The 103,995-nt window shown below is 64.1% G+C and carries 90 protein-coding genes, 1 tRNA gene, 3 other RNA genes, 5 pseudogenes and 1 riboswitch; of the genes and pseudogenes, 45 read left to right on the forward strand and 54 right to left on the reverse strand.

Features of this window, described 5'->3' with window-relative positions; translation table 11 throughout:
* Positions 1 to 225 precede the first annotated feature (225 nt).
* The 7 genes from rplS to ffh all read right to left on the reverse strand — a co-directional run bounded on the left by rplS (position 226) and on the right by ffh (position 6,068).
* The gene (gene rplS / locus XBLMG947_RS13465) at positions 226 to 633 is read right to left on the reverse strand and encodes a 50S ribosomal protein L19 (protein ID WP_065469189.1); all 408 of its coding nucleotides are present in this window, start codon (positions 631 to 633) and stop codon (positions 226 to 228) included.
* Positions 634 to 778: 145 nt separating this feature from the next.
* Positions 779 to 1,552 (reverse strand): tRNA (guanosine(37)-N1)-methyltransferase TrmD, encoded by a 774-nt coding sequence (trmD, locus tag XBLMG947_RS13470; RefSeq protein ID WP_065469190.1) that lies wholly within the window; start codon positions 1,550 to 1,552, stop codon positions 779 to 781.
* 65 nt (positions 1,553 to 1,617) lie between these two features.
* A complete protein-coding gene (gene rimM / locus XBLMG947_RS13475; RefSeq protein WP_065469191.1) occupies positions 1,618 to 2,130 on the reverse strand; it encodes a ribosome maturation factor RimM in 513 nt (170 codons plus the stop codon).
* Between the two features lie 43 nt (positions 2,131 to 2,173).
* On the reverse strand, positions 2,174 to 2,431 hold the full coding sequence (gene rpsP, locus XBLMG947_RS13480; protein WP_065469192.1) for a 30S ribosomal protein S16: 258 nt from the start codon (positions 2,429 to 2,431) through the stop codon (positions 2,174 to 2,176).
* A gap of 109 nt (positions 2,432 to 2,540) precedes the next feature.
* The gene (locus tag XBLMG947_RS13485; protein WP_065469193.1) at positions 2,541 to 3,338 is read right to left on the reverse strand and encodes an aminotransferase class IV family protein; all 798 of its coding nucleotides are present in this window, start codon (positions 3,336 to 3,338) and stop codon (positions 2,541 to 2,543) included.
* Entirely contained in the window at positions 3,329 to 4,399 is a 1,071-nt protein-coding gene (locus XBLMG947_RS13490; RefSeq protein ID WP_065469259.1) for an NAD(P)H-dependent flavin oxidoreductase, read from the reverse strand. The genes XBLMG947_RS13485 and XBLMG947_RS13490 overlap by 10 nt, the downstream gene beginning before the upstream one ends.
* A 292-nt stretch (positions 4,400 to 4,691) precedes the next feature.
* The gene (gene ffh, locus XBLMG947_RS13495; protein ID WP_065469194.1) at positions 4,692 to 6,068 is read right to left on the reverse strand and encodes a signal recognition particle protein; all 1,377 of its coding nucleotides are present in this window, start codon (positions 6,066 to 6,068) and stop codon (positions 4,692 to 4,694) included.
* A gap of 213 nt (positions 6,069 to 6,281) precedes the next feature.
* On the opposite strand from ffh, the gene XBLMG947_RS13500 reads away from it, so the two are divergent.
* Both XBLMG947_RS13500 and XBLMG947_RS13505 read left to right on the forward strand, forming a co-directional pair.
* Positions 6,282 to 6,357: non-coding RNA, sX9 sRNA (locus XBLMG947_RS13500), on the forward strand.
* A gap of 138 nt (positions 6,358 to 6,495) precedes the next feature.
* Positions 6,496 to 7,287: a cytochrome C assembly family protein gene (locus XBLMG947_RS13505; protein WP_065469195.1), complete on the forward strand. Its 792-nt coding sequence runs from the start codon at positions 6,496 to 6,498 to the stop codon at positions 7,285 to 7,287.
* Between the two features lie 349 nt (positions 7,288 to 7,636).
* Here the strand turns inward: XBLMG947_RS13505 and XBLMG947_RS13510 are convergent, their stop codons facing one another.
* Entirely contained in the window at positions 7,637 to 8,686 is a 1,050-nt protein-coding gene (locus tag XBLMG947_RS13510) for an aldose epimerase family protein (protein WP_065469196.1), read from the reverse strand.
* Positions 8,687 to 8,730: 44 nt separating this feature from the next.
* Here XBLMG947_RS13510 and XBLMG947_RS23950 point away from each other — a divergent pair, with 44 nt between their 5' ends.
* The 3 genes from XBLMG947_RS23950 (at position 8,731) to XBLMG947_RS21645 (ending at position 11,159) form a co-directional block, all read left to right on the forward strand.
* Positions 8,731 to 8,862 (forward strand): hypothetical protein, encoded by a 132-nt coding sequence (locus tag XBLMG947_RS23950; RefSeq protein ID WP_280643402.1) that lies wholly within the window; start codon positions 8,731 to 8,733, stop codon positions 8,860 to 8,862.
* A gap of 61 nt (positions 8,863 to 8,923) precedes the next feature.
* Positions 8,924 to 10,507, forward strand: a complete 1,584-nt coding sequence (locus XBLMG947_RS13515; protein WP_065469197.1) for an alpha-N-arabinofuranosidase — start codon at positions 8,924 to 8,926, stop codon at positions 10,505 to 10,507.
* Positions 10,508 to 11,000: 493 nt separating this feature from the next.
* Positions 11,001 to 11,159, forward strand: a complete 159-nt coding sequence (locus XBLMG947_RS21645; protein WP_245228191.1) for a hypothetical protein — start codon at positions 11,001 to 11,003, stop codon at positions 11,157 to 11,159.
* A gap of 22 nt (positions 11,160 to 11,181) precedes the next feature.
* Here XBLMG947_RS21645 and XBLMG947_RS13520 read toward each other — a convergent pair whose 3' ends face one another.
* Together XBLMG947_RS13520 and XBLMG947_RS13525 are read right to left on the reverse strand one after the other, a co-directional pair.
* Positions 11,182 to 11,550, reverse strand: a complete 369-nt coding sequence (locus XBLMG947_RS13520) for a response regulator (protein ID WP_065469198.1) — start codon at positions 11,548 to 11,550, stop codon at positions 11,182 to 11,184.
* Positions 11,543 to 12,706: a two-component system sensor histidine kinase NtrB gene (locus tag XBLMG947_RS13525; RefSeq protein WP_065469199.1), complete on the reverse strand. Its 1,164-nt coding sequence runs from the start codon at positions 12,704 to 12,706 to the stop codon at positions 11,543 to 11,545. Before XBLMG947_RS13525 ends, XBLMG947_RS13520 begins: the two co-directional genes overlap by 8 nt.
* 157 nt (positions 12,707 to 12,863) lie before the next feature.
* On the opposite strand from XBLMG947_RS13525, the gene XBLMG947_RS13530 reads away from it, so the two are divergent.
* From XBLMG947_RS13530 to trxC, 6 genes are all read left to right on the forward strand, one after another.
* Positions 12,864 to 16,040, forward strand: a complete 3,177-nt coding sequence (locus tag XBLMG947_RS13530; protein WP_065469200.1) for a response regulator — start codon at positions 12,864 to 12,866, stop codon at positions 16,038 to 16,040.
* Complete coding sequence (locus tag XBLMG947_RS13535) at positions 16,013 to 16,861, forward strand: CheR family methyltransferase (protein ID WP_181093244.1); 849 nt, start codon at positions 16,013 to 16,015, stop codon at positions 16,859 to 16,861. The genes XBLMG947_RS13530 and XBLMG947_RS13535 overlap by 28 nt, the downstream gene beginning before the upstream one ends.
* Positions 16,858 to 17,442 (forward strand): chemotaxis protein CheB, encoded by a 585-nt coding sequence (locus XBLMG947_RS13540; protein WP_065469202.1) that lies wholly within the window; start codon positions 16,858 to 16,860, stop codon positions 17,440 to 17,442. The genes XBLMG947_RS13535 and XBLMG947_RS13540 overlap by 4 nt, the downstream gene beginning before the upstream one ends.
* A complete protein-coding gene (locus XBLMG947_RS13545) occupies positions 17,439 to 18,569 on the forward strand; it encodes a hybrid sensor histidine kinase/response regulator (protein ID WP_065469203.1) in 1,131 nt (376 codons plus the stop codon). The genes XBLMG947_RS13540 and XBLMG947_RS13545 overlap by 4 nt, the downstream gene beginning before the upstream one ends.
* Positions 18,570 to 18,905: 336 nt before the next feature.
* Positions 18,906 to 19,271 (forward strand): DUF1428 domain-containing protein, encoded by a 366-nt coding sequence (locus XBLMG947_RS13550; protein WP_065469204.1) that lies wholly within the window; start codon positions 18,906 to 18,908, stop codon positions 19,269 to 19,271.
* Between the two features lie 184 nt (positions 19,272 to 19,455).
* Positions 19,456 to 19,902, forward strand: a complete 447-nt coding sequence (trxC, locus tag XBLMG947_RS13555) for a thioredoxin TrxC (protein WP_065469260.1) — start codon at positions 19,456 to 19,458, stop codon at positions 19,900 to 19,902.
* 106 nt (positions 19,903 to 20,008) lie between these two features.
* Here the strand turns inward: trxC and XBLMG947_RS13560 are convergent, their stop codons facing one another.
* The 10 genes from XBLMG947_RS13560 to XBLMG947_RS13605 form a co-directional block, all read right to left on the reverse strand.
* Complete coding sequence (locus tag XBLMG947_RS13560; RefSeq protein WP_065469205.1) at positions 20,009 to 22,378, reverse strand: TonB-dependent receptor; 2,370 nt, start codon at positions 22,376 to 22,378, stop codon at positions 20,009 to 20,011.
* Positions 22,379 to 22,868: 490 nt separating this feature from the next.
* Positions 22,869 to 24,824 carry a response regulator gene (locus XBLMG947_RS13565; RefSeq protein WP_181093246.1) on the reverse strand — a complete coding sequence of 652 codons (1,956 nt, stop codon included), beginning with the start codon at positions 24,822 to 24,824 and terminating at the stop codon, positions 22,869 to 22,871.
* Positions 24,814 to 25,689 carry a sensor histidine kinase gene (locus XBLMG947_RS13570; RefSeq protein WP_065469207.1) on the reverse strand — a complete coding sequence of 292 codons (876 nt, stop codon included), beginning with the start codon at positions 25,687 to 25,689 and terminating at the stop codon, positions 24,814 to 24,816. The genes XBLMG947_RS13565 and XBLMG947_RS13570 overlap by 11 nt, the downstream gene beginning before the upstream one ends.
* Complete coding sequence (locus tag XBLMG947_RS13575) at positions 25,686 to 26,699, reverse strand: ATP-binding protein (RefSeq protein WP_065469208.1); 1,014 nt, start codon at positions 26,697 to 26,699, stop codon at positions 25,686 to 25,688. Before XBLMG947_RS13575 ends, XBLMG947_RS13570 begins: the two co-directional genes overlap by 4 nt.
* Complete coding sequence (locus tag XBLMG947_RS13580; protein WP_065469209.1) at positions 26,690 to 27,085, reverse strand: anti-sigma regulatory factor; 396 nt, start codon at positions 27,083 to 27,085, stop codon at positions 26,690 to 26,692. The genes XBLMG947_RS13575 and XBLMG947_RS13580 overlap by 10 nt, the downstream gene beginning before the upstream one ends.
* The gene (locus XBLMG947_RS13585) at positions 27,082 to 27,444 is read right to left on the reverse strand and encodes an STAS domain-containing protein (protein WP_065469210.1); all 363 of its coding nucleotides are present in this window, start codon (positions 27,442 to 27,444) and stop codon (positions 27,082 to 27,084) included. Before XBLMG947_RS13585 ends, XBLMG947_RS13580 begins: the two co-directional genes overlap by 4 nt.
* 1 nt (position 27,445) lies before the next feature.
* The gene (locus XBLMG947_RS13590; RefSeq protein ID WP_065469211.1) at positions 27,446 to 28,288 is read right to left on the reverse strand and encodes an STAS domain-containing protein; all 843 of its coding nucleotides are present in this window, start codon (positions 28,286 to 28,288) and stop codon (positions 27,446 to 27,448) included.
* A gap of 674 nt (positions 28,289 to 28,962) precedes the next feature.
* Positions 28,963 to 31,287 (reverse strand): hypothetical protein, encoded by a 2,325-nt coding sequence (locus tag XBLMG947_RS13595; RefSeq protein WP_065469212.1) that lies wholly within the window; start codon positions 31,285 to 31,287, stop codon positions 28,963 to 28,965.
* Between the two features lie 22 nt (positions 31,288 to 31,309).
* Positions 31,310 to 33,175 carry an ATP-binding protein gene (locus XBLMG947_RS13600; RefSeq protein ID WP_065469213.1) on the reverse strand — a complete coding sequence of 622 codons (1,866 nt, stop codon included), beginning with the start codon at positions 33,173 to 33,175 and terminating at the stop codon, positions 31,310 to 31,312.
* Between the two features lie 211 nt (positions 33,176 to 33,386).
* A complete protein-coding gene (locus XBLMG947_RS13605; protein WP_181093255.1) occupies positions 33,387 to 34,742 on the reverse strand; it encodes a helix-turn-helix transcriptional regulator in 1,356 nt (451 codons plus the stop codon).
* An 897-nt stretch (positions 34,743 to 35,639) separates the two neighbouring features.
* Between XBLMG947_RS13605 and XBLMG947_RS13610 the strand changes: the two genes are divergently transcribed.
* Positions 35,640 to 36,431 carry a winged helix-turn-helix transcriptional regulator gene (locus XBLMG947_RS13610; protein ID WP_065469215.1) on the forward strand — a complete coding sequence of 264 codons (792 nt, stop codon included), beginning with the start codon at positions 35,640 to 35,642 and terminating at the stop codon, positions 36,429 to 36,431.
* Between the two features lie 638 nt (positions 36,432 to 37,069).
* On the opposite strand, the gene radA is transcribed toward XBLMG947_RS13610, so the two are convergent.
* From radA to murJ, 14 genes and pseudogenes are all read right to left on the reverse strand, one after another.
* The gene (radA, locus tag XBLMG947_RS13615) at positions 37,070 to 38,461 is read right to left on the reverse strand and encodes a DNA repair protein RadA (RefSeq protein WP_065469216.1); all 1,392 of its coding nucleotides are present in this window, start codon (positions 38,459 to 38,461) and stop codon (positions 37,070 to 37,072) included.
* A gap of 244 nt (positions 38,462 to 38,705) precedes the next feature.
* Positions 38,706 to 39,416: pseudogene (locus tag XBLMG947_RS23955) on the reverse strand (aminotransferase class I/II-fold pyridoxal phosphate-dependent enzyme); the annotation flags it as partial.
* Positions 39,340 to 39,915, reverse strand: coding sequence for an aminotransferase class I/II-fold pyridoxal phosphate-dependent enzyme (locus XBLMG947_RS23960; RefSeq protein WP_258077764.1), 576 nt, complete (start codon positions 39,913 to 39,915; stop codon positions 39,340 to 39,342). The pseudogene XBLMG947_RS23955 and the gene XBLMG947_RS23960, both read right to left, overlap by 77 nt.
* A 262-nt stretch (positions 39,916 to 40,177) precedes the next feature.
* Positions 40,178 to 42,058: a M61 family metallopeptidase gene (locus XBLMG947_RS13625; protein WP_167352028.1), complete on the reverse strand. Its 1,881-nt coding sequence runs from the start codon at positions 42,056 to 42,058 to the stop codon at positions 40,178 to 40,180.
* Between the two features lie 167 nt (positions 42,059 to 42,225).
* Positions 42,226 to 42,561: a cytochrome o ubiquinol oxidase subunit IV gene (gene cyoD, locus XBLMG947_RS13630; RefSeq protein WP_065469218.1), complete on the reverse strand. Its 336-nt coding sequence runs from the start codon at positions 42,559 to 42,561 to the stop codon at positions 42,226 to 42,228.
* Positions 42,561 to 43,187, reverse strand: a complete 627-nt coding sequence (gene cyoC, locus XBLMG947_RS13635) for a cytochrome o ubiquinol oxidase subunit III (protein WP_181093249.1) — start codon at positions 43,185 to 43,187, stop codon at positions 42,561 to 42,563. The genes cyoD and cyoC overlap by 1 nt, the downstream gene beginning before the upstream one ends.
* Positions 43,184 to 45,184: a cytochrome o ubiquinol oxidase subunit I gene (gene cyoB, locus XBLMG947_RS13640; protein ID WP_065469219.1), complete on the reverse strand. Its 2,001-nt coding sequence runs from the start codon at positions 45,182 to 45,184 to the stop codon at positions 43,184 to 43,186. Before cyoB ends, cyoC begins: the two co-directional genes overlap by 4 nt.
* Positions 45,184 to 46,119 (reverse strand): ubiquinol oxidase subunit II, encoded by a 936-nt coding sequence (gene cyoA / locus XBLMG947_RS13645; protein ID WP_065469220.1) that lies wholly within the window; start codon positions 46,117 to 46,119, stop codon positions 45,184 to 45,186. Before cyoA ends, cyoB begins: the two co-directional genes overlap by 1 nt.
* A 364-nt stretch (positions 46,120 to 46,483) precedes the next feature.
* Positions 46,484 to 46,559, reverse strand: a tRNA-Thr gene (locus XBLMG947_RS13650).
* 75 nt (positions 46,560 to 46,634) lie between these two features.
* Complete coding sequence (gene ispH, locus XBLMG947_RS13655; RefSeq protein ID WP_065469221.1) at positions 46,635 to 47,585, reverse strand: 4-hydroxy-3-methylbut-2-enyl diphosphate reductase; 951 nt, start codon at positions 47,583 to 47,585, stop codon at positions 46,635 to 46,637.
* Between the two features lie 66 nt (positions 47,586 to 47,651).
* Positions 47,652 to 48,170 (reverse strand): signal peptidase II, encoded by a 519-nt coding sequence (lspA, locus tag XBLMG947_RS13660; protein WP_065469222.1) that lies wholly within the window; start codon positions 48,168 to 48,170, stop codon positions 47,652 to 47,654.
* A gap of 315 nt (positions 48,171 to 48,485) precedes the next feature.
* Entirely contained in the window at positions 48,486 to 51,317 is a 2,832-nt protein-coding gene (gene ileS / locus XBLMG947_RS13665) for an isoleucine--tRNA ligase (protein WP_065469223.1), read from the reverse strand.
* Between the two features lie 6 nt (positions 51,318 to 51,323).
* Complete coding sequence (locus tag XBLMG947_RS13670) at positions 51,324 to 52,364, reverse strand: bifunctional riboflavin kinase/FAD synthetase (RefSeq protein ID WP_065469224.1); 1,041 nt, start codon at positions 52,362 to 52,364, stop codon at positions 51,324 to 51,326.
* A 195-nt stretch (positions 52,365 to 52,559) separates the two neighbouring features.
* Complete coding sequence (gene murJ / locus XBLMG947_RS13675; protein WP_065469263.1) at positions 52,560 to 54,164, reverse strand: murein biosynthesis integral membrane protein MurJ; 1,605 nt, start codon at positions 54,162 to 54,164, stop codon at positions 52,560 to 52,562.
* Positions 54,165 to 54,280: 116 nt separating this feature from the next.
* On the opposite strand from murJ, the gene rpsT reads away from it, so the two are divergent.
* Positions 54,281 to 54,550, forward strand: coding sequence for a 30S ribosomal protein S20 (rpsT, locus tag XBLMG947_RS13680; RefSeq protein ID WP_002807888.1), 270 nt, complete (start codon positions 54,281 to 54,283; stop codon positions 54,548 to 54,550).
* Positions 54,551 to 54,641: 91 nt separating this feature from the next.
* Here rpsT and obgE read toward each other — a convergent pair whose 3' ends face one another.
* The 3 genes from obgE to rplU form a co-directional block, all read right to left on the reverse strand.
* On the reverse strand, positions 54,642 to 55,694 hold the full coding sequence (obgE, locus tag XBLMG947_RS13685; RefSeq protein ID WP_065469225.1) for a GTPase ObgE: 1,053 nt from the start codon (positions 55,692 to 55,694) through the stop codon (positions 54,642 to 54,644).
* 231 nt (positions 55,695 to 55,925) lie between these two features.
* Entirely contained in the window at positions 55,926 to 56,186 is a 261-nt protein-coding gene (rpmA, locus tag XBLMG947_RS13690) for a 50S ribosomal protein L27 (protein WP_010365804.1), read from the reverse strand.
* A 12-nt stretch (positions 56,187 to 56,198) separates the two neighbouring features.
* Entirely contained in the window at positions 56,199 to 56,519 is a 321-nt protein-coding gene (gene rplU, locus XBLMG947_RS13695) for a 50S ribosomal protein L21 (protein WP_005989959.1), read from the reverse strand.
* A gap of 290 nt (positions 56,520 to 56,809) precedes the next feature.
* Here rplU and uvrA point away from each other — a divergent pair, with 290 nt between their 5' ends.
* Positions 56,810 to 59,776 carry an excinuclease ABC subunit UvrA gene (gene uvrA / locus XBLMG947_RS13700; RefSeq protein ID WP_065469226.1) on the forward strand — a complete coding sequence of 989 codons (2,967 nt, stop codon included), beginning with the start codon at positions 56,810 to 56,812 and terminating at the stop codon, positions 59,774 to 59,776.
* Positions 59,776 to 60,180, forward strand: coding sequence for an acyl-CoA thioesterase (locus XBLMG947_RS13705; RefSeq protein WP_065469227.1), 405 nt, complete (start codon positions 59,776 to 59,778; stop codon positions 60,178 to 60,180). Before uvrA ends, XBLMG947_RS13705 begins: the two co-directional genes overlap by 1 nt.
* Before the next feature lie 116 nt (positions 60,181 to 60,296).
* Here XBLMG947_RS13705 and XBLMG947_RS13710 read toward each other — a convergent pair whose 3' ends face one another.
* Complete coding sequence (locus tag XBLMG947_RS13710) at positions 60,297 to 60,725, reverse strand: copper chaperone PCu(A)C (RefSeq protein WP_065469228.1); 429 nt, start codon at positions 60,723 to 60,725, stop codon at positions 60,297 to 60,299.
* A 65-nt stretch (positions 60,726 to 60,790) separates the two neighbouring features.
* Between XBLMG947_RS13710 and XBLMG947_RS13715 the strand changes: the two genes are divergently transcribed.
* From XBLMG947_RS13715 to XBLMG947_RS13735, 5 genes and pseudogenes are all read left to right on the forward strand, one after another.
* On the forward strand, positions 60,791 to 61,561 hold the full coding sequence (locus tag XBLMG947_RS13715) for an enoyl-CoA hydratase/isomerase family protein (RefSeq protein ID WP_065469229.1): 771 nt from the start codon (positions 60,791 to 60,793) through the stop codon (positions 61,559 to 61,561).
* A 72-nt stretch (positions 61,562 to 61,633) separates the two neighbouring features.
* Entirely contained in the window at positions 61,634 to 62,539 is a 906-nt protein-coding gene (tesB, locus tag XBLMG947_RS13720; RefSeq protein WP_065469230.1) for an acyl-CoA thioesterase II, read from the forward strand.
* Between the two features lie 230 nt (positions 62,540 to 62,769).
* Positions 62,770 to 63,282, forward strand: a complete 513-nt coding sequence (locus XBLMG947_RS13725) for a putative signal transducing protein (RefSeq protein WP_065469231.1) — start codon at positions 62,770 to 62,772, stop codon at positions 63,280 to 63,282.
* 113 nt (positions 63,283 to 63,395) lie between these two features.
* Positions 63,396 to 64,582: pseudogene (locus tag XBLMG947_RS13730) on the forward strand (RNA polymerase sigma factor).
* A 298-nt stretch (positions 64,583 to 64,880) separates the two neighbouring features.
* The gene (locus tag XBLMG947_RS13735) at positions 64,881 to 65,366 is read left to right on the forward strand and encodes a hypothetical protein (RefSeq protein ID WP_181093251.1); all 486 of its coding nucleotides are present in this window, start codon (positions 64,881 to 64,883) and stop codon (positions 65,364 to 65,366) included.
* Between the two features lie 165 nt (positions 65,367 to 65,531).
* Here the strand turns inward: XBLMG947_RS13735 and XBLMG947_RS13740 are convergent.
* Positions 65,532 to 66,113: pseudogene (locus XBLMG947_RS13740) on the reverse strand (EF-hand domain-containing protein).
* Between the two features lie 40 nt (positions 66,114 to 66,153).
* On the opposite strand from XBLMG947_RS13740, the gene XBLMG947_RS13745 reads away from it, so the two are divergent.
* Together XBLMG947_RS13745 and XBLMG947_RS13750 are read left to right on the forward strand one after the other, a co-directional pair.
* Positions 66,154 to 67,068, forward strand: coding sequence for an arginyltransferase (locus XBLMG947_RS13745; protein ID WP_065469232.1), 915 nt, complete (start codon positions 66,154 to 66,156; stop codon positions 67,066 to 67,068).
* On the forward strand, positions 67,022 to 68,356 hold the full coding sequence (locus XBLMG947_RS13750) for an endonuclease/exonuclease/phosphatase family protein (protein WP_065469233.1): 1,335 nt from the start codon (positions 67,022 to 67,024) through the stop codon (positions 68,354 to 68,356). Before XBLMG947_RS13745 ends, XBLMG947_RS13750 begins: the two co-directional genes overlap by 47 nt.
* A gap of 229 nt (positions 68,357 to 68,585) precedes the next feature.
* Here XBLMG947_RS13750 and XBLMG947_RS13755 read toward each other — a convergent pair.
* A non-coding RNA gene (locus XBLMG947_RS13755) (sX9 sRNA) lies at positions 68,586 to 68,661 on the reverse strand.
* Between the two features lie 97 nt (positions 68,662 to 68,758).
* Between XBLMG947_RS13755 and XBLMG947_RS21660 the strand changes: the two genes are divergently transcribed.
* From XBLMG947_RS21660 to XBLMG947_RS13760, 3 genes are all read left to right on the forward strand, one after another.
* The gene (locus XBLMG947_RS21660; RefSeq protein ID WP_083993104.1) at positions 68,759 to 69,373 is read left to right on the forward strand and encodes a hypothetical protein; all 615 of its coding nucleotides are present in this window, start codon (positions 68,759 to 68,761) and stop codon (positions 69,371 to 69,373) included.
* Positions 69,374 to 69,458: 85 nt separating this feature from the next.
* Entirely contained in the window at positions 69,459 to 69,659 is a 201-nt protein-coding gene (locus tag XBLMG947_RS22695; protein WP_139074400.1) for a hypothetical protein, read from the forward strand.
* Positions 69,660 to 69,961: 302 nt separating this feature from the next.
* Positions 69,962 to 70,444 carry an XVIPCD domain-containing protein gene (locus XBLMG947_RS13760; protein ID WP_245228193.1) on the forward strand — a complete coding sequence of 161 codons (483 nt, stop codon included), beginning with the start codon at positions 69,962 to 69,964 and terminating at the stop codon, positions 70,442 to 70,444.
* A 135-nt stretch (positions 70,445 to 70,579) separates the two neighbouring features.
* On the opposite strand, the gene purT is transcribed toward XBLMG947_RS13760, so the two are convergent.
* Entirely contained in the window at positions 70,580 to 71,782 is a 1,203-nt protein-coding gene (purT, locus tag XBLMG947_RS13765) for a formate-dependent phosphoribosylglycinamide formyltransferase (RefSeq protein WP_065469235.1), read from the reverse strand.
* A gap of 124 nt (positions 71,783 to 71,906) precedes the next feature.
* On the opposite strand from purT, the gene XBLMG947_RS13770 reads away from it, so the two are divergent.
* From XBLMG947_RS13770 to XBLMG947_RS13790, 7 genes are all read left to right on the forward strand, one after another.
* Positions 71,907 to 72,776, forward strand: coding sequence for an SPFH domain-containing protein (locus XBLMG947_RS13770; protein ID WP_065469236.1), 870 nt, complete (start codon positions 71,907 to 71,909; stop codon positions 72,774 to 72,776).
* A gap of 9 nt (positions 72,777 to 72,785) precedes the next feature.
* Positions 72,786 to 73,070: a hypothetical protein gene (locus XBLMG947_RS13775; protein WP_065469237.1), complete on the forward strand. Its 285-nt coding sequence runs from the start codon at positions 72,786 to 72,788 to the stop codon at positions 73,068 to 73,070.
* Positions 73,067 to 73,246 carry a type II toxin-antitoxin system antitoxin gene (locus XBLMG947_RS13780; RefSeq protein WP_065469238.1) on the forward strand — a complete coding sequence of 60 codons (180 nt, stop codon included), beginning with the start codon at positions 73,067 to 73,069 and terminating at the stop codon, positions 73,244 to 73,246. The genes XBLMG947_RS13775 and XBLMG947_RS13780 overlap by 4 nt, the downstream gene beginning before the upstream one ends.
* Entirely contained in the window at positions 73,243 to 73,419 is a 177-nt protein-coding gene (locus XBLMG947_RS21665) for a DUF4177 domain-containing protein (protein ID WP_083993105.1), read from the forward strand. Before XBLMG947_RS13780 ends, XBLMG947_RS21665 begins: the two co-directional genes overlap by 4 nt.
* An 18-nt stretch (positions 73,420 to 73,437) precedes the next feature.
* Positions 73,438 to 74,145, forward strand: coding sequence for an alpha/beta hydrolase (locus XBLMG947_RS23675; RefSeq protein ID WP_245228194.1), 708 nt, complete (start codon positions 73,438 to 73,440; stop codon positions 74,143 to 74,145).
* A complete protein-coding gene (locus XBLMG947_RS23680) occupies positions 74,145 to 74,696 on the forward strand; it encodes an alpha/beta hydrolase family protein (RefSeq protein ID WP_245228196.1) in 552 nt (183 codons plus the stop codon). Before XBLMG947_RS23675 ends, XBLMG947_RS23680 begins: the two co-directional genes overlap by 1 nt.
* A 208-nt stretch (positions 74,697 to 74,904) precedes the next feature.
* Positions 74,905 to 75,702 (forward strand): M15 family metallopeptidase, encoded by a 798-nt coding sequence (locus XBLMG947_RS13790; protein ID WP_065469239.1) that lies wholly within the window; start codon positions 74,905 to 74,907, stop codon positions 75,700 to 75,702.
* A gap of 35 nt (positions 75,703 to 75,737) precedes the next feature.
* On the opposite strand, the gene XBLMG947_RS13795 is transcribed toward XBLMG947_RS13790, so the two are convergent.
* From XBLMG947_RS13795 to XBLMG947_RS13815, 5 genes are all read right to left on the reverse strand, one after another.
* The gene (locus XBLMG947_RS13795) at positions 75,738 to 76,412 is read right to left on the reverse strand and encodes a DNA-3-methyladenine glycosylase family protein (RefSeq protein WP_065469240.1); all 675 of its coding nucleotides are present in this window, start codon (positions 76,410 to 76,412) and stop codon (positions 75,738 to 75,740) included.
* A 2-nt stretch (positions 76,413 to 76,414) separates the two neighbouring features.
* Positions 76,415 to 76,801, reverse strand: a complete 387-nt coding sequence (locus XBLMG947_RS13800; RefSeq protein WP_065469241.1) for a DUF423 domain-containing protein — start codon at positions 76,799 to 76,801, stop codon at positions 76,415 to 76,417.
* An 81-nt stretch (positions 76,802 to 76,882) separates the two neighbouring features.
* Positions 76,883 to 78,079 carry a polyketide cyclase gene (locus tag XBLMG947_RS13805; protein WP_065469242.1) on the reverse strand — a complete coding sequence of 399 codons (1,197 nt, stop codon included), beginning with the start codon at positions 78,077 to 78,079 and terminating at the stop codon, positions 76,883 to 76,885.
* A gap of 347 nt (positions 78,080 to 78,426) precedes the next feature.
* A complete protein-coding gene (locus XBLMG947_RS13810; RefSeq protein ID WP_010371538.1) occupies positions 78,427 to 79,068 on the reverse strand; it encodes a response regulator in 642 nt (213 codons plus the stop codon).
* A complete protein-coding gene (locus XBLMG947_RS13815) occupies positions 79,068 to 80,264 on the reverse strand; it encodes a sensor histidine kinase (RefSeq protein ID WP_065469243.1) in 1,197 nt (398 codons plus the stop codon). Before XBLMG947_RS13815 ends, XBLMG947_RS13810 begins: the two co-directional genes overlap by 1 nt.
* Positions 80,265 to 80,493: 229 nt before the next feature.
* On the opposite strand from XBLMG947_RS13815, the gene XBLMG947_RS13820 reads away from it, so the two are divergent.
* The 5 genes from XBLMG947_RS13820 to XBLMG947_RS13840 all read left to right on the forward strand — a co-directional run bounded on the left by XBLMG947_RS13820 (position 80,494) and on the right by XBLMG947_RS13840 (position 83,503).
* Complete coding sequence (locus XBLMG947_RS13820) at positions 80,494 to 81,093, forward strand: GNAT family N-acetyltransferase (RefSeq protein WP_065469244.1); 600 nt, start codon at positions 80,494 to 80,496, stop codon at positions 81,091 to 81,093.
* A gap of 3 nt (positions 81,094 to 81,096) precedes the next feature.
* Positions 81,097 to 81,837: a septum site-determining protein MinC gene (gene minC / locus XBLMG947_RS13825; RefSeq protein ID WP_065469245.1), complete on the forward strand. Its 741-nt coding sequence runs from the start codon at positions 81,097 to 81,099 to the stop codon at positions 81,835 to 81,837.
* A 36-nt stretch (positions 81,838 to 81,873) separates the two neighbouring features.
* Complete coding sequence (gene minD / locus XBLMG947_RS13830; protein ID WP_065469246.1) at positions 81,874 to 82,683, forward strand: septum site-determining protein MinD; 810 nt, start codon at positions 81,874 to 81,876, stop codon at positions 82,681 to 82,683.
* 2 nt (positions 82,684 to 82,685) lie between these two features.
* Positions 82,686 to 82,943: a cell division topological specificity factor MinE gene (gene minE / locus XBLMG947_RS13835; RefSeq protein WP_011036323.1), complete on the forward strand. Its 258-nt coding sequence runs from the start codon at positions 82,686 to 82,688 to the stop codon at positions 82,941 to 82,943.
* 68 nt (positions 82,944 to 83,011) lie between these two features.
* Positions 83,012 to 83,503 (forward strand): hypothetical protein, encoded by a 492-nt coding sequence (locus tag XBLMG947_RS13840; protein WP_065469265.1) that lies wholly within the window; start codon positions 83,012 to 83,014, stop codon positions 83,501 to 83,503.
* Positions 83,504 to 83,524: 21 nt separating this feature from the next.
* On the opposite strand, the gene XBLMG947_RS13845 is transcribed toward XBLMG947_RS13840, so the two are convergent.
* The 3 genes from XBLMG947_RS13845 to XBLMG947_RS13855 form a co-directional block, all read right to left on the reverse strand.
* Positions 83,525 to 83,602: non-coding RNA, sX9 sRNA (locus XBLMG947_RS13845), on the reverse strand.
* 61 nt (positions 83,603 to 83,663) lie between these two features.
* On the reverse strand, positions 83,664 to 84,980 hold the full coding sequence (locus XBLMG947_RS13850; protein ID WP_181093253.1) for a sensor histidine kinase: 1,317 nt from the start codon (positions 84,978 to 84,980) through the stop codon (positions 83,664 to 83,666).
* Positions 84,946 to 85,680 carry a response regulator transcription factor gene (locus XBLMG947_RS13855; protein ID WP_065469247.1) on the reverse strand — a complete coding sequence of 245 codons (735 nt, stop codon included), beginning with the start codon at positions 85,678 to 85,680 and terminating at the stop codon, positions 84,946 to 84,948. Before XBLMG947_RS13855 ends, XBLMG947_RS13850 begins: the two co-directional genes overlap by 35 nt.
* A gap of 206 nt (positions 85,681 to 85,886) precedes the next feature.
* Between XBLMG947_RS13855 and XBLMG947_RS13860 the strand changes: the two genes are divergently transcribed.
* The 4 genes from XBLMG947_RS13860 to XBLMG947_RS13875 all read left to right on the forward strand — a co-directional run bounded on the left by XBLMG947_RS13860 (position 85,887) and on the right by XBLMG947_RS13875 (position 92,281).
* Entirely contained in the window at positions 85,887 to 87,620 is a 1,734-nt protein-coding gene (locus XBLMG947_RS13860) for an ArnT family glycosyltransferase (RefSeq protein ID WP_065469248.1), read from the forward strand.
* A 99-nt stretch (positions 87,621 to 87,719) separates the two neighbouring features.
* Positions 87,720 to 88,484, forward strand: a complete 765-nt coding sequence (locus tag XBLMG947_RS13865; RefSeq protein ID WP_065469249.1) for a phosphatase PAP2 family protein — start codon at positions 87,720 to 87,722, stop codon at positions 88,482 to 88,484.
* Complete coding sequence (locus XBLMG947_RS13870) at positions 88,481 to 90,148, forward strand: phosphoethanolamine transferase (RefSeq protein ID WP_065469250.1); 1,668 nt, start codon at positions 88,481 to 88,483, stop codon at positions 90,146 to 90,148. Before XBLMG947_RS13865 ends, XBLMG947_RS13870 begins: the two co-directional genes overlap by 4 nt.
* A gap of 111 nt (positions 90,149 to 90,259) precedes the next feature.
* Positions 90,260 to 92,281 (forward strand): M2 family metallopeptidase, encoded by a 2,022-nt coding sequence (locus tag XBLMG947_RS13875; RefSeq protein WP_065469251.1) that lies wholly within the window; start codon positions 90,260 to 90,262, stop codon positions 92,279 to 92,281.
* 246 nt (positions 92,282 to 92,527) lie between these two features.
* On the opposite strand, the pseudogene XBLMG947_RS13880 reads toward XBLMG947_RS13875, so the two are convergent.
* From XBLMG947_RS13880 to XBLMG947_RS13890, 3 genes and pseudogenes are all read right to left on the reverse strand, one after another.
* A pseudogene (locus XBLMG947_RS13880) lies at positions 92,528 to 92,800 on the reverse strand (beta-barrel domain-containing protein); the annotation flags it as partial.
* A 44-nt stretch (positions 92,801 to 92,844) separates the two neighbouring features.
* Entirely contained in the window at positions 92,845 to 93,249 is a 405-nt protein-coding gene (locus XBLMG947_RS13885; protein ID WP_065469253.1) for a hypothetical protein, read from the reverse strand.
* A 16-nt stretch (positions 93,250 to 93,265) separates the two neighbouring features.
* Positions 93,266 to 94,519, reverse strand: coding sequence for a multidrug effflux MFS transporter (locus XBLMG947_RS13890; protein WP_065469254.1), 1,254 nt, complete (start codon positions 94,517 to 94,519; stop codon positions 93,266 to 93,268).
* Between the two features lie 268 nt (positions 94,520 to 94,787).
* Positions 94,788 to 94,902: riboswitch (glycine riboswitch) on the forward strand.
* Positions 94,903 to 95,001: 99 nt separating this feature from the next.
* Here XBLMG947_RS13890 and gcvP point away from each other — a divergent pair.
* A complete protein-coding gene (gene gcvP / locus XBLMG947_RS13895) occupies positions 95,002 to 97,923 on the forward strand; it encodes an aminomethyl-transferring glycine dehydrogenase (RefSeq protein WP_065469255.1) in 2,922 nt (973 codons plus the stop codon).
* A 121-nt stretch (positions 97,924 to 98,044) separates the two neighbouring features.
* Here the strand turns inward: gcvP and XBLMG947_RS13900 are convergent, their stop codons facing one another.
* Positions 98,045 to 98,263 carry a hypothetical protein gene (locus XBLMG947_RS13900; RefSeq protein WP_139074401.1) on the reverse strand — a complete coding sequence of 73 codons (219 nt, stop codon included), beginning with the start codon at positions 98,261 to 98,263 and terminating at the stop codon, positions 98,045 to 98,047.
* A gap of 258 nt (positions 98,264 to 98,521) precedes the next feature.
* Between XBLMG947_RS13900 and XBLMG947_RS13905 the strand changes: the two genes are divergently transcribed.
* From XBLMG947_RS13905 to XBLMG947_RS13915, 3 genes are all read left to right on the forward strand, one after another.
* Entirely contained in the window at positions 98,522 to 100,138 is a 1,617-nt protein-coding gene (locus tag XBLMG947_RS13905; protein WP_065469267.1) for a carboxylesterase/lipase family protein, read from the forward strand.
* Between the two features lie 59 nt (positions 100,139 to 100,197).
* A complete protein-coding gene (locus XBLMG947_RS13910; protein WP_065469257.1) occupies positions 100,198 to 101,052 on the forward strand; it encodes an aldo/keto reductase in 855 nt (284 codons plus the stop codon).
* Positions 101,053 to 101,256: 204 nt separating this feature from the next.
* The gene (locus XBLMG947_RS13915; protein ID WP_065469258.1) at positions 101,257 to 103,365 is read left to right on the forward strand and encodes a catalase; all 2,109 of its coding nucleotides are present in this window, start codon (positions 101,257 to 101,259) and stop codon (positions 103,363 to 103,365) included.
* Positions 103,366 to 103,685: 320 nt separating this feature from the next.
* On the opposite strand, the pseudogene XBLMG947_RS13920 reads toward XBLMG947_RS13915, so the two are convergent.
* Positions 103,686 to 103,995 (reverse strand): annotated as a pseudogene (locus XBLMG947_RS13920) (type III secretion system effector XopP); the annotation flags it as partial.

A 103,995-nucleotide genomic window follows, 5' to 3' on the forward strand; every position in this document is an offset into this window, starting at 1 on the left:
AGAAACAGTTATCTCGGCGCACGCTCCAGAAACTGTCATGAAACCCGGGCAGCCTAAGCTCCGCCTCTCGACCATTCCCGATCGAGCACACGCGGTCGCTTTAAGGATTCCCTAAAGCGGATTGCATGATCCATGTGCACCGCACCGAACATGCATTCCCACAAACGCAAACAGCCGCCCGAAGGCGGCTGTTTGGCAGTGGCGGAACAAGCCCGCCAGTGTGACTTACTCGGCCTTGGCAGCAGCCTGGCGAGCGGCCTTGGCCTGTGCAGCGGCGGCCAGATCTTCCTTGATGCGGGCAGCCTTGCCTTCCAGGCCACGTAGGTAGTACAGCTTGCCGGCGCGGACCTTACCGCGGCGCTTCACTTCGACCGAGTCGATGACGGCGCTGTGGGTCTGGAACACGCGCTCGACGCCGAAGCCGTGCGAAATCTTGCGCACGGTGAAAGCGGAGTTCAGGCCGGCATTCTTGGTACCGATCACGACGCCCTCATAGGCCTGCACGCGCTCGCGGTTGCCTTCCTTCACCTTGACGTTCACCACAACGGTGTCGCCCTGGTTGAATTCCGGCAGCTTGCGCTGAATCTGGGCGGCTTCGAAGTCAGCCAGGATGGTCTTGTTGAGTTTGCTCATGATGGGCACCGCGTGTCTGGTGATATTGGACCGGCAGTCGCCGCACGGCGATTGCTCGAGATTCGTAAGAGGGCCAGACGCAAGGCTGGCCAGCAAGCCGCATATTGTACCCCAATCAATCTTGCAAGAGCTAGGGGGAAGCCCTCTATTTCTTGTCGCCGGGTTTATCGTCGCCAGGGTCGAGTTCGCGGCGAAACTCGTCCAACAGACGGCGATCGTTCTTGTCCAACCCGGCCTCGTCCAGCAGGTCCGGGCGACGCAGCCAGGTCCGGCCCAGCGACTGCTGCCGGCGCCAGCGCGCGATGGCGGCGTGATTACCCGACCGCAGCACATCCGGCACATCGCCCCAGGCATGGGTCGACGGATGGCTGTAGTGCGGGCAATCCAGCAGGCCCTGCGGCCCTTCGAAACTGTCCTGCGCTGCAGATTCGGCGTCGTTCAACACCCCGTCCTGCAAGCGCGTCACCACATCCACCACCACTGCGGCGCCCAACTCGCCACCGGACAACACGTAGTCGCCGATGGAGATTTCCATATCCACCGCCTGCGCCAGAAACCGCTCGTCCACCCCTTCATAGCGCCCGCACAGCAAGACCATGCGCGGCAACTGCGCCAGCTCGCGTGCGAGCGATTGCGTGAGCGGCAGCCCCTGCGGGCTGAGGTAGATCACCGGTGCCGGCCGCCGATCGGCGGCTTGCACCGCGTCCAGACAGGCCCGCAACGGCTCGATCAACATCACCATGCCGGGCCCGCCACCGAACGGACGATCGTCAACCCGGCGGTAATTGCCCTGCGCATGGTCACGCGCATTCCAGCCCTGCAGCTCCAGCAACCCGCGCTCCTGCGCCCGCCCGACCACGCCGAACGCCGCGCATTGCGCGATGAACTCGGGGAACAGGCTGATGACGTCGATGCGCACGTAAGAATCGGGAATCGGGATTGGGGAATGGGTAGAGCAAGAGCGAAGCCGACGCACCGCTTCGATCAGAAATCCGGATCCCAGTCGACCACGATCAGATTGGCCTCGAAATCCACCGATTTGACGAACTCCGGCAACACGAACGGGATCATCCGTTCGCGATCGCCGCGCACGACGACCACATCGTTGGACCCGGTGGAAAACAGATGCGACACCGTGCCGAGCTTGACGCCCTCGACGGTTTCCACCTGCAGCTCTTCCAGATCCACCCAGTAGTACTCGTCGGGCTTGGGTGGCGGCAACGCGCTGCGCGCGACGTAGATCTCGGTCCCGTGCATCGCCTCGACCGTATCGCGGTCGGTCACGTCCGGGAACACCGCAATCAGGTTCTTGCCCTGGTCGCGCCCACGCACGCCGCTCACGACCGTTTCCTGCCCCGATGGCGCGCGCACGATCCACGGTTGATACCGGAAGATCGCACTACGCGGCTCGGTCCAGGATTCGAGCTTGAGCTCGCCCTTGACACCAAAAGCGCCAACTATCCTGCCTAACAGGATGCGGCGCTCGGTCGGCTTCATCTGTGTCGACTCTGGGCCAGGCGGCGACGCCCGGCCCGCAAGATCAGGCCGCAGCGGCCTGTGACTTGGCTTCGCGGTACAGGTTGCGCACCTTGTCGGTGAGTTGTGCACCGTTGCCGACCCAATGGTCGACACGGGCGGTATCGAGCACGATGCGCGGTTCGGCGCCCTGCGCAACCGGGTTGTAGTAACCCACGCGCTCGATGTTGCGGCCGTCGCGCGCGCTGCGCACGTCGGTCACGATGATGTGGTAGAACGGACGCTTCTTGGCGCCGCCGCGGGTCAGTCGAATCTTGACCATGGTGTGGTTTTCCTGAGTTGCCCAGTCGCCAGAGTGGCGCGGTAAGCCGGCGATTATAGCGGCCCCCGATGCCGAAGCCAAGCCGCCCAGCGCCACGCCGCCAAATCGCTCAGATCGCTTGCCAGGCATGGGTTTGCAGGGCCCGCTCCAGCAGCGGCAGTTGCGCGGCGTGCGGCCCCCAACGTGCCGACCCCAGCGCCACGATGGCCTGCTGCCCGCGCGCATTGCAGGCGAACGCGCCATCGAAACGGTCCAGCTCGCTTAGCTCCACCGGGCGGCTGATCTGGGCGATGCCCAGCGTCTTCAGCCCGGACTGCAACAGCTGCTGCCGGGTCCCCAGCAGCGCCGGACCTTGCGGCCACACCACCCCGCCGCGCTCCCACAATCCCAGATTCCAGAACGCGCCCTCCAGCACCCTCCCCTGCCGATCCTGCAGCACCACATCGTCATGGTCGGCCTGCATGGCCAGCCGGCGCAGGTGCAGCAGCGGAAACGTGCCGACATGCTTGAGTTCCGGCCGCTCGCGTACGTAATCGGTCACCTGCACGCGCAGCCCGGTCTCGGGCATGTCCGCCGGCGGCGAGATGGCAACCAGCACATCCAGCGCGAGCTCGCGCAAGGGGTCGCGCAAATCGTAATCGGGCGCGAACACGGTGACGCGCAGGCTGGCATCGGCCATGGCCGATGCCACCAGCGCAGCGTGCAATTGCAGCCGCAGCTGGTCTGTTTCCAGTTCCTGGCCGAACAGCGCGCGGCTGCCTTCCTGCAGCCGCTGCAGATGCAGGTCCAGCCCCAGCGTGGCACCGCCACGCACCTGCAGCGTGGTGAAATGGCCGTAGTTGATCAGCGCCGCAGCACCCAGCTGTTGCGCGCTCGCCGGTGCGCCGTTGCAGAAGATCATCGACATAACAGTGCGTGCGCCTGCGTCCACCACTGCGTGACCAGTTCGCCGGCCGGCTGCGCGGGCGCCATCCACGCCGATTGGCCGGCCCAGGCCTGCATCGCGTCCAGGCAATTGTCGCGGGCGGCGGCCTGGCGCATCGGCGCAGTCAGCGCGCGCTGCACCGGATACGGTGCCGGCGGCGGGGCATCCGCAGCGTTGGCGGCCTGCACATAAGGCGTTGCCAACGCACGGCCGAGTCGCCCTGAAAATGCGCGGGTGAGCTGGGTCTGTTCCGGTTCGGCCTGGGCCAGAGCGTCGGCCCAGGCACTCGGTAGCGCGGCCTCGGGCGTGCGCAGCAGGCCGGTGCCGATCTGCACCGCGCTTGCGCCCAGCGACATCGCGGCAGCGATGCCGCGCGCATCGGCGATGCCGCCAGCGGCAATGACCGGGATGTCCAGGTGGTCGACCAGGCGCGGCACCAGCGCGAACAAACCGGTCATCTGGCGCTCGGCCTGGCCGGCATCGAACGCGCCGCGATGGCCGCCGGCTTCCGCGCCCTGCGCAACCACCGCATCGGCGCCGGCGTCCTGTGCCGCGCGCGCCTCCTGCAAGGTCGTGGCGCAGGCGAACCAGGCGATGCCAGCGGCCTTCAATCGCGCCACCTGGTCAGGACGAAATACGCCCATGATCGAGGACGCCACCGCCGGGCGCGCAGCGAGCACAGCCTCGACCTGTGCATCGAAGTCGGCCGGCGCCGCGTCGCCTGCCGACTCGGGAACTAGTGGGCCCCATTGCGCGAGAAACGCACGCACACGCGCCTCCGCTTCCGCACTGCGCGCGGGCGCCGGGTCAGGAATCCAGAGATTGATCTGTGCAGGGCCCGCACTCACCTCACGAAAGGCGGCCATCCACGTCACGATGTCCTGCGGCTGCGACAACACCGCGCCCATCGCGCCCATGCCACCGGCATTGGCGACCGCCGCCGACAACGGCACCGGGCAGGCACCGGCCATGGGACTGAGCAGGATCGGCAGGCGCAGCCCGAAGCGCTGCTGGAAGACATCCATGTTCGAAGATCTGCTCATCAACACCATCGGCAGCTATGGGATGGCTCATGGTACCTGCGATGTTCGATGGCGATGCAGGCGCTTGCTACAAGTCTGGTGCTGCCGGGCCCGCCGTGGCGCAGAGGTCAGCGCGTCGAGAGCGGCGGCGATGGCCGCCCTCTACATCTGAACAGGAAGGCCTACATCTCATTCAGCTCTCAAGCGCGACGACCGGCTGTCGGGCGTCGCAATCAAGCGAATAAGCAGACGAGGTGAATGCAGGCCACGCGCGCCTGCAAAATTGCGCACCTGACGCAGTGGCGATGCGATCTCAGCGGAACGGCATGCCGCCGCGGCCGCCCATGGCGCCCATCATGCCCTTCATGTTGCGCATCAGGCCCTTCATGCCGCCGCCGGCCAGCTTGCCCATCATCTTTTCCATCTGCTGGTACTGCTTCATCAGCTTGTTGACGTCGGCCGGCTGCATGCCCGAGCCGCGCGCGATGCGGGCGCGACGCGAGCCGTTGAGCAGGGCCGGGTTGCGGCGCTCCTTCTTGGTCATCGAATTGATGATGGCGATCATGCGCGGCACTTCCTTGCCGGTGACCTGCTGCTTGACGTTGTCCGGGATCTGGCCCATGCCGGGCAGCTTGTCCATCAGCCCATGGATGCCGCCCATGTTCTGCATCTGCTCCAGCTGCTCCTTCATGTCGTTGAGGTCGAACTTCTTGCCCTTGGCGACCTTGGCGGCCAGCTTGGCGGCCTTTTCCTGATCGACGCTGTGCTCGACCTGCTCCACCAGCGACAGCACATCGCCCATGTCCAGGATGCGGCTGGCGACGCGGTCCGGATGGAACACATCCAGCCCATCGGTCTTTTCGCCAGTACCGACGAACTTGATCGGCTTGCCGGTGATGTAGCGCACGCTCAGCGCGGCACCGCCGCGGGCGTCGCCGTCGGTCTTGGTCAGCACCACGCCGGTCAGCGGTAGCGCCTCGCCGAAGGCCTTGGCGGTGTTGGCGGCATCCTGGCCGGTCATCGCATCGACTACGAACAGGGTTTCGGTAGGGTTGACCGCGGCATGCAGCGCCTTGATCTCGTCCATCATCGCCTGATCGATCGCCAGGCGGCCGGCGGTATCGACCAGCAGCACGTCGGCGAAGGACTTGCGCGCATCGCTGATGGCGGCGCGCACGATGTCGACCGGCTTCTGCGACGCATCGGAGGCGAAGAACAACACGCCGACCTGTTCGGCCAGGGTCTTGAGCTGCTCGATCGCGGCCGGGCGGTAGACGTCGGCCGAGACCACCATGACTTTTTTCTTTCGCTTTTCCTTCAGGTGCTTGGCGAGCTTGCCGACCGTGGTGGTCTTGCCCGCACCCTGCAGGCCGGCCATCAGGATGATGGCTGGCGCCGGTACATTGAGGTTGAGGTCGGCCGCGGCGGCGCCCATGACGGCGGTCAGCTCGTCGCGGACGATCTTGATCAGCGCCTGACCCGGCGTCAGCGACTTCAGCACTTCCTGGCCCACGGCGCGCACCTTGATGCGCTCGATCAGCGCCTGCACAACCGGCAATGCGACGTCGGCTTCGAGCAGCGCAATGCGGACCTCACGGGTGGCTTCGCGGATGTTCTCCTCGGTCAGGCGGCCGCGGCCGCGCAGGCGCTCCATGGTGCCGGAAAGACGTTGGGTAAGGGACTCGAACATGCGCAAAGGACCGCGTAAGGGGAAACGGGTGCCGATTATAGCGGCACCGGCTGGCGGCCTGCCCCGGCCTGGCCGGCCCGGGCCACTTCCCTACCCGGCCTGATCGTGCCCGAGCCGGCCAGGCTGCGCAGCCACCAGCACAACACGGTTAAGAGCGTTTAACAAAACACCTGCGCGGCCGCCAGGCAGGCGCGATCGGTGCTCGGAATTGGTGTGTGCCACTTGCACACTCCGGATCCTATGCGCCAACCGCACGAACCTGACGACCGCGCGCGACGTTTTGTTAGCCGCGCTAAAGGTCACACCCAGCCCACGGTCGCTCCGCTGACAGTCGCCACCTCACCTCTGGCGACCCACGGCTTCTGCTTTCCGAATAGCGCTTCCCCAATCCCCAATCCTCGCCCCGCCAATATGCGAAACTTCCACGATGACACTCGTTCTCATTGCGTTCGCCCTGTATCTGTTGGCCACGGCGCTGCTCACCCGGGCAGTGTTGCGCGATGGCAACCAGGCACCTGCGCGCTGGCTGGCGCCTGCGTTGGCCGCAGTGGCGCTGCACACCGGTTACCACGTGCTGGTGGCCGTGCGCACCGCCGGCGGGCCGGACATGCATTTCTTTGCGGCGCTGTCATTGTGCGGGCTTGGCATGGCGGCGCTGACGGCAGTGTTCGGCGGCCGCGGGCGGATGGCGGCGGTGGGCGTGGTGGTGTTTCCGCTCTCGGCGATCCTGCTGGCCAGTTATCACGCCTACGGCCACGAGCCCAGCTCGGATCTGGGCTGGCGGCTCGAATTGCATGCGTGGCTGGCCTTGCTGGCCTATGCCACGCTGGGCATCGCGGCGCTGCTGGCGATCATGCTGTGGCTGCAGGAACGCGCGTTGCGTCGCCGCGATTTCCACACCTGGCTGCGCGCACTGCCACCGTTGACCGAGCTGGAAACGCTGCTGTTCCGCACGATCACGGTGGGCTTCGTATTGCTGAGCCTGACCCTGCTGACCGGCCTGTTGTTCGTGCAGGATTTCCTGGCGCAACGGCTGCTGCAGAAGACCGTGCTCAGCATCCTGTCGTGGATCGTGTTCGGGGCGCTGCTGATTGGCCGCTGGCGCAATGGCTGGCGCGGCAGCAAGGCGGTGCACTGGACGCTGACCGCGATGGCGTTGCTGGTGCTGTCGTTCTTCGGCAGCAAGTTCGTCATCGAACTGGTGCTGGAGACGCGCTGATGACAGTGGGCGTGGAGCGATCCCGCCTGTCATCGCCGTGGGACGGCACGCCGGAGTGTGACGCCCCTGGATCACTGCACGTCGATGTCACTGAAATAAAAAATAGGGCATCCCTGCGACGATGCGGACGATGCGCGTCAGAGCGCATGCCTGGACTCGCGTTGCCATTGCGGCGTCTATCGACAGTCAGGCTGACCTGACGGCTATGTGGATCGGCGTGCGATGCGCGCATGCCGATTTCGCCCCAGCTAACAAGTGCACACCATGCCTACGCGGTTACAGAACGCAGCAATGCCTGTTTCAAGCAGTAGCTGCGTAGCTCAATCGCATTCCATCCTCGACGCCCTACTCAGGTATCCAGCGCGGCACTGACCACGCCCCACGACTGATCCGGGCCGGGGCTGGCGAAGCGATAAACGATACGACGGCGGTAGGTCTCGCCGGGGCGCAGGATGGTGGAGGGGAAGTTGGCGTGATTGGGCGCGTCCGGGTAGCCCTGCGGCTCCAGGCACACGCCGCGCCCGAGTCCGGGGTGATGGGCGTCCAGATGTTGGCCTTCGTACACCTGCACCGCCGGGGCATCGCTGCGGATGCGTAGCGCCACGCCACTGTGCGGCGAATACAACTCTGCAACACAGTCCGCGTCGGCGGACAGCACCAGGCAATGATCGTAGCCCTTGCCGAGGACGATCTGTGGATGCGCCCGGTCGGTGTTGTCGGCGAGCGCAGCAGCCTGGCGGAAATCGAATGGCGTACCGGCCACCGACGCGATCTGGCCAGTGGGAATCGACTCGGCATCCACCGGCAGATAGCGATCGGCCGGCACGCGAAGCACCTGCGCTGCGGCGGGCAGCTGCGGGTCGCCGGACAGGTTGAAATAGGGGTGATGGGTGAGATTCAACGCAGTCGCAGCATCGCACTGCGCTTCGAAGTCCAACTGCAGGCTGAGTCCGTGAAGCTGCAGCCGCGCACGCACGTGTAGATTGCCGGGATAGCCCTCTTCGCCATCGGGCGAGTCGTAGCCCAGCAGCACGTGGTCCGGCGCCTGCTCCAGCACGCTCCACACGCGTCGCCCGAAACCGTGCAGACCACCGTGCAACTGGTTGCGCCCTTCATTAGCTGCCAGCACATGGGTGACGCCATCCAGCGTGTAACGCGCACCAGCGATGCGGTTGCCGAAGCGGCCCACCAGGATATTGAGACTGTCGCCATCGGCAGCGTAGGCGGGTAGATCCGGCAGGTTCAGCACCAACGGCACCACACCCTGGGCGGTGGTCAACCGCAACGTATGCAGAATGCCGCCATAGGTGAGCACTTCCGCTTCGAGATCGGCCTCGCTGCGTAACGTGAGCGCGTGGACCTCGACACCGCCTGGCAACTGCCCGAACACTCGCTGCATGGATCGTCCTGCCGATGAGGGGAGCCTGCGAGCATAGCCGCACGATGCGGCTGCCGACCATGCTGCTGTGCACATCCTTTGCCTGCGAAGCGATGACGGCGGTCGAGCGACTGCCGCGCTCGCCGGCACTGGTCGCGCTGCAGCAATACAAAGTGCCGCCACCCGCACTAGGCTGACGGCGCGCCCCCTCGCAGCAGCACCCGACCGACCACCGACCAGCACAGGAGCACCAACCCGATGCAATGGATTTCCCTCGCGTTGCGGACATCGCGCAGGCAGCTGTTGAACGCCGTTTTCGTCGCCGTGTCGATTGCCAGCATGCCGCCCGCCTTCGCTGCCGACGTCAAGGTAAGCGGCACCTTACGCGTGAACCAACCCGGTGCGCAGGTGTCGCGTCAACTGTTCGGCCAGTTCGCCGAGCATCTGGGTACCGGCATCTATGGCGGCGTATGGGTGGGCGAGGATTCGTCGATTCCCAACACAGGTGGCTACCGCAACGACGTGGTCGCCGCATTGAAAGCCATCGCCGTGCCCAATATTCGCTGGCCCGGCGGCTGCTTCGCCGACGAATACCACTGGCGCGATGGCGTGGGCACGCCGGCCAAGCGCCCGATCAGGGTCAACACGCACTGGGGCGGTGTGGAAGAATCCAATCGTTTTGGCACGCACGAGTTCATGGATTTCACCGAACTGCTCGGGACCCAGGCCTATATCGCCGGCAATGTGGGCGATGCCGCGCCGGACGAGATCGCGCAGTGGGCCGAATACATCACCGCGCCGACACGCTCGAGCCTGGCCAACGAGCGCCGCGCCAATGGCCGCGACGCGCCCTGGCAGGTCCCGTATTTCGGCGTGGGCAACGAGGTGTGGGGCTGCGGCGGCAATATGCGCGTGGAATACGCGGCCGATGTGTTCCGCCGCTACCAGACCTTCGTCAAGTCGCCGGCCAACCAGAAGATCCTCAAGATCGCGCCTGGCCCCAGCGACGACGATTACCACTGGACCGAGGTGATGATGCGCGAGGCCACCAAGTACATGGATGGGCTGAGCCTGCATTACTACACCATCCCGGGTGGATGGCCGCCGCGCGCCTCTTCGACCACGTTCGACGAAGCCGCGTGGATCCAGACGCTGTCGCGCACGCTGCTGATGGACGAGCTGATCACCAAGCACAGCGCGATCATGGACAAATACGACCCGGCCAAGAAAGTGGCCCTGGTCGTCGACGAATGGGGCACCTGGTATGCCCCACTGCCCGGCACCAATCCCGGCTTCCTGCAGCAGCAAAACAGCCTGCGCGACGCGCTGGTGGCCTCTCTTAACCTCGACATCTTCAGCCAGCATGCCGAACGTGTGCGCATGGCCAACATCGCGCAGATGGTCAACGTGCTACAGGCGATGATCCTCACCGATGGCGACAAAATGGTGCTGACGCCGACCTACCACGTGTTTGCGCTCTACAAGCCCTACCAAGACGCCACGCACCTGCCACTGCAATTGCAGACACCGGAATACCGTCATGGCGACACGCATGTGCCGGCGGTGCATGGTTCGGCAGTCAGGGCAAAGGACGGGCATGTGTATGTCGCGCTGACCAACCTGGACGCGATAGCGCCAGCGAGCGTCAGCGTACAGGTGGACGGGCTACCACTGCGTGCGGTGGAGGGACAGATACTGACGGCACCGGCGATCACCACGTACAACACCTATGCGCAGCCGCGTGCCGTAGCGCCGGCTGTCTTCAAGGGCGCTCGCGTGCAAGGCAAGGCATTGCAGGTGGCACTGCCGGCGCATTCGATCGTGATGCTCAAGCTGCAGTGAGCGATCGCCTGCGGTGGCTGCGCACGGCCTGCTCAGGCGCGCGGCGTAGTGGGCACAGCCAGCGGTGTTGTGACCGTGCTGCCTAGTTCAGACGCATGCTCTATCTGGCCGCGATCATGGCGTTACTGATCTGCTTGGTAAGCACGCTGCCATGATGCCGCACTTATCCAAACCGCGCACTTGCTGCGTACCGCATTGCAATGCGGCACGCAGCTTCTGGCAATGACGGCGCGGCCGTTGATGCTCCAGCTATTGGTGCTGACCGCGCTTGGACTGCACTGAGCGCTGTGAGCAAGCAGATACAGGATCATCCTCAGCAGAGCGGCGCTGTAATGCAGCGCGGTCGGCAATGCGCACTGCGCTTAAGCACACCAGCTACGGGCGCAGAGTCCATGTAATCGCGTGTAAGCGAGTTCGGCTAAAACAGATCGGCATCAAAACCAGTTTCGGCAATAGCTGGAGGGATTTTGTCGCTGGCGGCAACCAGTACAGCTTGGTGCGCGATAGCGCCTGGCACAAGGTCAGGATCCCATTCAGTGCGTTCGACGATCTGGATCTGCAGGCAGTCAAACAATCCTTCATGCTGGTGGCCGATCCGCCGGCTGCACCGATGGAGGTCGCCATCGACAAGGTGCGTTACCAGAGCCGCTAAACGCAATACACGCATCCAGCGTTTATACGCTGGATGCGGTGCTCTTGAGCATGTCGATGAGTTGGCGCAGGCGATACGGCTTGGGCAGGAAATCGACCTGAGCCGGCAACGGCGGCAACTGCGCCTTGGCAAGGCCCGAGGCCAGGATGACGCGCGCCTGCGGCAACAGTTGCGCCACCTGCTCGCTCAATTCGATGCCCGACATGCCGTTGGGCATGCGGATATCGCTAAACACCACATCGTACGGGCCGCTGTCGCGCAACATGCGCAATGCGCTGTGGCCATCGTTGGCGGTGTCGACACTGATGCCGACATCGCGCAGCGCTTCGCCGATCAATTCGCGCAGTTCTACTTGGTCTTCCACCATCAGTAGGCGAAGGGATTCAGTCATGCTCGGCCTCCTTGATGGCCGGGAGAAACATAGTGACAGTGGTGCCGCATCCAGGTGCGGTCTCAAGCGCGACGAAGCCGCCGGATTGGGATGCCAAGCCATACACCTGGCTCAGCCCCAGGCCAGAGCCCTTGCCGACATCCTTGGTAGTGAAAAACGGTTCGCTGGCGCGTTGCGCCACGTGCGCGGACATGCCCGGCCCGTCATCGCGCACCGCAATGGCGACGTACTGTCGCTGCACGCCTTGCGGGTCGGACGGCGCGGTTCGCTGAGCGGCAGAAATGATCAACACAATGGCGCCGCCCGCGGGCATCGCGTCGCAACTATTGAAGACCAGATTGAGCAACGCAGCTTCCAGTTGGCCAGGGTCTACACGCACATCCGGCACTACGTCGGCACACTGCACCGACAAGCCCACAGCCGAAGGGCAGGCACGCCGCAACAGTTCCAACGAACGCGTCACGATGTCTTTGACGGCATGGCGCTCAGGGTTCAACCGTTGCCCGCGCGCAAAGGCGAGCAATTGCCGCGTCAACAAGGTGCCGCGGTCCACCGCGGTTTGCGCCGCTTCGATCAGCATGCGGGTGCGTGCATCTTCGCCTGTGCGCAGCGCGATCAGATCCAGGCTGGTCACCATCACCGTAAGCAGGTTGTTGAAATCGTGGGCTATGCCTAGCGTCAGCCGACCCAACGCGTCGACTTTTTGCGACTGCGACAATGCCTGCTGCGCCTGTTGCAGCAAATGCTGCGCTTCATGCCGCTCGGTCAGATCGCGGGTGACCTTGGCAAACCCCAACAGCACGCCGAATTCCAGCACCGGTTCGATCACCACGCTGGCCCAGAACCGGCTGCCATCCTTGCGCAGGCGCCAACCTTCAGCAGCGAAGCGCCCTTCGTGCCTGGCGATCTCAAGATTGCGGCTAGGCTCGTCGCGTTGCGCATCCTCCGGCAGATAAAACCGCGAGAAATGCGTACCGATTACTTCGTTTGCGCTGTAGCCCTTGATCCGCTCGCCACCGGGGTTCCAGCTGCGGATATGGCCACCGATATCGAGCATGTAGATCGCGCAATCGGACACGCTCTGTACCAACAGCTGACACTGCCGGCTTGCGTAAGAGAGCGGCCCTGCACTGTCGACGGCCGTTTCCGCATCCATCGCGCGATGTTTCCCCTTCAAAAGCGCGCGACCTTAGTGATGGGCGCGTGAAGGTTGCGTGCAAGCCAACCCGGCCGCAAAAACGTCAGATTTGCGGCGATTTGTGCGTGAACGTATCGGCTACCATGACCGCCCTCTCCGTTGGTCCGCGCGCCTTATGCACACCATCTCGACCACACGCGATCGCTGGATCTGGGTCATCGCGGGGGCCTTGATGGCTGGCACGCTGGGCATGGAGTTGGTCACCCCGCTCGGGTATGCGGTGTGGCTGACCTACTTCGTGGCGGTAGGCGTCACGGTGTTTCAGAACCGCATGCAGGTGCCGCTCATCGTGGGCGTGTTGTCGTGCGTTTTACTGGCGATCGGCTTTGAGCTGGCACCACCGAGCACCAATTCGAGTTTTTCATCGGTCAACCGCAGCATTGGCGGCGTGTCGTTTCTGGCGATGGCGCTGGTGGTGATGCAGGCGATCCGCGCACGCCGGCAGTCCGAATTCGCGCTGTGGCTGCAGCAGGCAGAAAATACCGTCGAGGCCAGTTTGCGCGGCGACCAGGCGCCGCAGGAATTGGCCGACGCGGCGGTGCGCGCACTGTGCCAGACGCTGGATGCGCAAATCGGCGCGCTGTATCGCATCGAAGGCGAACGCCTGCGACTCACCGGCGGTGCGGCGCTGCCGCCCGATCTACCGCAGACGCTGCCAACCACTGCCGGCCAACTTGGCGAAGTGCTGCACGGTGCCACGGTGCGGCGCATCCGCGGCGTGGAAGCCGGGCATCTGCAGATCGCCTCCGGACTGGGCCAGAGCGGCTGCCAGGAGCTGCTGCTGGCGCCGGTCACCGCCGATGGCTTGGTGATCGGCATCATCGAGCTCGGTCGCGTGACCGACCCACGCACCGCTGACTCGCGCGAGCAGGAACTGTTGGCACGTTGCGGCGAAAATATCGGACTGGCCCTGCGCACCGCATTGCTGCGCACGCAGTTGGTGGCGTTGCTGGAACAAACGCAGCGACAGAGCGAAGAACTGCAAACCCAGCAGGAAGAGCTGCGCGTTGCCAACGAGGAGTTGGAAGAACAGAGCCGCAGCCTGCAGCAATCGCAAAGCGATCTGGAAGTGCAGCAGGCAGAACTGGAACAGACCAACGTGCAGCTGGAAGAGCGCACCCAAGCACTGGAAGCGCAGAAGCAGACGCTGCTGATTGCGCAAGGTCAGCTGGTGCGCAATGGTAACGAGCTGGCCACCGCCTCGCGCTACAAGTCCGAATTCCTGGCCAACATGTCACACGAGCTGCGCACCCCGCTCAACAGCGCGTTGATCCTGGCCAAGCTGCTGGCCGACAACAAGGACGGCACGCTTAGCGCCGATCAGGTGAAGTACGCACAGGCGATCCTGTCGTCCAACAACGACCTGCTAACGCTGATCAACGACATCCTGGACCTATCCAAGATCGAAGCCGGGCACGTGGAACTGGCAGACGACACTGTCGACACCAGTTCGGTGCTGCAACGCCTGCGCGAAACCTTCGAACCGCTGGCGCGGCAGAAGGGCCTGGCACTGGAGATCGCAGCCGATACCGGTGCGCCGGTGCAGCTGGTTGTCGATCACCAGCGCCTGCAACAGATCCTCAAGAATTTGCTGGCCAACGCAATCAAGTTCACCGAACACGGCAAGGTCAGCCTGTCGGTCCAGGCGCATGCGCAGGGCCGGGTGCGCTTTGCAGTGACCGATACCGGCATCGGCATCGCGCGCGAACAGAACGAAGTGATCTTCGAAGCGTTCCGTCAGGCCGATGGCAGCACGCGCCGCCGCTACGGCGGCACCGGGCTGGGTTTGTCGATTTCGCGCGACCTGGCGCAACGCATGGGCGGCAGCATCACGGTGGACAGCGAGACGGGCCGCGGTAGTTGCTTTACGCTGGAATTGCCCACCACGGGCGCACCTGCGGAAGCGATCGGCGCTGCCGCTGCAGCTGCGCACGCCGCCGCATCGGCAGCGCATTCGGCAACAGGCGGCTCCGTGCTGCAGCGCGGCGGCATGTCGACGGCTGCGCACTCCGGCGCGCATTCTCTTGCGGCGGCCCACATCGCCCCGCTGCCGATCGCATCGTCCAACGCGTCACCGATCCAGCGCGCCGACGATGATCGCGACCAACGTCGTCGTCCTGGCCGCCTGATCCTGGCGGTGGAAGACGACACCCGCTTTGCGCAGGCGCTGGTGGACCTGGCCCACGAACTCGATTTCGATTGCGTGGTAGCTCCCAATGCAGAAGAAGCCCTGCGTCTTGCCGCCGAACTACGCCCCAGCGGCATCCTGCTCGACATCGGCCTGCCCGACGCATCCGGTCTGAGCGTGCTCGAACGTCTCAAGCGCGACCCGGCGACGCGCCACATTCCGGTGCACGTGGTGTCCGCGCTGGAACGCAGCCAGATTGCGCTGGAGCTTGGCGCGGTGGGCTATCTGATCAAGCCGGCCACCCGCGAGTTGCTGGCCGATGCGATTCGCCAGCTGGAAGACACCAATGCGCGCGCGGTGCGCCGTCTGTTGATCGTCGAAGACGACAGCGCATTGCGTGCGAATTTGCAATTGCTGCTGGCGCGCGACCAGCTGGACATCGTCGCGGTCGGCAGCATTGCCGAGGCGATGGAGCAGTTGGCAGGCTCCACCTTCGATTGCATGGTCACCGATCTCACCTTGCCCGACGGCAGTGGCTACGACTTGCTCGAACGCATGGCCTGCAACGATGCGGTCGCCTTTCCACCCGTGATCGTCTACACCGGGCGTGCGCTCACCCGCGATGAAGAACAACGCCTGCGTCGGTATTCCAAGAGCATCATCATCAAGGGCGTGCGCTCGCCGGAGCGCCTGCTCGATGAGGTAACGCTGTTCCTGCACAGCGTGGAAGCCTCGTTGCCCAGCGATCAGCAACGCCTGCTGCGCGAAGCGCGCCGCCGCGATGCGGTGCTGGACGGCGCCACCGTGCTGCTGGCCGAAGACGACGTACGTAATATCTTCGCGCTGTCCAGCGTGCTCGAACCGCTGGGCGTCACCTTGCAGATCGCACGCAATGGCCGCGAGGCGCTAGAGCACCTGGCCAAACACGAGGTGGACCTGGTGCTGATGGACATCATGATGCCGGAGATGGATGGCATCACCGCGATGCAGCAGATCCGTGCGAACCGTCAATGGCAGGACCTGCCCATCATCGCGCTGACCGCCAAGGCCATGGCCGACGACCGCGAACGCTGCCTGGAAGCCGGTGCCAACGACTACATCGCCAAGCCCATCGATGTGGACAAGCTGGTGTCGCTGTGCCGTGTGTGGTGTTCGCGGCAATGACTCCGGTGGAGCTGTTCGATCTGGAACTGCGCGTGCTGCTGGAAGCGGTGTACCAGCGCTATCACTACGATTTCCGCGACTATGCGGTGTCATCGTTGCGGCGGCGCATGCGCCACGCCATGGCGCGTTTCGAGTGCGCACGCGTGGCCGATCTGCAACACCGGCTTCTGCACGAGCCGGACACCTTTGCGCAGGCGATGCAGTTCTTCACCGTGCAGGTGTCGGAGATGTTCCGCGACCCGGCATATTTCCGCGTGCTGCGCGAGCATGCGGTGCCGGTGTTGCGGACCTATCCCTCGATCAAACTCTGGGTAGCCGGCTGCAGTACCGGTGAAGAAGTCTGGTCGCTGGCCATCCTGCTGCACGAAGAAGGCCTGCTGGAAAAGTCGGTGATCTATGCCACCGACATCAACCCCGAGGCGCTGAGCCTGGCCGAAGCCGGTGCCTACGGCATCGATCGTATTGCGCAGTTCAGTCGCAATTATCTGGACGCCGGCGGCCGCACATCGCTGTCGGACTACTACACCACCGCGTACAACGGTGCCGTGCTCGACAGGCGCTTGAAGCGCAATATCGTGTTCGCCGATCACAGCCTGGCCACCGACACGGTGTTTTCCGAAGTGCACCTGGTGTCGTGCCGCAACGTGCTGATCTATTTCAACCGCACGTTGCAGGACCGTGCGGTGGGATTGTTCTACGATGCGCTGGTGCATCGCGGTTTTCTCGGACTGGGTAGCAAGGAATCGCTGCAATTCGGCGCGCATGCGCAGGCCTTCGAACCCTGCGCACGCGAGCAACGCCTGTATCGGAAGGCCGCATGAACCGCTTGTCTGCAGCGCAGGATTTCGACGCGATCGTGATCGGTGCATCCGCTGGTGGCGTGATGGCCTTGCAGGCGTTGTTGTCCGGTCTGGCAGCGGGTTTGCCGGTGCCGATGCTGGTCGTGCTGCATCTGCCGCGCGACCGTCCCAGCCATATCGCCGAGCTGCTGGATGCGCGCTGCGCGCTGCCGGTGCGCGAGGCCGAGGACAAACAACCGCTGCTGGCCGGCACCGTCACTGTCGCCCCGCCCGACTACCACTTACTGGTGGAAACCCGCGACAGCCTGGCGTTGTCGATGGATGCGCCCGTGTTGTTTTCTCGCCCGGCGATCGACCCCTTGTTCGAGTCGGCTGCCGACGTGTTCGGCGCGCGCCTGCTGGCGATCCTGCTCACCGGTGCCAGCACCGATGGTAGCGCCGGTGTGGCGGCGGTGCGCGCTGTCGGCGGTACCGCCTGGATCCAGCGCCCCGATGACGCCGTCGCGTCGCTGATGCCCGCCGCCGCCCTCGCCCACGCCGGCGCCGATGCGGTACTCACCTTGCAGGCCATCTGCACCCGACTGGAAGCCTTTCACGCATGAACATCACCGCGACCGGCCTGGCTGCAAGCAGCGACGACACCGAACAGGCCAAGGTCCTGATCGTGGACGATGTGCCGCAGAATCTGGTGGCGATGGAAGCGCTGCTGCAACGCGACGGCATCCGCGTGCTGTCTGCCGCATCCGGTGCGCAAGCACTGGAACTGTTGCTCGAACACGATGTGGCATTGGCGCTGCTGGATGTCCACATGCCGGAAATGGACGGTTTTTCGCTGGCGGAGTTGATGCGTGGGTCGCAGCGCACCCGGCATGTGCCGATCATTTTCTTGACCGCCTCACCGAACGATCCGATGCGTGCCTTCCAGGGCTACGAAACCGGCGCGGTAGATTTTCTGCACAAGCCGATCGAGCCGCACGTGATCCTGAGCAAGGTCAACGTGTTCATCGAGTTGTACCAGCAGCGACGACTGCTCAAGGCACGCAATGCCTCGCTGGAACGCGCGCTGACGCTCAACGAAACGATGATGGCGGTGCTCACCCACGACTTGCGCACGCCGCTGTCGGTGATCCTGCTGTGCGCGGACAAGCTCGGCCTGGACGTCGATGCGGCCAGTTCGGCTGCGCGCACGCTGGAGCATCTGGAACACAGTGCGCACCGCATGTCGCGCATGGTCGGGCAACTGCTGGATTTCTCGCGCCTGCGTACCGATGGCCTGCCGATGCAGTTCGGCCCGTGCAACCTCGGCGAGGTGGTGCACAGTGTCGTGGGCGAAGTGGCGCAGGCCAATCCGCACACCACCATCGACCTACGCACCGAAGGCGACCTGGATGGCGAAGGCGATGGCGACCGGCTGGCGCAGGTCGTGTCCAATCTGGTCGGCAACGCGGTGTTGCACGGCGGCCGCCACCCGGTGCAGGTACACCTGGATGGACGCGAACACGACACGATGCGCCTATCGGTACGCAACGCCGGCAACATTCCCGACAGCCTGATGCCGCGCCTGTTCGAACCGTTCAAGGCCAGCTTCCATGCCAGCCAGGGGCTGGGACTGGGCCTGTTCATCGCCGACCAATTCGTCAAGGCACACGGCGGCACGCTGCAGGCGCGCAACGAGGACGGCGCCGTGGTGTTCGAAGCCAGACTGCGCCGCCACAATCTGGCGGCCTGACCGCCACGCCTCTCCTCGCCGGGCAATGCGAGCGGGCGCGAAGGTGCGTGACCAGCACGCGTTGGTTGTTGCATTGGCGCTTCCTCGAAAACGTTGGCGAGGTGGCGCCACCATCCATCACCTCAGCTGCCGTCGCGCCGGCGAACTCCGCAGCAGCGCGTCTGGCGGCCCACGTGACAGCCGACTCAAGCAGTGCTGTCGCGTTGCAGGCACCGTATGCTCAGGCCGCCAGTGGCTGGATGCACGCTCCTGCCCCACCGCTCTCCAGTTCTTGGTCGCACCAACATCCTTGGTCATCTCAGGTGCACGCCGTGTGCCCTGTCTGCGGAGGTGGTTATGTCGTATGTCGATGGTTTTGTGCTTGCCGTACCGACGGCCAACAAGGGCGCATTTATCGCGCATGCCCGTATGGGCGATGCGGTCATCATGGAGTACGGTGCGCTGCGCGTGGTGGAGTGTTGGGGCGGCGACGTCCAGCGGGGGCAATGGACCGACTTCTATCGCGCCGTCGATGCCAGCGCCGAAGAGACAGTGGTGTTTTCCTGGATCGAATGGCCAGACAAGGCCACCCGCGATGAGGGCATGCGCAAGATGATGGACGACCCGCGCATGGACCCGTCCGTCAACCCGATGCCGTTCGACGGCAAGCGCATGATCTACGGTGGTTTCGTGCCGGTCGTGACGCTCGGCCAATCGGTCTGAGCGATGCAGCGTGCGGCTGCGGGCATGCGGGCATGCGGCTTGCCACGCACCCGCATGTTGATGCGACCGCTGGCGTTCGGCATGGAATCTCCTGGGTTGATTGCTAAACTGGCGGCATGCATCATGCGCGCCGCCAGCAATGGCCGGAGACAGCGCACGCGGCGACGCCCCACTGGAGACCCACATGACCGACGCACCGCTTCTGCTCGCCTGCCCCAGTTGCGCCGCGATGAACCGCATCGTCCCCACGCGCCTGCACGATGCGCCCAACTGCGGCAGCTGCCATAAGCCGCTGTTTCTGGGCACGCCGGTGGCACTGTCGGCGGCCGATTTCGACAAACATGCGGTGCGCAGTGCACTGCCGCTGGTGGCGGATTTCTGGGCGCCGTGGTGCGGGCCGTGCCTGAGCATGGCCCCGCAATTCGCGGCAGCCGCCGCAGCACTGGAACCGCAGGTGCGCTTGGCCAAGGTGGACACCGACCTGCATCCGGCGCTGGGGACGCGCTTTGGCATCCGTAGCATTCCCACGTTGCTGGTCATCCAGGGTGGGCAGGAGATCGGCCGTCATTCCGGCGCGGTGAGCAGCGCACAGATCGTCAACTGGGTGCGTTCGGTAGTGAGCAATCGATGACGCAATAAAAAGGCCAGCTGCGCATGCACGCAGCTGGCCTGTATCCACACCGGAGACAGCACTGCAGCGCATACACCGCAGTGACTGCAGTCAACCGATCACCCCATTACTGCCAGTTGACATTGACCGACACGCCCACGATGCGCGGCTCGTTATAGACGGCCGCCATGTAGTTTTCGATCACGCCCTTGACGTTCTTTTCGTTGGTGATGTTGCGTGCGAATGCCGCCACTTCCCACGCACCGTAGCCACCGGTATAGCCCAGCTTGAGCCCACCTTCGAAATTGCCGTCGGCGCGAAACTCGGTGGAGTCGTACAGCACGAAGCTGGTCTGCCCCTGCTTGTTCCAGTCGGTGGACACGAAGAACGCACCGTCGTTACCCATCGGGATGTCGTAACGCGCGGCCAGGTTGAGGTTGTACTTGGGCGCATTGGGCAACGGGTTGCCGTCGATCTGCGCGAAGGTGTTGGCACCCACGCGGATGCTCGGGTCGTTGACCGTGCACACCACCACACCATTGAGCGCGCAAGCCTGCGCGTAGACGCGCTTGTCGTTGATTTCGCTATGCAGCAGGCTCAGCCCGGCGGTGAGCGACAGGTTGGAGATCGGGCGCCAGTCCAGATCCGCTTCCATCCCGTAAGCCTTGGCCTTGTCGGCGTTGAACAACACGCCGTTGCCGTCCGAATCGTTGCCGTTGAGCTGGATGTCATCGACCGTGTAGGTGAAGCCGCTGACATTCAGACGCAGACGATTGTCGAACAGGCTGCTCTTGATGCCTGCTTCCCAAGACAGGATGGTTTCCGAATCGGCAGTGGTGAAATCCGAATTGAACACCGCGCTGCGGCCCTGGATGGTGGGGCCGCGGAAGCCGCGCGCCACGCGTGCATACACGCTCAGCTGTGGGTCGATTTCATACATCGCGCTCAGATCCCAGCTGGGCTGGGTGTCGGACAGGCGCACGTCGCGCCGGCCGCGATACGTCACCACACCGGCGGCAGTATCGGCGGTCTTGAGCAGACGGGTTTCCTTGGTGTCCTTGGTCTGGCGGAGACCGGCGGTCAGCGTCAGCGCGTCGGTGGCCTTGTAGCTGAGCTGACCGAAGCCGGCCCACGAGGTATTGGTATTGCGCAGCCGCACCCAGTTGTTGGGATTGCGCGCGGCGGTGCGCAGGAAATACGCACGCTGATAGAAATCGGTGGTGTCGCGGCCATCGAAATAGAACGCGCCCACCTGCCATTGCAGCGCGTCGTCGCCTTCGCTGGCCAGACGCAGTTCCTGGGTGTACTGGTCCAGGTCGCGAATCTGCCCCATCGACTGGCCGAACCCGTTCGGCACGCCATTGACAGGGTAGTTGGCCGCGGCGCCGCCATCAGTGTCGCCACGGCTGTAGCCGGAGGTGGTTTCGTAGGCGGTGATCGAGGTCAGCGACACGCCGCCGAAGTCGTAGATCGCCTTGATCGAGCCGCCATCGGTCTGATACGCCTGCGGGTTGTCGTGCGCTTCGTCGTAGGCCACGCGATCGCGCGGCACGTCCACCTTGTCGCTGCCGCGGGTCACTGCATTGCGCAGGAACAACGTGGACGTGCCGTCGTAGTCGCGTGTATGCACCGAGCCCAGCAGCGAGAAGGCGTCATTGGGCTTGAGCAGCACCTGCAGGCGCGCATTGCGGTCGTTGTAGCCACCCATCGCGTCCTTGCGCGGCGTTCGCGTGCCATCGGCGCTGCTGCCGGCGAAGGTGTTGTCCACCCAGTCGTCGCGGTGCTGGTACAACGCCGAGACGCGGAACGACAGCACATCGTTGATCGGGCCGCCGAAGCCGCCATCCAGCGAGATGGTGTTGTAACTGCCGTAGCTGGCATCGAGACGGCCGGTGTAGGTATCGCCGGGCTTGACGGTGTCGAACTTGACGATGCCGGCAGTGGTGTTACGCCCGAACAGCGTGCCCTGCGGGCCGCGCAACACTTCGACCTGATCCACATCGTAGACCGGGTTGGATTTGAGCACCACATGCTCCAGCACCACATCGTCCTGGATGATGGACACCGGCTGCGAGGCGCCGAGATAGAAGTCGATGTTGCCCAGGCCGCGGATGTAGAAGCGCGGAAAGATGCGCCCGGTGGTGGTTTCGGCATAGAAGCCCGGCACGCGGCCGGACAGCGCCAGCAAGGTGTCGTCGCCACCGGCGGTATACTGGCGCATTGCCGCGCCCTGCACTACGCCTACCGACACCGGCACGTCCTGCAGGTTCTGCTCGCGGTGCTCGGCGGTGACGGTGACCGTATCCAGCGCGGTCGGGCTGCCTTCGCCCTGCGTCGTCGGCGCCTGCTGCGCGGACGTGGTTGCCGCCAGCGAGGCAAGCAACAGGCCGGCGCAGGCACGTGCCAGCGGCGTCCGCTGCAAGGCGGTGCGACGGCGCGTAGCGACCTCTGCAATCGCGGACACCGACGACGGAAAGACAGGCGAGTACAACGACATGCGGGTTGATCCTAGGTAGTGATGCGAGGTGATGACACAGGGTCCAGGCCGTTCGGCATGGCGCGCCCTTCGGCGGCGCAGCGTGGCGCCGCGCGCACGATATGTCAGCGATGTTGCAGCGGAGTGGCAGCCACTTCGATCCACGTCATCGCCACCGGCATGCAGGCATGCGACCACGCAGCGCTGGCAGCGCAACACGTCATGCCGCGCCACCGTGCATGCTGTCCTGCTGGTGTCGTACCGGCATTGCGCCGGAGCATGCCATGCGGGATCTCTTGAAACGACTCGGATGGATGGCCTGCCTGCTGGATGCACGTGTGCTCAGCACCGCGTCGGCCGGCGGTTTTCCAGGCGCCACATTCGGGCCGTACGCTTATACGCGGTGAGCGGCGCGCACGCATCGGCATGCAGATGTGGCGCATGCCGTTTTCGAGCAACGGCCGCGCACGCGCTTCAGCTGCGCATGAATTTTATCGACCGCTTCAACGTGCTACGCCCGCGCCAGCACGCTGCTGTCGAGCATCTGTCCCACCGTGTTGAGCAGATCGTTGAGGCTGAAGGGCTTGGGCAGCAGGGCCATGCCTTCGGCCAGGAATTCCTGCCGCGTGGCCGCGTTCTCGGCGTAGCCGGTAATGAACAAAATCGGCAGACCCGGACGTAGCATGCGCGCCACATCCGCCATGTCGCGCCCGTTCATGCCGGGCAGGCCGACATCGGAAACCACCAGATCGATATGCACCTCGGTGCGCAATTGTTCCAGCGCGCCGTTGGCATCTTCGGCTTCGATCACCTGGTAGCCGGCATCGCTGAGCACTTCGCTCACCATCATGCGCACCACATCGGTGTCGTCGACCAGCAGGATGCGCTCGTTACGCGTGCGCGGTGCGCTTGGCGCCGGTGCCGGCAGCACCTCGTTGGCCGAGAGCCCACGCGGCAACAGCAGCGCCACCGTGGTGCCACGCCCCACATGACTGGTGATGCGCGCGGTTCCGCCGGATTGACGTGCGAACCCGTAAGTCATCGACAAGCCCAGGCCGGTGCCTTCGCCAATCGGTTTGGTGGTGAAAAACGGTTCGAACACCTGGTCAAGAATGGCCGGCTCGATGCCGCTGCCGTTGTCGATCACATTCACTGCGACGTAGTCGCCGTCGTCCAGTTCCGGGTCGTTGTGCGCGGTGTAGGCTTCGCTCTGGATGCGGATGGTGCCCTGCCCTTTCAATGCATCGCGCGCATTGATCACCAGGTTGAGCACCACGTTTTCGAGCTGATTGGCATCGGCGATCGCCACCAGCGGCGTGGACGCAAGCTCCAGTTCCAACTCGATGTTTTCGCCGATCGACCGCTGCAGCATGTCTTCCAGCGAACGCACACGAATGTTGACGTCGAACGGTTGCGCATCCAGCGATTGCTTGCGTGCGAACGCCAGCATGCGCTGGGTCAGCGCGGCAGCACGGTGCGCCGAGCCGGTGGCGATCTCGGCCAGGCGGGGTACGCGCTCGATGCGGTTGGATTCCACCGCCAGCTGGATCATGTCCAACCCGGAAATGATGCTGGTCAGCAGGTTGTTGAAGTCGTGCGCGATGCCGCCGGTGAGCTTGCCCAGCGCTTCCATCTTCTGCGCCTGCAGCAGCTGGATTTCGGTGTGCTGACGCTGCGCGATCTGATGTGCGAGCTCGCTGGTGGCGGTATCCAGTTCCTGGCGCTGTTCGCGCTCGCGCAGGCGCTGCTCGGTGACGTCTTCCACCAACAACAGACCCAGATCCGGCTCGCGGTACGGAGACACCCGCCATTCGGTCTCGCACAGCTTGCCATCGCGCAGCAACGACATCGCTCCGCTCCAACGCTCACGTTGCGCCAGCGCGGTGGTCAGGGCGTGCACGGCGGCCGCCTGATCCAGCCCGGCGGCGTGGATCGCCTCGCCGGGCGTAGCGCTGCCGATCAGGCGCTGAAACGCGGCATTGGCGTCGTGCGTGTGCAGGTTGGCATCCACCACCGCAATCGGCGCGCTGATATGTTCGAAGATTTCGCGGAAGCGCGCTTCGCTGATGCGCAATGCCTCTTCTGCCCGACGGGCGCGCAGCAGCGTGCGCAGCGTGGCTACCAGCACGTTGGGGTCGACCGGATGGATCAGGTAGGCGTCGGCACCGGCATCCAGCCCGGTAATCATGTCGCCGGTGGCAATCGAGGCCGCCGAGACATGCACCACCGGCAGCAGCGCGGTGCGCGGCTCCGCGCGCAGTATCCGCACGATGTCGAAGCCGCTCATGTCCGGCAGATTGACGTCCAGCACGACCGCGGCAAACGTCTGTGCGGCCAGTGTGGCCAGACCTTCGGTGCCGGTGCCGGCTTCTTCGACCACGAACTGGTGATGTTCGAGCACGCGCCGCACCGAATAACGCGTCACCGCATTATCGTCGACGACCAGGATGTGCTGCTTACTGCCCACGTGCATCCTCCGCTGCCAACGTCACCGGCAGCACCACGTAAAATTCCGAGCCCTGCCCGACCACGCTGTTGATTCCGACCCGGCCGCCCAGCAATTCGGCGAACCGCTTGCAGATCGACAACCCCAGGCCGGTACCGGTGAGGCGTTTTTGCAGCGGCGAATCCACCTGTACGAAATCTTCGAACAAGGCCCCGTGAAGCTCGGCCGGAATGCCGATGCCGGTGTCCTGCACGCCAAAGCGGACGTGGGCATCGCCTTCCAGCTGCGCAAACACGCGCACATGCCCGTGCGGGGTGAATTTGAGCGCGTTGGAAATGAAATTGCGCAGGATCTGCGCCAGCTTCTTGTCGTCGGTGTAGAGCATCGGCAACACCGGCGGATCATCGAATATCAGCGTGGTCGTGCCCGTATCGGTGAGCGGACGGAACATGCCGCGCAAGGCCGCGAACAAGTCCATCAGGTCGAACCAGCCCGGCGAGATGGTGATGCGCCCGGCCTCGATCTTGGCCAGATCCAGCAGGTCGTCCACCATCTCGGTGAGCTCGCGCGCCGAACCGCTGACGAAGCGCACCTGCTTGAGCTGCTCATCGTTGAGCGGTCCGTCCATGCCGTCTTCCAGCAAGCGGGTGATGCTCAGGATCGAACCCAACGGCGTACGGAACTCGTGGCTCATGTACGACAGGAACCGACTTTTGAGTTCGGAGACATCGCGCAGCTGTTCGGCCTGCTGGTCGAGCTCGGCATACAGCGCCAGCACGCCCTGGTTGGTTTCTTCCAGCTCTTCGCGCAAGGCCTGATTCTGCTGCCGCAAGCTTTCGAGTTCGGCCGTCGTAGCGAGAGCCGATACATCGGTAGTCGAATTCATTGCATGCCTCCTAAGCGCATGACGAACACACAGCAATCGTCACGTCCACGCGTGTAATCGCGTAGCAGCAGCGCAGCCACGATGCGTGGGTGGCGCGAAAGCAGCCCGGGGTGGTCGCGCAGATTCCAGCGCGATTGCAGGCCATCGCTGTGCATCACCAACAGCTTGCCAGCCGCCTGCGGGAAGTCGAACGGTTGCGCCTTGCGAACCTGTGCGCCGACGATGCCCGGATGCGATGGCATGCCGCGCACGCCATCGCCGTCGCACAGCGATGCGACGATATTACCCACCCCGGCAAAGCGCACTTTGCCGCTGCTCGCATCGAACTGCATGACCGCCGCCGCGCCGCCGCGCGTACCGCTCATGCCGGCATGCAGCCGCGCGATGCGCTCGCCGGGCTCGCCATTGGCCAGCGCCGCAGCGCGCGTGCCGGCATCTGCCGCATCGGCCGCACCTGGCCCGTGGCCCAGACCGTCGATCACGCTGACAGTCACACGCTGCGCGTCGATCGCAAAGTGCCAACCATCGCCGCACACCACTTCGCTGTGTAGCGGCACGCGCAGCGCGCCGTAGGGCATATCCAATTCCGCACGTGGCTGGGCGAACACGCGCGCCAGCACAATCGCGCCCTTGGCATCGGAATAGGCATCCAGCAGCTGCGCCTGGCGCTTGATCGCACCCAGGCCGGTGCCCGGCGTGCCGGCGGTGGAATAGCCATCGCGCAGGCCATCTGCAAGCGTGAAGCCCGGGCCGTCATCGACAGCGCACAGCTCCACGCCCAAGCCGCCGTCGCGTGCAGCCACCGTAGACAGCTGCAGGAAACCGCCACGCCCATGTTTGACCATATTGGTGGCAAGTTCGGTGGCGACCAGCGCAACCCGCCCACAGCCGGCTTCGTCGAAGCCGAGTGCCTGTGCCAACGCGGTTGCTTCGCGGCGCGCCTGCCCGACTTGACTCGTTTCCTCGACACGAAACGAGCGGGTCACCGCGCCGGCGACATTCACTTCCATTTGGTGATGGTGATGCGCGTGCCCTCGCCCGGCGCTGTGTCGAGGACGAAGTCATCCACCAGCCGGCGGCTGCCGGACAGGCCCAGGCCGAGTCCGCCGCCGGAGGTCCAGCCATCGGTCAGCGCCAGGTCCAGATCGGGAATGCCGGGCCCCTGGTCGCGAAAGGTCAGCCGCACGCCCTTGCGGATGCCGCTTTCCACCAGCGCCCAATCCATGTCGCCGCCACCGCCGTAGATCACGGTGTTGCGCGCCAGCTCGCTGGCCGCGGTGACCAGCTTGGTCTGGTCGACCAGCCGCAGGCCGCATTGCACCACCAGCTTGCGCACGGTCTGCCGCGCGAGCACCACATCCTGTTCGGTGCGCACCGGTTGGGAACCCGTCGTCATGCAGTCTCGTCGGGTTGCTGCAACAGGCGCATGCCGCGTTCGACATTGAGCGCGGTGCGTACCGAGGGCAAGGTCAGGCCCAGCTCGACCAGCGTGATCGCCACGGCTGGCTGCATGCCCACCACCACGGTTTGCGCGTCCATGATTGCGGCCAGCCCGGAGATGGTGCTGATCATGCGACCGATGAACGAATCGACGATATCCAGCGCGGAAATGTCGATCAGCACGCCACGCGCGGAGGTGCTGCTGATCTTTTCCGACAGATCTTCCTGCAACTGCAGCGCGAGCTGATCGTGCATGTCCACCTGGATGGTGACCAGCAGTAGATCGCCCATCCGCAGGATCGGGATACGCTCCATGTCAGCTCGCCTTGCTGACGGTCACGCCGGTGCGCTTGAGCGCCAGCGCCAGCGCATCGGCCAGGTTGGCTTTGGTGACGATGCCTTGCAGATCCAGGCCCAGATGCACGATGGTCTGCGCAATCTGCGGGCGCACGCCGCTGATGATGGCATCGGCCCCCATCAGCCGGATCGCGGTGACGGTCTTGAGCAAGTGCTGCGCCACCAGCGTGTCCACGGTGGGCACGCCGGTGATGTCGATGATGGCGATTTCCGAGCCGGTATCGACAATGCGCTGCAACAGCGACTCCATCACCACCTGTGTACGCTGCGAATCCAGCGTGCCGATCATCGGCAAGGCCAGCACGCCGTCCCACAGTTTCACCACCGGAGTGGAGAGCTCCAGCATCTCTTCCTGCTGACGCACGATGATGTCTTCGCGGGTCTTCTGGAACGCCTTGACGGTGTACAGGCCCAGGCGGTCGAGCAATTCCGATAGCGCCCACAGCTGCTGGCCGAGCTCTTCCGGGGTACTGACGTATTCGCGCTGCACCAGCGCAAACAACACACGCTTGAGCGAAAAGATGAAGTTGGCGGTCTCCTGCGAATCGAAGCCGCGCGTGGCGCGGTCCCGCGAGAGATTTTCCAGAAAGCGCCGCACCTCGCTCCACTCGGCGCTGTCCAGGCTGCTGCCGTCGTCCTTCAACGAGGTCACCAGCAGGCGCAGGAATTCGCCCGCCTGCGCTTCGAACTCCTGCCGCGACAGACGCGCATCATTGCCCGGTGTGGAACCCAGCCATGCGGCCAGCAACGCACTTTCCTGGCCACGAATCGCATCGATGGAGCGCTGTTGCAATGCCACCATGAGATCACCCACCAAAAGAAGAAAAGGTTGGGCATGCGGGCTGGACTGCGCCCAAACCGACGCGGCGCCCCCACGCCGATGTATTGCACAATAAAGCAATTCAGGTTGGGCAACCAGCGGCCCAACCCGTAGCAGTCATCCGGTCCCTACCGAACGCAGTGTGGCATTGCAGCGTACGCGCCGAACGTACGCCGGTCCACGCCTGCGGATCTGCGCTGTGCCAGCGCTCATGCATGGCAGGGCGGCGCAAGAAACACCCGCACTCAGCGTGGACCCTAGCGACGGCCGATGGGAAGGCACGTCACTGCGCCTCGATCACCGGGCGTTTGGCTCTCGATCGGCAGTGACATCACTCAGGTCGGCAACGACCATCGAGTCCAGATTGGCTACTTGCGCGTAAGAGGCCGCAGAGCCATAGCGCTGCACGTGCGCTTGAAGGCAAGGCGTGCAGTTGAGCCATCGTCCTGTCGGCAACGCGGCACCGCATCCAACCCGAGGCGGTAGGCCGGCATCAGTGCGGCCAGCCGATCTTCATGGACGGATTGACGACACCAGATGTGGCGACGCGCATCGAGAGCCGCGCCAGTAAGCGCACCACGAATCCCGAATGCCCGATTCCCACTCCCGGCGGCGACCGAATGACCGGCCGCAACAGGACCATTCCGATCGCGTCCTTACAACCCGTAACGCTCCACCGCAGCCAGATGCCGCTGCGGATCCTGGCCGCAGGCTTCGGCAAGTCGCAACCAGCACATCGGATGCGGCCACTGCGCTGTGGCTGCAAGCAAGGCGCGATGCAATTCGAGCGGCGCAACCGCTTCCGGCAAGGCCACGGTGAACAGCACGCCCGGCAAACCCGAACCCGCCCCTTCCGGATCGAAGCCATCCGGATCGTCCGGGTCGATCAACCGATAGTCGTCGCGACTATGCAGCCACAGCTTCCAACCGCGCGCGTCGATATCATTGCGCAACGCATCGATGGCTGCTTCGCCAGGATGCACGCCGTCTACCAGCCAGCTGTTCGCATAGCCTCCCGCCTGCAGCACATGCACCTGCGCGTAAGTCGGCACAAAATGCTCGCGTTCGGCCTCGTCTTCCGGCAGCGGATACAGCAGTTCAGCGTCGAACACCACCCAGTCGCCGACATGCTGGCGCCGATGCGCGGGCGCGTTCTCGACGATGCGTGCAGTCACCGGGCCGGTCCGGCGCGCGTAATACTCGGCTAGCTCGCCATCGTCGATGCACCGCACGATCACCCAGCCCAAGGTCTCTTCGACCACGCCGCTGGTGCTGCTCAGCTCCATGCCGATCGCCTGCGCAGAGGCACGTACAGCGTCCCAATCCTGCGCCGCACTGGCCGCCGTCATGTGGTCCCAATACGCAGAACGCGGCTCTTCCAGCAGCTCGGTGAGTTGCCGGTAGACAGCGGCAGCCTCCGCAAACCGGTGGGTGTTGAGATACATGCGCGCCAACAGCCCACGCGCACCGTGCGAGCCGGGCGACAGCTCCACTAGTGCGGTGCAGGCGCGCTCCAACGCCGGCCAATCGGCCAACCGCTGCGCCAGCTGCGCCTCGCACCACAAGGCCGCCACCGGCACCTGCGGGCGATACAACTGCGCCAACCGACGCACACCGGCGTCATCGCCGCGGCCCAGCAACAGATTCATCAGACGAAACGTCGGGCTGGTCTCGCGATCGGCATGCCGCTGCACGAATGACCACAGCAAGGTGATCGCGTCCTCGTCGGCCGCGCAGGCGCTCAAGGCCGACGCAGTGGTGTCCACAAGCTCGGCATCGTCCGGACATTGCGCAACCGCCTGCAGCAGCCACTGCGCTTCGCGCTCGGGATTACGCGCGGCATCGTCGCCTCGCGCGTTCAACCATTCCAGTAATTGTGCGGCCGGGACCGGCGCGACTTCTCCCGCAGGCGCCGCATCGATGCGTGCGGCCAAATCATCCAGCACCTGCGTTGCCCCGCGGTCCTGGCGCAGCTTGGGCAGATGCGCACGCGCAAGCGCCAGATGCCGGCGTGCGGTCCATATCGCGCCACGCTGCAGTGCCAGGTCGATCGCAAGCTCGGCCGCCTCGATCAGCATGCGATATGCACCGACCTGCACGTAGTGATCGAGCATCAGCTGCAAGCGGCTGCCCAGGTCCCAGCTATTACGCTCGGGCGCAAGCGACACCAGCACTGCCACTGCACGCAACCAATGCAGGCGGTAACGCGGGGCAACCTTGCGCCATGGCAGCAGCGCTTCCATTGCTTCGTCGTCGCGATGCAACAAGGCCAGCGCGCGCGCTTTCTGCAGGCGCCGCGGCTGGCTGCAATTGGCCCACTCGGCGCCTTCGCGTGCTGCTTCGCGTTCGCGTTGCTCGATCAATGCCAGAGCGTCTTTCGCGCGCCCTAACGCGAGCAGGATCGAGATACGCATATCCGGCACGCCGTCATAGATCTCGCCACCGTGGGCCACGATGGTCTGCGTCTGCCGGTCCAGATACGCCAATGCCGCCTCGCCGCGCCCGTCGTCGAGCAAGGCATCGGCTTTTTCGCAACTCAGGCACTGATAGCACGACCAGTTCGGGTCGATGCGGCCCAGCGTTTCCTCGCAGACCTCGATACGCTCCTGCACCCAGCCCGGACCATCGATGTTGGCGTAGCACGCGGCAAGATCCTGGGTGACGCAGACCGACTGCGGGCAGTCCACCGCATCGGCACGGTGCGCCCGCTCGAACAGTGCCACCGCATCGCCCAGCGCGCGTTCGCCCTCGCACAGGTTGCCGACCCGGTTGCGCATTTCCCAATGACCGACAAAGACTTCCAGCCAGGGGTTGGCCAGGGTTTTGCCCAGCGCACGCGCCTCGGGCAGCAACGCTTCGGCACGTTCGATCTGCAGATCGCAGATATGGTCGGTCAGGCGGGTGAGCAGTTGCGCGTTCTGCGGCTGCCCGGCTTCGCCCAGATCGTCCTGCAGCTTCTCCACCCAGTTCCAGATTTCCATCGCACGTCCTTCGATGCGGCGCTCAGCGCGCCAGCAGTTGACTCACCGCCTCGGCAAGATCGCCGAAGGCCTTGTTCAGATCGCCACCACCCGCCTCGACACCGCCGGGCGGCGCGGTGCGGCCTTGCGCAGACACGATCACCTTCAGCGAGCGCAGCAACCGCGCCGCGACCACCGCCTGCGGATTGCCGGCACGCTGCGCGGCCAGCAAGGCCTGCAGCGCCGGATTATCGAGATTCAGATACAGCCGCTGAGTCTGCCGCGCTTCGATGCGCGCGGTGAATTGCCGCGCCAGCCGCAACGCCGCAGTGGACACCCGCTTGTCGTTCTCGTCCTGCTCCAGCCGACGTTTGAGCTCGGCCTCGCGATCAGGCACCACCACCAGCGGCAATTCCTGCGGACTGAAACGCGCCGGCACCAGCGCTTCGCCATCGCCCAGATGCTGTTCCAGCCAGGCCAGTTCATCGGCCGGCAGCGTGTCCAGATGGAACAACTGGCGGTTGCCCTGCTCGGTGCCCAGCTCGACCAGGCGTACCCCTTTGGCCTGTGCCCAACGCCGCAGAAACGGCACCACCGCATACCGATTTCCATAGGCCACCGGCACGCCCATCGCGCGGAACAGCGTTTCTTCGAAACCGCTGTCGCTGTCCAGGATCACATGCACCGCACCGCGCGACGGCAATTGCTGCGCCGGCAGATCGCCTTGCGACGTCGGCACCCGTACGTGTTCCAGCAGCAAGTCGAACAGGCGCTCATCGCACAGCGCCGCGCCCAGCAGGGCTTCGTTGTGACGTATCAGAATGCGTCGCCACGCTTCCGGCTGCTGGCGTGCGACATCGGCCAGGCCTTGCACCAGAGCCTCGGACAAGGCGTGCTGCACCGAGCTATAGACCGTATCGCGCTGCAAATCCTCGCGGCTTGCGGTAGGCGTCAACCGATTGGATTCGATCACCCCACCGATGAAGCCCGCCCACGGCGGCAGCAGCTCGCGCGCATTGTCGTCCAACAACATGCCACGCAGGAACACGGACAGATTGCGGTTGTCGCTGGTGCCATAGGTGGCGCCGTCCTGCACCCACAACAGGCCGACCGCATCGCTGCCCTCTTCCGCACGCACCGGCATGCAGCACAACGGCTCGAAATTGTGCTCGAAGCGCGCGGCGAACTCGCGTTGACGGCGCCAGGCCTGCACCGGATGCAGCGGCACGGCGTCCTGCATGCGCCACGGCGGCGGCTCGGGATTGATCGGCTGCGGATCGGCACCGATACAGATCGGCTCACGTAAGAGCGCGCAGTAACGCGACAGAATCTCGCGCAACCGTCCTTCCTGTGCCAACGACAGATAATCGTCGTGCAGTTCCAGCACCACCTCGGTGCCCACCTGCGCACGCGCCGGCATCGGGCTGACCGTGTACTGCTCAGCATTACTGGAGATGTAGCAATGACCCAGCGTGGGAGACTGGTACGAGGTCGTGCGTACGGTCACCCGCCGCGCCAGCACGAAGGCGGACAAAAAGCCCAGGCCGAACATGCCGATCAGGCCGCTGTCCTCGTGGCCGCCCTGGCGTAGCCCACGTGTGTAACCCACCCCCACGGTGGCCAGGTAATCGTGGATTTCCTGCTGGGTCAGTCCGGCACCGGTATCGACGATGCGCACGCTGCCTTGCGCGGCATCGGCATGCACTTCGATGCGCGATTCGCCTTGCCAATCGGGTTGTTCCAGACGGCGACGCAGGATGGAGTCGTGCGCGTTCTGTACCAGCTCGCGCAGCGCCACCACCGGAGTGGAATACAGGTGCTTGCTGAGGACCGACATCAGTCCATTGAGATCGACGCCTGCCCGCCGGATCTGCGAGGCGTCGTCCGCCTCGGAAGTGTGGTCTTGCATGATCGGTCGTCGTTTCCTCGGCGACGACGCCCATCCTCGGACGCGCCCCCCTGGGTGCCAGTGCCAGCCGGAAAGGATAGCCGCAAGCCACCTAGCACGCACGTCTCAGTTCAGCCCCTGCCCTACGTTGCGCACCGCGACGACCGCTGCATCCCCCGACAAAACGACCCGCCACGGCCCGATAGCGCTACCGAGCCGTGGCGTGCAGAGATTACCGCTGCAAGGTCTCCATCGGCGCCTCGTTGAAGTGCTGGCGATAGCCCTTGGCCAAGGCCGAACGGCTGCCCACGCCCCAGCGACTGGCCGCTTGCAACACGCTACCGCAGCCGCCTTCGGCCAGCAGTTCGTCGCGGATGCTCTGCATGCGGTAACGGCGCAGCACCTGGGTCGGCGACAGCCCGGTGGCGGACTTGAATGCCTGCTGCAGTGCGCGCCCGGTGACGCCGATTTGTGCGGCCACTTCATTGATCGACAGATCAGAGCGGTGCGCGTTGGTGATCATGTAGCTGTAGGCACGCCGATACTTGGCCGGCAAGCGGGCGGAAATATCGTCGCTGACGTTTGCCGGGATGCCGCTTTCCAGCAAGCGCGGCGCCTGCACCTCGCTGCGCAGGCATTGCACCGCGTCCAGCGCATAACGGTTGTAGAGCAACAACGCTTGTTCGGTGCGCCCGAGCGCCTGGCTGATCTTGGCCTGGCAATATTCAAATTCCAGGTTCCAGCGCGGCGCATGATGCCGGCCGGCACCGGCCAGCGCACGCTCGGCCAGATCGGCACGCCCTACCGCCAACGCAGCCAACGCCAGTTCCACCTGCGCGTCCTGACGCGCGCATGGCGGGCATCCGCTGGCCGCAGCGGGCAATGCATCGATCTGCGCATCGAAGCCGAAGGTATCGCCGCCGGCGATCCGCAGCAGGTTGCGCACATGCCGCATGCGCTGCGCCAGCACCGGCATGCTCTCGGCCAGATCGGCGATACAGGCGCGCAGATCGCTGGGCTCGAACGCATGCGCGGCATCTTCCTGGCGCAGTGTGGCCTGCCAGAACACATGATCCCCCATGCGATCGGAGCGGCGGATACGCAGCTGCGCAATCATGTCCAAGCGCAGCGCAGTGGCGACACGCAGCCAATCCGGTGCGCTGCTCTCCAGGTCGGCCAGCACCTCGTTGGCACGCTCCAACGTCTGCAAGGCCAGCGTGCTCTGTCCCAGGTGGAAGTGGGTCAGCGCCTTGCCCAGCAGGCTTTCGACGCACAGGCTGGATGGTGTTTCGCGATCCATCGCCAACTGCGCGAAGCAGTTCAACGCCGCGCTCAGGCGCCGCTGGCTCAGCATCAACCAGGCGGTGTTGCGGCACGACAGCAGGCGCAATTGGCGCTGCTGTCCGCGCATCGCCTTCAACGCCTGCCGATACGCATCTTCGGCCTCTTCTTGATATTCCAGGATCAGCAGCGCATCGCCGCTGGCACCGAACAGGCTGACCTCATCGTCGGCCCCATCGGTTGCGCCCTGTCCGTCGCGTCGCTGTTGTAGGTGCTGCAGTCCCTGCGGCCAAGCACCAACCAGCATCCTGCTCGTATAGGTAGGAAGACGTTCTGCGTAAGACAACGCAGAAATCGCTGCAAAGTAGGTGGAAAGGATCATGCCGGTCTCTCTCTTGAGGGGGCGAAGCAAAAGACAACAAACGCCGAACTCGCTGGCGCAAACGATTGTATGCAGCGGATCCAATAGATTTTCTAACTCGAAGACACTGAAAAAATCAAAAAACCTCACTCTGTCCTCGGATGTGCACGTCGTGCGTTTCGCGAGGCACGGTGAGTTTTTAGATACCGATTGCGTCGTCTTGTGTCGGACATTTCATGCCATGCGGTCGGGTATTGATGCAGTCGAGGTGCACCAATGCTCCCGCGTCGCCGGAGAACGTCTGCGAACACGCTGCTTCCACGCACATTGACCGTTGTCAGCCGCAGTCATGGCGATGTCACATTGCTGCGCGTGCCCGCATACCGAAGCTGACTCGATGGCTGGCAGCAGGGCGGATCGCGCAGGCAGATTGCAGTCGACGTATTCCAGATCCGAGCGATCGCACTACAAATCGCAATAGCTTGGTCTAGACCTTGGCCGCCCGATGCACCTGGTCTCGCATCTCGGTACGTCACTGCGCCGCGGCGGCATGCGCAATAAGCGCATTCGGCCCAGACATGCCCGACATGTCAGAACTCCGTTACGCCTAGATGAGCGCGAGTTAAAGCTACCCGCTGCAAACCCGAAGAATCGTACGCAACCATGAAACTTTTGGTCCTTGCAATGGTACATACCATTGGTCCGGTTCTGCCGGGCTTCCCCGGCAACCACTGGTCCGACGATGCATCGATTTCTCTATCTGGGTTCTGTCTTGACGTCGGCCGACCGGCATCGGCATCCGACCGACGACTGGCTTATGCGCCGCCCCCGGCAGGTCGGCTGATGCACGACCAGTGCCCCCACACACACGGATCGGCGTTCCTGTTGACGCAGGACGCGCGCCTGGCCTCGCAGGTCCATGCCAGCCTCGCAACGCTCTCGCACAATTTTTCGGTGTTTTCCGATGAATTGGAGCTACTGCGTTCACTGCGGCATTCGCCTTGCGAGCTACTGGTGTTCGATGCCAGCTGCGTCGCTGCCGACGACAGCTCGCTGCTGGCCTGGCAGCGCTGCCACAGTGGTCACCCCACGCCGTTGATCGTGCTTGGACGTTTCGATTGCGCCGACGAGATTCTGGGCTGGTATCGCGCAGGCGCGCAGGAGGTGCTGTCCATTCCCTTCAATTCGCACGAATTGCAAGTGCGCGCGGCCCTGGCGATGTCGCCGGTGGCGCATGCCTGCCCGGAGGCGCAGCAACTCAGCGTTGGCCCCTACCAGTTGATCCGCGACGAAAATACCGTGTATCTGCATGGCAAGCCGATCGTGTTGACCGCACGCGAGTTCTCGATTGCCTGGCTGCTATTTTCAAGCCCCGGCGTGTGCTTCCGGCGTTGCCAGCTGGCCAAGGCGGTCTGGGGCAGCCACACCGAATTCACCGACCGCACCATGGAGCAGCACATCTACAAGCTGCGCAAGAAACTGCAGTTGAGCAATCACAGCAGTGCGGTGCGCATCAGAACCGTGTACTCGCACGGCTACAAATTGGAGCTGGCGCTGCACGACAAGGAGGCAACGACGATGAGCAAGACCGTCAGCCCGAGTCTCAGCCCGGCACATCGCGCAGCCGCCTGCTGAGCAAGCGCGCTGCTGCAGATATGCGATCCGCGTTGCGCAGGTCCCGCTCGCACTGTAGCGACAGGTTACGGTGACATTGCGTGCATTGGCGCGCTATCGACAACAGCGCGGGTTACAGCGACATTTCACCCGCATCGTGCGATGTGAATTCGCGTTCTGCATGTATCGGGCCACGTCATTGCGTCGGCATTGCACAACGCGGTGCGCATGCTGACCCGTGTTGAGCTGCATCGTTATATCGCTGATGCGACATGGCGGCGACCACTGACGTCATGCCTGCTGCATCGACACTCGCGCTCCAGCGATGCACCAAGCACGCAACTGCGTGCCGCGTGCCATCCCGGTAGTCCGATGCGGACGTACCGGCTTGCAGGCGTCCGATAGCAGCCAGATGCACGCAATCCACTGCCTTTGGTGCACGCCGACGGGGCGCGTGATGTGTTTCGCGCCCACCGCTTTCAAGGGTCGGCACAGCCGCCCCGATGATCAGCAAGCCAACCGATCATCGATGGTCGGCCGGCAGCCGGCCAGCGCGATGGCAGCGCGCCGCTTCCCCAGATTGCCCAGGCGGTGCCTTCGCCGCGTTCGCAGGTTGCTGAGTCCACAGACCGCAAGAGCCACGTGGCACGGCGCGGACCTCAGTCGGCCGCCGCTTCCAGTGCCTGGCTCAATCGCTCGACCGCAATGATTTCCATGCCCTTGATGCTGGTCGTCTTGGGCGCATTGGCGCGAGGCACGATGGCGCGCTTGAAACCATGTGTCGCCGCTTCCTTCAGGCGGTCCTCGCCGTTGGGCACCGGGCGGATTTCGCCGGACAGCCCCACCTCGCCGAACGCAATGGTCTTTTCGGACAACGGCCGGTCGCGTAATGACGACAGCACCGCCAGCAGCACTGGCAGATCGGCCGCAGTTTCCTGCACGCGAATGCCGCCCACCACATTGACGAACACGTCCTGATCGCCCACCACGATGCCACCATGGCGATGCAGCACTGCCAGCAACATCGCCAGCCGGTTCTGCTCCAACCCCACTGCAACCCGACGCGGGTTGGACAACGGCGAGGCGTCCACCAGCGCTTGCACTTCCACCATCAGCGGGCGTGTGCCTTCGCGGGTGACCATCACGCAACTACCCGGCTGCTGGGTGCTGCCGCCGGACAGGAAGATCGCCGACGGGTTGGAGACCTCCTTGAGTCCCTTCTCGCCCATCGCGAACACGCCCAGCTCGTTGACCGCACCGAAGCGGTTCTTGAACGCGCGTAACAGGCGGAATCGGCTGCCGCTCTCGCCTTCGAAGTACAGCACCGCATCGACCATGTGCTCGAGCACGCGCGGGCCAGCGATGCCGCCTTCCTTGGTGACATGGCCGACCAGAAACACGGCCGTGCCGGTTTCTTTGGCGTAACGCACCAGCCGCGCGGCGCTCTCGCGCACTTGGCTTACCGAGCCTGGCGCCGCAGTGAGCGATTCGGTCCATAGCGTCTGCACCGAATCGGCCACGATCAGCTTCGGCCGTGCCACGCTGGCGTGTTGCAGGATATTTTCGATACCGGTTTCAGCCAGGGCGTTCAGGCCTTTCAGTGGCAGATCCAGGCGCACCGCGCGCCCTGCCACCTGGGCAAGCGATTCTTCGCCGGTCACATACAACACCGGCAGCGTGGAGGCCATGCTCGCCAATGCCTGCAGCAGCAGCGTCGACTTGCCGATGCCGGGGTCGCCGCCGATCAACACCACCGCACCTTCCACCAGCCCGCCACCCAGTACCCGATCGAACTCGCCGATGCCGGTGGACACACGCGCCTGCTCGGACTGCTGCACGTCCTTGAGCGCAGTGATCTTGGGCGCCTCGGCCTTACCGGCCCAGCCGCTACGCCGCGATGCCGCTGGCGACGCCTTGCCACCCGGCGTCGCGCTTTCGAGCACGATTTCGCTCAGCGTATTCCAGACACCGCATTCGGTGCACTGACCCTGCCATTTGGTGTACTCGGCACCGCACTCGCCGCAGACATAGGCCGTTTTCGCCTTCGCCATGGGTGTCTACTCGTTCGACAATGCGGCAGCATAATCTGCCGCTGTCGCATCCGGCGAGACATGGAAAGATCAGCGCGACAGAATCCGCAGCGCGCCGTCGGGCGACACACATCGACGGCGCACTGCACTCATCAATACAAACCTCGCGGAAGCGGCCGGCATCGTACTGCCGCCAGAGACCATCGATGCCATCGGCCAGGCGATCGATATCATCGCGCGTATGCGTGCCCATCAGGCTGATGCGCAGGCGTGCCTGGCCATGCGGCACCGCCGGATAATTCACAGGATTCACGAAAAGTCCCTGCGTCTGCAGATAAATGCACCCGGCATTGACATCCATCTGCGCCGGCGCCGGCGCCGGCACGATCAGGATCGCCGACTCGGTATGCAAGGCGAACCCCCACGGCAAGGCGTTGAGTGCTGCCACCTCGTAGGCGACGTTGTCGTGCAACGCCTGTATGCGCTCAGGCTCGCTCTCGATGACATCAAGCGCACCATGCACCGCCGCGATGGTGGGCGGCGGCAGGGCCGCAGAGAACATGTACGAGCGCGACATATAGCGCAGATATTGGATCAATGGCCGCGATGCACAGACGAAGCCGCCGCTGACCGCCAGCGTCTTGCTGAAGGTACCCATCAGTACGTCGATCTGCGAGGCCACGCCGAAGTGCTCGCCTGCACCGCAGCCATGCGCGCCGACAACGCCGGTGCCGTGCGCATCGTCGACCACCAGCAGCGCACCATCACGACGGCACAGCGGCGCGATGCGTACCAACGGTGCCAGATCGCCATCCATCGAATAAACGCCCTCCACCGCCACAAACACCTCCTGTCGGTTCGGGCGGGCCTTTGCCAGCATGACCTCAAGACGCGACACATCAGTTATGCGCAAAGCGCTTGGCGGGAATGCCGCCAAGCCGCAGGCCGTCGAACAACGAGGCATGCGAATATTCATCGTAGTACACGCAATCGGTACGCCGCGCCAGCCCGCCCGGCAAGGCGAGATTGGCGCTGAAGCCGCTGGAAAAAATCATCGCATCTTCCTGCTGCTTGTGCGCAGCCAGGCGTTCTTCCAACTCTTGGGTAATGCGTAGATATCCATTGAGAAATGGTGGGCCGCCAATGCCGGTGCCGTATTGGTCGATGGCGCGCATCACCCGCTCGCGCACCTTGGGATGGTTGGCCAATCCCAGATAGTTGTTGGAGCCGAACATCAATAACCGCTGCACGCTCGTGCCATCGGGATCAAGTGCCAGCACTTCCCGGTCTGCCGCCGAGCAGATGATGCGGTAATACGCCATCCGCAAATCGGCGCGATCATTTCGCGCCATCGCACCGATATACGTGGCGCGTTGCACCAGCGTTAAATCACGCCCGCCAAACATCGCCGCAGGGTCGAAGTTCTCGCCGCTATGCGGCATTTCAAACTCCGAGCAATCTAATTCAGAGCTCATTGAACACACTCACTCGCCGTATCGTCGGCAATCGGACTGCATACAGTTGCAGCCGAATTAGGCTGCTCGCCCCACGCGTAAAGATGCAATCCATGCCAGCGCAAACAGTGCGTAATTCAAAGCCGACGAAGTGAATGTATTTAGATTATCTCTGAATATTATACTATGGAATCAGTGGACCACAGCGCGGCAAAACCGCATGCAATAATGGGCGCCTCGACGCAAGCGCCGACTTCGACATGTGGAAGCCGGCGCCTTGCCATCAGCGTGCCTTGTACAACTCGCTCAACCGATCCGGCTTGCCGGCAATCCGCTCCAGATGCGGATACAGCAGGCCACCGTGGTAGTCGATGCGGACGGTCTCGTAACGGTCACCGCGCTTGACCAGCAGTTCTATCGGCGCAGTGGTGCCCTTGGCCGCCTTGATCGCATCCTTGATCACTTCCGCGCTGAAGGCGCGGCCGTTGACAGCAACGATGGTGTTGCCGTTGATGATGCCGGCATTGAACGCAGGGCTATCCCACAGCACCTCGCTCACCTCGCCCGAGCTCTCCAGCGACAGGCCCAGGGAATAGGCCAGGCTCACGTCGTTTTCGTTGCTCTCGTAGGTCTTGGTGACCAGGTTCGGTTGGTCGGTGTAGACCAGCTTCCAGCCATTGGCCTCGATGCCGCCGTTCAACGAGCCATGACCGTCCATGCGCTCGCGTAGCAGGCTGGCCCAGTCGTAGGCGGCCACCCCGTTGAGCGTACTCACGATGTCGTCGAAGGTGTACGGATTGACATCCCAAGCCCCATTCTTCATGCCGAAAAACGCCTTGGCAAAATCGTCGATGGAGCGCTTGTTGTTGGTCAGCGCGCGCAACGTGCTGTCCACCTCCAGCCACATCATCTGGCCGCCGGAGTAATAGTCCTCGGCCATCTGATAGCTGCGGTAGGCCTTGGGCCGGCGCATCGACATGGTGGGGTCGTTGGTGGTGTCCTGCACCGTGCGCCAGGCCATGCCCGGGCGACCACGCTCGTAGGTGGCCGCAACGCCGGCCAGCATGTCGCGCGCCTGGTCCTGCGTCCACAGACCCGAGCGTGCCGCCATCACCTCACCCCAGAACTGGGTCTGGCCTTCGTACAACCACAACAGGCTGTCGCCCATCGGCACATTGAAATTGGGCGTGGCCAGGTCGGCGCCGCGGCGGTACTTGCCGTTCCAGGAGTGATTGAACTCATGCGCCAGCAGATCGCGCATGGTCCAGCTCTTGTCCCACTCGGTGAAGTAATTGGTCGGGCCGCTGTTCTCGCTGGAGCGGTGATGCTCCAGGCCGATGCCGCCGAGTTTCTTGGTCAGTGCCAGCAGGAATTCGTAATGATCGAAATGTCGTGCGCCGTAGAGCTTGTCCATCTGCTGCACCAACGCCGCATGCGCCTTGATCTGCTCGGGCTTGGCCTCCAGCGCCTTGGCCTCGTCGGCAAACACATTGAGATAGACCGGCTGCTTGCCGCCGCTCAACTCCACGCGCTTGTAGTACTTGCCGGCGAACATCGGCGAGTCGACCAGGTCGTCGAAATCGATCGGCTTGAAGGTCACCGTGTCGCCGACGCGACGATCGGTTTCCAGCGCGGTGGCATAACTCCACCCGGCCGGCAACGTCACGCTGGCCTGCGCCTTGATGTTGCGCGCATAGGTGCCGGCCGGATACAGCGCGGTGGTATTCCACTGCAGGTTGAGCATTTCCGGGGTCATCATCACCCGACCCTGGCTGGGCGCCTGCGGCGAGAGGAACTTGAACTCGGCCACGAGTTCGGCAGCGCCCTGCGGCACATCCACAGTGAAGGCGTAGACGTCGAATTGGTCGCGCTTCCAGGGCACTACCTTGCCATCGACCTTGATCACCAAGCCGGCCAGTTTATCGATCGGGCCGGTTGGCGAGTGATTGCCGGGAATCCATTGCGGATACAGCAGCGTCATCGGGCCCGGCTTGGCCGGCATGGTGGTCTTCACCTTGAAGATGCGATGGGCAAGATCGGTGGCGTCGACGTCGATCTTCAAGGTGCCGTCGAACGGCACGTCCTGCGGCGGCGCGGTTTGCGCGGCGGCGGGCAACGACAGCGCTGCCAGCAGCGACACGGACAACAGGGTGGGCATTTTCATCGCAACTCCGCAGGTGACCTGGAACAGGCAAGCCCACGATGCTAAGCGCCCACCACGGCTTCCCCGTATGCCATTGGTCATGCCGCAGGCAAATTCATGCGCAAAAAAAGCCGCCAATCGTGGGCGGCTTCTTCTTCAACGGTGCGTCGATCCGGCGTGGCGCCGTCTCAATGCATCATGTTGACGTTCATGTTGTGCAGCACCCACAGCGAGCCGACGATCACGATGCCGATGATCAGCAACGAGAACAGGCCCACCTGCACGTTGGAACGCTGCTCGGGCGTGCGATCCATGTGCAGGAAGTACACCATGTGCACCAGCATCTGCACGGCGGCCATGACCGAAATCACGACGATGGTGACGCCCTTGGAGAACGCCCCGCTCATCACCATCGCAAACGGGATGACGGTGAGAACGACGGCCATGACAAAGCCGATCAGGTAGGACTTCAAATCGCCGGCATGCGCATCGGCCGCGGTTTCGGTGTGGTGGTGATTGGCCATTACAGCGCTCCCAGCAGATAGACGACGGTGAACACACCGATCCAGATGATGTCCAGGAAGTGCCAGAACAGGCTCAGGCACGCCAGACGTGTGCTGTTGCGCGCAGTCAGCCCGTTCTTAGAGATCTGGATCACCAGCACCGCCATCCACAACAGGCCCGACGCCACGTGCAAACCGTGGGTCCCGACCAGGGTGAAGAACGCGGACAGGAACGCACTGCGGCCCGGGCCGGCACCTTCATGAATCAGGTGATTGAACTCCCACACTTCCATGCACAAAAAGCCGATACCCAGCAGCGCGGTGACGGCCAGCCAGCCGTACAGGCCGCCCATCTTGCGCTTGTGCGCAGCGATCATTGCGAAGCCAAAGCTCAAGCTGCTGAACAGCAGCAGGAAGGTTTCCACCAGCACGAACTTCAGGTCGAACAGCTCCTTGGCGGTCGGCCCGTCCACCGTGGCGCCGGAGAGCACCGCATAGGTGGCGAACAGACCGGCAAACAGCAGGCAGTCGCTCATCAGGTAGACCCAGAACCCGAAGACGGTGTTGCCACCGCCGTCGTGATGCTCGTGATCGTGGCCGCCCGCGTGGGCGGCGTGGTCAAGCGTGGTCGAGGAAGCCATGGTCATACCACCTTCGCGGCCTGCGCCGCCTGTTGCTGTTCGAGCAGGGCGAAACGTGCGTTTTCGATGCGCTCCACTTCGTCGGCAGGCACCCAGTAATCGATGTCGTCATCGAAGGTGCGCGCGATGAAGCTGCCGATCATGCCCACCAGGCCAAGGATGGCCAGCCACCAGATGTGCCAGATCAGACCGAAGCCCAACAGCACACTGAAGGCACCGATGTAGACGCCTGCACCGGTGTTACGCGGCATGTGGATCGCTTCGTACTTGGACGGACGCACCCAGCCTTTGCCGTTCTGCTTGTCGGCCCAGAACTGATCGCGGTCCTCGATGTGCGGCAGCACGGCGAAGTTATAGAACGGCGGCGGCGAGGAGGTTGCCCATTCCAGCGTGCGGCCATCCCACGGATCGCCCGTGTAGTCCATATGCTCCTTGCGCTTCCACACGCTGTAACCGATCTGCACCAGGTTCAAGAAGATACCCATGCCGATGATTGCAGCACCCACCGCAGCCACGTACAGCCACGGCGCCCACTCGGGGTGGTTGTAGGTGTTCATGCGACGGGTCATGCCCATGAAGCCAAGCACGTACAGCGGCATGAACGCCACGAAGAAGCCGATGATCCAGCACCAGAACGAGGCCTTGCCGATCTTCTCGTTGAGCTTGAAGCCGAACGCCTTCGGGAACCAGTAGGTCAAGCCCGCCAGGTAACCGAACACCACGCCGCCGATGATGACGTTATGGAAGTGGGCGATCAGGAACAGGCTGTTGTGCAGCACGAAATCCACGGCCGGAATCGCCAGCATCACGCCGGTCATGCCGCCGATGCTGAAGGTGATGATGAAGCCGATCGTCCACAGCACCGGCGCGGTCAGGTGCACACGACCGCGGAACATGGTGAACAGCCAGTTGAAGATCTTCACGCCGGTCGGGATCGAGATGATCATCGTCGTGATGCCGAAGAAGGCATTGACGTTGGCACCCGAACCCATGGTGAAGAAGTGGTGCAACCACACCACGAACGACAGCACGCCGATACACGAGGTGGCGTAAACCATCGAGGTGTAGCCGAACAAACGCTTGCGGCTGTAGGTCGCAATCAACTCGGAGAAGATGCCGAACGCCGGCAGGATCAGGATGTAGACCTCCGGGTGACCCCAGATCCAGATCAGGTTGACGTACATCATGGCGTTGCCGCCACCATCATTGGTGAAGAAGTGCGTGCCCAGGTAACGGTCGGCACCCAGCAGCGCCAGCGCCACGGTCAGGATCGGGAACGCGGCGATGATCAGGATGTTGGTGATCAACGCGGTCCAGGTGAAGATCGGCATGCGCATCAGGGTCATGCCCGGCGCGCGCATCCGCATGATCGTCACGAAGAAGTTGATGCCGGTCAACAACGTGCCAAGACCGGAGACCTGCAACGCCCAGATGTAGTAATCGACACCGACCCCGGGACTGTATTCCAGCCCCGACAACGGCGGGTACGCCAGCCAACCGGTCTGCGCGAACTCACCAACGCCCAGCGAGATGTTGATCAGCGCCGCACCGGCCACGAACAGCCAGAAGCTCAGCGAGTTCAGAAACGGGAACGCCACGTCGCGTGCGCCGATCTGCAGCGGCACGATCAGGTTCAACAAGCCGGTCATGAACGGCATGGCCATGAAGAAGATCATGATCACGCCATGCGCGGTGAAGATCTGGTCGTAGTGATGCGGGGGAAACACGCCCTCGCCACCGCCGCCGGCCAGTGCCTGCTGGGTACGCATCATCGCCGCGTCGGCAAAGCCGCGCAGCAGCATGACCAGCGCCACGATGATGTACATCACACCAATGCGCTTGTGATCCACCGAAGTGAACCACTCCTTCCACAGATAACCCCACAGCTTGTACTTGGTGATGGCGCCCGCGATGAGCAGGCCGAGCAGGCCGGCACCACCCAGCGCGACCATGATGATCGGCTCGTGGTACGGGACTGCCTCAATGGTGAGTTTGCCTAGCATCACTTGTCTCCAGAAGTGCACATGGCGACCGGCTCCATCGCCGATGCCTGATGGTCGCCGTGGCCTTTGTTATGGCCCGGACCATTCATGTATTTGTCGACCAGCGAGCGGAACATGCCGTCCTGCACAGACGAGTAGTAGGTGACCGGATACTGTTCCTTGTCGTTGCGGTTGGCAGCCAGCACCTGGTACTCGGCAGCATTCAACGCGGTCGGCGACGCCTTGACCTTGGCAACCCATGCATCGAAACCGGCTTGATCGGTGGCGTGCGCCTTGAAGCTCATCTTCGAAAACCCGTGACCGCTGTAGTTGGTCGACAGGCCGAAGTATTCGCCCGGCTCGTTGGCCACCAGGTGCAGCTTGGTTTCCATGCCCGCCATCGCGTAGATCATGGTGCCCAGGTGCGGAATGAAGAACGAGTTCATCACCGTGTCGGAGGTGATCTTGAAGTTCAGCGGCGTGTGCACCGGGAACGCAATCTCATTGACGGTGGCGATGTTCTGATCGGGATAGATGAACATCCACTTCCAGTCCAGCGACACCGCTTCGATGGTGATCGGCTTGACGTTCGAATCCAGCGGCCGGTAAGGATCCAGCGCATGCGACGAGCGCCAGGTCAGCACCGCCAGCACCAGGATGATCACGCACGGGATCGACCACACCACCACTTCGATCGCGGTGGAGTGCGACCAATCCGGCTCGTAGCGGGCCTTGGTGTTGGATGCGCGATATTTCCACGCGAACGCAATCGTCATCACGATCACCGGGATGACCACGATCAGCATCAGCACCACCGAGGTGATCAGCAGTTGCTTCTCGTCGTGGCCGATCTGGCCTTTCGGATTGAGGATGGCCGAGTTGCAGCCTGCCAGCAGCAGGAAGGACAACATCAGACCTGGACGAAGTAAACGTCCGAGCTGTTTCAGCGGAATCATCGGTCGATCCAAGTGCGAAGGAACGCCAGCCTCGTTCGTCGTATCCGTCCTGGGATGTTCCCGACGCAGCGGCCTTCCCGATAGGAGATGCGCTACGCAGACCGAAGACACGGGTTGGCGCAGTAATTTTAAACTTTGCTGCACCTGCACGAAACCCATTGGCAATAATCGAACGCGATAAATCCGCGTCAATTTGTGCGACATGTTGTCGCAGCGCAGCGCAACGCAACGTTTCCTGCGTCGCGGCCACCGATTGCGAGATATCTGCAGCAGCTCTTCAGCGTGCGCGATGGCTACGTGAAACGCGGTACTCGGCGCTTCAAGACGCAACTAGGCCGGCGCAGGCCGACCCAGTCTTGGAGCGTGGTGCCGGAAATAGGAATCGAACCTACGACCTACGCATTACGAATGCGCCGCTCTACCAACTGAGCTATTCCGGCGAGCCGTGAATTGTAGGAGCGCAGCCGCCCCCGGTCAATCGCTGCAAGCGCCGCGTGATGCCAGCAGCCGTCGCGTCAGCTGACCAGACGCAGCCGTAGTTCCTTGGGCAACGCGAACACCATCGATTCCGGCTCGCCTTCCAGCTCGGACACGCCGTTGGCGCCCAGCTCACACAGGCGCGCCAGCACGCCATCGACCAATACCTGCGGCGCAGAGGCACCGGCGGTCAGACCGATATGCTGCTTGCCGACGATCCAGGCCGGGTCGATCTCGCTGGCATTGTCGATCAGGTACGACTCCACCCCGTCGCGCCGGGCCAGCTCGCTCAAGCGATTGGAGTTGGAGCTGTTCGGCGAACCCACCACCAGCACCAGATCGCATTGGCGCGCCAGATCGCGCACCGCGTCCTGGCGGTTCTGGGTCGCGTAGCAGATGTCGTCGTGACGCGGCCCCTGCATCGCCGGGTAGCGCGCACGCAAGGCCTCGATGATGCCCATGGTGTCGTCCACCGACAGCGTGGTCTGGGTGGTGTAGGCAAGATTTTCCGGCTGGCGGACGTCGAGCGTGGCGACCTGCTCGATGTCTTCGACCAGGTAGATCGTGCCCGGGCCGCGCTCGCGGCTCCACTGCCCCATCGTGCCTTCCACTTCCGGGTGCCCGGCGTGGCCGATCAGCACCACGTCGCGGCCGGCACGACAGTGCCGCGCAACCTCGAAATGCACCTTGGTCACCAGCGGACAGGTGGCGTCGAACACTTTCAGCCCCCGACGCTCGGCTTCCAGACGCACCGCCTGCGAGACGCCGTGCGCGCTGAAGATCACCGTGGCATCGTCGGGCACCTCGTCGAGTTCTTCGACGAAGATCGCGCCGCGCTGCTTGAGGTCGTCGACCACGAAGCGGTTGTGTACGACCTCGTGCCGTACATAGATCGGCGCGCCCAGCGTCTCGATTGCGCGCTTGACGATCTCGATCGCGCGGTCGACACCGGCGCAAAAACCACGGGGATTGGCAAGCAGGACATCCATGGCGGGCATTCTACGGGAATGGAGGATGGGCAGTCTGACCGGGCCGCACGCGCCTGCAGGCAGGCTTCAGCGCAGATTCCCGGTTCCCGCCTCCTGCTTGCCGGATTTGTCGAATAGGCCGAACACCGCGATCCCGATCGCGCCGCCCACGATCGCCGAATCGGCGATGTTGAAGGACGGCCAGGTGTGGCTGCCGATGTACCACTGGATGAAATCCACCACGTGGCCGTGCATCAACCGGTCGATCACGTTGCCGATGGCCCCGCCGATCACCAGCGCATACGGCAGCGCGCTACGCCATTGCCCGCGCGCGGTCCGTGAGAGCCAGAACGCCAACAGGCCGCTGATGCCCACCGCCAACGCGGTGAAGAACCATAACTGCCAACCGCCGGCATCGCTCAGAAAACTGAAGGCTGCGCCGGTGTTGTACGTGCGGTACCAGTTCCAGAAGCCATCGATCACCGGCACCGGGGTGTACTCAGGCAGGCTGGACAGCACCCAGGCCTTGCTCCACTGGTCCAGGCCGACCACGACGGCCGACAGCACGAGCCAGATCAAGGCGGAGGGTTTGGGGCGTTGACTCATGTCGAAAGATCGCAGTTGGTGGCCGCTTCTCCGATGCCGGAGAAGATGCCTGGGTGGCAGTGGTGACTGAAATGACAGAACACAACGACAAACACTGGGTTGCAGACGCGCAAGGATGGCATGAACGGTTCAGTGACCAGCCCTATCCCGCCCCGCTGCGTGCCCCAAGCTTCAGAAACGCAAGGCAGCTGCGCTGGGCCGGCCGCGTCCGCCTGGTAGCGACCAAGGCCCCCGGCGGCTGACGCAGACTGCGCTGGCGCGCGACAACGGCAGTGCGCGGCGAGATCGCTGCCGCGCACTGCCGCCGAACCGGCGTCAGAACCAGCGACGCTGCTCGCCGGGGCCTTCGATGTTGCTGACACAGCGGCTGCACAGCTCCGGATGCCGCGCATCGCTGCCCACGCTGGCCTGGTGGTGCCAGCAGCGCACACACTTGGCCTTGGTGGTCGGCTGGGCGCTGACGAAAATGTCGTCGGTGCTGGCCGCGGTCACGGTGACATCGCCACTGATGAACAGGAAACGCAGTTCCTCGGCCAGCGGCTTCCAGCGCGCGGCGGTCTGCGCATCGGCGGCCACGGTGATTTCCGCTTCCAGCGCCGCACCGATCGCGCCATTGGCCCGCATCGGCTCCAGCACCTTGGCCACCTGTTCGCGTAGCACCAGTAACTTGTCAAACTCGGCGCTGGTCAACGCGGCATCGGCCGGCAACGGCGCCAGGCCGTCGTACCAGGTCGCGAACAGCACGTTGCCGATATGCTCGCCCGGCAGATACGCCCATAGCTCTTCGGCAGTGAAGCTCAGCACCGGCGCCACCCAGCGCACGAACGCCTCGGCCACGTGATACATCGCGCTCTGCGCCGAACGCCGGCCGCGCGCGTCTTCGGCCATCGTATACAGACGGTCCTTGGTGACGTCCAGGTACAGCGAGCCCAGGTCCACGCTGCAGAAATTCAGCAACGCTTGCACGATCTCGGCAAAGTCGTAGCGCGCGTAGGCGGCGACGATCTTCTCCTGCAGCTCATGCGCGCGATGCACGATCCAGCGGTCCAGCAGCACCATGTCGTCCAGCGCCACCAGATGCTGCAGCGGGTCGAAGCCATGCAGGTTGCCGAGCAAAAAGCGCGCGGTGTTGCGCAGGCGGCGGTAGGCGTCGGCATTACGCTTGAGGATTTCCTGCGACAGCGACATTTCGTTGCTGTAGTCGGCCGAGGCGATCCACAGGCGCAGGATGTCCGCGCCCAGGGTCTTCATGATCTCCTGCGGCTCAATGCCGTTGCCGGACGACTTGGACATCTTGCGGCCGTGCTCGTCCACGGTGAAACCATGGGTGAGGCACTGCTTGTAGGGCGCCGCCTTGTCCATCGCCACGCCACTCAGCAGCGAAGACTGGAACCAGCCGCGGTGCTGATCGGAGCCTTCCAGATACAGGTCGGCCGGCTTGGGCAGCCCACGGTCGACCAGCACCGCTTCGTGCGTCACACCGGAGTCGAACCACACATCAAGGATGTCGGTGATCTTGTCGTAGTCGGCTGCTTCATCGCCCAGCAGTTCGGCCGCGTCCAGCGTGTACCAGACATCGACGCCCCCCTGCTCCACCCGGTCGGCCACCTGGCGCAGCAACTCGGTGCTGCGCGGATGCGGCTCGCCGGTTTCGCGATGCACGAACAAGGCGATCGGCACACCCCAGGTGCGCTGGCGCGAGATGGTCCAGTCCGGCCGACCTTCGATCATGCCGGCGATGCGCGCCTGACCCCAGGACGGATACCAACGCACGTCTTCGATCACCTTCAACGCATCGGCGCGCAGATTGGCCTGCTCCATCGAGATGAACCACTGCGGCGTGGCGCGGAACGCGATTGGCGTCTTGTGACGCCAGCAATGCGGGTAGCTGTGCTCCATCTTGCTGGCGGCGAGCACCACCCCGGTAGGGCGCAATGCCTCGATGATGATCTCGTTGGCCTTCCAGATATGCAGCCCGGCCAGCACGGTGTCGCCCAGCGGCGGGGTCGACGGCAGATACACGCCACGTCCGTCCACCGGATTGATCTGCGCGGCGGTGTAGCGCTCCAACAGGCCGTACTGCTTGGAAACCTGATAGTCCTCCTGACCGTGACCGGGCGCGGTATGCACGGCGCCGGTGCCTTCTTCGGCAGAGACATGCTCGCCCAGCAGCAGCGGGATCTCGCGCTCGGCGTAGAACGGGTGATCGAGCAGCATCTGGTCCAGCACGGCGCCCTTGGCATGGCCATGCGCGACCACGTCATCCACGCCGTAGCGTGCCAGCACCTTCGCTGCCAGGGCCTCGGCCACGACCAGCCAACGCGGCTGGCCGCGATCGGTCGGCCCTTCGACCAATACGTAATCGAGCTCCGCACCCACGCTCACCGCCAGCGATGCCGGCAGCGTCCACGGCGTGGTGGTCCAGATCGGCACCGCCACGCTGGTGCCTGCCGGCAGGCTGGCGCCGAATGCGGCAGCGACTGCGCCTGGATCGCGCGCCGGATAAGCGATATCTACCGTGGGCGACACCTTGTCGGCGTATTCGATCTCGGCCTCGGCCAGTGCCGAACCGCAATCGAAACACCAATGCACCGGCTTGACGCCGCGCGTCAGATGGCCGTTATCGACCACCTTGGCCAGCGCACGCATTTCGTTGGCTTCGAAGCGGAAATCCAGCGTCTTGTACGGGTTGTCCCAATCGCCGATCACGCCCAGCCGCTTGAAGTCGCGCCGCTGCAGATCGATCTGCTCGGTCGCGTATTCGCGGCACTTCTGGCGGAACTCGGCGGCGTCGAGCTTGACGCCGACCTTGCCGTATTTCTTTTCGATCGCGATCTCGATCGGCAGGCCGTGGCAATCCCAGCCCGGGATGTAGGGCGCATCGAAGCCAGCCAGATACTTGGACTTGACGATGATGTCCTTGAGGATCTTGTTGACCGCATGGCCCAGGTGGATCTGGCCGTTGGCATACGGCGGGCCGTCGTGCAGCACGAACAACGGCCGGCCGGCGGCATTGGCGCGCAGTTGCGCGTAGAAGCCCTCGCGCTCCCAGCGCTCCAGCATCGCCGGCTCGCGCTTGGGCAGGTCGCCGCGCATCGGAAATTCCGTCGCAGGCAGATGGAGAGTGGCTTTGTAATCTTGGGTCACAGGAATCTACCGTTGCGCTGGATTTTTTAACAAGTCCGCACATGGATGTGCGGGCTCTTGCGAGGGACTCGCATTATCTTCGGGCGTTTGCGAGCGATTCGCATCTTGGGGAGAACTCGCATGTGTCGCTAACACCGCACGCGCCTGCGCGGCGTCGCGATGCATCTGCACGGTCAGCGCCTCCAGGCCATCGAACTTTTCTTCGTCGCGCAGCTTGGCGACGAATTCGACTTCGAGATGCCGGCCATACAGATCGCCCTGGAAATCGAACAGGTGCGCTTCCAGCAACGGCTCCACACCTGCCACGGTCGGGCGGGTACCGAAACTCGACACCGACGGCCATGGCGTCTGGGCCACACCATGCACCCAGGTCGCATAGATCCCCGACAAGGCCGGCGTGCGCGCAAAGCGCAAGTTGACCGTGGGATAGCCCAAGGTGCGACCGAGTTGCTTGCCGCGCACTACCCGCCCACCGATGGCGTACGGGCGACCGAGCAAGTCGCCGGCGTGGGCGAATTCGCCGGCCCCAAGCAGTTCGCGAATGCGTGTTGCCGAAATCCGCTCGCCATGCAGATGCACCGGAGCGATCTCGCCGGCCACAAAGCCATGCTGTTCGCCGAGCGTCTGCAACAAGCCGATGTCGCCACCGCGCCGATGACCAAAACGGAACTCCGGTCCGATCCAGACCTCGCGCGCGCGCAGCCGACCAACCAGCGCCAGCCGCACGAAATCTTCCGCGCTCATCTTCGAAAGGCGGCCATCGAAACGGATCATGCCCACACTGTCGACACCGAACCCATACAGGCCTTCGATCTTGGCGCGGGCCAGCGTCAGACGCGGCGGCGGCGCGGCTGACGCAAAGAACTCACGCGGCAGCGGCTCGAAGCTCACCGCCACTGCCGGCACACCGAGTGCGCGCGCACGCGCCACGGCGTGTTGCACCAGCGTCCGATGTCCCAGGTGCAGGCCATCAAAGGCGCCGATGCAGACCACGCTTCCGCGCGGGAACAGCGTCCCGCCCTCGACGTCTCTAAACAGCGTACTCATTCCTCGATCCAAACAGATGCCGGCCAACCAGCCGACCCTCGTTGATACATAACCTGCAAGTATAGCCGTGCCTGTCAAGCCGCATGGGCGCAGTCCGGCGCGGCAGCGCCCGATTGATCGCCGTGCAATGGGCTGCACGAAACGCTGGACAGCGCAGTCGGCCTTGCAGCGCGCCCACCCTCGTTCGCAGTCGCTCTAGCTTTCGCGCAGATGCCGCGGCCGCAGCCCCAATGCCAGCTGCGCGACCAAGTAGGTTACCCCCCCGCTGCCGACGAGCACGGCCAGCCAGCCGATGCGACTCCACTTATCCATCTGCGTAAACGATGGCAGCCACCACAGCAGGCCCAACAGCACCACCGCCATCGCCGCACACGCCAGCAGCAGACGCAGCGCATAGCCGCCCCAGCCCGGCCGGCGCTGATACACCCCGGACTTGCCCAGCCAGTACCACAGCAATCCCAGATTGAGATAACTCGACAGCGCACTGGCGATACCCAGCGCCAGATGCAGGCCCGGCTGCTTGCCCAACGCCTGCATCACGCCCTGCGCCTTGAGCTCCGGCGGCACCATGATCTGGTAGACCACAGCCAGCAACGCGAAATTGAACACCATGTTGGCGACCAGCGCCGCCACGCCCGCACGCACCGGGGTGCGGGTGTCCTGGCGGGCATAGAACGCCGGCAGCACCACCTTGAGCATGGCGTAGGCCGGCAGGCCGAAGCTCAACCCGTAGACCGACATCGCGGTCATGCGGGTGTCGAACGCGCTGAACTTGTGATACTGGAACAACGTTGCCACCAGCGGCTCGGCCAGCAGTAGCAAGCCCAGCATCGCAGGCATCGCGATCAACAAGGTGGTGCGGAAACCCCAGTCCAGCGCGCTGGAAAACGCTGCGCGGTCGGTCTTGACGTGATGGCGCGCCAGCGCCGGCAGGATCACCGTGCCCAGCGCCACACCGAACACACCCAACGGCAGTTCCAGAAAGCGATCAGCCAGCGACAACCACGACTGCGAGCCATCGGCCAGCCGCGCGGCGATCACCGTGTCCAGCAGCAGGTTGATCTGCGCGATCGAGGAGCCGAACAAGGTCGGGATCATCAGGGTCAGCACCTTGCGCACGCCCGGATGGCCCCAGCCCCAGCGCGGCAGGGTCAGCAGGTTGATGCCTTTCAGCGAAGGCAACTGGAACAGCAACTGCAGCATGCCCGCCACCAGCACCGCCCAGCCCAGCGCGATGATCTGTTTCTCCGGCGTCCCGCCCAACCGCGGCGCCAGCCACACTGCCCCGCCGATCATGCACAGGTTGAGGATCACCGGGGTCAGCGCCGGCATGGCGAAATTCTGGAAACTGTTCAGCGCCCCGCCGGCCAGCGCGGTCAGCGAGACGAACAGCAGGAACGGGAAGGTCAGACGGAACAGGTCCACCAGCAGGCCATGCTTGGCCGGATCGGTGTCCACGCCGCTGGAGAACAGCGTGGCCAGTTGCGGCGCGAAGATCAGCGCCAGCGCGGTGACCAGCAGCAACACGCCTCCGAGGGTACCGGCCACGCGCGACATCAGTTCGCGCAGATCGGCATGCGGCCGGGTTTCCTTGACCTCGGTGAACACCGGCACGAAGGCGGTGGCGAAAGAGCCTTCGGCAAACAGCCGACGCAGGAAGTTGGGGACCCGGAAGGCCACCCAGAACGCATCGGTCACCGCATTGGTGCCGAAGGTGGTGGTGATGACCTGGTCGCGCACCAGCCCCAACACCCGCGACACCATGGTCATGCTGCTAAATGAGAGCAGGCCTCTCAACATGCCGGGCTTGCTCACGCTGCATCCCTCTTGACAACTGACTTGACGTACATATCTGGGTCCATCATACTTTCGCGCTTGCTTTTTCCACCATACCGATTTTTCAGGAACCCACCACCGTGGCCAATATCAAGTCCGCCAAGAAGCGCGCCAAGCAGACCGTTGTGCGCAACGAGCGCAACACCGGCCAGCGTTCGATGCTGCGCACCGCCGTCAAGAAGGTGATCAAGGCCCTTGACGCCAACGATGCTGCAGGCGCCGAAGCCGCTTTCGCCGTTGCTCAGCCCATCCTCGACCGTTTCAGCGCCCGTGGCCTGATTCACAAGAACAAGGCTGCGCGTCACAAGAGTCGCCTGACCGCTCGCATCAAGGCCATCAAGGCCGCGTAAGCGACCAGTTGCAGTATTGCCGGGAGCCTGGCTTCCGGCAGTACAGAAAAACCCGGCCTTGGCCGGGTTTTTTGTGCGCCTGTGCATGCGCTCAGCCCGCATTGCGTGCCTCGAGCTCGTCCTCGCGCTGGCGGTCAAAGAACGCCATCACGTCCTTCATGATCGGGAAGGTGCCATCGCGACCCAGGGCAGACACCAGGTACCACGGCGCCGTCCAGCCCAGCTCGGCCACGATGGCTTCGGCGGCGGCGCACGCCTCGTCTTCGAACATCAGGTCGGCCTTGTTGAGCACCAGCCAGCGCGGCTTCTTCAGCAGTTCGGGATCGTGCCGCTCCAGCTCGCGCTCGATGGTACGCACCTGATCGGCCGGCGACACACCGTCCACGCCACCATCCATCGGGGCGATATCCACCAGATGCAGCAGCAGGCGGGTGCGCTGCAGATGGCGCAGGAACTGCGTGCCCAGGCCGGCACCATCGGCCGCGCCTTCGATCAGGCCCGGCACGTCGGCAATCACAAAGCTGCGGTAGGCCTCGACACTGACCACACCCAGATTCGGATACAGCGTAGTGAACGGGTAATCGGCGACCTTCGGCGTCGCCGAGGACACGGCGCGGATCAACGTGCTCTTGCCGGCGTTGGGGAAGCCCAGCAGGCCGACGTCGGCCAGCAGCTTGAGCTCAAGCTTGAGCAAACGCTCCTCACCCTCTTCGCCCGTGGTGGACTGGCGCGGCGCACGGTTGACCGAGCTCTTGAAATGCATATTGCCCAGGCCACCCTTGCCACCTTTGGCCACCAGCAGACGATCGCCATGTTGGGTCAGGTCGCCGATCACTTCATCGGTTTGCACATTGATGACCACAGTGCCGACCGGCACCACGATGACGCGATCTTCGCCACCCTTGCCATAGGCCTGGCGGCCCATGCCGTTCTCGCCGCGCTGCGCCTTGAAGGTGCGCTCATGGCGGAAATCGACCAGGGTGTTGACGTTCTCGTCGGCCACGATCCAGACGCTGCCGCCCGCACCGCCGTCGCCGCCGTCAGGCCCGCCAAGCGGGATGAACTTCTCGCGGCGAAAGCCGACACAGCCATTGCCGCCATTACCGGCGGTGACCAGGATTTCTGCTTCGTCGACTAACTTCATGAGATTTGGGATTCGTAATTTGGGATTGGTAACACCGCAGGACGCCGCAGGGCGACCGCGGAAACCGCAGGAAGCAACGATATCGGGACGATCGAAATCCGCCGTTGCGAATCACCAATCCCGAATCCCCACTCCCGGCCGTCAAACGAAAAACCCCGCCGAAGCGGGGCCCTCCGTGTCGTTCGCAGCCGCGCTGGCGCGGCTGCGAACTGGCCTGCATGGAGCGGGCGATTACGCCTCGGCAACCACGCTGACGGTACGACGCTTCTTCGCACCCTTGACCGAGAACTCGACCTTGCCGTCGACCAGCGCAAACAGCGTGTGGTCGCGGCCCAGGCCGACGCCGGCGCCCGGATGGAACTGGGTACCGCGCTGACGCACGATGATGTTGCCGGCGTCGATGGCCTGGCCACCGAAGATCTTGACGCCGAGGTACTTCGGGTTCGAATCGCGACCGTTGCGCGAGGAACCTACGCCCTTTTTATGTGCCATGACTGGTTCTCCTTACTTCTTGTCGCCACCGGCGATGCCGGTGATCTCGATTTCGGTGTAGTACTGACGGTGTCCCTGACGCTTCATGTGATGCTTGCGGCGACGGAACTTGATGATGCGCACCTTGTCGGCGCGGCCATGGGCCACGACCTTGGCGGTGACCGAGGCGCCCTTCAGCGCATCGCCCAGCTTGATGCCGTCGCTATCGCCCAGCATCAGGATGGTGTCGAACTTGATCTCGTTGCCTGCTTCGACTTCGAGCTTTTCCACGCGGAGCGTTTCGCCCTGCGCGACGCGGTATTGCTTACCGCCAGTTACCAGAACTGCGTACATGACCAGGTGTTCCTCTGTAGTTATTATGGTCGCCTGACTTACCCATGGGGCAGACAGAAGCGGGATTGTACTGACCTAGCGGGTTTCGGGTCAACCCGCAAGCGGGAGTTGGTTGGCCGGGCGAATCCAGCCGTGGAACGCATCATCCGGCCGCCACAACGGCCCCGGCAGACTGGCATTTGGGGCAATTGCCCTCACCTAGGTCGGCGGGTAGGCTGATCGACTGCCACTCATTCCTGCTGAGCACGCTCGCACCACCGCCGGTTCGCCGGCCCGACATCGGATCCCCCATGGCGATGGATTTCATCCGCATCCGCGGCGCGCGGACGCACAACCTCAAGAACATCGACCTCGACCTGCCTCGCGACAAACTGATCGTGATCACCGGCCTGTCCGGCTCGGGCAAGTCATCGTTGGCGTTCGACACCATCTATGCAGAAGGCCAGCGTCGCTACGTCGAGTCGCTGTCGGCATATGCGCGCCAGTTCCTCAGCGTGATGGAAAAGCCGGACCTGGATCATATCGAAGGCCTGTCGCCTGCGATTTCGATCGAACAGAAGTCCACCTCGCACAACCCACGCTCCACGGTCGGCACGATCACCGAAATCTACGACTACCTGCGCCTGCTGTACGCACGCGTGGGCCAACCGCGTTGCCCGGATCACGGCTTCCCGCTGGAAGCGCAGACCGTCAGCCAGATGGTCGACCACATGCTCGCCCAGGATCAGGAGCAGCGCTACATGCTGCTGGCCCCGGTGATCCGCGACCGCAAGGGGGAGCATGCGCAGGTATTCGAACAGCTGCGTGCGCAGGGCTTCGTGCGCGTGCGCGTGGACGGCGAGCTGTACGAAATCGATGCGGTGCCGGCATTGGCACTGCGTCAGAAGCACACCATCGAAGCGGTGATCGACCGCTTCCGCCCGCGCGAGGACATCAAGCAGCGGTTGGCGGAAAGTTTCGAAACCGCGCTCAAGCTGGGCGAAGGCATGGTGGCGGTGCAGTCGCTGGACGACCCGGCCGCAGCCCCGCATCTGTTCTCGTCCAAGTACAGCTGCCCGGTGTGCGATTACTCGTTGCCGGAGCTGGAACCGCGGCTGTTTTCGTTCAACGCACCGGTGGGCGCCTGCCCGAGTTGCGACGGCCTGGGCGTGGCCGAATTCTTCGACCCGGACCGGGTGGTCGTGCATCCGGAACTGTCGCTCTCGGCCGGCGCCGTGCGCGGCTGGGACCGGCGCAATGCCTATTATTTCCAGCTGATCGCCTCGCTGGCCAAGCACTACAAGTTCGACGTGGATGCGGTGTGGAACACGTTGCCGGCCAAGGTGCGCCAGGCGGTGCTGTTCGGCAGTGGCGATGAGGTGATCAACTTCACCTACTTCACCGATGCGGGCGGGCGCACCACGCGCAAGCACCGCTTCGAAGGCATCCTGCCGAACCTGGAACGGCGCTACCGCGAAACCGAATCGCCGGCCGTGCGCGAAGAGCTGACCAAGTACGTCAGCCAGCAGCCCTGCCCGGCCTGCAACGGCACGCGCTTGAACCGCGCTGCACGCAATGTGTTCGTGGCCGATCGCCCGCTGCCGGAACTGGTGGTGTTGCCGGTCAACGAGGCGCTGAACTTTTTCCGCGGATTGTCGCTGCCGGGCTGGCGTGGCGAGATCGCGGCCAAGATCGTCAAGGAGATCGGTGAGCGGCTGGGCTTCCTGGTCGATGTGGGCCTGGATTACCTCACCCTGGAGCGCAAGGCCGACACGCTGTCTGGCGGCGAGGCGCAGCGCATCCGCCTGGCCAGTCAGATCGGTGCCGGCCTGGTCGGGGTGATGTACGTGCTGGACGAACCGTCGATCGGCCTGCACCAGCGTGACAACGAGCGCCTGCTCGGCACCCTGACGCGGCTGCGCGATCTGGGCAATACGGTGATCGTGGTCGAGCACGACGAAGACGCCATTCGCCTGGCCGATCACGTGCTGGACATCGGTCCCGGCGCCGGCGTGCATGGCGGCGAAATCTGCGCACAAGGCACGCTGCAGGACATTTTAAAATCGCCACGTTCCTTGACCGGCCAATACCTGTCGGGCAAGCGTCGCATCGAGATCCCCAAGCAGCGCCACAAGCCCAACCCGAAGATGATGTTGCATCTGCGTGGGGCGACAGGCAACAACCTCAAGAATGTCGACCTGGATATTCCAGCCGGCCTGTTGACCTGCATCACCGGCGTGTCCGGGTCGGGTAAATCGACGTTGATCAACGATACGCTGTTCACGCTGGCGGCCAACGAAATCAACGGCGCCTCACATACGGTGGCACCGCATCGCGAAGTCGAAAATCTGGACCTGTTCGACAAGGTGGTGGACATCGACCAGTCACCGATCGGGCGCACACCGCGCTCCAACCCGGCGACCTATACCGGCATGTTCACGCCGCTACGCGAGCTGTTCGCGCAGGTGCCGGAATCGCGTGCACGTGGCTATTCGCCGGGCCGTTTCAGCTTCAATGTGCGCGGCGGCCGCTGCGAGGCCTGCCAGGGCGACGGCATGATCAAGGTGGAGATGCACTTCCTGCCCGACGTCTATGTGCCCTGCGATGTCTGTCATGGCAAACGCTATAACCGCGAGACGCTGGAGATCCGTTACAAGGGCTTCAACATCAGCGACGTGTTGCAGATGACCGTGGAAGATGCGCTGCGTCTGTTCGAGCCGGTGCCGTCGATCGCGCGCAAGCTGGAAACGCTGGTCGATGTCGGCCTGAGCTACATCAAGCTGGGCCAGAGCGCGACCACGCTGTCCGGCGGTGAGGCGCAGCGCGTCAAACTGTCCAAGGAACTGTCGCGTCGCGATACCGGGCGCACGCTGTACATCCTCGACGAACCGACCACCGGCCTGCACTTCCACGATATCGAAGCGCTGCTCGGCGTGCTGCACAAGCTGCGCGACGAGGGCAACACGGTGGTGGTGATCGAACACAATCTGGACGTGATCAAGACCGCCGACTGGATCGTGGATCTTGGGCCGGAAGGTGGCCATCGTGGCGGCACCATCCTGGTGTCCGGCACACCGGAAGACGTGGCTGCCCACAAGGCGTCCTACACCGGGCAGTTCCTGGCCAAGATGCTGCCGTCGGTGAAAGCGCGCGAGACGCGTCCGGCGGCGATGGCCAACAAGCCCGATGCGCGCCCGCCGCGCAAGGTCAAACCGGAGAAGGTGGCCAAGGTCGCCAAATCCGCCACCAAGAAGACTGCAAAGAAGAAGACAAGCTGATGAGCGAACACAGGATCCTGGCACGCATCCCGATCAGCGTGCGCTGGCGCGACATGGACAGCATGGGCCACGTCAACAACGCCAAATACATTTCGTATCTGGAAGAGGCGCGCGTGCGCTGGATGCTGGGCGTGCAAGGCGTGGCGATGACCGACCGCATTGCGCCGGTGGTTGCTGCCACCAACGTCAACTACAAGCAGCCGTTGATCTGGCCCAACGACATCACCGTGGAGTTGTTCGTGGAACGTCTGGGCACCAGCAGCGTGACCATCGGCCACCGCATCTTCGACCAGAAGGACGACAGCAAGCTGTACTCCGATGGCAACGTGGTGGTGGTGTGGATCGATACGCAGACCGGCAAGAGCGCCTTACTTCCAGATGCGGTGCGTGCGGCCAGCAGCTGAGTTCTCATCGGCGCTGTCGCTGACCAAGTCAGCGTGAACGATCGGCGGCGGCTCCGCGAGGGGCCGCCGCTTTTCGATTTAAATGCTTGCACGCCTGCGCGGCAGCAGGCGAACCCTCAAGACCCCGGCGCGCGCTTGCGCACTTCCAACGTAGCCTTGATTTCACGACCGTCCTGCAAGGTGAAGCTCACCGGCACCTGCGCGCCTTCCTGCAGCGGCGCATTGGCGTCCATCAGCATCAGGTGCAGGCCACCCGGCGCGAGCGGCACCGATTTGCCCGCGGGCAACGCCAGTTCGGGCACTGCCCGCATGCGGCTGACGCCATTGGCCTGGGTGGTCTCGTGCAAGGAGACATCGGCAAACACGCTGCTTTTGGCAGCAGTGACCTTCAGCGGCTGCGCACAGCCGTTATGAAATTGCCCGAAACCGGCCGCCATTCCCATGCCGCCGGGTGGCGGCATGCGGACCCAGCCATTCTTGAATTCAGGCAGGCACTGCGCCGACACGCCCGCACTGGCCAACACCGCCAACGCCACGAGCACCACACCGGCATACCTACCCTGCCTGCTTCGACTGCCGTCTATCATGACCCGACCTCCAGGAGCCCCGAATGAGCATCCAGATCTTAGACCATGGCCGTCTTCGCGAAATCCGTCTGGCGCGTCCGCCGGTCAATGCGCTGGACAGCGCGGTGTGCCAGGCGTTGAGCGCTGCGGTGCAGCAGGCGGCCGAGGAGGTCGATGGCATCGTGCTGTCGGGCAGCGAGCGGATTTTTTCCGGCGGCATGGATGTGCCGCATCTGCTGGCACACGGCAACAACCGCGCCGCGCTGCTGGCCAGCTGGACCGCGTTCTTCGACGCGGCGCAGGCGCTGGCCAACAGCTGCGTCCCGGTGGTGGCAGCCATCGGTGGGCATGCGCCGGCCGGCGGCTGCGTGCTGGCGCTGTGCTGCGACTACCGGGTAATGGCGCGCAGTGCCGAGACCGCAAAACCCTATGCGATCGGCCTCAACGAAGTGCAGGTTGGCCTTGCCGCGCCAGAGGGCATCCAGCGTCTGTTGCGCCGCGTGGTTGGTGCGCACCGCGCAGAACGCCTGCTGATCTCCGGGCAACTCCTACCAGCCGAACAGGCGGCCAAGATCGGCCTGGTGGACGAGTTGGTCGATGGCGAGCTGGTCACCGCGCGCGCTGTGGCGTGGCTGCAGGAACTGCAGCAGCTGCCGCGCCAACCGATGCTGACCACACGTGCGATCGCGCGCGCGGACCTGCGCGCGGCATTGGCGCCCGAGTTGATCCAGCTGGAGCGCTTCATCGATGGCTGGTACGCACCCGATGCGCAAAGCGCGCTGCACGCCTTGGTCGCGCGCCTGCAGAAGGCCTGAGCACGCCATCGGGACGGTGACCCGCGGGCCGCCCGGTATAATCGCGGTCCGTCGCACGTCCAGGTCAGCCCCTTGTCCGCCACCGCCGAACCCGTTGTCTCCGAACTGATCAGCCTGCTGTCGCTGGAGCGTCTGGAGGACAACCTGTTTCGCGGCCAGAGCCGCGACATCGGCACCAAGTACGTGTTCGGCGGCCAGGTATTGGGCCAGGCGCTGTCGGCAGCACAGGCCACGGTCGAAAACGGCCGCCAGGCGCATTCGCTGCACGCGTATTTCCTGCGTGCCGGCAATATCGACCACCCGATCGTCTACGACGTCGACCGCACCCGCGATGGCGGCAGCTTCTCGGTGCGCCGGGTTACGGCGATCCAGCACGGCAAGGTGATCTTTTTCTGCGCGGCCTCGTTTCAGGAGCACGAAGACGGCGCCGAGCATCAGTCGGCGATGCCGGTCGTGCCACCACCGGAAGACATCGAACCTACCCAGCCACTGGCACAGCAGGTGCTTGAGAAGCTGCCGGCCAAGGTGCAGCGCTGGCTGTCGCGCGGCGGCCCATTCGAGTTTCGCCATGTGTTCCCACGCGACGAACTCAAACCGCCCAAGCGCCCTCCGTTCCAGCAGATGTGGCTGCGCTTGAATGACCCGATCGGCGACGATGTAGCACTGCATCAGGTATTGCTGGCCTATGCATCGGATTTTCAGTTGCTGGGCACATCCACGTTTCCGCATGGCATCAGCTATTACACGCCGAACGTGCAGATGGCCTCGCTCGACCATGCGCTGTGGTTCCATCGCCCGTTCCGCACCGACGACTGGCTGCTGTACTCGCTGGACAGCCCCACCGCGCAGGGCTCGCGTGGCCTGGCGCGCGGGCAGTTCTTCACCCGCGACGGCGTACTGGTCGCCAGCACCACCCAGGAAGGCTTGATCCGTGTCGTACCCGACGGCAGTGCGATTGCCGTGCCTGCCAACGAGTAGGCCTCGACGCGCCACAGCGCCGCACGCTGGTTGATTGCCGGTTCGCACACGCTGGCGGTGTTGAAGGCAGCTGAGCAGCTCTCCCACGCGCGCCGTAAAAGCCCCAAGCTGGCATGCTTGTCCGCCTTGCGTACACGGCCACCTGACCGCCCACCCGCATCAACGATGTGTCATCTTGAACCGGCGTCTCAATGGCGCCATCTGTTCCGGACCCAACGGCGTTTTCCACCATGCGCAAGATCTTCAGCAGTCAACGTATCGAAACCGCCGAAGGCGTGGCCACTCTTTTGCGCGATGCGGGCATCGAAATCCGCCTCAGCAATGGCCGCTCCTATCAGAGCAAGCGCGGCGGCCAGTTCAGCTATCTGGAACAGAGCAATGCCCAGGCGCAGCCCACCGTGTGGATCGTGCATGCCAACGACCAGCCGCGTGCGCGCGAACTGCTGCGTGACGCCCGCCTGCTGGACACCACCCGCCGCGATTTGCCGAATGTCGAATACACCTTCCGCGAAGGCGAGAACGGTTCCAGTGCCAGCGCGCGTAGCTGGGCCTGGCGTATCCGCCTGGTGTTGCTGCTGGTGATCGGTGCCGTGGCCATGGTGGTGGTGGTGCGCCATCGCAGCGCGCCGGCACCGCTGGCACCAACGGCACAACCGGCATCGCAACAGGCGCCGGCGCCAGAGGCGGCACAGCCGGCCGCAGAAGACGAAGAAATGCGCGTGCGGATCCAGCCGGCGCGCTGAGCGCGCCGCCCCACCCGCGACCAGCCGGCGGCGCGGCAGGTGCCCTCATCGTCAACGCGGTCACATCCACTGCCAACATGCGTCATGCTGGCGACAGGACATGGATTGCGCCGATGAACGCCGACACGCTGGATCTGATGTTGCAACGCGAACTGCCCAATGCAGCAGCTGGCTGCCAGCAGGCTTACGGGCGCATCGTCCGCGCCCGCCAGAACACGGTGACCGCCATCGCGCTGGCGATCACCCGCGATATCGCAGCGAGCGAAGACATCGCCCAGGAAGCCTTCCTGCGTGCCTGGCAGCGGCTGGCGCAACTGCATCAGCCGGCCAGTTTCCTGCCCTGGCTTCGGCAGATCACCCGCAACCTGGCGCGCGACTGGCTACGCGCCAACCGCCATCGTGCGCTCAGCGGCGAGGCGGCCGACCTTGCGATCGCGATGGCAGCCGACCCGGCGCCCTCGCCCGCCGACCAACTGCTGCAGGTGGAAGAAGAGATCGCCGCGCTCGACATCATTTCTGCACTGCCGGAAGAAAGCCGCGAAACGCTGCTGCTGTACTACCGCGAAGGCCAGAGCTCGCAGCAGGTTGCGTCGCTGCTCGGCCTCAACGACGCGGCGGTGCGTAAGCGCCTGTCACGCGCTCGCGCCAGCGTGCGCAGCGAACTGCTGCGCCGCTTCGGCGACTTCGCACGCGGCAGCGCGCCCAGCGTGGCCTTCGCCACCGCAGTGACCTCGGCCACCCTGCTCGGCGCACCGGGAACGGCAAGTGCGGCCATTGTGCTCACGGGCATGAGTGGCGCGGGCAAATTGGGCGTGAGCGGATTGACCGGCTCAGCGGGGGTGGGGCTGCTGGGGCACTCAGTCTCTGGCTTGGCATGCCGGCGCTGCATGCCGCTGGCGCCGTGCTGATTGCCGGATTCTGTACGTATGGGTCGTGCTGGTATCTGCTGCGCTTTGCGCAGAACGCCAGCGAGGCAGCGGCGATTCGGCGTTTCATTCACATCACCACGCTGACCTCGGTCCTGGTGTGCGGCAGCATGCTGCTACTGAAACATCTGGAGGCGGGCGCGTGGGCATCGCTGCTGACGCTGTGTGCAGGCATGGCGGTGCTCAACTATCAGTCCCTCCGCTTATTGCCACGCGTCATGCGCTCCATGCTGGAACGCGATGCGCGCAGACGTGGCGCCACACGGGCACCGCTGCTGTACCGCTGCATGTTCAGTCCGGGCGGGATGCTGGTGAGCACGGCGGCCGTCATTCTGCCCATCGTGCAGCACTACATGCAGCGTGGGATGCTCTGAGGCCGGGCTGACGTTACCGCCGTACCGACAGTTGCAAACTCTCTCGAGACGATGACATGCGGGTGCGGGTCCCATCCGCGCTGACGGCAGCATCTGCTATGCGTTACGCAGGACTGGTGCATGGTCGTCGACTGCGCGCACTGGAGCATGTTCGGCGTGGCCTGCATGCGGAGGTGTGCCCCGTGGGCAGCAACGTCGCAGATCCGAAGTGATGCGCTCGTATCCGACTGCAGCAGCCATCGGGTAGCGCCCGCGCTGTTATAAGCACGGATGATTCAATCAAACCCGGAGTAACGAAGTGAAGGCAAGCCTCTTCACCAGTCTGCTGATGATGGCCAGCATGAGTGCGCATGCGGACGGACTGACCTCGTCGCCCGACGGCAAGACGCTGTCGGTAAGTTTCGGAGCACCGACCTTCAAGCAGGTGCTTCACTACCGCAAGCTGTACGACAAAAAACCGTTCCCCGATGCGGAAATCTATTATTTCAGCAACGGCATGTACAAGATCATTACCCAAGGGGAAAACCATTACGGCGTCTATGTTCTCCAGGGAGCTTTCGACGACCAGACCTACACGATCCGGTTCATCTCACTGCCCTCGGAAGACTGGGGCAACAAGACTGCGTTCCATCAGCTGACCTTCGTGCGCGGCGACAAGCAGAATGTCTTTATCCAGAACGCCATCGTCGACACCGGCGAAGCGATCGCACAGCAGAACGGCACCTACACACTGGAGAAGAACACCATCTCCAATCCGATCCCCACGTCATGGAAGCACGATTGAGCGTTGCGCTTGCGGCCAGCGTCTGGCGCAAACGCAAGCGCCCTCCCGCCAGGCGGGAGGGCGCGGTGAATCGCCGCCTTGTTACGGATTGCAAACAGCTGGCTGAACTAGCCGGTCCCGAGCGGCGCTAGGCGATGAACCGCGAACGCCGCAGTCGGCGATGCCTCAGCGGTTGGTAGCAGGTGCTGTCGCGGGCGCCGGCTTGCCATGGTTGCCGTGCCCCTTCATTCCACCCGCCCCGTGCCCGCCGCGCTACTGGGACGCAGCATCGAATTCGGCCTTGCTCAGCTTGCCGTCCTTGTCGGTATCGGCCTTGGCGAACCATGCATCGCGATGCTGCTGCATGCGCAGCGCACGGTCGGCACCGTCGACGAAGCCGTCCTTGTTGACATCCATCTGGTCGAAGCGCGCGGCGAATTTCGGGTCGGCCTTGGCTTCTTCGCGGTTGATACGGCCGTCCTTGTTGGTATCGAGCCTGGCCATCCATTCGCCACGTCCGCCGCCACGATGATGCGGGCGCTCGTCGCGCGACAGTTTGCCGTCCTTGTTGGTGTCCAGCGTATCGAACTGCGTGGCCAATGTCGGATCGGCAGCCGCTTCGCTGCGGTCGATCATGCCATCGCCGTTCTTGTCGAGCTTGGCAGGGCGCGGCGCATCGCCGGCAGCCGGCACGGTGGCGGCGAATGCGGCGCCGGTGGACAGCGCGGCCAGCACGGCCAGGGCGAGGAAGGGTTTGCGTGACGTCATGAGACACTCCTGAGAGATAAGAACCACACGCGGCACCTGCATGGGCCGCATCGCGTGGGTGGTGCGTGCGGATCGTCCGTGCGCTGCCACCAACACCCACATCAACGGGCCATCGATGCCCGCGTTGACGTCCAGGCCGGGCGTATTCATCCGGCGGACAGTCGCCGCTGATGCGACGCTCAGGCGCTATCCTTCGGCGATGGCCATCCATGCCGACACCCACGACGACCTGCGCCTGTTCCAGACCGGCGAGCATGCCTGTGGTTACTGGTCCGACCGGCAGGCGCGCGATCTGGTGCTGGATCCGCACGACCCGCGTCTGGGTGCGATTTATCCGCAGGCCCTGGCATGGGGCTTCCGTCGCTCCGGCGATCTGGTCTACCGACCGCACTGCGAACGGTGCCGCGCCTGTGTACCGGTACGCATCGCAGTGGATGCGTTTCATCCCGACCGCAGCCAACGCCGTTGCCTGGCGCGCAACCAGGATCTGGTCGTCCGCGTGGTGGCCGCCGAGCGCACCGACGAACAACTGGCGCTCTATCGCCAGTACCTCAAGCACCGGCATCCCGGCGGCGGCATGGACGAGCATGGCGCCACCGAATTCGACCAGTTCCTGATCGGCGGCTGGTCGCACGGGCGCTTCCTGGAGATCCGCGAACCGCCCGTCGCGCACCTGCCCGGCCGGCTGCTGGCCGTCGCAGTGACCGATGTCGTCGAGCATGCGCTGTCGGCGGTGTACACGTTCTACGCGCCGGAGGCGGCAGCGCGCAGCCTGGGCACGTTCGCGATCCTGCAGCAGATCCAGTGGGCGCAGCGCGAGCGACGCGCGCATGTGTATCTGGGGTACTGGATCGATGGCCACACGAAGATGAACTACAAGCGCCGCTTCAATGCACTGGAAGCCTACGATGGCCGCCAATGGTGCAGCTTGCCCGCCCACACATCGGGCGACTGAGCCGCCGCCGGATTGCGACATCGGCGTGTCGCATCCCGCGTGCGAGAATCCCGCGATGATGAAACCTCTACTGCTGCTCACGCTGACCGCCTTGTGCGCGGCCTGCACTCATCGCACGCCGTCACCCATGACGCACTCCGATGCCCTTGCCGCCAGGCCCGCAGCGGCAACGCTGCGCATCGCCACCTACAACACCTCGCTGTATTCGGACGAGGCCGGCGGCCTGATCCGCGAGCTGCAAGGCGACAGCGCGCATGCACGCAAGATCGCTGCGGTGCTGCAGCGCGTGCGCCCGGATCTGGTGCTGCTCAACGAGTTCGATTTCGACCCGGAACACCGTGCTGCCGATCTGTTCCAGCAACGCTATCTGCAGGTTGCCCAGCCCGGTGGCGGCGAGGCGTTGCGTTATCCGTACCGCTATCTGGCACCGGTCAATACCGGTGTGCCAAGCGGCCTGGATCTGGACAACAACGGCAGCGCCGGCGGCGAAGGGCGCGCGCGTGGCAACGATGCCTGGGGCTACGGGTTGCACCCCGGCCAGTACGGCATGCTGGTGTTGTCGCGCTACCCGATCGACGAGCAGGCGGCGCGTAGCTTCCAGTTGTTGAAGTGGAGCGCGCTGCCCGGTGCAGTGCGGCCGATCGACCCGACCAGCAAAATGCCGTTCTACCGCGATGCCATCTGGGCACAGCTGCGGCTGTCGTCCAAATCGCATTGGGATGTACCGGTACGCACGCCGCTGGGTGTCGTGCATGCGCTGGTGTCGCACCCCACCCCGCCGGTGTTCGACGGTGCCGAGAAACGCAACGCCGCGCGCAACCACGACGAACTGCAGCTGTGGCGCGCCTATCTGGATAACGCACCCCAAAGCCAACGCTGGCTCTGCGACGACAAGGGCGGCTGCGGCGGCCTGGCTGCCGACGCGCGCTTTGTCATCCTGGGCGATCTGAACAACGACCCGATCGATGGCGCCGGCCGCCATGAGGCGATCCGCGCCTTGATCCACCACCCGCGCGTGCTGCAGTACCCCACACCACGCAGCGATGGCGGCCCGGAGAAAACCGCCGAATACGCCGCGCGGGGCATCGCCCACAGCGGCGACCCACATCAGGTCACCGGCGACTTCGGCCCGCAAGCCGGCACCATGCGCCTGGACTACGTGCTGCCATCGCGCCAGTTCACCCTGATCGACAGCGGCATTTTCTGGCCGGCCAGCAGCGCGCCGGACGCGGCGATTGCCGATGGAAGCGACCATCACGCGGTGTGGGTGGATGTGGCTGGCAACTGAGCAATCGTCCCGATGCCCCGAGATAACATGCTCGGGGCTTGGCGTCGACGGTTGCATATAAGACCAAGGCTATACGCAAGAAAGGGAAGACTTAACCAACACCCGGGTCCTAACGCCGTGTCAAAGGACCAGATGACTTCCGGAAATACCCGAGGCGGTGATTGACAAGGTTCCCGAAGGCGGACCCATTAAATTTGGGTGATCCGGATTCAGTCGACAGGCTTAGAGCGGCTAACAGAACGTAGCGAGCGGTGGTCAGGTGGGTGCGGACGGCGCGGAGGAACCGGAGTGTACGAGTGGTACATGCCGATTCCGAGCACCGGCCGCGCCCGCCTGGCGGCCGTGCAGTAGTTTTGTTAGCTGCTCTTACACTTCCTCGCGGACAGGTAGCAAGGAAGTTGAATGAGACTGTATTTCCACCATGCGCGTTGTTTCTTGGGCACCTTTTTTCTGACCTTCGCGCTCGCCTGCCTCGCGAGCGCGTGCAGTGCAAGCAAGCCACCGTCTTCTGAAAAAGAAAACCTTCTGCTCAGCCGGCTATTTCCGGTGGATGCGACCGACGCCCATATACGCTTCGAATTTGAAGCGACACCGAAGAATGTGAATCTCACTCGATCCTATATCGTCGGATTAAATCTGAGTCGTAAAGGACCCGTCGACCCAGTCACAACACTAAACAACAGCGACTCACCGGTAAGATATGCACTTAAAGTGAACGCCTGCAAATGGGAGGCAGGGAGTTGCAATAAAATATTTACAGAGGACAACTTCCAAGCCTGGCTGAGAAAAGAGCCTAGCAAGCTAAAATTTTTTGGCTGGCGCGCAGGAAACGACGATATCAAATATATCGACTCCGGGGCACATGATTCCGATTCGAGCAACTGGATCGTCTGCAACCTCCACTTGAAGAGCTATGGCCGCTACAGTGTCGATATTTCATCAGCAGCAGGCAATCCAACACTGAATATTCCTGATGCAGAAATCACAATCCAAAAAAGGTTAATACCCTCTAAATAATATAAACCTGACGGGGAATTCTTTATGGAGAAGCAGCACTAGACAGTAACGGTCGTCATAGCAGCTCCCGGCACACCCTTATACGATGAAGGTCAGCAGCAAAAAAGATGGCGTACATGTCATGCCCGGTCCCGGCCACATGTTTTTCGTGACTAGCGATGGTAAGCAAGCAACAAGCTGTGGATTTGCCCCGATCACTCACGAACAGATCAATGGTCCCGGCAGAATCTACAATTCTGATGCGGATGAGTATCACAAACCTGCCTATTCCAGAACGATGGAATAAGCAAAGAAAAATACGATAAGCTACAACAGCTAGGCCGAGAACCGGAAAAACTAGGCTTTGACAAGGAATACAGAGACGTACACAACAATTGCGTCGGCTTCACTTGGGCTGCCCTCAATCATGCAGGGCTCCATCGGAACAAGAGCGTCGATGTGAACGGCTTGCCTGGCCCGGGAGTGGGACAACTGCTTCCAGACGTTCGTATCCCTTTATCGGTAGAAGGCTCGGGGAAAGATGCTTACCGCCGGCTACGCAATATCCACGGTGTAGAGAGCATCGAGGCACCATTTCCGCACAGTCCATTGAATAAAGAAATCCGGAACCCGCTTCCGGAGCACAGGTCGGTGCAGCAGCACATGCTCAGCGAAGAGCGGCACGCGCCATCATTGAAGGATCCCACACATCCAGGCTACCAACTATTTGCACAGGCACAGGGGCACGTACAGGCACTGGATCGCGAACACGGACGACAAACGGACGCGCGTAGCCACAATCTTGCGAGCTGCTTGGCGGTGCAATCCTGCAAGATGGGAATGAAACGGATCGATGAGGTTTGCCTCAGCAACGACGCGTCGCGCGCATTCGCGGTGCAGAACGATTCCAATTCTTCGGGATCGCACGACCAGTTGCGCGCCAACGTCGAGACGGTCGCCGCGCTCAACACACCGCTCGAGCAGAGCAGTCAGGCCTGGACACAGGCTGCGGCAGAACGCAGGCAAGCAAAGCAGCAACGAAATCTGCAACAGGAGCAGACGCAGGCACCAGCAGCTCGTGCCATGAGCTGACGGGGCAAAACGCGCCGGGAGTTCATTCCACTGTTGCCTAGCCAGCTAGCCGCTGCCTGAATTTCCAGAGCCGGCAACCAAAACATGCACGGTGCAGCGATCCTGCGGCTGCACCACTACACGTTGGCCGGGAGCTCAGGCGATCAGTTGAATCCGCAATGCTGCGGCCGCCACACGCGCCTTCTCGCGCGCGCTATCGAGACTGTCCGCACGCGCCAGGGTGACGCCGACACGGCGGTGGCCGTCCACGCGCGGTTTGCCGAACAGGCGCAGAGCGGTGTCCGGGTCGCGCAGCGCATCGGCCACGTTGTCGAACACCGGCACGCCATTGCCGTGCGCCAGCAACGCGCACGAAGCGGAGGGGCCGCTCTGACGGATCATGCCGCCGTCTTCCGCGCCCACCGGTAGGCCAAGAATGGCACGGGCGTGCAGCGCGAATTCGCTCAGGTCCTGCGACACCAGCGTGACCAGACCGGTGTCGTGCGGGCGCGGCGAGACCTCGCTGAACCACACCTCGTCGCCCTTGACGAACAATTCCACGCCGAACAGGCCCCAGCCGCCGAGATCATCGGTGATGGCTTTGGCGATCTCCTGCGAGCGCCGCAATGCAGCGGCCGACATCGGCTGCGGCTGCCAGCTTTCGCGGTAGTCGCCGTCCTGCTGCCAATGGCCAATGGGGTCGCAGTACGAGGTGCCGCCGGCATGTCGCACGGTGAGCAAGGTAATTTCGTAATCGAAATCGATGAAGCCTTCGACGATGCAGCGGCCGGCACCGGCGCGCCCACCGGTCTGCGCGTATTCCCACGCCGCATCGCTATCGGCTTGGCGACGCAAGGTGCTCTGCCCTTTGCCCGATGACGACATCACCGGCTTGACCACGCATGGCAACCCCACTGCCGTAATCGCCTCGCGATATTCGGCGGCGGTGTCGACGAAGCGGTATGGCGAGGTCGGCAGGCCCAGCGTTTCCGCGGCCAGGCGGCGGATGCCTTCGCGGTCCATGGTCAGGCGCGCGGCGCGCGCGGTCGGGATGACTTTCTGCGCCTGCTCGCGTTCCAGCGCCACCAGGGTTTCGGTATGGATCGCTTCGATCTCCGGCACGATCAGGTGCGGCCGCTCACTGGCGATCAACGCGCGCAGCGCGGCGGGGTCGAGCATGTCCAGCACGTGCGCGCGATGCGCCACCTGCATCGCCGGCGCATTCGCGTAGCGGTCGGCTGCGATCACTTCCACGCCGAGACGCTGCAGCTCGATCGCCACTTCCTTGCCCAGTTCGCCCGAGCCCAGCAACAACACGCGGGTGGCAGAAGGCGACAACGGCGTGCCGAGAGTGGTCATGAGCGCGGTCCAACACGGGAGGGGCAGCCATTCTAACGGCTGTGAACGTCTACGCCGACGGCCAGCCATTGCTTATCTGATATCAGATTGATATCTTTTCACCACTTCACAAGGATGCACGTTCATGAAAGAGAAGCCGATCGGTTCGTTACCTGGCATTCCCGTCGTTCTCGTCGCAGGCGCCGGCCTTGTCGGTACCGCTTGGGTTGTATTGACGATGATGGCGGACAACAGCGTCACGCTGGGCGCGTTCATCGCCGCGGTACTGGTCGCGGCGGCATGCATTTTCATGCTGGCCGGGCTCTACACCCTGGAGCCCAACCAGGCCGCCGTGCTGAGCCTGTTCGGCAAGTACGTCGGCACCGTCAAGGACGCTGGCCTGCGCTGGAATGTGCCGTTCTACGCCAAGCGTCGCGTCAGCCAGCGCGTGCGCAACTTCGAAAGCGGACGACTCAAGGTCAACGAGTTGGATGGCAGCCCGATCGAGATCGCCGCGGTGATCGTGTGGCAGGTGCTGGATGCCTCCGAAGCGGTCTACAACGTCGACGACTACGAGAGCTTCGTGCATATCCAGTCCGAAGCAGCACTGCGTGCAATGGCCACCAGCTACCCGTACGACCAGCACGAAGACGGCCAGATCTCGCTGCGCAGCCACCCGTCCGAAATCAGCGAGCAGCTCAAGCGGCATCTGGACGAGCGCCTGACCCAGGCCGGCGTGGACGTGATAGAGGCGCGCATCAGCCACCTCGCCTACGCGCCGGAAATCGCCCAGGCCATGCTGCAACGTCAGCAGGCCAATGCGGTGATCGCCGCACGCTCGCGCATCGTCGCCGGTGCCGTGGAGATGGTCGAAATGGCGCTGTCCGAACTGCAAAAGAATGGCGTGGTGCAGTTGGACGAAGAGCGCAAGGCGCATATGGTCAGCAACCTGCTCACCGTGTTGTGTTCTGATCGCGGTACCCAACCGGTGGTCAACGCCGGCTCGTTGTATTGAGGCAAATCGATGAATGTGATGGCGCCCCTGGTGGTCGCGCTTTCCGGCTTGCCCGCGCTGGCCATCGCCGCGTCCATCGGCGCGGACGATGACGACCGCGCACGCGGTCTGGGCCTGCGCTGGGCGCTGATCAGCCTGGTGATCCTGGTCGGCGCCGCATGCCTGTACTGGGCCGGCGACAACCGTGCGGGCATCTATGCAGTGGTGATCGGCATGATCATCGGCGTCAACGTGCTGATCGTGTCGATGGTGATGCACCTGCGCCGGCATGGCAGCCGCAGAGACGGCGAATGAGCGAAAAAAAGGCCTACCCGCTGCGTATCAACGCCGATGTGTTGGCTGCCGTGCAACGCTGGGCCGACGACGAACTACGCAGCCTCAACGCACAGATCGAATACGTGCTGCGCGATGCGCTGCGCAAGGCTGGGCGGCTGCCGAAGCCGCATGACGATAAGGAGCAGGACGCATGAGCAAGCGCTGGGAATACCTCACCATCGAGGCCAAGACCAATCTGATGCTGGGCCTGAAGCTGGAGGACATGCAGGCCGAGCTGAGCAAGCAAGGCAAGCTGGGCTGGGAGCTGGTCAAAATCCTCACTCTGCCGGGCACCAAGCCGCTACTGATCTTCAAGCGGGAACTCTGATTCGCACTGGCCTGCGTGGTGGTGTCGGCCAGCGCGCTGGCCGCTTCGCCGCAGCAGGCGCTCACCTTATTGATGGACCGCCTGCAGGCCGGCGATATCGACGCTGCCGAAACCGCCTTCACTCCTGCGCTGGCTGCAACGCTGCCAAGCGCCAGGCTTGCCGATGCGTGGCATGCGCTGTCCAGACAGTTTGGCTCCCTGCAAGCGCGTGGGCCAGTCAACGAACGGCAGCAGAACGGGCTGACGCTGATCGAGCAGCGCCTGGAATTCGAGCATGGTGCGCTGCTGGCGCACGCTTCGATCGACCGCGACGGGAAGATCGCTGGTCTGCTGCTCACTCCCGCTGCGGCAGCACCGCCGCCACCACCCGCAGCCGATGCCGGCTTCGCGGAGCACGCACTGGCGGTGGGCCCGTTGCCGGGCACCCTGGCGCTACCGGCAGGCAAGGGGCCATTTCCGGCGGTGGTGTTGGTGCAAGGCTCCGGCCCCCAGGACCGCGACGAGACGATCGGGCCGAACCGGCCATTCCTGGATGTGGCCCGCGGCCTGGCCGCGCAGGGAATCGCGGTGCTGCGCTACGACAAGCGCACCTATGCGTTGCCCGAGAGCTTCGCTGGGCGCATGGATGATGGCTTCACCATGGACGACGAAACCACCAACGACGCAGTCGTCGCCATCGCCACACTGGCATGCGCGCCAGGCATCGATCCCAAGCGCATCTCGTGATGGGCCATAGCCAGGGCGGCATGCTCGCCGCCCGTATCGCGCGTCTCTCCGGCAAGGCGGCCGGGAGTATCCTGTGGGCGGCACCGGCACGTCCGCTACTGGATCTGCTGCTCGATCAGAACCGCTACCTGCTCAGCCTGGAGGGCGCCCCCTCGGCGCAGGGGCAGGCGCGCCTGGCCGAGATCGAACGGCGCATCGCCAAGGTGCGCGGCGATGGCGCAGTCGCCCGCAGCGATTCGCCGCTGGACATGCCGGCCGTCTATTGGCGCACGTTCGACGCCGTCGATCCGGTCGCCGACGTGCGCGCGCTGCACGTGCCCGTGCTGTGGCTGCAGGGCGAACGCGACTTCCAGGTCACCGCACCCGACTGGCAGCGCTGGCAGCAGGCATTGGGCGAGGACCCACGCGCGACCATGCATCGCTATGCGCAACTCAACCACCTCGGCATCGTCGGTAGCGGCGTCGCCGACCCGCGCGAGTATGGCCGCGCCGGACATGTCGCCACCGAGCTGATCGCCGACACCGCACAGTGGATTGACGCGCAGCGCTGATCGGCCGTAACAGCCTCCCCGCGCTTGTCATGCGGCATAGGCGCCGCAGACGTGGCCACGCTTCGAAGCCGCATTCACCGGCACACGAGCGCCGCTACCTTCACCCGGGCAGCGGCGGCCAGGTGTGGCGACCCGACGATACCAACGGCGCGCAGCGACGCAGACATGGCGTCTGGCCGCACGCCGCGCTTGGGCCTACCCTGTACGCATGCACCCCACTCCTGCCCATCTGCTCAATACCGAATGCATCGAACTGGTGCCGGCCGCGCTGTTGCGCGCGCGCAGCAACGCCGATGCGCGCCGACTCGCTCAGGCGACCTGGCTGCTGCGACGCAAGCGCGACGGCCGCTATCTCGCCACCGCGACCGCGCACCACGTGCAGCCCCTGGTGCCGCGCCTGATGCACGAACCCGGCATCCGCGCGGCGCTGGATCGTCTCCACGCACTGCCCGAACGCCGTTGCTGCGTCGATGCCCGGCCGCTTCCATTGAACGCATTGCACGAGCGCCTGGCCACACTCGGCCTGGATGCAGCGGACTATGCCCGCGCCACCACGCTGTCGATCCATGCCGAACCGGCAACGCTGCATGCCGCCGGGCACGATCGCTACCGACGTCCGTTGTGGCTCAGCGCAGGCGCCGCTCGCGCCTGGCGACAGATGCGCAGCGCCGCCGCCCACGACAATGTCTTGCTGGAGGCGATCTCCGGCTATCGCAGCCACGATTACCAGCTGGGCATTTTCGAACGCAAGTTCGCACGCGGACTGAGCCTGACGCAGATCCTGGCAGTGAACGCGGCGCCCGGCTTCAGCGAGCATCACAGCGGCGATGCGCTGGATATCGGCACGCCCGGCGAACCGCCGGCAGAAGAATCCTTCGAGGCGACTGCAGCGTTCGCCTGGTTGCACAGGCATGCCGGCCGGTTCGGCTTCGGCATGAGTTATCCACGCGACAACCCGTACGGCATCGTCTACGAGCCGTGGCATTGGCGCTGGTCGGCGCTGTAAGCCACGCCCACCACCGAAACCAGGTCGCGCAGCGGCTACTCTTGCGAGCGCGGCGTGGGCACCTTGGCGGCCACGCTGAAGTCGGCGATCTTCCATAGATAAAACGCGGCGTAGGTGCGGTACGGGCCCCAGCGCTCGCCGCGTGCGGCCAGTTCCTTGGGTGTGGGCATCCGCGCTTGCTTGTCCACGCGCTGCGCACCTTTACGCACGCCCAGGTCATCGATGGGCAGCAGATCGGGGCGACCCAGGCGGAACATCAGCATCATTTCCACCGTCCAGCGGCCGATGCCGCGTACCGGCACCAACGCCTCGACGATGGCGTCGTCCTCCATGAAAGCGAGTTTGCGCAGCGAGGGGATTTCACCCAGCGCTTCGCGCCGCGCCAGATCGCGCAGCGCCAGCGCCTTGTTGCCGGACACGCCGCAGGCACGCAATGCCGCGTCATCGACACGACCGAGCGTGTCGGCATGCAACCGGCTTGCGCCGATCGCCACCTCCACCCGCGCCACGATGGTAGACGCAGCCTTCCCGCTAAGCTGCTGGAACAGGATCGCGCGCGCCAGCGCATCCACCGGGTCGAACGGTTTGCGCCAGCCCGGCTGCGGGGGGATTGGGCCGATGCGCTTCATCCAGGCACCCAGCGCGCGATCGCGCCGGGACAACTGCGCGAATGCATCCTCCACATCGAATCCGCGGGCGTGGCGCGGCATGCTCAGCGCCTCAAGGCGCCGAGCGCCAGCACCACCCAACCCAGCATCAGGCCGACTCCACCGACCGGCGCCAGGCTGGTCGGCCAGTGCAGCAACGCGCCGCCGACCAGGCTACCGGCGAACAGCAAGGTGCCGAGCAAGAGCAGGTACAAACCCACCCGGCCAAGGACACGCGTTTCGGTCGCGCCCAGCACGGTGAGCACCGCGCCATGGCCGAATGCATACAGCGATGCCAGCTGCAGCCGCGACTGCACCAATGCATCGGCCACGCCGTGCGAGGCGTAGGCCGAGAGACCGACGGCAATCGCGGCCAACAGGCCGCCGCAGAACGCCAGAAGCGAGGGGTGTTTCTTACGACGATCGAGCAAAGACATGCAGGCAACTTCCATGGCAGCGCCGCAGCGCAAAAAAAAACGCGCCGCAGGACTGCGGCGCGTTTTCGTCTGGATCACGTCATCGTGGTGAGACGATTACTTGATGGCCCAGTAGACGTCGTACGTACCGTCCTGGGTGAACGACTTGTCCACACCGCCCTTCCAGGCTTCGTACGGACGTTCGGTCACATCCATGCCACTGGTGGCAGCCCATGCACGCAGCGAGTTACGCACTGCATCCAGACCGGCCATGTGACCTGCATAGGTCGCAAATGCCGAACGATGCGCCGGAACCCGCTGGTACTTCACCGGTGCTTCGGACGGGATGTTGAGCTTCAGCTCATCGCCCGTTGCAGCCACCGGCGTTGCATCGACCGGTGCCGCAACAGCGTCGTCCTTCTTCTTGGAATCGTCCTTCTTGGCGTCGGCCTTGGCAGTGTCTGCCTTGGCGTCGGTCTTCGGAGCGCCGCCAGCGCGCTTGCGCACCGGCTGCACCACGTCGAACGCATACTTGTCGGACGCGAAGTCGGTGGTCACGATGCGCACCGGACCAACAGCCTCAAGACCATTGGCGTCCATGACGCGCTTGATCCACTCCTGGTCGTCCTTGATCGACTTCTTGATCGTCTCGTTGTCACGATCGATGTTGCCCGCGGTGACGACCAACAGGTCCTCGGCCGGCACATCGACGATCTTGAGGTCGCTCAACACCGGCTTGCCGTCAAGCTCGGCGCGGTAGTCGAAGTTCGGCACGGTGGCCAATGCGGTCGCCAGACGCGACAGACCCAATTTCAGGTCGTCGCCCACGTGGCGGCTGACGTACAGGCCGGCGTAACGGCCGAACAGGTTCCAGCCGTACTTTACGCTGTAGTCCTGGGTGATCTTGACGTTCTTGTTGTTCTTGCCGGTCGGCACCAGGGTGAAATTGGTGACCTTGTCGTAGCCCTTGGTGGGATCTTCGATCGCGATCTCGACACGCTCGTTCTTGACGGTGTTCTTGATTTCCCAGCTGCCGTTGCCGATATAGCCCTCGGTGGAGCTGTACTCGACGCGTGCACCCTTGCCCTCTTCCGGGCCGGCCAGCTTCAGCTGGATCTTCGGGTCACGCAGCACGAGCGGGTTCCAATCCTTGAAACGACGGAAGCTGTTCACGGTGTCGTAAACAATCGTCATTCTGCGGTTGGTCTCAACACTCTCGGACATCTGCCGCTCCGAGGGCAACACCAAGCCCACCACGACAAACAAGCCAGCCACGATCCCCAAGGCGATCAGGAACTCGATAATACGGGTCATTCAGGAGGTCTCCGGGGCCGATCCCACGGCCGGGTTGAGTGAAGCGAAGCCGCCATCCTAGCAGGCTTCGAGAAAGATGTTCAGTTGTGCGACGGATAGCGCGGTCTTGCGGTGTCATTCACCGCGCAACGCGGCGCGTGGGGGATGCGCAATCCCAACCTGCACAAGGGTTTGGGCGATGGCGCGCCGCTATCATGCACATCGCACGCTGCGTGCGTGTGATGCTGTGGTTGCCGTGCGGCATCGCATGGCCCGTCGCGCGGTTCGAACAGCGTTGCGGGATCTGAATGCGATGCCCCCCTGCCGCGGGCGAGCACAGCGTCGAGGTCGGCGGCGCCGCGCCAACCTCACACCAACTGCAACTCGAACGCCTTCAGCACCGCGCGGGTGCGGTCGCGCACACCGAGCTTGGAAAGAATGTTGGAGACGTGGTTCTTGATGGTGCCTTCGGCCACGCCCAGGGAATTGGCGATTTCCTTGTTGGAAAAGCCGCTCGCCATCAGCCGCAGGATCTCGGTCTCGCGGTCGGTGAGCGGATCGGGCCGGTCCAGGCTGACGAACTCGTTACGCATGTGCTCCAGGCCCGAGAGCAGGCGCTGGGTTACCGCCGGCTGCACCAGCGAACCGCCATCGGCCACGGTGCGGATGGCCCCGACCAGCTGTTCCAGCGACACATCCTTGAGCAGGTAGCCCTTGGCACCGGCCTTGAGCCCGGCCAGCACCAGCTGGTCGTCGTCGAAGGTGGTCAGGATGATGGTCGGCGGCAGCGTGCCGTTGCGCGAGAGCATCTGCAGCGCTTCCAGGCCGGACATCACCGGCATGCGCATGTCCATCAGCACCACGTCCGGCTGGATCTGCGGAATCTGCTCCACCGCCTGCTTGCCGTCGGAGGCTTCGGCCACCACTTCGATGCCGTCGTCCAGCGCCAACAACGAGCGGATCCCCTGGCGCACCAGGGTTTGATCGTCGACCAGGCACACACGGATCATCACAACACTCCTTGAGTCACGGCTGCCGGCATCAGTACCGGCGCGCCTGGAACAGCGATGCGCAGGCCGAAGCCGTCACCCCGCCGGGTCTGAATCTCGAGCTGCCCACCATACTGGTTCAGCCGCTCGCGCATGCCGCGCAGCCCGTTGCCGGGTGCGACCGCATCGGCGCCGTGGCCGTCGTCGCGGGCGTCGATCAGCACCGTATCGGCATCGCGGCGCACCTGGATCCACAGGTTGCGCGCGCCGGCATGGCGCACCGCATTGGTGATGATTTCCTGGGTGCAGCGCAACAGCACGTGCGCCCGCTCCGGGTCGTCCAGGGTCAGCGGCTGGGCGATATCCAGGTGGATATCCAGCGACGGCACCTGGGTCACCAGCGGGCGCAGCGCCGCTTCCAGGTCGATGGCGCCGCTGTCGCGCAATTGGCTGACCGCTTCGCGCACATCGGTGAGCAACAACTTGGCCAGCGTATGTGCCTGGCGCACGTGTTCCTGGGCCTGGCCCTCGGTGATGTGGCCTGCCACTTCCAGGTTGAGACTGAGCGCGGTGAGGTGGTGGCCGAGCAGGTCGTGCAGCTCGCGCGCGATGCGGGTGCGCTCGTTGATGCGTGCGCTTTCGGCCAACAGCGCGCGGGTGGCGCGCAGCTCGGCGTTGAGCCGGCGCTGTTCTTCGCGCGCATCGGTCTGCTGGCGCGCGACCAGGCTGGTGACGAAGATGAACATCGAAAAGCCGCCGTACAACAGCGACTGCATCAGCGCCGCGAACAGGGTGAAGTCCGGGCGCAGGTAGTAGAACACCGGCAACACCGCCAGCTGGCTCAGCACCAGCCACAGCACGCCCACGCGTAGCGGCAGCAGCCACGGGATCACCCCCGCCGCCACCATCATCAGGATGCTGCCGAGCCCGGTTCCGCTCAGATAGCTCACCGCCAGCGCGCAGATGGTGAGCAGCAACAGGATCAGCCGGTCGTACCAGTGCGCGTGACCGCCGCTGTTCAACCCGCGGGTCAGCCAGAAGTAGCTGGCGCCGAAGCCGATGAAAAACGCCGACATCATCACCGCCTCGGCCACGCTACGGTGGTCGCCCTCTTCGGCGGGTGGCCAGTAGGTGTACACCAACGGCATGACGATCATCGCCCAGGTGAACAGGCCGGCGAAGCGCAGGACGCGCGTATGACTGAGGTATCCCAACATGTCCGCATCTTAGGCGTAAGCGAGCGCGCTGCCCTCTTGCCGGAAGTCATGCATGCCTGCCGGTGCATGCTTGCGTGCGTGGCGGATGTCGGGGCAGTCCAATGGCACGCCTCAAGGAGGCGATGCACGCCGGGCGGATCGTGCGCGCCGGGTCGCCGCTTCAGGCCACGCATGTAATAATCCGACGCAGATCCGATTTCGGGTCGACGCGTTACCCCACGGAGTCCCAATGTCGATCGTCATCCGCGACGTGCGCGAGCACGAGCTCGATTCCGTCCTGGCCCTGAACAACAATGCCGGACTGGCGATCCTGCCGCTGGATTCAACCAAGCTGCAACGTTTCTACGAGCAGGCCGAGTATTTCCGCGTCGCCGAGCGCGACGGCAACCTGGCCGGGTTTCTGGTCGGGTTCGGAAGCGGCAGTGCCCACGACAGCAGCAATTTCGCCTGGTTCCGGGACCGTCATCCGGAATTCTTCTACATCGACCGCATCGTGGTCGCCAGCCGCCGCCGCGGCGGTGGCGTCGGGCGGGCGTTCTATGCCGATGTGCAGAGCTATACCGAACTGCGTTACCCGCAGCTGGCCTGCGAGGTGTTCCTGGACCACGGCGCCGATGCCGCCTTGCTGTTCCATGGCAGCTTCGGCTTCCGCGAGGTCGGCCAGAACACCATGGCCGATGTGGAAGTGCGCGCCAGCATGCTGATGAAAGACATGTGCAGCTATCCGTGGGTCAAAGAGACCTACGGCGGCAAGTTGCCCGAAGACTTGCCATGGGTGGGCCGGCCGCGTCATGCCGCCGCCACCGCCAACCCATCGACGGAGAGTTGAGTCGTGGCAAGTGTGAATGTGGATTTTGAACAGGCCGGCGAACTCAAGATCGGCCAGGTGGGTATCGCCAACCTGCGCGTGCGCACGCTGGACGTGCCGCGGCTGGTGCAGGAAATGCGCGAGCGCGTGACCCGCGCGCCCAAGTTGTTCGGCCGTGCGGCGGTGATCCTGGATTTTGGCGGGCTGTCGCAGGTGCCGGACATGGCCACCGCCAAGGCGCTGCTGGATGGTTTGCGCGAGGCTGGCGTGCTGCCGGTCGCGCTGGCCTACGGCACCAGCGAAATCGACCTGCTGTCCCAGCAGTTGGGCGTGCCGCTACTGGCGAAATTTCGCGCCCAGTACGAGCCAGTCGCGGTCAGCCCGCCGCCACCGCCTTCTGCGCGCGCAGAACCGGCGCCGCCGGCCGTGCGCCCGGCGCCTGGCCGCATGCAACGCACGGCAGTGCGTTCGGGCCAGCAGCTGTACGCGGAGAACTGCGACCTGACTGTCCTCAGTACGGTCGGTGCCGGAGCGGAGGTCATCGCCGACGGCAGCATCCATATCTACGGTACCCTGCGTGGCCGCGCGTTGGCCGGCGCGCAGGGCAACCCTGACGCGCGCATCTTCTGCCGCGACTTCCACGCCGAACTGGTTGCCATCGCTGGCCACTACAAGGTGCTGGACGATGTTCCCATGGACCTGCGTGGCAAGGCCGTCCAGGTCTGGCTGGAGCAGGATCAGATCAAGATCGCTGCGCTTGATTGACGCGGCCCAACCACAGAAATAATTCGGAGAAATCCTTTGGCTGAAATCATCGTAGTCACCTCCGGCAAGGGCGGCGTCGGCAAAACCACCACCAGCGCAAGCCTGGCCTGCGGGCTGGCCAAGCGCGGCAAGAAAGTTGCGGTCATCGACTTCGACGTCGGCCTGCGCAACCTGGACCTGATCATGGGCTGCGAGCGGCGCGTGGTGTACGACTTCGTCAATGTCGTGCACGGCGAAGCCACGCTCAAGCAGTCGCTGATCAAGGACAAGCGCTTCGACAACCTGTACGTGCTGGCTGCCTCGCAGACACGCGACAAGGACGCGCTGACCCAGGAAGGCGTTGAGAAGGTGCTCAAGGACCTGGCCGCCGACGGCTTCGACTATATCGTCTGCGATTCGCCGGCCGGTATCGAAAAGGGCGCGTTCCTGTCGATGTATTTCGCCGACCGCGCGGTGGTGGTGGTCAATCCGGAAGTGTCTTCGGTGCGCGACTCGGACCGCATCATCGGCCTGCTCGATTCCAAGACCCGCAAGGCCGAGGAAGGCAAAACCGTGCCGGCGTTCCTGCTGCTGACCCGCTACAGCCCGGGCCGCGTGGAAGGCGGCGAGATGCTCAGCATCACCGACGTGGAAGAAGTGCTTGGGCTCAAGGCGATCGGCGTGATTCCCGAATCCGGCGACGTGCTCAATGCCTCCAACAAGGGCGAGCCGGTGATCCTGGATGGCGAGTCACCCGCCGGCCAGGCGTATGACGACGCAGTCGCCCGCATCATGGGCGAGGAGCGCCCGATGCGATTCACATCCGTGGAGAAGAAAGGCTTCTTCAGCAAGCTGTTCGGAGGGTAAGCATGGGCCTGCTCGATTTTCTCAAGAGCAAGAAGAACACCGCCGAGACGGCCAAGAACCGCTTGCAGATCATCATTGCGCAGGAGCGCAATCACCGCGGCGGACCGGATTACCTTCCGCTGATGCAACGCGAACTGCTGGAAGTGATCAAGAAGTACGTCAACATCGACGCCGATGCGGTGCGTGTGGATCTGGTCAAGGATGGCGAACACGACGTGCTCGACATCACCGTCGCCCTGCCGGAAGACGGCGACAAGTAAGCGTAACCAACGGCACCGCGTTCGCACGGTGCCGTTGTTGCATGTGACCCGACAGCGAGCCATTGCGCGTGACCACCGCCACTCCTGCAACGCCCACCTCTGCCGATGTTCTGCGCGTGGCCGATATCGGCCTGGACGCACCCGCCGCCCTGCTCGCGCGCTACGGTTTGCGCCTGCACCGTATGGCATCGGACGCGGCGATCCCTGGCAGTTTCTGGGGCGAACCGGAGGCCGGCATCATCGGCTGCGATGTGTATGTGCGCGACGACACGCCAGTGCATTCGCTCTTGCACGAAGCCGGGCATCTGATCGTGCTGCCTGCGGAAAAACGCGCCGCGGTGCATACCGATGCCACCGATTCGGTGGATGAGGAAGATGCCACCTGTTACCTGCAGATCCTGCTGGCCGAGCAACTGCCCGGCGTGGGCAGCGCGCGCCTGATGGCCGACATGGACCGCTGGGGCTATACGTATCGACTGGGCTCCACGCGCGCCTGGTTCGAGCAGGATGCGGAGAACGCACGCAGTTGGTTGGACGCACGCGGCTTGTTGCCGGGGTGATCCCGGGCTGCGCGTCAGCGCGGCGAACAACACGTGGCAAACAGTCGTCAGGTGGGCGTGGACGGCGCGCGCAGGAATCGCCATGGACGCGTGGTTGATGCTGCACCGAGTCCCGGACGTGCCTGCCTGGCGGTAAGCGCAGTCGGTTGGTTGCTCGCCCTTAGTGCGCCCTCGCAGTGGCGCCGGACAGATCCAGCGTGGCCACCGTGCCCTGCCCTGCATTGGAATCCAGCTGCAGATGCCAGCCCAGGTGTTCGCATAACCGTCCGATCAGTTCCAGCCCGATGCCGCTGCCCTGGCGCGCGTTGCCGCGTGCCAAGCGCATGTAGATGGCACTGATCTCCTCCGGCGTCATGCCGTGGCCCGGGTCGGCGATGCGCACGACGCCGGGCACGGACAGCGCGATGCGGATGATGCCGCGGTCGCTGTTTTCGATGGCGTTGCGCAGCAGGTTGCCGATGGCGGTCTGCACGATGGCGACCGGCGCGACCAGACTGCACGGCGGCAGCGGGTCCACGACCAGTTGCAGATCCTTGTCGGCACACAGGTGCGTGTGGTCGGCCACGATGTCCGGCAGCAGCTGATCCAGCCGCAACGGATCGCTGCTGCGCACCAGCCGGCCCGGGTCCTTGGCCAGCACCAGCAGCAAGGTGATCAACTGTTCGACCGAGGCACTGGTCTGCGCGATGCGCTGCAGCTGGTGGCGTACCGCCGGCGGCGTATTGGGTTGGTCCAGCGCCAGTTCCACCGCATTGCCGATCACTGCGATGGGCGTGCGCAATTCGTGGCTGGTGCTGTCGATGAAGGCGCGCTCGCGGTCGACGAACTGACTGTTGCGCTCGAGATAATTGTTGAGCGCATCGGCAATCACATACAGCTCGGCGCTGCCCTGCGGCCCGACCGCCACCTGCTGCGCACGCTGCTCCGGACGCAACGCGCCGATGTCGCGTGCCAGTTCGACCAGCGGGCGCACCAACCGGGCCATCGCGTAGGTGCCCATCAGCAAGGTGATGCCGATCAGCGCGATGCCAGCGGCCAGCATCCAGCGGGTCAGGAATTTTTCCAGCGCTTCGAAATCGGAGATGTCCAGCACAAGCGCCAGGCGGCCGGCATGCGCGGTGTCACGCACCATCACGGCACTCTGGTGGCCGGCGATCTCCAGGCCGTCGTGCAAGCCGGGATGCAGGGTGCGCAACGCGGGAGGTGTATGCGCGACGTCATCGATGCGGTACAGCCGCAAGGTGTCCGAGTCCTGCCAGCGGTAATCCGGATTCTGCGCGCTGCGCTCGAGAATGCTGTCCAGTTCGGAATTCAGTAGCGAGCGCCAGACGCCGTGTTCGGCGCGTTCGTGCAGGTACTGCGCCGTGCCGAACACCGCCAGCGTCATCAACAACGTGTAGCCGAACAACCACACCAGCACGCGGCGACCCAACGGGCGCTGCTTAGACATCGCTGCTGTCGCCTGCGCCTTGCGCATCTGTCGCGTCTGTCGCGTCTGTCGCATCAAGCTGCGCAAGCCGATAGCCGAGCCGCGGCAGGGTGTGGATCAGTTTGTGCGCGAACGGACCGTCCACGCTGCGGCGCAATTCATAGATATGCGAGCGCAGCATGTCGCCATCGGGCGGGTCGTCGCCCCATAGCGATTGCTCCAGACGTTGCCGCGTCACCGCAGCCGGGCTAGCCTGCATCAGCACTTCGAGCAGCTTGCGGCAGGCCGGATACAGATGCAGCACCTGGCCGGCGCGGGTCGCTTCCAGCGTGGCCAGGTCCAGCCGCAGGTCGGCCACCTGCAGCAGCTTGCCGCGACGACGGCCATGCGCGCGCGCCAGCAAGGCTTCGATGCGCACCTCCAGCTCGGGCAGCGCGAAGGGTTTGGTCAGGTAATCGTCGGCGCCAGCGCGGAAGCCGGCAATCTTGTCCGGCAGCTCATCGCGGGCGGTGAGCATGATCACCGGCAGTTCGGACTGGTGTTGCTCACGCAGCCGGCGCAACACTTCCGGGCCATCCATCCGCGGCATCATCCAGTCCAGAATCAGCGCGTCGTAGTGTTGGGTGGTGGCCAGGTGCAGGCCGGTGACGCCATCGGGCGCGGCGTCCAGGGTATGCCCGCGCGCTTCGAAGTAGTCGAACAGGTTGGCAACCATATTGCGGTTGTCTTCAATGACCAGCAGCCGCATGAGCGGGATTCCAGAGCGGCCCAGCAGGGACGGTGTGCGCATCCTAACCGAGGCCAGCCAAACGCGACCGGTATCGCCGGCACGGCCTTCCAATCGGTTTCGCTCGTGTCACGACGCCTGCGCTGCAACGCACGATCAAGTTCGCTCTGGTCCGACAAATTTCCGACCTACTTGCCAGATAGTGTCTGCCCGCATTTACTCAGGGGGTGCGCGTGTCGCCTGCCAACTCTGTCTCGCCATCCCGCCAGCGCATGCTGCTGGCCGCAGTGCTGTTGATCGTCGTCAGCCTGCTGGCCGGGCTGGGCCTGCGCCAGCCCAATCCGCCGGACGAACCGCGCTTCGTGCTGGCCGCGCGCACCATGGTCGAGACCGGTGAGTGGCTGTTGCCGCACCGTGGCAGCGAGTTGTACGCAGAAAAACCACCGGTGTTCATGTGGTTGCAGGCGGCGACCTACGAGGCGATACCGCACTGGCCGGTGGCATTTCTGCTGCCGTCGCTGCTGGCTGCGCTGGCCACGTTATGGCTGACCTGGGATATCGCGCGCAGGCTGTGGAATCGGCGCGTGGCGGCCTATGCGGTGCTGGCCTTGTTCACGGTGCTGCAGTTCGGCCTGATGGCCAAACGTGCCCAGATCGACATGGTGCTGGTTGCGCTGACCACACTGTCGTTGTGGGGAATGCTGCGCCACCTGCTGCGCGGGCCGGACTGGCGCGCGTGGACGCTGGGCCTGTTTGCTGCCGGCATCGGCACGGTGACCAAGGGCGTCGGCTTTCTGCCGCTGCTGCTGTTGTTGCCATGGATGGCGCTGCGACGCCCACATTGGAGCGTGCTGCCGGCGCGTGCGCAGGCGGGACGCAGCGGGTTGCTGGTGCTGCCAGCCTTCGTAGCAGGCACCGCCGTGTGGTTGGCGCCGCTGTGCATTGCGTTACTGCACAGCGACAACCCGCAGCTGCATGCCTACGCGCACGAACTGTTGTTCAAGCAGACCGGCACGCGCTATGCGCACGCCTGGCATCACGTCAAACCGTTCTGGTACTACCTGCAGGTGATCGCCACCCTGTGGCTGCCCGGCTGCCTGTTGTTGCCGTGGTTGCTGCCGGCCTGGTGGCGACGGCTGCGGCGCGGCGACCCACGCTATGTGCTGTTGCTGGCCTGGAGCGTGTTGGTGCTGCTGTTCTTCAGCGCCAGCCCGGGCAAGCGCGAGGTCTACATCTTCCCGATGCTGCCGGCGCTGTGCATTGCGGCGGCGCCGTTGCTGGCCGGGCTGTTACGCCAGCGCGGCGTGCGGGTGCTGCTGAGCGGGTATGTGCTGCTGCTTGCAGTCGCCGGCCTGGCGCTGGGCGGCGGCATTGCGCTGCATCTGCACTGGGCCGAAAACACCGCAGTAAAGCGCGGTATGGAGCCTGTCTCGCTGCAGTCGGTGGGCATCTGGTTGATCGGCCTGGGGATGGTCGGCCTGGCCGCACTTGCATGGTCGCGCGGCACACGCGCGGGCACCGCGTTGGTGATGATGACCGCCGCGCTGTGGACCGTGTACGGCCTGGGTTTGATGCCGGCGCTGGATCCGTACAGTTCGTCCGCGCGTTTGATGCAGCGGGTGGGCCAGCGCATCGGCCCGGACGCAGAGCTGGGCATGCTGGCCTGGCGCGAACAGAACCTGCTGCAGGCCGATCGCCCGGTGACCGACTTCGGCTTCAAGGCGAGCAGGCAGGCGCAATGGGCCAAGGCCGGCCCGTGGCTCGCGCAAGCGCCGCACACCCGCTGGCTGTTCGTGCTCAAGCAGGCGGTACCGGCGTGTATCGATCCAGCGCAGCGTATCGATATCGGCGAGTCCAACCGCAATCAGTGGCAATTGCTGCCGGGCACTGCGTGGCATGCCGGTTGCATGCCTCCTGCGTCCGACGCCGAACAAACCGGTAGCGAAGGCGATACAGACTGAACGCTTGGTGCCGGGTTAACGGCCGAGCAACTGCGGTCCGACCGCTTTCCGACATCCGGGTTTCGAAGATGTCGGGCATTGACATAGGCCGACACCTTGATGACAACGCTTCCCCGCCATGCGCCGACCGTGGCGCATACCGCCAGCGGTGTGCAGACGCACTTCTTCGTGCGCCATCTGTGGGTGCCTCTGGCCTGCGTCTTGTTGGCGAGCGCACTCCTGATGGGCGCCGGTGGCGACCAATGGATTGCCGATGCGCTGTATCGGCTGGAAGGTGGGCAGTGGCTGCTCAAGGAGCATTGGTTCACCAGTGGCGTGATCCACCGCGTTGGTAAATGGTCGAGCACGGCGGCCGGCGTCGGCGTGCTGGTGCTTGCCATCATTGCGTGGTACAGGCCACGCCTGAAAGTACTGCGCTGGCCGCTGACCTACCTGGCCGCATCCGTCGCACTGTCGACCTCGCTGGTGTCGCTGCTCAAGTCGTGGACTGCGATGGATTGCCCCTGGGATCTGAGCCGCTATGGCGGTACGCAGGCGATGATCGGGCTGTTCGAATCGCGCCACGGCATTGCCGCGTCCGGTTGTTTTCCTGCCGGTCATGCCAGTGCCGGTTATGCATGGGTGGCGCTGTATTTTTGTGCGCTGGCACTCCGTCCTGCATGGCGCCTTGCAGGTTTGTTCACAGGCTTGGCCGCAGGTCTCATTTTCGGTATTGCGCAACAGCTGCGCGGCGCGCATTTTGTGTCGCACGACCTGTGGTCGTTGGCGGTGTGTTGGGTGAGCGCACTTGCACTGTACTGCGTGATGCTGCAAAAGCCGCGTCGTGCACTTGGTTCGATGTTCTTTTCGGGGGATGCAGCATGAGTACCTGGTTGCCGGAACCGCGCAGGCGTAGTGGCCTGCGCGCGCTGACATGGAGTACGCGGCCAACGGTATCGACCGAAGCGCTGGTGCTGATGTCGAGCCTGTTCTTCGCGCTCGTCTGCAATCAGCTGTTCTGGCGTACAGCCATGGCCACGCATCCGGGCAGCATCGGGTTTGCCATTTCGCTGATGGCGTTGCTGGTGGCCGTGCATGCGCTGCTATTGGGCTTATTCGTCTGGCGCTGGAATGCAAAACCGCTGCTGACGCTGCTGCTGTTCACCACCGCGCTGGCCGCGCACTACATGGACAGCTACAACGTCTACCTGGATGCGGACATGCTGCGCAACGTGCTGCATACCGATCACAAGGAATCGCGCGAATTGCTCACGCCCGGCCTGATCCTGCCGTTGGTGTGCTACTTCCTGATCCCCACCGCACTGCTGTGGCGCACGCGTCTGCGCGTACGCAGCGGGGGCAAGGCGTTGCTGATGCGAGCGGGGTTTTTGGTGGCGGTGGCGGTGGCGGGCGCTGCGGGCACCCTGTTGTCGTCGCAGGATATTTCCGCACTGATGCGCAACCACCGCGAAGTGCGTTACCTGGCCACGCCGATCAATTACATCGTGGCGTTGCGGCAAAACCTCAAATCCGATTCGCCGATGAAGCATGCCCCCAAGCAGCCGATCGAACACGACGCCATGGCCACACCGCGTGCGCCGGGTAGCCGACCGCGCCTGTTGCTGGTGGTGCTGGGTGAAACCGCGCGCGCGCAGAACTGGGGCCTCAGCGGCTATGCCCGACAGACCACGCCGGAGCTGGCGCAGGCCGGGGTGATCAACTTCCCCGACATGCATTCGTGCGGCACCAGTACCGAGGTCTCGGTGCCCTGCATGTTCTCGCCGTACGGCCGTCGCGATTACAACGAAGACATGATTCGTGGCCATCAGTCGTTCCTGCATGTGCTGGAACACGCCGGTATTTCGACGCTATGGCGCGATAACCAGTCTGGCTGCAAGGGCGTGTGCGACGGTTTGGAAAACCAGAAGTTGGACGATGCCACCACGCCAGGCCTATGCGCCGACGGCCGCTGCCTGGACGAAATCCTGTTGCGCGATCTGGCCGCGCAGGTACGGGCAAAGCCCGGCGACCGCGTGGTGGTGGTACATCAACTGGGCAGCCACGGACCGAGTTACTTCGAACGTTACCCGGCGCAGTTCGAACGCTTCAAACCGGTCTGCAAGACCGCCGATCTGGGTAGCTGCGCCCGCCAGGACATCGTCAACGCATACGACAATTCCCTGCTGTACACCGACCATTTCATCAGCCAAGCCATCCACACCCTGCGCGGAATGCAGGACTACGACACGGCGATGATCTATCTCTCCGATCACGGCGAATCGCTCGGCGAAAAGGGCCTGTACCTGCATGGCGTGCCATATGCCATCGCGCCCAAGGAGCAGACCCATGTGCCGATGGTGATGTGGTTCTCGCCGGAGTTCGCGCGCGATCGCGGCCTGGATGAAACCTGCCTACGCCACCGTGCAGGGCAATATACCGATCAGGACGCGCTGTTCCCGTCGGTGCTGGGATTGATGCAGGTCAAAACCAGCGTCTATGCGCCCGAGCGCGACCTGTTCGCCAAGTGCACGGGCACAACGCTGCACTGATCGGTAGCGCCTGCAGCAAGCCCGCCCAGTCGCCTGCGTGGCGGGCGTTGCCTCTTGCCCTGAACCCCGGCGCGCTCTAGCCTTCGCCGGACTTCACTGCAAGGACCACCCGTGAATCATCGTTTGCTGTTGCTGGCGCTGACCGTGGCTGCCGGCACCCTGAGCGTGTCGGCCTGCCGCCGGGATGCAGCACCGCCGGCCACACCCGTCGCGACCAAGACCGCGCCGGCCGAAAGCGCCGACCAGTTCGTTGCGCGCATCAACGCCGAATACAAGGCGGCCTATCCGGAAACCACCGCGGCGCAGTGGCTCTCGTCGACCTATATCAACGGCGATTCGCAATTGCTGGCGGCCAAGGCCAACGAGCGCTCGCTGGCGCAGCTGGATCGCTGGATCGAACAATCCAAGCAGTACGCCGGCACGCCGATGTCGGCCGACAGCGCGCGCGCGCTGCAGCTACTCAAACTGATGAGCGCCCTGCCCGCGCCGCGCGATGCGGCCAAACTGGCCGAACTCACCCGCATCGCCGCCAAGATGGAAGGCGATTACGGCGCAGGCCGTTATTGCGTGGGCGAAGGTGAGCAACGCCGTTGCCGCCAGCTCGGCGAGCTGGAACAAGTACTGGCAAGCAGCCGCGACTACAACGCACAACTCGACGCCTGGCAGGGCTGGCACAGCACCGCGCAGCCGATGCGCAAGGACTACCAGCGCTTTGTCGAACTCGCTAACGAAGGTGCGCGCGGGCTTGGCTTCGCCGATGTCGGGGTGATGTGGCGCAGCGGCTACGACATGCCGCCGGCGCAACTTGCCAGCGAAACCGACCGCCTGTGGGAACAGGTCAAACCGCTGTACGCGCAGCTGCAGTGCTATGCGCGCGGCAAACTCGATACGCAATACGGCAAGGACAAGGGCGAGGTGGCCGGCGGCCTGTTGCCGGCACATTTGATGGGCAATATGTGGCAGCAGGACTGGAGCAATCTGTGGGATCTGCTGCAGCCCTATCCCGGTGCCGGCGACCTGGACATCACCTCCGCGCTGGAAAAGCAGTATCAAGGCAACCTCACTTCAGTGCTGGCACGCAACACCGGCAGCGATGGTGGCGCGGCCGCACGCTTCAACGCCGAACGCGAAGCGCAGCTGCGCACCGCCAGACAGATGACCGAGCGCGCGCAGGAGTTCTACACATCGCTCGGCATGCCCAAGCTGCCGGACACCTATTGGCAGCGCTCGCAGTTCATCAAGCCGCTGGACCGCGACGTGGTCTGTCATGCCAGCGCCTGGGACATGAACATGGGCGGCGAACCGAACCAGAATATCGGCGCGGATGTGCGCACCAAGATGTGCATCAAACCCACCGAAGAAGACTTCACCACCATCTACCACGAGCTCGGCCATATCTATTACGACCTGGCCTACAACCCGCTGCCGCCGCTGTTCCAGAACGGCGCCAACGATGGGTTTCATGAAGCGATCGGCGACACCATCGTGCTGGCGATGACGCCCAAGTATCTGCAGTCGATCGGCATGGTCGGCGAGCAGCAGGCCGGGCGCGAAGCATTGATCAACGCGCAGATGCGCATGGCCTTGAGCAAGGTCGCCTTCCTGCCGTTCGGTTTGATGATCGACCGCTGGCGCTGGGGCGTGTTCGATGGCTCGATTGCACCGGAGCGCTACAACCAGGCTTGGTGGGAACTCAAAGCCAAATACCAGGGCGTCGCGCCGGTTGTCGCGCGCGGCGAAGAGTTCTTCGATGCCGGCGCCAAGTACCACGTCCCCGGCAACACGCCGTACACGCGCTATTTCCTGGCGCATATCCTGCAATTCCAGTTCTATAAAGGCCTGTGCCAGGCTGCCGGTCATCAGGGCCCGCTGTACGAATGCAGCTTCTACGGCAACAAGGACGCCGGGCAAAAGTTCTGGTCGATGCTGCAGCGTGGCTCCAGCCAACCGTGGCAGACCACACTCAAGGAACTCACCGGCAGCGACAAACTCGATGCCGGCCCGATGCTGGAATATTTCGCACCGATGAGCGAGTGGTTGAAGCAGCAGAATCAGGGGCAGATGTGTGGGTGGCAGGCGGGAGTTGCCGCCCCAACCAGCCCGGCAACCGCATCGCTCGCTGCGACGCGCTGACACGCAGTGCTTGCCGTGATGTCACTGCCGGATCGCGGCAGTGGCGTAACGTCCTGTTGATAAATGAGAAAAAGGTCACATTGAATAGCGTCATCGATCAGAACGCAGACCTATTGATTCTTGTCGGCATTGAATTGTCCGACGGAGAGTGCCGACAGGCGACGTCGCCCTGGATGAAGTAGATGGTCTTGTTGAACGTTGTCATGATGGCCCGTTCCTTGCGGTTGGAGTTCAGTTGGAAACCCGTGAAGCACGTGGACGTTCGCCATCGATGTTCAGCGTGGCCCGCTCCAGCTTCACCCACGCAGGGAACACTAGGCCCAGCTGTTCGTCCTGCGCTGCGTCATAGGAGACGCTGACCACCTTGCCGGTTAGGGAGCCGTAGCGGGTGTATGGAAAGCCATCGACTTTCACGGTCACATCCTGATCCGGCCGCACGAAGCCGACGTCCTTGTTGAGCACGGTGGCCTCGATCTCCAGAGCGTCGTCGCTGGGTACAACGACCAGAAGTGCATGCGCGTATCACTACGACACACCGAAAAATGCGCACCAAGACACCAGCCTCAATTGAGCTTCGCGCCACCCTGCAACCGTTCGCTCAACCGGGCCTTGAACTGCTCGAACTCCATGCCATCGGCCTGGGCCTCGGCATGCGCGGCATCTTTCAGCGCGTCCGAGTAGGTCAGGCGCACGGGGGTACCCTGGCGTTCGTGCAACTCGGCGGCGCGCATGATCAGCGTCAACACCTGCGCGGCGCTGGTGCTTTCGCCGGCGATGCGGCCATCCATGCCCAGCACCCATTCGCCGTCGCGGCGGACGATGCCGGCCAATAGCGTGCGTTGCTGGTCGCGGAGTTCGGCGTGCGGTTCGATCGGGGAGACCGGTGCGGGATTGGCGGCGGCCTGGTTGCGCTGGCGCTCGGCGGCGCGCTTGCGGGCATCACGGCGCAACTTGGAATCGGTGGACATGCAGGCTCCTGATGGGTCAGAGGTGGTCGGCCGGCTCCAGAGGCACTGCCTCGGTGGCATGGCGGTGCCGTAGACGGCGGCCGCTGCGGCGTTCCCAACGCCAGAATAGCCAGCCCAGCAAGAAAAAACCGGTCATGCCGATCGCCAGATGCCGCGGGTGTTCACTGAGCAGTGGCGATAGCACCCCGGCCACCACCGTATTGGTCATCAACTGGGTGAACGCCTGCAGCGATGACGCCAGACCGCGCTGCTGCGGGTACATGTCCAGCACCGCCAGCGCCAGGATCGGGAAGACCAGCGCCATGCCCATGCCAGCCAGGAAGATCGGCAGCACCGCCCACGGCAGGGCGATCTGCGCCACCGCAAACGTGTAGGCCAGATTGACCAACGCCGCCACTCCGCAGCAGATGAAGCCGATGCGGACCTGCCGCACGGGCTCCATGCGCCCTGCCATGCGTCCGGACAGGAACGAGCCCAGCGTCATGCCGCCGATGGTGGGAATGAACAGCCAGGCGAAATCGCCTTCGCCCAGTTGCAGGTGCTGCATGATCAGCACCGGTGCCGAGGCGACATACAGGAAGATACCGGCGAAGTTGAACGCCCCGGCGGCCGCCAGCCGCTGGAAGCGCGGATTGAAGCCGATGCGTACATAGTCCTGCAGCAGGCGCTTGAACTGCAGCGGCGTGCGCGCGTCCACCGGGTGGGTCTCCGGCAGCCAGGTGATGGTTGCCACCAGCAGCACCAGGCCAAACACCACCAGAAACCAGAAGATCAGCGCCCAGCCGGCCCCGCTGAGCAGGATCCAGCCACCGATGATCGGCGCGATGGCCGGCGCGATGCCGAAGATGATCGACACCTGGCTCATCAGCCGTTGCGCATCCGGGCCATGGAACAGGTCGCGAATGACCGCGCGGCCGACGATCATGCCCACGCCGGCGGACAGGCCCTGCAGCGCGCGGAACGCCAGCAGCGTAGGCAAGTCTTGCGACAGCGCACATCCGATCGAGCCGGCGATAAACAACGCCAGCCCACCCAGGATCACCCGCTTGCGGCCCCAGGCATCGGACAAGGGCCCGTGCGCGACGCTCATCAGCCCGTATGCCAGCAGATAGACGCTGACGGTCTGCTGGATCGCGACCTGATCCACCGCCAGGCTGCGGCTGAGCTGCGAGAACGCCGGGAAGATGGTGTCGATGGAGAACGGGCCGAACATCGCCAGCCCGGCAAGCAGCAGCGCCATGCGACGCGTGGAAGGCGTGGTGAGGGGCATTCAGGGGTCCGCGACGATGGAGCATGAGGTGCGCGCGCCAGCGTCCACTTCGTGCGGCGCTGGCATGAACACACAGCCGCCGATCATAGGCGCTTGCGCCGGCAAGGTTAAGCAAACGCAAGTGCAGAAGACGCATGGACCATGTCCGGGCCAGCGCGCCGGCCAGCCCGCAGCCACGCTATAATCGACCGGCAACACGGTGGGAGAAGCGGCACTGCCGCTGCCGAAGGCGCAACAGCCCGTAATCGCTCAGGCCCGATACCATCCGCAGTACAACTCTGGAGAGACCGGCCGATGCCGGCGCCGAAGGGGCACGGAACGCAGGCAGGCCACTGGCCAGGCCGCGTTTTTAAACTCTCAGGCAAAAGGACAGAGGGGCGCGAGGAAGACCGTCGCTGCGGCGGGTCGTGGTGCGTGCATGCGCGTCATGCCAGTTGCGGTGCGGGTCGACCATTCGTCTGCCCCTGCCCCGGATGCCCGCCATGTCCCAGACCCCGTCTTCCCTGCGCGACCTCGAACACCACAGCGCGTTCGTCGAACGTCACATCGGCCCCAACGATGCGGAAATCGCGCAGATGCTGGGGGTGGTTGGCCATGCTTCGCTGGATGCGCTCACCGACGCCATCGTGCCGGGCAACATCAAATCGCCGGCCGCGCTCGCGCTGCCCGAAGCGATCACCGAAGAAGAAGCGCTGGCCAAGATCCGCGCGATCGCCAGCAAGAACCAGGTGCAGCGCACCTTCATCGGCCAGGGCTATTACGGCACCCACACGCCGAAGGTGATCCTGCGCAACATCCTGGAAAACCCGGCCTGGTACACCGCGTACACGCCGTACCAGGCAGAGATTTCGCAGGGCCGCATGGAAGCGCTGATCAACTTCCAGACGCTGTGCGCCGATCTGACCGGCATGCAGATCGCCAATGCCTCGCTGCTGGACGAAGCCACTGCCGCGGCCGAAGCGATGACGCTGGCCAAACGCTCGGCCAAGTCCAAATCCAGCACCTTCTTCGTGCACGACGCGGTGCACCCGCAGACGCTGGAACTGCTGCGCACGCGCGCCGAGCCGCTGGACATCGTGCTGCGTGTCGGCACGCCGGAGGAAGCGCTGCAGGCCGAGTGCTTCGGCGTACTGCTGCAGTATCCGGATAGCTTCGGTCACATCGGCGATCACGCCGCGCTGGCCGATGCGGTGCACGCGCAAGGCGGCCTGGTGGCCGTGGCCACCGATCTGCTGGCGCTGACCCTGATCGCCGCACCCGGCGAATGGGGCGCGGACATCGTGGTCGGCAACTCACAGCGCTTCGGCGTGCCGTTCGGCTTCGGTGGCCCGCATGCCGCCTTCATGGCCTGCCGCGATGCCTACAAGCGCTCGATGCCCGGCCGGCTGATCGGTGTGTCGATCGATGCCGCCGGCAACCCGGCGTATCGCCTCACCTTGCAGACGCGCGAGCAACATATCCGCCGCGAGAAGGCCACCTCCAACATCTGCACCGCGCAGGTGCTGCTGGCGGTCATGGCGTCGATGTACGCGGTCTACCACGGCCCCGATGGCCTGACCCGTATCGCGCGTCGCACCCATCGTCTGGCCGCGATCCTGGCTGCCGCGCTGCGTAGTGCCGGCGTGAGCGTTGGCGAGCATTTCTTCGACACGCTGCACGTCAAGGCGATCGATGCCGATGCCATCCACGCCCGTGCACGTGCGGCCGGCATCAACCTGCGTGCCATCGACAGCGAAGCGGTCGGCATCAGCCTGGACGAAACCACCACGCGCGCCGATGTGGTCGCACTGGCCGCGTTGTTCGGTGCCCAGGCCGACATCGATGCGCTGGATGCCGCCACCGCCGATGCGTTGCCGCCAGGCTTGCTGCGCACCAGTGCGTTCCTGACGCATCCGGTGTTCAACACCCACCACAGCGAGCACGAACTGCTGCGCTACATGCGCTCGCTGGCCGACAAGGACCTGGCGATGGATCGCACCATGATCCCGCTCGGCAGCTGCACCATGAAGCTCAACGCCACCGCCGAAATGATTCCGGTGACCTGGCCGGAATTCGGCGCGATCCATCCGCTGGCACCGGCCGAGCAGTCGGCCGGCTACGTGCAGCTGATCGACGAGCTGGAAGCGATGCTGGTCGAGTGCACCGGCTACGACGCGGTAAGCCTGCAGCCCAATTCCGGCGCGCAGGGCGAATACGCGGGCCTGCTGGCGATCCGCGCCTATCACCGTTCGCGTGGCGAGGCGCATCGCGATATCTGCCTGATTCCCGAATCCGCGCACGGCACCAACCCTGCCTCGGCGCAGATGTGCGGCATGACGGTGGTGGTCACCAAGTGCGATGCCAATGGCAATGTGGATGTCGACGACATCCGCGCCAAGGCGGAAAAGTATTCCGATCGCCTGGCCGCGCTGATGATCACCTACCCGTCCACGCACGGCGTGTTCGAAGAAGACGTGGTGGCGATCTGCGAAGCGGTGCATGCGCATGGCGGCCAGGTCTACACCGACGGCGCCAACATGAATGCCCTGGTCGGCGTGGCCAAGCCCGGCAAGTGGGGCTCGGACGTGTCGCACCTCAACCTGCACAAGACCTTCTGCATTCCGCATGGCGGCGGCGGCCCGGGTGTGGGCCCGTGTGCGGTCAAATCGCATCTGGCGCCCTTCCTCCCCCGCACGACGCCCTATGCCGGCGTCCCTGCCGGCGAGAATCAAACAGCGGCCAGCCATGGCCGCACTTCTCACCAAAGCCCGGTTGGCATGGTGTCCGCGGCGGCGTACGGCTCCGCCTCGATCCTGCCGATCAGCTGGATGTACGTGACCATGATGGGCAGTGGTGGCTTGCGCAAGGCCACGCAGGTGGCATTGCTCAATGCCAACTACATCGCCAAGCGCCTGGCACCGCATTACAAAACGCTGTACACCGGCCGTAATGGCCTGGTGGCGCATGAGTGCATCCTGGATGTGCGCCCGATGGAAAAGAGCAGCGGCATCGGTGCCGAAGACATCGCCAAACGCCTGATCGACTTCGGCTTCCATGCGCCGACGTTGAGCTTCCCGGTGGCCGGCACGCTGATGGTCGAACCGACCGAAAGCGAATCGCAGCATGAGCTGGACCGCTTCATCGACGCGATGATCCAGATCCGCGAAGAGATCCGCGCGATCGAAGACGGCCGCCTGGACCGCGACGACAACCCGCTCAAGCACGCCCCGCATACCGCCACGCAGGTGTCGGCCAGCGAGTGGACGCATGCCTACCCGCGCGAACTGGCCGCCTTCCCGCTGCCCAGCCTCAAGCAGCAGAAGTACTGGCCGCCGGTGGCGCGCGTGGACAATGTCTACGGCGACAAGAACGTGATGTGCGCCTGCATCCCGGTGGATGCGTACAAGGACGACGTAGTGGCGTAACTGCCCGCCGTTGCATGCTCACCACCAAACCCAGCCGCATCCGTTGCGGTTGGGTTTTTTGTTGCATGGAAGCCTGCAGTGCGCGCTGTCGGTGATGGGGGCCGTCGCCCTGCGGCAAGCGCTAGCGGCGTGCGCGCCTGCGTCGTACGGCCCACCCCGGCGTCGCCGCGATACCCACCAGGACGATGCTGAGAATAGGCCACGGCATCAGCTCGGCCAGCAGTCCGCAGCCGTCTTCGATGTAGTCGAATTGGCCGCTCAGGGCCCACCAACAAGCACGCTTGAAGGCGACCAGGGCGCAGACTCCGTAGATCGCCGCAAACAGGAGGATTCGCTTCACGCGTGCCATGCCGACCGTCCCTGCACGCGCTGCGCGTCCAGCTCGGACAGATAGCACAGGCGCTGTCGCTACCCGCCCCATCGCCAGCCGTAGCAGGTGGTGCATGCCCGCGTCTACGCATTGAATTGCAACGCGACGTCATCGCTACGCCATCGCGCATTGACTCTGCCCTAAGCACGTCCTTGCGATGCTGTCATGCATCGACACAGGACAGGGCACGCAGTGATCAAGCTCCATCTGACCAGGTGCGTACGCACGCTGACCTGCCTGCTGCTGGTGGGCTGCAGCATCGCCGGTTGCACGCAGCGCCGGCCCGGCGCGGTGTCGGCATTGGTGGAGGCGCCGGACACGCAGCAGACCGTGGTGCGCACCGAGACCGGTGCGGTGCGCGGTGTGCACAACGCGCAGGGCGGTGCCTATCTGGGCATCCCGTTTGCGGCGCCACCGGTCGGCGCGCTGCGCTTCCGCGCACCGCAGCCGGCGATGCGATGGAGCGGCGTACGCGACGCCACCCATGTGGGACCGGCGTGCCTGCCGCGCTACCGTTTCGGCCAAAAGGCGCTGTCCGAAGATTGCCTCACGCTCAACATCTACACGCCGCCCGGCCCTGCCCCCGCGCATCCGCGCGCCGTCATGGTGTGGATCTACGGCGGCGCGATGCAACTGGGCAGCAACGCCGACTACGACCTGAGCGCGCTGGCGGCACGCCAGGATGTGATCGTGGTCGCGCCCAATTATCGGCTTGGCGTATTCGGCTTCCTCGCGCATCCGGCACTGCGTGGCGAAGGCGAAGGTGCCTACGCGCTGCTCGATCAACAGGCCGCCTTGCGCTGGGTAAAACGCAACATCGGCGCATTCGGGGGCGATGCACGCAATGTCACCGTGTTCGGCGAATCCGCCGGCGCCTGGAGCATCTGCTCGCATCTCACCTCGCCTGCCGCTATTGGCCTGTTCCAGCGCGCGATCCTGCAGAGCGGCAGCTGTCTGGCCGGCGACTCGGGCCTGCCACGCGCCGCCGCCGAACGCGGTGGTGTGCGCATGGCGCAGGCGCTCGGCTGCGATGGTGCGGCAGATGTCGCCGGTTGCCTGCGCACGCTGCCGGCCGACGCCTTGCTGGATGCCAAACCGCAACGCCGCGGTCTGACCGGTGACGATGCCTGGGCACCGATGGTCGGCGGCGACGTCCTGCCCGAGCCACCGGAGACGGCGATCGCCAACGAACGCCACGCACACGTACCGCTGCTGCTGGGCAGCAACCGCAACGAAGGACGTCTGTTTGCGCAACTGGCCTCCTATCTGGGTGGCTTCGTGTTGCGCAGCGGCTACCGCGCGCGCGTGCAGGGGATGCACGGCGATCCTGCGGCAGTGCTTGCGCAGTACGCAGACGTTGCCGCGCGCTCGCGCTGGAATGCCTATGCCGACATCGTCACCGATGGCGTGTTCGCCTGCCCCACCCGCCGGCTCGGCCAACTGTTGCGCAACCGGATGCCGGTGTATGCCTACGAATTCGACGATCCGAACGCGCCCTTCGGCCTGTTGCGTCTGCCATTCTCGCAGCCGTTGGGCGCCTATCACGCTGCCGAACTGGTGTCTCTGTTCCAGCGACCGTGGGTGCTCAGTGGCGATGCGCAGTTCACTCCGGCGCAGCAGGCGCTCGCCAATACGCTGCAGGATTACTGGGGTGCATTCGCACGCACTGGCGATCCCAATGGCGGCGGGCGGCCAGCGTGGCCGCGCTTCGATGGCGATATGCCGCTAACGCTGTCGCCGCACAGGATCGGCGCGACGCCGGACTTCGTGCAGCGTCATCGTTGCGCGTTCTGGGATGCGCATGCAGACACTGCCGCAACATCGCAGCAGCCATCGTCGCGGTAACACGGCTGTATCGGTGTGATGCAGCCGTCACCCTCATTCCAACGCGACAGGAGCCGATCATGTCCGAATCCACTTCATCCCCCTGCGCACAAGTGCGCCTGCGCAACGGGCGCAGCGTGCCCGCGTTAGGCCTGGGCTCCTGGAATCTGGGGCAAGGCCGGCATGCGCCTGGGCAGGAAGTCGAAGCGCTGCAACTCGGGCAGCAATTGGGGATGCAGCTGATCGATACCGCCGAGATGTATGGCAATGGCCGCTCGGAGCAATTGATCAGCCAGGCCATCGACCGAGCGCAGCCGCCTTACGTGGTGTCCAAGGTATTGCCGAGCAACGCCAGCGCACGCGGAATTGCACGTGCTTGCGAAGCCAGCTTGCAACGGCTTGGCGTGCGTACGCTGGATCTGTACCTGCTGCACTGGCGCGGCGGCAGCGACCTGGCCGAGGTCGTGGACGCGTTCGAAGCACTGCGCGACGCCGGCAAGATTCGCAACTGGGGCGTGTCGAACTTCGATGTCGATGACATGGAAGAGCTGTGGGCGATCGACGGCGGTTCGCGTTGCCTGGTCAACCAGGTGCTGTACCACGCTGGCAGCCGTGGCATCGAATTCGATCTGCTGCCGTGGTGCGCCGCGCACGAGGTGGCAGTGATGGCGTATTCACCGCTTGGCAGCCGTGCACTGCTGGATCATCCCGTGCTGCACGCCATCGGTGAGCGTCGTGGTGTTGCGGCAACTGCAGTCGCGCTTGCGTGGGCGATCCGCAGCGGCAACGTCATCGCCATTCCCGAGTCCGGAACACCGGCACATGTGCGTGCCAACGCCGCCGCCTGCACGCTGCAACTGCACGCAGACGATCTTGCCGAGATCGATCGCGCTTTCGCGCCACCTACGCGCAAGCAGCCATTGGATCTACTCTAAAACAGCGCAATGGTCGCGCTCGTCACTCGGTGCAGTTGCACGGCGGTGCGCGCCGAGTGACCGATGCACTCTGTAAGTGCGACACGATGCAAGCTTCGCTGCGCATGTGAGTATTCGTTCGCATGCAGACACATGCAATTAACGGCGCCACTCCCACGCTTTATGGCTTAGCTCGCATCCCAAGCCCGCCAGAGTGGAGTCCCCATGGCCAAGTCCCCCAGTAAATCCGCGCAGGTCCCTGCCGTCGTACCTGCAAGCGTCACCTACGATGTGTCGCGCGGTGCTGGCGATGAGTTGCACCAGAAGGCAGGCGGTACCCATCCGCCACTGACCACCAACCAGGGCATCCCGGTTGGCGACAACCAGAACTCACTCCGCGCAACGCCGCGCGGGCCGACGTTGCTGGAAGACTTCATCCTGCGCGAAAAGATCACCCACTTCGATCACGAGCGCATTCCCGAACGCATCGTGCATGCGCGTGGCAGTGCCGCGCACGGCTACTTCGAACTCACCAAATCGTTGAGTCAGTACACCACCGCCAAGATCTTTACCGAGGTCGGCGAAAAAACCCCGCTGTTTACCCGTTTTTCCACCGTCGCAGGCGGCGCCGGCTCGGTGGATACCCCGCGCGATGTGCGCGGGTTCGCAGTGAAGTTCTACACCAAGGAAGGCAACTGGGATCTGGTGGGCAACAACATCCCGGTGTTCTTCATCCAGGATGCGATCAAATTCCCTGACCTGATCCATGCGGTAAAGATGGAGCCGGATCGCGGCTTCCCGCAGGCTGCCAGCGCGCACGATACATTCTGGGATTTCATCTCACTCACGCCCGAATCGATGCACATGGTGATGTGGGCGATGAGCGATCGCACCATCCCGCGCTCGTTGCGCATGATCGAAGGTTTCGGCATCCACAGCTTCCGTTTTCTCAATGAAAAAGGTGAGAGCACCTTCGTCAAATTCCACTGGCGTCCCAAGCTGGGTCTGCAATCGACCATCTGGGACGAGGCGGTCAAGATCGCCGGTGCCGATCAAGACTTTCACCGTCGCGATCTGTTCGAAGCGATCCAGAACGGCGACTTCCCCGAATGGGAATTGGGCGTGCAGTTGTTCACCGAAGCCGAAGCGGATGCGTTTCCGTTCGACCATCTGGATTCGACCAAGGTCATTCCAGAAGAACTCGTGCCGTTGCAGATCGTCGGCCGCATGGTGCTCGACCGCTGGCCGGACAATTTCTTTGCCGAAACCGAACAGGTCGCGTACTGCCCGGCCAACATCGTGCCGGGCATCGACTTCAGCAACGATCCGCTGCTGCAAGGCCGCCTGTTCTCGTATCTGGATACACAGCTGAGCCGCCTGGGTGGGCCGAACTTCCACCAGATTCCGATCAACGCACCCAAATGCCCGTTCGCCAACAATCAGCGCGATGGCCATATGCAGATGGGTGTGCCGAAGGGACGCGTGGCCTATGAGCCCAGCTCGCTGCAGGCCGATGCGCCGCGCGAAGCGCTGCGTGGATTCCACAGCCATGCAACCCCGGCCGAAGATGGCGCAAAGGGTCGCGTGCGTGCCGAGAGCTTTGCCGATCACTACAGCCAGGCCAGACTGTTCTTCCGCAGCCAGACTGCACCGGAACAAGCGCATATGGCATCGGCCTTGGTGTTCGAATTGTCGAAGGTGGAAACCACACATGTGCGTGAAGCCATCGTCGGCCATCTACGCCACATCGATCAGGAGCTGGCGCAGCGTGTGGCCGATGGCATGGGCATGACCACCCTGCCGCCGGCACCGCCTGCGGCCGTGACGCCGATCGATATGCCGCTGTCGCCTGCCCTACAAATCATCGGCAAGATGAAAGACACCTTGCAGGGGCGCACGGTTGGCATCCTGATTCACGACGGCTCGGATGCGGCAACGGTCAAGGCAGTGCGCAAGGCGGCAGAGGCTGCAGGCGCGACGGTCAAGATCGTTGCGCCCAAGCTCGGCGGTGCCAAGCTGAGCGATGGCAAGCAATTGGCCGCCGATGGGCAACTGGCGGGTACGCCGTCGGTGGTGTTCGATGCCGTGGCAATCCTGCTGTCGTCAGAGGCTGCCAAGTTGCTGACCCGCGAATCGGCGGCGCTGGACTTCGTGAGCTTTGCCTGGGCGCACCTGAAGGCCATCGCATTCGACGATGGCGCGCAGTTGCTATTGAAAGCCGGCAATGTCGGCAAGGATGCAGGTGTCGTTCCTGCAGCCGATACCAAGGCATTCATTACCGCAGCAAAGACGCGCCAGTGGGCACGCGAGCCCAAGGTACGCATGCTGGCATGATGACCGCCTCCCTATCACCTGGACCAGCCAGACCTAGAAAATTCGGCGACACTCAGGTCCAAGGAGCCCCGAAAGAGAACAGCAAGCTCAAGCAGCTGGTCGCCTACCTGAGCCTGGACAAGGTCATGTTGCAGCACGTGCTGTCGCAAAAGGTCCGAGGCCCAAGCAGTGCACGACGCTCGTGGGCCATTTGGTTGATCGGTATCGGGTTGCGGCGGTTGGTCTGGCTTGCGCGGTCGTCAAGCAAGGCCGGTCGGCGTGGTATTACCAGCCTCGGGACGATGCGTTGTTCGACGGACGCCGCTTCCGGGCGCGGACCATTATCGTTGCCCACCAGAACCCGCCGCCCAAAGCTGGGCGAGCAGGTTCGAGCCGATCGTCGCACGATGCACCTTGGCATCGGTGTGCCCGAGGGCACGCATCATCTCTTCCCAGCGCGGGCCCAAATTCACCTCCCGTGCCGTCTTCAGGTGGACGGCGGCCAAGTCCTTATAGGGAAGCGAGCGCAGTCCGTCGGGGGCCACCGGCTTTTCGGTATGCACGTGCACGAACCAGGGCGCGGGCAGGTCTCCATTGGACTGCGGCGTGTGGTCGATCCGCACTTCGAACAGCCTGCCACGGTTGCCCTGA

Source organism: Xanthomonas bromi (assembly GCF_900092025.1).
Taxonomy (GTDB): domain Bacteria; phylum Pseudomonadota; class Gammaproteobacteria; order Xanthomonadales; family Xanthomonadaceae; genus Xanthomonas; species Xanthomonas bromi.

Excerpts from the sequence above, each read along its gene's own strand:
- XBLMG947_RS13540 (WP_065469202.1), top strand. The coding sequence starts at position 16,858 with ATGAACCGCTTGTCTGCAGCGCAGGATTTCGACGCGATCGTGATCGGT.
- XBLMG947_RS13810 (WP_010371538.1), bottom strand. The coding sequence starts at position 79,068 with ATGATCCGTGTGTGCCTGGTCGACGATCAAACCCTGGTGCGCCAGGGG.
- cyoA (WP_065469220.1), bottom strand. The coding sequence starts at position 46,119 with ATGATTCCGCTGAAACAGCTCGGACGTTTACTTCGTCCAGGTCTGATG.
- XBLMG947_RS13885 (WP_065469253.1), bottom strand. The coding sequence starts at position 93,249 with ATGTCCACCGATTCCAAGTTGCGCCGTGATGCCCGCAAGCGCGCCGCC.
- XBLMG947_RS13815 (WP_065469243.1), bottom strand. The coding sequence starts at position 80,264 with ATGTTGGGATACCTCAGTCATACGCGCGTCCTGCGCTTCGCCGGCCTG.
- XBLMG947_RS13770 (WP_065469236.1), top strand. The coding sequence starts at position 71,907 with ATGAAAGAGAAGCCGATCGGTTCGTTACCTGGCATTCCCGTCGTTCTC.
- XBLMG947_RS21665 (WP_083993105.1), top strand. The coding sequence starts at position 73,243 with ATGAGCAAGCGCTGGGAATACCTCACCATCGAGGCCAAGACCAATCTG.
- XBLMG947_RS13610 (WP_065469215.1), top strand. The coding sequence starts at position 35,640 with ATGCACGACCAGTGCCCCCACACACACGGATCGGCGTTCCTGTTGACG.
- XBLMG947_RS13780 (WP_065469238.1), top strand. The coding sequence starts at position 73,067 with ATGAGCGAAAAAAAGGCCTACCCGCTGCGTATCAACGCCGATGTGTTG.
- XBLMG947_RS13890 (WP_065469254.1), bottom strand. The coding sequence starts at position 94,519 with ATGCCCCTCACCACGCCTTCCACGCGTCGCATGGCGCTGCTGCTTGCC.
- XBLMG947_RS13705 (WP_065469227.1), top strand. The coding sequence starts at position 59,776 with ATGAGCGAACACAGGATCCTGGCACGCATCCCGATCAGCGTGCGCTGG.
- gcvP (WP_065469255.1), top strand. The coding sequence starts at position 95,002 with ATGTCCCAGACCCCGTCTTCCCTGCGCGACCTCGAACACCACAGCGCG.
- XBLMG947_RS13795 (WP_065469240.1), bottom strand. The coding sequence starts at position 76,412 with ATGCCGCGCCACGCCCGCGGATTCGATGTGGAGGATGCATTCGCGCAG.
- XBLMG947_RS23960 (WP_258077764.1), bottom strand. The coding sequence starts at position 39,915 with ATGAGCTCTGAATTAGATTGCTCGGAGTTTGAAATGCCGCATAGCGGC.
- XBLMG947_RS21660 (WP_083993104.1), top strand. The coding sequence starts at position 68,759 with ATGAGACTGTATTTCCACCATGCGCGTTGTTTCTTGGGCACCTTTTTT.
- XBLMG947_RS13915 (WP_065469258.1), top strand. The coding sequence starts at position 101,257 with ATGGCCAAGTCCCCCAGTAAATCCGCGCAGGTCCCTGCCGTCGTACCT.
- XBLMG947_RS13865 (WP_065469249.1), top strand. The coding sequence starts at position 87,720 with ATGACAACGCTTCCCCGCCATGCGCCGACCGTGGCGCATACCGCCAGC.
- XBLMG947_RS13850 (WP_181093253.1), bottom strand. The coding sequence starts at position 84,980 with ATGCGCAAGGCGCAGGCGACAGCAGCGATGTCTAAGCAGCGCCCGTTG.
- XBLMG947_RS23680 (WP_245228196.1), top strand. The coding sequence starts at position 74,145 with ATGGGCCATAGCCAGGGCGGCATGCTCGCCGCCCGTATCGCGCGTCTC.
- rimM (WP_065469191.1), bottom strand. The coding sequence starts at position 2,130 with ATGAAGCCGACCGAGCGCCGCATCCTGTTAGGCAGGATAGTTGGCGCT.
- XBLMG947_RS13545 (WP_065469203.1), top strand. The coding sequence starts at position 17,439 with ATGAACATCACCGCGACCGGCCTGGCTGCAAGCAGCGACGACACCGAA.
- XBLMG947_RS13790 (WP_065469239.1), top strand. The coding sequence starts at position 74,905 with ATGCACCCCACTCCTGCCCATCTGCTCAATACCGAATGCATCGAACTG.
- XBLMG947_RS13580 (WP_065469209.1), bottom strand. The coding sequence starts at position 27,085 with ATGACGACGGGTTCCCAACCGGTGCGCACCGAACAGGATGTGGTGCTC.
- murJ (WP_065469263.1), bottom strand. The coding sequence starts at position 54,164 with ATGTTGAGAGGCCTGCTCTCATTTAGCAGCATGACCATGGTGTCGCGG.
- XBLMG947_RS13510 (WP_065469196.1), bottom strand. The coding sequence starts at position 8,686 with ATGCAGCGAGTGTTCGGGCAGTTGCCAGGCGGTGTCGAGGTCCACGCG.
- XBLMG947_RS13625 (WP_167352028.1), bottom strand. The coding sequence starts at position 42,058 with ATGAAAATGCCCACCCTGTTGTCCGTGTCGCTGCTGGCAGCGCTGTCG.
- XBLMG947_RS13750 (WP_065469233.1), top strand. The coding sequence starts at position 67,022 with ATGGCCGCCAATGGTGCAGCTTGCCCGCCCACACATCGGGCGACTGAG.
- XBLMG947_RS13575 (WP_065469208.1), bottom strand. The coding sequence starts at position 26,699 with ATGGAAGTGAATGTCGCCGGCGCGGTGACCCGCTCGTTTCGTGTCGAG.
- XBLMG947_RS13590 (WP_065469211.1), bottom strand. The coding sequence starts at position 28,288 with ATGGTGGCATTGCAACAGCGCTCCATCGATGCGATTCGTGGCCAGGAA.
- XBLMG947_RS13520 (WP_065469198.1), bottom strand. The coding sequence starts at position 11,550 with ATGACTGAATCCCTTCGCCTACTGATGGTGGAAGACCAAGTAGAACTG.
- XBLMG947_RS13560 (WP_065469205.1), bottom strand. The coding sequence starts at position 22,378 with ATGTCGTTGTACTCGCCTGTCTTTCCGTCGTCGGTGTCCGCGATTGCA.
- XBLMG947_RS13490 (WP_065469259.1), bottom strand. The coding sequence starts at position 4,399 with ATGAGCAGATCTTCGAACATGGATGTCTTCCAGCAGCGCTTCGGGCTG.
- cyoB (WP_065469219.1), bottom strand. The coding sequence starts at position 45,184 with ATGCTAGGCAAACTCACCATTGAGGCAGTCCCGTACCACGAGCCGATC.
- XBLMG947_RS13515 (WP_065469197.1), top strand. The coding sequence starts at position 8,924 with ATGCAATGGATTTCCCTCGCGTTGCGGACATCGCGCAGGCAGCTGTTG.
- XBLMG947_RS13530 (WP_065469200.1), top strand. The coding sequence starts at position 12,864 with ATGCACACCATCTCGACCACACGCGATCGCTGGATCTGGGTCATCGCG.
- XBLMG947_RS13775 (WP_065469237.1), top strand. The coding sequence starts at position 72,786 with ATGAATGTGATGGCGCCCCTGGTGGTCGCGCTTTCCGGCTTGCCCGCG.
- obgE (WP_065469225.1), bottom strand. The coding sequence starts at position 55,694 with ATGAAGTTAGTCGACGAAGCAGAAATCCTGGTCACCGCCGGTAATGGC.
- cyoD (WP_065469218.1), bottom strand. The coding sequence starts at position 42,561 with ATGGCCAATCACCACCACACCGAAACCGCGGCCGATGCGCATGCCGGC.
- XBLMG947_RS22695 (WP_139074400.1), top strand. The coding sequence starts at position 69,459 with ATGAAGGTCAGCAGCAAAAAAGATGGCGTACATGTCATGCCCGGTCCC.
- XBLMG947_RS13605 (WP_181093255.1), bottom strand. The coding sequence starts at position 34,742 with ATGCTGGTTGGTGCTTGGCCGCAGGGACTGCAGCACCTACAACAGCGA.
- uvrA (WP_065469226.1), top strand. The coding sequence starts at position 56,810 with ATGGCGATGGATTTCATCCGCATCCGCGGCGCGCGGACGCACAACCTC.
- XBLMG947_RS13725 (WP_065469231.1), top strand. The coding sequence starts at position 62,770 with ATGCGCAAGATCTTCAGCAGTCAACGTATCGAAACCGCCGAAGGCGTG.
- XBLMG947_RS13670 (WP_065469224.1), bottom strand. The coding sequence starts at position 52,364 with ATGAGTACGCTGTTTAGAGACGTCGAGGGCGGGACGCTGTTCCCGCGC.
- XBLMG947_RS13525 (WP_065469199.1), bottom strand. The coding sequence starts at position 12,706 with ATGGATGCGGAAACGGCCGTCGACAGTGCAGGGCCGCTCTCTTACGCA.
- XBLMG947_RS13550 (WP_065469204.1), top strand. The coding sequence starts at position 18,906 with ATGTCGTATGTCGATGGTTTTGTGCTTGCCGTACCGACGGCCAACAAG.
- XBLMG947_RS13485 (WP_065469193.1), bottom strand. The coding sequence starts at position 3,338 with ATGTCGATGATCTTCTGCAACGGCGCACCGGCGAGCGCGCAACAGCTG.
- rplS (WP_065469189.1), bottom strand. The coding sequence starts at position 633 with ATGAGCAAACTCAACAAGACCATCCTGGCTGACTTCGAAGCCGCCCAG.
- XBLMG947_RS13715 (WP_065469229.1), top strand. The coding sequence starts at position 60,791 with ATGAGCATCCAGATCTTAGACCATGGCCGTCTTCGCGAAATCCGTCTG.
- XBLMG947_RS13570 (WP_065469207.1), bottom strand. The coding sequence starts at position 25,689 with ATGAATTCGACTACCGATGTATCGGCTCTCGCTACGACGGCCGAACTC.
- XBLMG947_RS13600 (WP_065469213.1), bottom strand. The coding sequence starts at position 33,175 with ATGCAAGACCACACTTCCGAGGCGGACGACGCCTCGCAGATCCGGCGG.
- XBLMG947_RS13585 (WP_065469210.1), bottom strand. The coding sequence starts at position 27,444 with ATGGAGCGTATCCCGATCCTGCGGATGGGCGATCTACTGCTGGTCACC.
- cyoC (WP_181093249.1), bottom strand. The coding sequence starts at position 43,187 with ATGACCATGGCTTCCTCGACCACGCTTGACCACGCCGCCCACGCGGGC.
- trxC (WP_065469260.1), top strand. The coding sequence starts at position 19,456 with ATGACCGACGCACCGCTTCTGCTCGCCTGCCCCAGTTGCGCCGCGATG.
- XBLMG947_RS23950 (WP_280643402.1), top strand. The coding sequence starts at position 8,731 with ATGCGGCTGCCGACCATGCTGCTGTGCACATCCTTTGCCTGCGAAGCG.
- XBLMG947_RS13800 (WP_065469241.1), bottom strand. The coding sequence starts at position 76,801 with ATGGAAGTTGCCTGCATGTCTTTGCTCGATCGTCGTAAGAAACACCCC.
- XBLMG947_RS13505 (WP_065469195.1), top strand. The coding sequence starts at position 6,496 with ATGACACTCGTTCTCATTGCGTTCGCCCTGTATCTGTTGGCCACGGCG.
- XBLMG947_RS13870 (WP_065469250.1), top strand. The coding sequence starts at position 88,481 with ATGAGTACCTGGTTGCCGGAACCGCGCAGGCGTAGTGGCCTGCGCGCG.
- rpmA (WP_010365804.1), bottom strand. The coding sequence starts at position 56,186 with ATGGCACATAAAAAGGGCGTAGGTTCCTCGCGCAACGGTCGCGATTCG.
- lspA (WP_065469222.1), bottom strand. The coding sequence starts at position 48,170 with ATGAGTCAACGCCCCAAACCCTCCGCCTTGATCTGGCTCGTGCTGTCG.
- purT (WP_065469235.1), bottom strand. The coding sequence starts at position 71,782 with ATGACCACTCTCGGCACGCCGTTGTCGCCTTCTGCCACCCGCGTGTTG.
- XBLMG947_RS13820 (WP_065469244.1), top strand. The coding sequence starts at position 80,494 with ATGTCGATCGTCATCCGCGACGTGCGCGAGCACGAGCTCGATTCCGTC.
- radA (WP_065469216.1), bottom strand. The coding sequence starts at position 38,461 with ATGGCGAAGGCGAAAACGGCCTATGTCTGCGGCGAGTGCGGTGCCGAG.
- XBLMG947_RS13805 (WP_065469242.1), bottom strand. The coding sequence starts at position 78,079 with ATGACCCGTATTATCGAGTTCCTGATCGCCTTGGGGATCGTGGCTGGC.
- XBLMG947_RS13595 (WP_065469212.1), bottom strand. The coding sequence starts at position 31,287 with ATGGAAATCTGGAACTGGGTGGAGAAGCTGCAGGACGATCTGGGCGAA.
- rpsP (WP_065469192.1), bottom strand. The coding sequence starts at position 2,431 with ATGGTCAAGATTCGACTGACCCGCGGCGGCGCCAAGAAGCGTCCGTTC.
- ffh (WP_065469194.1), bottom strand. The coding sequence starts at position 6,068 with ATGTTCGAGTCCCTTACCCAACGTCTTTCCGGCACCATGGAGCGCCTG.
- rplU (WP_005989959.1), bottom strand. The coding sequence starts at position 56,519 with ATGTACGCAGTTCTGGTAACTGGCGGTAAGCAATACCGCGTCGCGCAG.
- XBLMG947_RS13745 (WP_065469232.1), top strand. The coding sequence starts at position 66,154 with ATGGGCCGCATCGCGTGGGTGGTGCGTGCGGATCGTCCGTGCGCTGCC.
- ispH (WP_065469221.1), bottom strand. The coding sequence starts at position 47,585 with ATGGATGTCCTGCTTGCCAATCCCCGTGGTTTTTGCGCCGGTGTCGAC.
- minE (WP_011036323.1), top strand. The coding sequence starts at position 82,686 with ATGGGCCTGCTCGATTTTCTCAAGAGCAAGAAGAACACCGCCGAGACG.
- XBLMG947_RS13910 (WP_065469257.1), top strand. The coding sequence starts at position 100,198 with ATGTCCGAATCCACTTCATCCCCCTGCGCACAAGTGCGCCTGCGCAAC.
- XBLMG947_RS13855 (WP_065469247.1), bottom strand. The coding sequence starts at position 85,680 with ATGCGGCTGCTGGTCATTGAAGACAACCGCAATATGGTTGCCAACCTG.